This is a genomic window from Leisingera sp. ANG-M7, from assembly GCF_000813965.1.
Lineage (GTDB): Bacteria > Pseudomonadota > Alphaproteobacteria > Rhodobacterales > Rhodobacteraceae > Leisingera.
Genome location: NZ_JWLI01000004.1, coordinates 1 through 110,809, shown reverse-complemented (window position 1 = coordinate 110,809; position 110,809 = coordinate 1). Strand labels below are relative to the sequence as shown.

Annotated in this window: 112 protein-coding genes and 1 pseudogene (1 of these 113 cut by a window edge); 61 read left to right on the top strand and 52 right to left on the bottom strand. The window is 62.3% G+C overall.

Annotation, left to right across the window (positions count from 1 at the left end):
• The 7 genes from RA26_RS05025 to RA26_RS04995 all read left to right on the top strand — a co-directional run.
• Positions 1 to 666: the 3' portion of an RNA polymerase factor sigma-32 gene (locus RA26_RS05025; RefSeq protein ID WP_039180789.1), read on the top strand. Its footprint begins 213 nt before the window's first position; the window shows 666 of its 879 coding nt (coding positions 214-879); the start codon falls outside the window, past its left edge; it ends in the stop codon at positions 664 to 666.
• Positions 667 to 689: 23 nt separating this feature from the next.
• Positions 690 to 1,499 carry a ChaN family lipoprotein gene (locus RA26_RS05020; RefSeq protein ID WP_082015768.1) on the top strand — a complete coding sequence of 270 codons (810 nt, stop codon included), beginning with the start codon at positions 690 to 692 and terminating at the stop codon, positions 1,497 to 1,499.
• Between the two features lie 60 nt (positions 1,500 to 1,559).
• Positions 1,560 to 2,756, top strand: a complete 1,197-nt coding sequence (coaBC, locus tag RA26_RS05015) for a bifunctional phosphopantothenoylcysteine decarboxylase/phosphopantothenate--cysteine ligase CoaBC (RefSeq protein WP_039180783.1) — start codon at positions 1,560 to 1,562, stop codon at positions 2,754 to 2,756.
• Between the two features lie 37 nt (positions 2,757 to 2,793).
• Positions 2,794 to 3,249 (top strand): dUTP diphosphatase, encoded by a 456-nt coding sequence (gene dut, locus RA26_RS05010; protein WP_039180780.1) that lies wholly within the window; start codon positions 2,794 to 2,796, stop codon positions 3,247 to 3,249.
• Positions 3,249 to 4,298 (top strand): HesA/MoeB/ThiF family protein, encoded by a 1,050-nt coding sequence (locus RA26_RS05005; protein ID WP_039180777.1) that lies wholly within the window; start codon positions 3,249 to 3,251, stop codon positions 4,296 to 4,298. Before dut ends, RA26_RS05005 begins: the two co-directional genes overlap by 1 nt.
• Positions 4,299 to 4,307: 9 nt before the next feature.
• Positions 4,308 to 4,658, top strand: coding sequence for a hypothetical protein (locus RA26_RS05000; protein ID WP_039180775.1), 351 nt, complete (start codon positions 4,308 to 4,310; stop codon positions 4,656 to 4,658).
• Between the two features lie 80 nt (positions 4,659 to 4,738).
• A complete protein-coding gene (locus tag RA26_RS04995) occupies positions 4,739 to 6,754 on the top strand; it encodes a M3 family metallopeptidase (protein WP_039180772.1) in 2,016 nt (671 codons plus the stop codon).
• A gap of 83 nt (positions 6,755 to 6,837) precedes the next feature.
• Here the strand turns inward: RA26_RS04995 and RA26_RS04990 are convergent, their stop codons facing one another.
• The 7 genes from RA26_RS04990 to RA26_RS04960 form a co-directional block, all read right to left on the bottom strand.
• Positions 6,838 to 7,770: a 2-hydroxyacid dehydrogenase gene (locus RA26_RS04990; protein ID WP_039180769.1), complete on the bottom strand. Its 933-nt coding sequence runs from the start codon at positions 7,768 to 7,770 to the stop codon at positions 6,838 to 6,840.
• 17 nt (positions 7,771 to 7,787) lie between these two features.
• Positions 7,788 to 8,939: a rod shape-determining protein RodA gene (rodA, locus tag RA26_RS04985; protein ID WP_039180767.1), complete on the bottom strand. Its 1,152-nt coding sequence runs from the start codon at positions 8,937 to 8,939 to the stop codon at positions 7,788 to 7,790.
• Positions 8,936 to 10,882, bottom strand: coding sequence for a penicillin-binding protein 2 (mrdA, locus tag RA26_RS04980; RefSeq protein WP_039180764.1), 1,947 nt, complete (start codon positions 10,880 to 10,882; stop codon positions 8,936 to 8,938). The genes rodA and mrdA overlap by 4 nt, the downstream gene beginning before the upstream one ends.
• Complete coding sequence (locus RA26_RS04975; RefSeq protein ID WP_039180761.1) at positions 10,882 to 11,418, bottom strand: hypothetical protein; 537 nt, start codon at positions 11,416 to 11,418, stop codon at positions 10,882 to 10,884. The genes mrdA and RA26_RS04975 overlap by 1 nt, the downstream gene beginning before the upstream one ends.
• Positions 11,411 to 12,352, bottom strand: coding sequence for a rod shape-determining protein MreC (mreC, locus tag RA26_RS04970; RefSeq protein ID WP_039180759.1), 942 nt, complete (start codon positions 12,350 to 12,352; stop codon positions 11,411 to 11,413). The genes RA26_RS04975 and mreC overlap by 8 nt, the downstream gene beginning before the upstream one ends.
• 61 nt (positions 12,353 to 12,413) lie before the next feature.
• The gene (locus tag RA26_RS04965) at positions 12,414 to 13,460 is read right to left on the bottom strand and encodes a rod shape-determining protein (RefSeq protein WP_019297721.1); all 1,047 of its coding nucleotides are present in this window, start codon (positions 13,458 to 13,460) and stop codon (positions 12,414 to 12,416) included.
• A 231-nt stretch (positions 13,461 to 13,691) separates the two neighbouring features.
• Positions 13,692 to 14,471 carry a hypothetical protein gene (locus RA26_RS04960; protein ID WP_039180756.1) on the bottom strand — a complete coding sequence of 260 codons (780 nt, stop codon included), beginning with the start codon at positions 14,469 to 14,471 and terminating at the stop codon, positions 13,692 to 13,694.
• 132 nt (positions 14,472 to 14,603) lie between these two features.
• Here RA26_RS04960 and RA26_RS04955 point away from each other — a divergent pair, with 132 nt between their 5' ends.
• A complete protein-coding gene (locus RA26_RS04955; RefSeq protein WP_039180753.1) occupies positions 14,604 to 15,398 on the top strand; it encodes a 23S rRNA (adenine(2030)-N(6))-methyltransferase RlmJ in 795 nt (264 codons plus the stop codon).
• Here RA26_RS04955 and RA26_RS04950 read toward each other — a convergent pair.
• Entirely contained in the window at positions 15,335 to 15,625 is a 291-nt protein-coding gene (locus RA26_RS04950; RefSeq protein ID WP_039180750.1) for a hypothetical protein, read from the bottom strand. The two genes, RA26_RS04955 and RA26_RS04950, sit on opposite strands and share 64 nt — an antisense overlap.
• 98 nt (positions 15,626 to 15,723) lie before the next feature.
• Between RA26_RS04950 and RA26_RS04945 the strand changes: the two genes are divergently transcribed.
• Positions 15,724 to 17,469 carry an adenylate/guanylate cyclase domain-containing protein gene (locus RA26_RS04945; RefSeq protein WP_039180747.1) on the top strand — a complete coding sequence of 582 codons (1,746 nt, stop codon included), beginning with the start codon at positions 15,724 to 15,726 and terminating at the stop codon, positions 17,467 to 17,469.
• Positions 17,470 to 17,526: 57 nt separating this feature from the next.
• Here RA26_RS04945 and RA26_RS04940 read toward each other — a convergent pair whose 3' ends face one another.
• Positions 17,527 to 19,113 (bottom strand): 2-isopropylmalate synthase, encoded by a 1,587-nt coding sequence (locus RA26_RS04940; RefSeq protein ID WP_039180743.1) that lies wholly within the window; start codon positions 19,111 to 19,113, stop codon positions 17,527 to 17,529.
• A 504-nt stretch (positions 19,114 to 19,617) separates the two neighbouring features.
• Here RA26_RS04940 and RA26_RS04935 point away from each other — a divergent pair.
• Together RA26_RS04935 and RA26_RS04930 are read left to right on the top strand one after the other, a co-directional pair.
• On the top strand, positions 19,618 to 20,052 hold the full coding sequence (locus tag RA26_RS04935; protein WP_039180740.1) for a universal stress protein: 435 nt from the start codon (positions 19,618 to 19,620) through the stop codon (positions 20,050 to 20,052).
• 21 nt (positions 20,053 to 20,073) lie between these two features.
• Entirely contained in the window at positions 20,074 to 21,618 is a 1,545-nt protein-coding gene (locus RA26_RS04930; protein ID WP_039180736.1) for an alanine/glycine:cation symporter family protein, read from the top strand.
• A gap of 77 nt (positions 21,619 to 21,695) precedes the next feature.
• Here the strand turns inward: RA26_RS04930 and pdxR are convergent, their stop codons facing one another.
• On the bottom strand, positions 21,696 to 23,072 hold the full coding sequence (gene pdxR / locus RA26_RS04925; protein ID WP_052272313.1) for a MocR-like pyridoxine biosynthesis transcription factor PdxR: 1,377 nt from the start codon (positions 23,070 to 23,072) through the stop codon (positions 21,696 to 21,698).
• Positions 23,073 to 23,167: 95 nt separating this feature from the next.
• Between pdxR and RA26_RS04920 the strand changes: the two genes are divergently transcribed.
• Entirely contained in the window at positions 23,168 to 23,833 is a 666-nt protein-coding gene (locus RA26_RS04920) for a pyridoxamine 5'-phosphate oxidase family protein (protein WP_039180733.1), read from the top strand.
• Positions 23,834 to 23,880: 47 nt separating this feature from the next.
• Here the strand turns inward: RA26_RS04920 and RA26_RS04915 are convergent, their stop codons facing one another.
• On the bottom strand, positions 23,881 to 25,317 hold the full coding sequence (locus RA26_RS04915; protein WP_039180730.1) for an MORN repeat-containing protein: 1,437 nt from the start codon (positions 25,315 to 25,317) through the stop codon (positions 23,881 to 23,883).
• A 181-nt stretch (positions 25,318 to 25,498) separates the two neighbouring features.
• Here RA26_RS04915 and RA26_RS04910 point away from each other — a divergent pair, with 181 nt between their 5' ends.
• From RA26_RS04910 to gltX, 4 genes are all read left to right on the top strand, one after another.
• Entirely contained in the window at positions 25,499 to 27,157 is a 1,659-nt protein-coding gene (locus RA26_RS04910; RefSeq protein ID WP_039180727.1) for an NAD+ synthase, read from the top strand.
• Between the two features lie 179 nt (positions 27,158 to 27,336).
• Complete coding sequence (locus RA26_RS04905; RefSeq protein WP_039181031.1) at positions 27,337 to 28,668, top strand: NAD(P)/FAD-dependent oxidoreductase; 1,332 nt, start codon at positions 27,337 to 27,339, stop codon at positions 28,666 to 28,668.
• A 76-nt stretch (positions 28,669 to 28,744) separates the two neighbouring features.
• Positions 28,745 to 29,173 (top strand): DUF1801 domain-containing protein, encoded by a 429-nt coding sequence (locus tag RA26_RS04900; protein ID WP_039180725.1) that lies wholly within the window; start codon positions 28,745 to 28,747, stop codon positions 29,171 to 29,173.
• 121 nt (positions 29,174 to 29,294) lie between these two features.
• The gene (gltX, locus tag RA26_RS04895) at positions 29,295 to 30,620 is read left to right on the top strand and encodes a glutamate--tRNA ligase (protein WP_039180722.1); all 1,326 of its coding nucleotides are present in this window, start codon (positions 29,295 to 29,297) and stop codon (positions 30,618 to 30,620) included.
• 204 nt (positions 30,621 to 30,824) lie between these two features.
• Here gltX and RA26_RS04890 read toward each other — a convergent pair whose 3' ends face one another.
• Both RA26_RS04890 and RA26_RS04885 read right to left on the bottom strand, forming a co-directional pair.
• Positions 30,825 to 32,018 carry a DUF2254 domain-containing protein gene (locus tag RA26_RS04890; protein WP_039180719.1) on the bottom strand — a complete coding sequence of 398 codons (1,194 nt, stop codon included), beginning with the start codon at positions 32,016 to 32,018 and terminating at the stop codon, positions 30,825 to 30,827.
• Positions 32,015 to 32,587 carry a gamma-glutamylcyclotransferase family protein gene (locus tag RA26_RS04885; protein ID WP_039181029.1) on the bottom strand — a complete coding sequence of 191 codons (573 nt, stop codon included), beginning with the start codon at positions 32,585 to 32,587 and terminating at the stop codon, positions 32,015 to 32,017. The genes RA26_RS04890 and RA26_RS04885 overlap by 4 nt, the downstream gene beginning before the upstream one ends.
• Before the next feature lie 100 nt (positions 32,588 to 32,687).
• Here RA26_RS04885 and RA26_RS04880 point away from each other — a divergent pair, with 100 nt between their 5' ends.
• On the top strand, positions 32,688 to 33,137 hold the full coding sequence (locus tag RA26_RS04880) for an RrF2 family transcriptional regulator (protein WP_019297740.1): 450 nt from the start codon (positions 32,688 to 32,690) through the stop codon (positions 33,135 to 33,137).
• Between the two features lie 24 nt (positions 33,138 to 33,161).
• Here RA26_RS04880 and RA26_RS04875 read toward each other — a convergent pair whose 3' ends face one another.
• Together RA26_RS04875 and RA26_RS04870 are read right to left on the bottom strand one after the other, a co-directional pair.
• Positions 33,162 to 35,687, bottom strand: coding sequence for an ABC transporter permease (locus tag RA26_RS04875; RefSeq protein WP_039180716.1), 2,526 nt, complete (start codon positions 35,685 to 35,687; stop codon positions 33,162 to 33,164).
• The gene (locus RA26_RS04870; RefSeq protein ID WP_039180715.1) at positions 35,684 to 36,388 is read right to left on the bottom strand and encodes an ABC transporter ATP-binding protein; all 705 of its coding nucleotides are present in this window, start codon (positions 36,386 to 36,388) and stop codon (positions 35,684 to 35,686) included. The genes RA26_RS04875 and RA26_RS04870 overlap by 4 nt, the downstream gene beginning before the upstream one ends.
• 48 nt (positions 36,389 to 36,436) lie before the next feature.
• On the opposite strand from RA26_RS04870, the gene RA26_RS04865 reads away from it, so the two are divergent.
• Entirely contained in the window at positions 36,437 to 37,078 is a 642-nt protein-coding gene (locus RA26_RS04865) for an arylesterase (protein ID WP_039180712.1), read from the top strand.
• 52 nt (positions 37,079 to 37,130) lie between these two features.
• Here the strand turns inward: RA26_RS04865 and RA26_RS04860 are convergent, their stop codons facing one another.
• Together RA26_RS04860 and RA26_RS04855 are read right to left on the bottom strand one after the other, a co-directional pair.
• A complete protein-coding gene (locus tag RA26_RS04860) occupies positions 37,131 to 37,340 on the bottom strand; it encodes a cold-shock protein (protein WP_008557431.1) in 210 nt (69 codons plus the stop codon).
• 228 nt (positions 37,341 to 37,568) lie between these two features.
• On the bottom strand, positions 37,569 to 38,129 hold the full coding sequence (locus RA26_RS04855; protein ID WP_039180710.1) for a L,D-transpeptidase: 561 nt from the start codon (positions 38,127 to 38,129) through the stop codon (positions 37,569 to 37,571).
• A 191-nt stretch (positions 38,130 to 38,320) separates the two neighbouring features.
• Between RA26_RS04855 and RA26_RS04850 the strand changes: the two genes are divergently transcribed.
• Positions 38,321 to 39,553: a hypothetical protein gene (locus tag RA26_RS04850; protein WP_039180706.1), complete on the top strand. Its 1,233-nt coding sequence runs from the start codon at positions 38,321 to 38,323 to the stop codon at positions 39,551 to 39,553.
• Positions 39,554 to 39,633: 80 nt separating this feature from the next.
• Positions 39,634 to 40,059 carry a thioredoxin TrxC gene (gene trxC / locus RA26_RS04845; RefSeq protein WP_039180703.1) on the top strand — a complete coding sequence of 142 codons (426 nt, stop codon included), beginning with the start codon at positions 39,634 to 39,636 and terminating at the stop codon, positions 40,057 to 40,059.
• 18 nt (positions 40,060 to 40,077) lie between these two features.
• Here trxC and RA26_RS04840 read toward each other — a convergent pair whose 3' ends face one another.
• The 6 genes from RA26_RS04840 to RA26_RS22605 form a co-directional block, all read right to left on the bottom strand.
• Positions 40,078 to 40,329 (bottom strand): hypothetical protein, encoded by a 252-nt coding sequence (locus RA26_RS04840; protein ID WP_039180700.1) that lies wholly within the window; start codon positions 40,327 to 40,329, stop codon positions 40,078 to 40,080.
• Between the two features lie 154 nt (positions 40,330 to 40,483).
• The gene (locus RA26_RS04835; RefSeq protein ID WP_039181026.1) at positions 40,484 to 40,702 is read right to left on the bottom strand and encodes a hypothetical protein; all 219 of its coding nucleotides are present in this window, start codon (positions 40,700 to 40,702) and stop codon (positions 40,484 to 40,486) included.
• A gap of 136 nt (positions 40,703 to 40,838) precedes the next feature.
• Positions 40,839 to 41,213 carry an eCIS core domain-containing protein gene (locus RA26_RS04830; RefSeq protein WP_039180699.1) on the bottom strand — a complete coding sequence of 125 codons (375 nt, stop codon included), beginning with the start codon at positions 41,211 to 41,213 and terminating at the stop codon, positions 40,839 to 40,841.
• A gap of 521 nt (positions 41,214 to 41,734) precedes the next feature.
• Positions 41,735 to 43,402 carry an energy-dependent translational throttle protein EttA gene (ettA, locus tag RA26_RS04825; protein WP_039180696.1) on the bottom strand — a complete coding sequence of 556 codons (1,668 nt, stop codon included), beginning with the start codon at positions 43,400 to 43,402 and terminating at the stop codon, positions 41,735 to 41,737.
• A 303-nt stretch (positions 43,403 to 43,705) separates the two neighbouring features.
• Entirely contained in the window at positions 43,706 to 45,094 is a 1,389-nt protein-coding gene (locus tag RA26_RS04820) for a KAP family P-loop NTPase fold protein (RefSeq protein ID WP_039180693.1), read from the bottom strand.
• 105 nt (positions 45,095 to 45,199) lie between these two features.
• A complete protein-coding gene (locus RA26_RS22605; protein WP_152612564.1) occupies positions 45,200 to 46,261 on the bottom strand; it encodes a peptidoglycan-binding domain-containing protein in 1,062 nt (353 codons plus the stop codon).
• Between the two features lie 139 nt (positions 46,262 to 46,400).
• On the opposite strand from RA26_RS22605, the gene RA26_RS04810 reads away from it, so the two are divergent.
• Positions 46,401 to 47,033: a nicotinate-nucleotide adenylyltransferase gene (locus RA26_RS04810; RefSeq protein WP_082015760.1), complete on the top strand. Its 633-nt coding sequence runs from the start codon at positions 46,401 to 46,403 to the stop codon at positions 47,031 to 47,033.
• Here RA26_RS04810 and RA26_RS04805 read toward each other — a convergent pair.
• Entirely contained in the window at positions 47,013 to 47,840 is an 828-nt protein-coding gene (locus RA26_RS04805; protein ID WP_039180689.1) for a DMT family transporter, read from the bottom strand. The two genes, RA26_RS04810 and RA26_RS04805, sit on opposite strands and share 21 nt — an antisense overlap.
• Before the next feature lie 111 nt (positions 47,841 to 47,951).
• On the opposite strand from RA26_RS04805, the gene dacB reads away from it, so the two are divergent.
• On the top strand, positions 47,952 to 49,439 hold the full coding sequence (dacB, locus tag RA26_RS04800; protein ID WP_082015766.1) for a D-alanyl-D-alanine carboxypeptidase/D-alanyl-D-alanine endopeptidase: 1,488 nt from the start codon (positions 47,952 to 47,954) through the stop codon (positions 49,437 to 49,439).
• 110 nt (positions 49,440 to 49,549) lie between these two features.
• Positions 49,550 to 50,269, top strand: a complete 720-nt coding sequence (locus tag RA26_RS04795) for a GNAT family N-acetyltransferase (RefSeq protein ID WP_039180683.1) — start codon at positions 49,550 to 49,552, stop codon at positions 50,267 to 50,269.
• Here RA26_RS04795 and RA26_RS04790 read toward each other — a convergent pair.
• On the bottom strand, positions 50,247 to 50,636 hold the full coding sequence (locus RA26_RS04790) for a winged helix-turn-helix transcriptional regulator (RefSeq protein WP_039180681.1): 390 nt from the start codon (positions 50,634 to 50,636) through the stop codon (positions 50,247 to 50,249). The genes RA26_RS04795 and RA26_RS04790 overlap by 23 nt on opposite strands.
• A 117-nt stretch (positions 50,637 to 50,753) precedes the next feature.
• Here RA26_RS04790 and RA26_RS04785 point away from each other — a divergent pair, with 117 nt between their 5' ends.
• Together RA26_RS04785 and RA26_RS04780 are read left to right on the top strand one after the other, a co-directional pair.
• Positions 50,754 to 51,665 (top strand): PLP-dependent cysteine synthase family protein, encoded by a 912-nt coding sequence (locus RA26_RS04785; RefSeq protein ID WP_039180678.1) that lies wholly within the window; start codon positions 50,754 to 50,756, stop codon positions 51,663 to 51,665.
• Between the two features lie 117 nt (positions 51,666 to 51,782).
• On the top strand, positions 51,783 to 52,598 hold the full coding sequence (locus RA26_RS04780; protein WP_039180675.1) for a cyclase family protein: 816 nt from the start codon (positions 51,783 to 51,785) through the stop codon (positions 52,596 to 52,598).
• A 59-nt stretch (positions 52,599 to 52,657) separates the two neighbouring features.
• Here the strand turns inward: RA26_RS04780 and RA26_RS04775 are convergent, their stop codons facing one another.
• Together RA26_RS04775 and RA26_RS04770 are read right to left on the bottom strand one after the other, a co-directional pair.
• Positions 52,658 to 53,065, bottom strand: a complete 408-nt coding sequence (locus RA26_RS04775; RefSeq protein ID WP_082015759.1) for a DUF2513 domain-containing protein — start codon at positions 53,063 to 53,065, stop codon at positions 52,658 to 52,660.
• A gap of 122 nt (positions 53,066 to 53,187) precedes the next feature.
• Positions 53,188 to 53,610: a tellurite resistance TerB family protein gene (locus tag RA26_RS04770; protein ID WP_029204852.1), complete on the bottom strand. Its 423-nt coding sequence runs from the start codon at positions 53,608 to 53,610 to the stop codon at positions 53,188 to 53,190.
• A 252-nt stretch (positions 53,611 to 53,862) separates the two neighbouring features.
• Between RA26_RS04770 and RA26_RS04765 the strand changes: the two genes are divergently transcribed.
• The 3 genes from RA26_RS04765 (at position 53,863) to RA26_RS04755 (ending at position 58,475) form a co-directional block, all read left to right on the top strand.
• Entirely contained in the window at positions 53,863 to 55,506 is a 1,644-nt protein-coding gene (locus RA26_RS04765; protein WP_039180670.1) for a lysine--tRNA ligase, read from the top strand.
• Between the two features lie 178 nt (positions 55,507 to 55,684).
• Positions 55,685 to 56,086: a DUF4864 domain-containing protein gene (locus RA26_RS04760; protein WP_039180666.1), complete on the top strand. Its 402-nt coding sequence runs from the start codon at positions 55,685 to 55,687 to the stop codon at positions 56,084 to 56,086.
• A 97-nt stretch (positions 56,087 to 56,183) separates the two neighbouring features.
• Complete coding sequence (locus tag RA26_RS04755) at positions 56,184 to 58,475, top strand: hypothetical protein (RefSeq protein WP_039180663.1); 2,292 nt, start codon at positions 56,184 to 56,186, stop codon at positions 58,473 to 58,475.
• 10 nt (positions 58,476 to 58,485) lie between these two features.
• On the opposite strand, the gene RA26_RS04750 is transcribed toward RA26_RS04755, so the two are convergent.
• Positions 58,486 to 58,971 (bottom strand): HugZ family pyridoxamine 5'-phosphate oxidase, encoded by a 486-nt coding sequence (locus RA26_RS04750; protein WP_039180661.1) that lies wholly within the window; start codon positions 58,969 to 58,971, stop codon positions 58,486 to 58,488.
• 42 nt (positions 58,972 to 59,013) lie between these two features.
• The gene (locus RA26_RS04745) at positions 59,014 to 59,673 is read right to left on the bottom strand and encodes a hypothetical protein (protein WP_052272312.1); all 660 of its coding nucleotides are present in this window, start codon (positions 59,671 to 59,673) and stop codon (positions 59,014 to 59,016) included.
• A 153-nt stretch (positions 59,674 to 59,826) separates the two neighbouring features.
• On the opposite strand from RA26_RS04745, the gene RA26_RS04740 reads away from it, so the two are divergent.
• On the top strand, positions 59,827 to 60,150 hold the full coding sequence (locus RA26_RS04740) for an antibiotic biosynthesis monooxygenase family protein (protein WP_039180660.1): 324 nt from the start codon (positions 59,827 to 59,829) through the stop codon (positions 60,148 to 60,150).
• Positions 60,151 to 60,162: 12 nt separating this feature from the next.
• On the opposite strand, the gene RA26_RS04735 is transcribed toward RA26_RS04740, so the two are convergent.
• A complete protein-coding gene (locus RA26_RS04735) occupies positions 60,163 to 60,705 on the bottom strand; it encodes a hypothetical protein (RefSeq protein WP_039180659.1) in 543 nt (180 codons plus the stop codon).
• 186 nt (positions 60,706 to 60,891) lie between these two features.
• Between RA26_RS04735 and RA26_RS04730 the strand changes: the two genes are divergently transcribed.
• Entirely contained in the window at positions 60,892 to 61,299 is a 408-nt protein-coding gene (locus RA26_RS04730) for a universal stress protein (protein ID WP_039180657.1), read from the top strand.
• Between the two features lie 15 nt (positions 61,300 to 61,314).
• On the opposite strand, the gene RA26_RS04725 is transcribed toward RA26_RS04730, so the two are convergent.
• A complete protein-coding gene (locus tag RA26_RS04725) occupies positions 61,315 to 61,923 on the bottom strand; it encodes a hypothetical protein (RefSeq protein WP_039180655.1) in 609 nt (202 codons plus the stop codon).
• 152 nt (positions 61,924 to 62,075) lie between these two features.
• Here RA26_RS04725 and RA26_RS04720 point away from each other — a divergent pair, with 152 nt between their 5' ends.
• A complete protein-coding gene (locus tag RA26_RS04720; RefSeq protein WP_039180653.1) occupies positions 62,076 to 62,360 on the top strand; it encodes a TFIIB-type zinc ribbon-containing protein in 285 nt (94 codons plus the stop codon).
• 51 nt (positions 62,361 to 62,411) lie between these two features.
• Here the strand turns inward: RA26_RS04720 and RA26_RS04715 are convergent, their stop codons facing one another.
• The gene (locus tag RA26_RS04715) at positions 62,412 to 62,879 is read right to left on the bottom strand and encodes an aminoacyl-tRNA deacylase (protein WP_039180651.1); all 468 of its coding nucleotides are present in this window, start codon (positions 62,877 to 62,879) and stop codon (positions 62,412 to 62,414) included.
• A 300-nt stretch (positions 62,880 to 63,179) separates the two neighbouring features.
• On the opposite strand from RA26_RS04715, the gene RA26_RS04710 reads away from it, so the two are divergent.
• Positions 63,180 to 63,482: a hypothetical protein gene (locus RA26_RS04710; protein ID WP_039180649.1), complete on the top strand. Its 303-nt coding sequence runs from the start codon at positions 63,180 to 63,182 to the stop codon at positions 63,480 to 63,482.
• 334 nt (positions 63,483 to 63,816) lie between these two features.
• Positions 63,817 to 64,410, top strand: a complete 594-nt coding sequence (locus RA26_RS04705; RefSeq protein ID WP_152612563.1) for a hypothetical protein — start codon at positions 63,817 to 63,819, stop codon at positions 64,408 to 64,410.
• Between the two features lie 359 nt (positions 64,411 to 64,769).
• Here RA26_RS04705 and uvrB read toward each other — a convergent pair whose 3' ends face one another.
• Both uvrB and RA26_RS04695 read right to left on the bottom strand, forming a co-directional pair.
• On the bottom strand, positions 64,770 to 66,968 hold the full coding sequence (gene uvrB, locus RA26_RS04700; RefSeq protein ID WP_039180645.1) for an excinuclease ABC subunit UvrB: 2,199 nt from the start codon (positions 66,966 to 66,968) through the stop codon (positions 64,770 to 64,772).
• 87 nt (positions 66,969 to 67,055) lie between these two features.
• Entirely contained in the window at positions 67,056 to 67,511 is a 456-nt protein-coding gene (locus tag RA26_RS04695) for a MarR family winged helix-turn-helix transcriptional regulator (protein ID WP_039180643.1), read from the bottom strand.
• A gap of 86 nt (positions 67,512 to 67,597) precedes the next feature.
• Here RA26_RS04695 and RA26_RS04690 point away from each other — a divergent pair, with 86 nt between their 5' ends.
• Together RA26_RS04690 and RA26_RS04685 are read left to right on the top strand one after the other, a co-directional pair.
• Positions 67,598 to 68,284, top strand: coding sequence for a glutathione S-transferase family protein (locus tag RA26_RS04690; RefSeq protein ID WP_039180641.1), 687 nt, complete (start codon positions 67,598 to 67,600; stop codon positions 68,282 to 68,284).
• 83 nt (positions 68,285 to 68,367) lie between these two features.
• Positions 68,368 to 68,679 (top strand): ETC complex I subunit, encoded by a 312-nt coding sequence (locus RA26_RS04685; RefSeq protein ID WP_039180638.1) that lies wholly within the window; start codon positions 68,368 to 68,370, stop codon positions 68,677 to 68,679.
• 780 nt (positions 68,680 to 69,459) lie between these two features.
• Here the strand turns inward: RA26_RS04685 and RA26_RS04680 are convergent.
• Positions 69,460 to 70,344: a LysR family transcriptional regulator gene (locus RA26_RS04680; protein ID WP_241482584.1), complete on the bottom strand. Its 885-nt coding sequence runs from the start codon at positions 70,342 to 70,344 to the stop codon at positions 69,460 to 69,462.
• 97 nt (positions 70,345 to 70,441) lie between these two features.
• Here RA26_RS04680 and RA26_RS04675 point away from each other — a divergent pair, with 97 nt between their 5' ends.
• Entirely contained in the window at positions 70,442 to 71,617 is a 1,176-nt protein-coding gene (locus RA26_RS04675; RefSeq protein ID WP_039180632.1) for a CaiB/BaiF CoA transferase family protein, read from the top strand.
• Entirely contained in the window at positions 71,614 to 72,750 is a 1,137-nt protein-coding gene (locus RA26_RS04670; RefSeq protein WP_039180629.1) for an acyl-CoA dehydrogenase family protein, read from the top strand. The genes RA26_RS04675 and RA26_RS04670 overlap by 4 nt, the downstream gene beginning before the upstream one ends.
• A 138-nt stretch (positions 72,751 to 72,888) precedes the next feature.
• On the opposite strand, the gene RA26_RS04665 is transcribed toward RA26_RS04670, so the two are convergent.
• From RA26_RS04665 to choX, 7 genes are all read right to left on the bottom strand, one after another.
• Positions 72,889 to 73,197: a monooxygenase gene (locus tag RA26_RS04665; protein ID WP_039180627.1), complete on the bottom strand. Its 309-nt coding sequence runs from the start codon at positions 73,195 to 73,197 to the stop codon at positions 72,889 to 72,891.
• A gap of 60 nt (positions 73,198 to 73,257) precedes the next feature.
• Entirely contained in the window at positions 73,258 to 73,632 is a 375-nt protein-coding gene (locus tag RA26_RS04660; protein WP_039180625.1) for a hypothetical protein, read from the bottom strand.
• On the bottom strand, positions 73,625 to 74,089 hold the full coding sequence (locus RA26_RS04655; protein ID WP_082015758.1) for a MarR family winged helix-turn-helix transcriptional regulator: 465 nt from the start codon (positions 74,087 to 74,089) through the stop codon (positions 73,625 to 73,627). The genes RA26_RS04660 and RA26_RS04655 overlap by 8 nt, the downstream gene beginning before the upstream one ends.
• 124 nt (positions 74,090 to 74,213) lie before the next feature.
• Entirely contained in the window at positions 74,214 to 75,245 is a 1,032-nt protein-coding gene (gene choV, locus RA26_RS04650; protein ID WP_039180615.1) for a choline ABC transporter ATP-binding protein, read from the bottom strand.
• 1 nt (position 75,246) lies between these two features.
• Positions 75,247 to 76,080 carry a choline ABC transporter permease subunit gene (gene choW / locus RA26_RS04645; protein ID WP_039180613.1) on the bottom strand — a complete coding sequence of 278 codons (834 nt, stop codon included), beginning with the start codon at positions 76,078 to 76,080 and terminating at the stop codon, positions 75,247 to 75,249.
• Positions 76,067 to 77,008, bottom strand: coding sequence for an alpha/beta fold hydrolase (locus RA26_RS04640; RefSeq protein ID WP_039180610.1), 942 nt, complete (start codon positions 77,006 to 77,008; stop codon positions 76,067 to 76,069). The genes choW and RA26_RS04640 overlap by 14 nt, the downstream gene beginning before the upstream one ends.
• The gene (choX, locus tag RA26_RS04635; RefSeq protein WP_039180606.1) at positions 77,005 to 77,931 is read right to left on the bottom strand and encodes a choline ABC transporter substrate-binding protein; all 927 of its coding nucleotides are present in this window, start codon (positions 77,929 to 77,931) and stop codon (positions 77,005 to 77,007) included. Before choX ends, RA26_RS04640 begins: the two co-directional genes overlap by 4 nt.
• 109 nt (positions 77,932 to 78,040) lie before the next feature.
• On the opposite strand from choX, the gene betI reads away from it, so the two are divergent.
• Together betI and RA26_RS22325 are read left to right on the top strand one after the other, a co-directional pair.
• Entirely contained in the window at positions 78,041 to 78,682 is a 642-nt protein-coding gene (gene betI / locus RA26_RS04630) for a transcriptional regulator BetI (RefSeq protein ID WP_039180603.1), read from the top strand.
• 374 nt (positions 78,683 to 79,056) lie between these two features.
• Positions 79,057 to 79,404: pseudogene (locus tag RA26_RS22325) on the top strand (integrase core domain-containing protein); the annotation flags it as partial.
• A gap of 282 nt (positions 79,405 to 79,686) precedes the next feature.
• On the opposite strand, the gene RA26_RS04625 reads toward RA26_RS22325, so the two are convergent.
• On the bottom strand, positions 79,687 to 80,190 hold the full coding sequence (locus tag RA26_RS04625; RefSeq protein WP_241482583.1) for an Lrp/AsnC family transcriptional regulator: 504 nt from the start codon (positions 80,188 to 80,190) through the stop codon (positions 79,687 to 79,689).
• Between the two features lie 454 nt (positions 80,191 to 80,644).
• Here RA26_RS04625 and RA26_RS04620 point away from each other — a divergent pair, with 454 nt between their 5' ends.
• The 12 genes from RA26_RS04620 (at position 80,645) to RA26_RS04565 (ending at position 92,062) form a co-directional block, all read left to right on the top strand.
• A complete protein-coding gene (locus RA26_RS04620; protein ID WP_039180598.1) occupies positions 80,645 to 81,760 on the top strand; it encodes an aromatic ring-hydroxylating oxygenase subunit alpha in 1,116 nt (371 codons plus the stop codon).
• 19 nt (positions 81,761 to 81,779) lie between these two features.
• Positions 81,780 to 82,217, top strand: a complete 438-nt coding sequence (gene gloA / locus RA26_RS04615) for a lactoylglutathione lyase (protein ID WP_039180595.1) — start codon at positions 81,780 to 81,782, stop codon at positions 82,215 to 82,217.
• 3 nt (positions 82,218 to 82,220) lie between these two features.
• Positions 82,221 to 82,619 (top strand): cupin domain-containing protein, encoded by a 399-nt coding sequence (locus RA26_RS04610; RefSeq protein ID WP_039180592.1) that lies wholly within the window; start codon positions 82,221 to 82,223, stop codon positions 82,617 to 82,619.
• Positions 82,620 to 82,792: 173 nt separating this feature from the next.
• Positions 82,793 to 84,235 (top strand): glutamine synthetase family protein, encoded by a 1,443-nt coding sequence (locus RA26_RS04605; RefSeq protein ID WP_039180589.1) that lies wholly within the window; start codon positions 82,793 to 82,795, stop codon positions 84,233 to 84,235.
• A 23-nt stretch (positions 84,236 to 84,258) separates the two neighbouring features.
• The gene (locus RA26_RS04600; protein ID WP_039180587.1) at positions 84,259 to 85,104 is read left to right on the top strand and encodes an ABC transporter permease; all 846 of its coding nucleotides are present in this window, start codon (positions 84,259 to 84,261) and stop codon (positions 85,102 to 85,104) included.
• A gap of 69 nt (positions 85,105 to 85,173) precedes the next feature.
• The gene (locus RA26_RS04595) at positions 85,174 to 86,229 is read left to right on the top strand and encodes an ABC transporter substrate-binding protein (RefSeq protein WP_052272310.1); all 1,056 of its coding nucleotides are present in this window, start codon (positions 85,174 to 85,176) and stop codon (positions 86,227 to 86,229) included.
• Positions 86,230 to 86,259: 30 nt separating this feature from the next.
• A complete protein-coding gene (locus RA26_RS04590; protein ID WP_039180584.1) occupies positions 86,260 to 87,057 on the top strand; it encodes an ABC transporter ATP-binding protein in 798 nt (265 codons plus the stop codon).
• 49 nt (positions 87,058 to 87,106) lie between these two features.
• A complete protein-coding gene (locus tag RA26_RS04585) occupies positions 87,107 to 88,120 on the top strand; it encodes an alpha/beta fold hydrolase (RefSeq protein WP_039180582.1) in 1,014 nt (337 codons plus the stop codon).
• A gap of 480 nt (positions 88,121 to 88,600) precedes the next feature.
• Positions 88,601 to 89,314 (top strand): tyrosine-type recombinase/integrase, encoded by a 714-nt coding sequence (locus RA26_RS04580; RefSeq protein ID WP_152612567.1) that lies wholly within the window; start codon positions 88,601 to 88,603, stop codon positions 89,312 to 89,314.
• Between the two features lie 153 nt (positions 89,315 to 89,467).
• The gene (locus tag RA26_RS04575; RefSeq protein ID WP_039180579.1) at positions 89,468 to 90,148 is read left to right on the top strand and encodes an NUDIX hydrolase; all 681 of its coding nucleotides are present in this window, start codon (positions 89,468 to 89,470) and stop codon (positions 90,146 to 90,148) included.
• Entirely contained in the window at positions 90,148 to 91,167 is a 1,020-nt protein-coding gene (locus RA26_RS04570) for an SPFH domain-containing protein (protein ID WP_039180576.1), read from the top strand. Before RA26_RS04575 ends, RA26_RS04570 begins: the two co-directional genes overlap by 1 nt.
• Before the next feature lies 1 nt (position 91,168).
• Complete coding sequence (locus RA26_RS04565; RefSeq protein WP_039180573.1) at positions 91,169 to 92,062, top strand: inorganic polyphosphate kinase; 894 nt, start codon at positions 91,169 to 91,171, stop codon at positions 92,060 to 92,062.
• A gap of 162 nt (positions 92,063 to 92,224) precedes the next feature.
• On the opposite strand, the gene RA26_RS04560 is transcribed toward RA26_RS04565, so the two are convergent.
• The 4 genes from RA26_RS04560 to RA26_RS04545 all read right to left on the bottom strand — a co-directional run bounded on the left by RA26_RS04560 (position 92,225) and on the right by RA26_RS04545 (position 94,955).
• Entirely contained in the window at positions 92,225 to 92,614 is a 390-nt protein-coding gene (locus RA26_RS04560; RefSeq protein ID WP_039180572.1) for a nuclear transport factor 2 family protein, read from the bottom strand.
• An 85-nt stretch (positions 92,615 to 92,699) separates the two neighbouring features.
• Complete coding sequence (locus RA26_RS04555) at positions 92,700 to 93,293, bottom strand: carbonic anhydrase (RefSeq protein ID WP_039180570.1); 594 nt, start codon at positions 93,291 to 93,293, stop codon at positions 92,700 to 92,702.
• 20 nt (positions 93,294 to 93,313) lie between these two features.
• The gene (locus tag RA26_RS04550; RefSeq protein ID WP_039180568.1) at positions 93,314 to 93,922 is read right to left on the bottom strand and encodes a glutathione S-transferase family protein; all 609 of its coding nucleotides are present in this window, start codon (positions 93,920 to 93,922) and stop codon (positions 93,314 to 93,316) included.
• A complete protein-coding gene (locus RA26_RS04545; protein WP_082015756.1) occupies positions 93,915 to 94,955 on the bottom strand; it encodes a PhzF family phenazine biosynthesis protein in 1,041 nt (346 codons plus the stop codon). Before RA26_RS04545 ends, RA26_RS04550 begins: the two co-directional genes overlap by 8 nt.
• Positions 94,956 to 95,038: 83 nt before the next feature.
• Here RA26_RS04545 and RA26_RS04540 point away from each other — a divergent pair, with 83 nt between their 5' ends.
• Both RA26_RS04540 and RA26_RS23400 read left to right on the top strand, forming a co-directional pair.
• Positions 95,039 to 95,977 (top strand): LysR family transcriptional regulator, encoded by a 939-nt coding sequence (locus tag RA26_RS04540; RefSeq protein ID WP_039180565.1) that lies wholly within the window; start codon positions 95,039 to 95,041, stop codon positions 95,975 to 95,977.
• Positions 95,978 to 96,218: 241 nt separating this feature from the next.
• Positions 96,219 to 96,599 carry a PhzF family phenazine biosynthesis protein gene (locus tag RA26_RS23400; protein WP_152612566.1) on the top strand — a complete coding sequence of 127 codons (381 nt, stop codon included), beginning with the start codon at positions 96,219 to 96,221 and terminating at the stop codon, positions 96,597 to 96,599.
• A 541-nt stretch (positions 96,600 to 97,140) separates the two neighbouring features.
• On the opposite strand, the gene RA26_RS04530 is transcribed toward RA26_RS23400, so the two are convergent.
• The 3 genes from RA26_RS04530 to RA26_RS04520 form a co-directional block, all read right to left on the bottom strand.
• Positions 97,141 to 98,055, bottom strand: coding sequence for a methylenetetrahydrofolate reductase (locus RA26_RS04530; protein ID WP_241482581.1), 915 nt, complete (start codon positions 98,053 to 98,055; stop codon positions 97,141 to 97,143).
• Between the two features lie 47 nt (positions 98,056 to 98,102).
• Complete coding sequence (locus RA26_RS04525; RefSeq protein WP_039180560.1) at positions 98,103 to 98,675, bottom strand: methylenetetrahydrofolate reductase C-terminal domain-containing protein; 573 nt, start codon at positions 98,673 to 98,675, stop codon at positions 98,103 to 98,105.
• 202 nt (positions 98,676 to 98,877) lie between these two features.
• Positions 98,878 to 99,990, bottom strand: coding sequence for a Do family serine endopeptidase (locus RA26_RS04520; RefSeq protein ID WP_039180557.1), 1,113 nt, complete (start codon positions 99,988 to 99,990; stop codon positions 98,878 to 98,880).
• A gap of 144 nt (positions 99,991 to 100,134) precedes the next feature.
• Here RA26_RS04520 and RA26_RS04515 point away from each other — a divergent pair, with 144 nt between their 5' ends.
• The 4 genes from RA26_RS04515 (at position 100,135) to RA26_RS04500 (ending at position 103,997) form a co-directional block, all read left to right on the top strand.
• Positions 100,135 to 100,806 (top strand): winged helix-turn-helix domain-containing protein, encoded by a 672-nt coding sequence (locus tag RA26_RS04515; RefSeq protein WP_039180555.1) that lies wholly within the window; start codon positions 100,135 to 100,137, stop codon positions 100,804 to 100,806.
• A gap of 4 nt (positions 100,807 to 100,810) precedes the next feature.
• Entirely contained in the window at positions 100,811 to 102,160 is a 1,350-nt protein-coding gene (locus RA26_RS04510; protein ID WP_039181004.1) for a sensor histidine kinase, read from the top strand.
• 132 nt (positions 102,161 to 102,292) lie between these two features.
• Positions 102,293 to 103,312: an Ldh family oxidoreductase gene (locus RA26_RS04505; RefSeq protein ID WP_039180552.1), complete on the top strand. Its 1,020-nt coding sequence runs from the start codon at positions 102,293 to 102,295 to the stop codon at positions 103,310 to 103,312.
• A gap of 40 nt (positions 103,313 to 103,352) precedes the next feature.
• Entirely contained in the window at positions 103,353 to 103,997 is a 645-nt protein-coding gene (locus RA26_RS04500) for an alpha/beta family hydrolase (RefSeq protein ID WP_052272305.1), read from the top strand.
• 4 nt (positions 103,998 to 104,001) lie between these two features.
• Here RA26_RS04500 and RA26_RS04495 read toward each other — a convergent pair whose 3' ends face one another.
• The gene (locus RA26_RS04495) at positions 104,002 to 104,463 is read right to left on the bottom strand and encodes a response regulator (protein ID WP_039180551.1); all 462 of its coding nucleotides are present in this window, start codon (positions 104,461 to 104,463) and stop codon (positions 104,002 to 104,004) included.
• Between the two features lies 1 nt (position 104,464).
• Positions 104,465 to 105,940 (bottom strand): sensor histidine kinase, encoded by a 1,476-nt coding sequence (locus RA26_RS04490; RefSeq protein WP_241482580.1) that lies wholly within the window; start codon positions 105,938 to 105,940, stop codon positions 104,465 to 104,467.
• Between the two features lie 439 nt (positions 105,941 to 106,379).
• On the opposite strand from RA26_RS04490, the gene RA26_RS04485 reads away from it, so the two are divergent.
• The 4 genes from RA26_RS04485 to RA26_RS04470 all read left to right on the top strand — a co-directional run bounded on the left by RA26_RS04485 (position 106,380) and on the right by RA26_RS04470 (position 110,454).
• Complete coding sequence (locus RA26_RS04485) at positions 106,380 to 107,795, top strand: methyl-accepting chemotaxis protein (RefSeq protein WP_039180550.1); 1,416 nt, start codon at positions 106,380 to 106,382, stop codon at positions 107,793 to 107,795.
• Between the two features lie 108 nt (positions 107,796 to 107,903).
• Positions 107,904 to 108,656: a 5-oxoprolinase subunit B family protein gene (locus RA26_RS04480; protein WP_039180549.1), complete on the top strand. Its 753-nt coding sequence runs from the start codon at positions 107,904 to 107,906 to the stop codon at positions 108,654 to 108,656.
• Positions 108,653 to 109,684: a 5-oxoprolinase subunit C family protein gene (locus tag RA26_RS04475; RefSeq protein ID WP_039180548.1), complete on the top strand. Its 1,032-nt coding sequence runs from the start codon at positions 108,653 to 108,655 to the stop codon at positions 109,682 to 109,684. The genes RA26_RS04480 and RA26_RS04475 overlap by 4 nt, the downstream gene beginning before the upstream one ends.
• Complete coding sequence (locus RA26_RS04470) at positions 109,681 to 110,454, top strand: LamB/YcsF family protein (RefSeq protein ID WP_039180547.1); 774 nt, start codon at positions 109,681 to 109,683, stop codon at positions 110,452 to 110,454. Before RA26_RS04475 ends, RA26_RS04470 begins: the two co-directional genes overlap by 4 nt.
• Positions 110,455 to 110,809 lie beyond the last annotated feature (355 nt).

The following is a 110,809-nucleotide window of genomic DNA, read 5'->3' as shown; positions in this document are numbered from 1 at the left end:
CAGGAGGCAGGCCTGGGGCTCATGAAGGCAGCGGACAAATTCGACCCGGACCGGGGGGTTCGGTTCTCGACCTATGCGGTCTGGTGGATCAAGGCGTCGATCCAGGATTACGTGATGCGCAACTGGTCGATGGTCCGCACCGGCTCCACCTCGTCGCAAAAATCGCTGTTCTTCAATATGCGCCGGGTGCAGGCGCAGTTCGAGCGTGAAGCGCGGGTGTCGGGTGTGAAGCTGGACCGTCACCAGCTGCATCAGAAGATCGCCACTGAAATCGGTGTGCCGCTGCGCGACGTTGAAATGATGGAGGGGCGCCTGTCCGGTGCCGACTTCTCGCTCAATGCCATCCAGTCCGCCGATGAAGAGGGCCGCGAATGGATTGATGCGCTGGAGGATGAAGCGTCGCAGGCTGAGGAACTGGTGCAGGAACGCCATGACCGGCGTCAGCTGCGTAAGTGGCTGGTGGGGGCGCTGCAGGCGCTGAACGACCGCGAGCGGTTCATCATCACCGAGCGCAAGTTGCGCGAACGCCCGCGCACGCTGGAAAGCCTGGGCCTGGAACTTGGCCTGTCCAAGGAGCGGGTGCGCCAGCTGGAGGCAGGCGCCTTCCAGAAGATGCGCAAATGCCTTGAAGGCCAATCGCGCGAGGTGCACAAACTGCTTTCATGAGAAAGCGATTGAATGGCCTGAAAATGATTGCAAGCGCCGCCGCCCTGGCGGCGCTTTGCGTGTCCGGCGTCCGTGCAGAAGAGCTTGCCGGCGCAGTTGAAGTGCTGCGGGGGGCGGATGTAGTGATCCTGGGCGAGGTGCATGACAATCCTGTGCACCATCAGCGGCAGGCGCATCTCCTTCTGGCGCTGAAGCCCAGGGCCGTGGTCTGGGAGATGATCACGGCAGAGCAAGCGGAAGGGCTGGAAGCCAGTATTCTTGGTGATGCAGAGCAGACGGCCGAAGCGCTGAACTGGGCGGTAAGCGGCTGGCCGGAGTTCGGCCTGTATGCCCCGGTCTTTGCGGCGGCCAAGGGCGCACGCCAGTACGGCGCACTGGTGCCGCGAAGTGATGCGACCAAGATCATGAGTGAAGGTGCAGTTGCCTACTTCGGAGCTGGGGCGGCCGCGCTTTTCGGTCTGGATCAGCCGTTGCCGGAAACGGAGCAGGCGGCAAGGGAAGCAGATCAGCAGGCCAATCACTGCAATGCCATGCCAGAGGAAATGCTGCCGGTTCTCGTGGACTTCCAGCGCCTTCGCGATGCTGCGCTGGCGGCAGCTGCAGATAAGGCCTTGGCGGAAACCGGCGGCCCGGTTGCTGTCATCACCGGCAACGGCCATGCCCGTATGGACCGGGGACTGACGATCTATCTGGCAAATGCCCGGCCTGAGGCAGCAATCCGAAGCTTGGGCCAGTCCGAGGACGGGCAGATCAGCGGGCAATTTGATCTGGTGCTGGATGCTCCTTCGGTCGAGCGGCCTGATCCCTGCCTTGCATTCCACAAGGATGGCTGACTGCTTCACACTTTTGCCGCGCCGCAGTAAGGTCGCGGGAAACCGGGCGAGGATGCGCAGATGCTGGCAGGCAAACATATTCTATTGATCATCGGCGGCGGCATTGCGGCCTATAAGTCGTTGGAGCTGATCCGCCGCCTGCAGGACCAGGGCGCCCGGGTGACACCGGTGCTGACCAAGGCGGGGGCCGAGTTTGTGACGCCGCTGTCGGTTTCGGCCTTGGCTGGGACGGCGGTGCATCAGGAGCTGTTCGACCTGACAGCGGAGGCGGAGATGGGCCATATCCAGCTGTCGCGCAGTGCCGACCTTCTTGTTGTGGCGCCGGCCACCGCCGATCTGATGGCGAAAATGGCGCAAGGCTTTGCAAACGACCTTGCCTCGACGCTGCTGCTGGCAACCGACACGCCTGTGCTGCTGGCGCCGGCAATGAATGTCCGCATGTGGGAGCATCCGGCGACGCAGCGCAATCTTGAAACCCTGAAAGCGGACGGCGTGTCCTTCGTCGGTCCCAACGAGGGCAGCATGGCCTGCGGTGAATTCGGACCGGGCCGGATGGCGGAACCGGATGAGATTCTAGCGGCTATCGCCGCCAAACTCGCGGACGGGGCCCTGAAGGGAAAGCGCATTCTGGTCACCTCCGGCCCCACGCATGAGCCGATTGACCCGGTGCGCTATATCGCCAACCGCTCCTCCGGGGCGCAGGGGGCAGCGGTGGCCCGTGCTCTGCGAGACTTGGGGGCTGAGGTCGTGTTTGTCACGGGCCCCGCAGAGGTGCGTCCGCCTGAAGGCGTGCAGGTGGTGCCGGTGGAAAGCGCCCGCGAGATGGAAGCAGCCGTGCAGCAGGCACTGCCCGCCGACGCTGGTGTCTTTGCCGCCGCGGTGGCGGACTGGCGGGTGGCCAGCGCCTCTGACCGGAAGCTGAAGAAATCCAAGGATGGTCTGCCGGTGCTGGAATTCGCTGAAAACCCCGACATTCTGAAAACCGTCTCGCAGATGAAGCAAGGCCGCCCCGGGCTGGTGGTCGGCTTTGCGGCGGAAACCAACGACGTGATCGAGAACGCAACCGCCAAACGCAAGCGCAAGGGCTGTGACTGGATCGTGGCCAATGATGTTTCTCCCGCGACCGGTATCATGGGCGGCAGTGAAAACGCGGTGATCCTGATCTCTGACGAAGGCTCCGAGGAGTGGCCGCGGATGGGCAAGGACGAAGTCGCCCGCAAGCTGGCGGAACGGATTGCGGCGGCGCTGGCCGGGTGAACTTGAGTATTTTTGGAAAGATGAAGGGGGAGCGGGGATGGTGACTATCCGTGTGATCCACGATGAGGGTGCGGACCGGGACGTGCCGCTGCCGACTTATGAAACGGCTGGTGCCGCCGGTGCCGATGTGCGCGCCAACCTGCCGGACCGGGGCTGCCTGGTGCTGCAGCCAGGGGAGCGTAAGCTGGTGCCGACGGGTCTGCGGATTGAGATCCCTGCGGGCTATGAGGTGCAGATCCGCCCGCGTTCGGGGCTGGCGCTGAAGCATGGCATCACCCTGCCCAACACACCGGGCACGATCGACAGCGATTACCGCGGTCCGCTGGGGGTGATCCTGATGAATGCGGGCCAGAAGCCCTTTGAGGTTCACCACGGAGAACGCATCGCCCAGATGGTGGTGGCGCCTGTTCTGCAGGCGCGGTTTGAAGTTGCAGATGCGCTTTCCGGAACTGAGCGGGGCGACGGCGGTTTCGGCTCCACCGGGCAGGCCTGATGCTGCGCATTCTCATCCTGGCCGCGCTGATCTGGTGGGGCGGGCGCTTCCTCGGGCTGCCCCGCAATCTGCGTATCACGCTGCTGACGGTGCTGTTCGTCGCCGTGCTGGCCGTGCAGCTGACGCTGCCGGACGGGCACCCGCTGCGCGAAGGCACCGGCGGCTCGGCAGCACCCTGGCTGATGCTCGGCAGCTTTGCCCTTGTGGCCGGGTTCTATGCGCGTATCGTGACGGCTTTGAAAAACCGCGCCCACCCTCAGGACCTAGAGATGAACCAGCCCGCCAGCACCTTCACCGAAAGCGAGCTTGACCGCTATGCCCGCCATATTGTCCTGCGGGAACTGGGCGGGCCGGGGCAGAAGAAGCTGAAGAAGGCCAAGGTGCTGGTGATCGGAGCCGGCGGGCTGGGCGCGCCTGCGCTGCAATACCTCGCGGCGGCCGGCGTCGGCACTATCGGGGTGATCGACGACGATTTGGTCGATAATGCCAACCTGCAGCGCCAGGTGATCCACCGGGACGAAGACATCGGCAAGCCCAAGGTGTTCTCGGCCCAGGCCGCGATGCAGGCGCAGAATCCCTATGTCGATGTGCACCCCTACAACCGCCGCCTGACCGAAGAGATCGCGGCGGAGCTGTTTGCTGAATATGATCTGATCCTCGACGGCACCGACAATTTTGAAACCCGTTATCTGGCCAACCGCACCGCGGTGGCGCTGGGCAAGCCGCTGATCTCCGGCGCGCTGTCGCAGTGGGAGGGGCAGCTGAGCGTATTCCACCCTGCCAACGACGGCCCCTGTTACCAGTGCATCTTCCCGGAGGCGCCCGCGGCCGGTCTTGCGCCCAGCTGTTCCGAGGCCGGGGTGGTCGGCCCGCTGCCCGGCGTGGTCGGTTCGATGATGGCGGTGGAGGCGGTCAAGCAGATCACCGGCGCCGGAGCGGTACTGCAGGGCGAGATGCTGATCTATGACGGGCTTTACGGTGAAACCCGCAAAATCCGCCTGTCCCGGCGGGCGGATTGCCCGGTTTGCAGCGGCAAGGCGGAAAGCTGACCCCCGCCAGTGAACGAAGCCTACTACATCGCGCTCCTCTGCAGTGCCCTGTTCGGCGGCCAGCCGGAACAGGTGCATGATTTCACCTATCCCGGCGGCGCGGCCTCGATCCGCACCGATTGCGAGAACGGAAACCGGGTCATCGAGTTCGGTCTGGACAAGCGCAGCAGCCTCGACAGCCTTCAGCAGGCGCTGTTTGCGGCAGAGATCACCGGTAAGGAGCCGGTGGTCGTGCTGATCGACACCGATGGCAAGATGGGCCGGTTCGAATGGCGCATCGCCCGGGCGGCAAATATCGCTGACGTGCCCATCCGCATCATTCCGGCAGAGCTGACGGAGGGCGAGGGCGCAGGCGGCTGAGGTGCGGTGTCGCGCAAGGAAAGGTCAATTGCAGCTACCTGTCTTTGCCGCTAGCGTCGCCTTCAAAGGAGATCATTCACATGTCCAACCCGCTTTTGTCCCGCTGGGACACGCCGTTTGAAATTGCCCCGTTCAACAGCATTTCCGACGATGACTTTGCCCCCGCACTGGAGCAGGCGCTGGAGGCGCACAAGGCGCAGATCGACGCCATCGCAAACAGCTCCGAGCCGCCTGGATTCGCCAATGTGATCGAGGCGCTGGAGACACCCTGCCGCGAGCTAGAGCAGGTGCTGGGTGTGTTCTTCACTGTGGCCGGCGCCGACAGCAATCCCAAGCGGGAAGAGCTGCAGCGGGCGTTCTCTCCGAAACTTGCGGCGCATTTCTCCGCCATCACCGCCAACAAGGCGCTTTATGCGCGCATCAAGGCGGTGTGGGATCAGCGCGCGGAGCTGGACCTGACGGATGAACAGCAGCGGGTGCTGATGCTGACCCATCGCGGCTTTGTCCGCGGCGGCGCGGCGCTGGAAGGTGGCGCCGATACCCGGATGCAGGAGATCAAGGGTCGTCTGGCCACCCTGGGAACCCAGTTCACCCAGAACCTGCTGGCGGATGAGCGCGAGTGGTACATGGAGCTCAGCGAGGACGATCTGGAAGGCCTGCCGGAGTTCGTGGTCAAGGCAGCCCGTGCGGCCGGCGAGGAAAAGGGCAAGGACGGCCCGGTGGTCACCCTGTCCCGTTCGCTGATCACGCCCTTTCTGCAGTTCTCGCCGCGCCGCGACCTGCGCGAGAAAGCCTTCAACGCCTGGGCCGCCCGCGGCGCCAATGGCGGCGGGACCGACAACCGCGCCATCGCAGCGGAGATCCTGCAGCTGCGTGAAGAACGCGCGCAGCTGCTGGGTTACGAAAACTTCGCAGCCTACAAGCTGGAAACCGAAATGGCCAAAACGCCGGAGGCCGTGCGCGGGCTCTTGATGGAGGTCTGGGAGGCCGCCAAGTCGCGCGCCGATGAGGACGCGCAGATCCTGACTGAAATGATGCAGGCGGACGGAGTCAACGGCGATCTGGAACCGTGGGACTGGCGCTACTACGCGGAGAAACGCCGCAAGGCCGAGCATGACCTGGATGAGGCAGCGCTGAAGCCCTACCTGCAGCTGGACCGGCTGATCGAGGCGTCTTTTGCCTGCGCCAGCCGCCTGTTCGGGCTGGAGTTCGCACCGCTCGATGTGCCGCTTTACCACCCCGACTGCCGTGCCTGGGAGGTGACCCGGAACGGGCGCCATGTGGCGGTGTTCATCGGCGATTACTTCGCCCGCGGCTCCAAACGCTCCGGTGCCTGGTGTTCCGCGATGCGGCAGCAGGCCAAGTTCCCTGAAGTGCAGGCGCCGGTGGTGATCAACGTCTGCAACTTTGCCAAGGGCGATCCGGCGTTGCTGTCCTGGGATGATGCCCGCACCCTGTTCCATGAGTTTGGACACGCGCTGCATCAGATGCTGTCCAATGTGACCTACGAAAGCGTCTCGGGCACCTCGGTGGCGCGTGATTTCGTGGAGCTGCCCAGCCAATTGTATGAACACTGGCTGGAAGTGCCGGAAGTGCTGCAGGAATTTGCCACCCACGCCGAAACCGGCGAACCGATGCCGCAGGAGATGCTGGAGAAGGTGCTGGGGGCGGCCAATTTCGACATGGGATTTCAGACGGTGGAATATGTCGCGTCCGCCCTTGTCGACCTTGCCTTCCACGATGGCCCTGCACCCTCCGACCCGATGGCCAAGCAGGCCGAGGTGCTGGAGGAAATCGGCATGCCGCGAGCGATCATCATGCGCCACGCCACGCCGCATTTCGCGCATGTGTTTGCAGGCGACGGCTATTCCTCGGGCTACTACAGCTACATGTGGTCAGAGGTGATGGACGCGGATGCCTTTGCCGCTTTTGAGGAAGCGGGCGGGGCCTTTGATGCGGAGCGCGCCAAGGCGCTTGAGGAACATATCCTCTCCACCGGCGGGTCGGTTGATCCGGCAGAGCTTTACACCGCGTTCCGCGGTCGCCTGCCGGGTGTGGAGGCGCTGCTGAAGGGCCGCGGTCTGGCCGCAGAGTAGGAGATGCTCCTCAGCGGGCTCTGCCTGCGGATTGAGTATTTGGGGAAAGATAAAAGCGCGGACGGCGGTCCGCTCTTTTGCGTTCAGTAGCCGAGGCTGCGGTCGACCAGATGCAGCAGCGGCTCCCCCGCCTCACCGCGGCGGATGTTTTCGGCGATCACCTCCGCCGCGGTGCTTTCGCGGGTTTCCGAGGCGATATGCGGGGTCACCGTCACATTGGGATGCGCCCAATAGGGGTGTTCCGGCGGCAGCGGCTCGACGCGGAACACGTCCAGCGTTGCATGGCCGATCTGACCGTTGTCCAGTGCCGTCAGCAGCGCATCGTCATCAATCAGCGGACCGCGGCCCGGGTTGATAATTTTGGCTCCCGCCGGCAGCAGCGCCAGTGTGTCCGCATTCAGGGTGTTTTCGGTGGCCGGCGTGTCCGGCAGCAGCAGAATGACGATCTCTGCATGCGCCAATGCCGCCTTCAGCCCATCCGCACCGGAATGGCAGGTCACGCCTGCGATCTCCTTCTGCGTCCGGCTCCAGCCCGAAACCTGAAAGCCAAGCGCGGCCAGAGCCAAAGCCGAGGCGGTGCCGAGGGCCCCTAGACCCATTACCGTGACGTTCCTGTCTTTGGCCAGCGGAGGGGCCTTGGGCTCCCAGCGTCCGTTCTGCCGCAGGATATGGGTGTCCATGCCCAGATGGTAGCGCAGCGTGTGGCCAACAACCCATTCTGTCATGCCTCGTTCGAGCCCTGCGTCCACCATCCGCGTGAGCGGCATTCCAGCGGGCACGACTGGCACGATTTTTTCAACGCCTGCCCACAGACTCAGGACGGCCTTCAGCCGGGTGAAGGCGGTGAAATCGCTGACCGGTCCGCTGGGGGCGTAGACTATGTAGTCCACGTCTTCCGGCGGGAACTCGTTGCGCAGGTCGGCGTCCACAGCCAGCCGGGAGAGTTCTGTCTTCAAAAGCGGCTCGTAGGCGGGCCAAGCGTCAGGGCGGCCTGCAAACAGGACATTGGCGGTCATGGAAACTCCCTGAATATCTAACGTGAGGCCTGGCGCGGGCGGTGGATATGGGCGCTTTGCACGATGCCGAAGGCACCCAGAAGCACCAGCATCGCCGAGCCACCGTAGGAGACCATCGGCAGCGGCACCCCGACTACCGGTGCCAGCCCCATCACCATCGACATGTTCACGGCAAAGAACAGGAAGAAGGTGATGGCGATGCCCATGATCACCAGCGAGGAGAACCGGTCCTTGGCGGCAATCGCTGAGGCAATGCAGAACACGATGATCAGCATGTAGATGGACAGAAGGGTCACGCCACCGATGAAGCCGAATTCCTCAGCCAGGGTGGTGAAGATGAAGTCGGTGTGCTTTTCCGGCAGGAAGTTGAGCCGCGACTGTGTGCCTTGCATGAAACCGCGCCCGGACCAGCCGCCGGACCCCAGCGCGATCTTGGACTGGGTGATGTGATAACCCGCGCCCAACGGGTCCTGCGAAGGGTCAAGGAAAGTGTCGATGCGGCGGAACTGGTAGTCCTTCAGCAGCTGCCAGTCGGTGCCTCGGCTTTGGAACACCGCGCTGACCAGCCCCGCGCCGGCCGCAATCACCGCCACGAAATAGGCCCAGTGCACACCCGCCAGGAACATCACGCCGCCGCCTGCAGCCATCAGCAGGATCGATGTGCCAAGGTCCGGCTGCTTCAGCACCAGTGCGGTGGGGATGAGGATCAGCGCCACCGGCAGCAGCACCCACAAGGGGCGCGAGGTCTTCTCGGCTGGCAGCCAGTCGTAATAGGCGGCCAGCAGCATCACCAGCGCGATTTTGGTTACCTCCGACGGCTGCAGCCGCATAAAGCCGATGTCGATCCAGCGCTGCGCCCCCATGCCGACGGTGCCGAACAGTTCCACCGCGACCAGCAGGGCCAGCGACCCCAAGTAGGCTACCACCGAGATATTGCGCCAGAACCAGATCGGAATCATCGCCACCACAAACATCACGCCCAGGCCAAGGGCAAAGCGTTTGACTTGTGGTTCCACCCAGGGACTGAAGGACCCGCCCGCCACCGAATAGAGCATCAGAAAGCCGACGCTCGAAACGGTAATCAGCAGGAGCGTCAGCCCCCAGTTCAAATGCAATACCTTGCGCAGGCCGGTGGGGGTCGATTTGGCGTGGTACTCAAGATAGCTCATGCCCGGCTGCTCCTGCTGCCCAGCGGGCGCTTGACGCGTTCGCGCTCCAGCCGTTCCTGCTGTGCCTTGATCCGGCTGCGGTCGGCCTTGGGGTAGGCCTCCAGCGGCGGGGTGCCGTTGTACAGCGCCTGAAGCATCACGTCGCGGGCAACCGGTGCCGCCGCTTTGGAACCGCCGCCACCGTGTTCAACCACCACAGCAACCGCAAATTTCGGCTTGTCATAGGGCGCAAAGCAGACAAACAGGGCATGGTCGCGCCGTTCCCACGGCAGGTCCTCGTTGCGGATAACCCCCGCTGCACGTTCGGCGGCGGTGATGTTGCGGACCTGGCTGGTGCCTGTCTTGCCGGCCATCTCCATTTCCTTGGGAACAATGCGGGAGCGGTAGGCGGTACCGCGCCGGTCATTGCTGACCGAATACATACCGCGGCGCACCATGCGCAGGCTGTTTTCGCTGACTGGCAACGGCTCGCCTGCGCCGCTGGGCTGCTCGACACCGTCCAGCGATTTCAGCAGACGTGGCGTCACGCTGCGGCCGGTGGCAATCCGTGCTGACATGACGGCGAGTTGCAGAGGCGACGCCAGCATGTAGCCCTGTCCGATCGAGGCGTTTGCCGTATCGCCGATCAGCCAATCCTTTCCATAGGAGCTGGATTTCCATTCCTTGGTAGGGGTGATCCCCTGGGCGACTGCGGACATTGGCAGATCGTGTTTAATGCCCAGGCCGAACAGATTGGCCATTTCAGAAATCCTGTCGATCCCGGTCTTGATGGCAACGTCATAGTAATAGACATCGCAGGACCGCTTTAGCGAGGTGTTCAGGTCCACATGCCCGTGGCCGGCCCGTTTCCAGCAGTGGAAGCGGCGGCCGGCAACCTTCAGGTGGCCGGGGCACCAGACAGTTTCCTCCGGCCCGACAACGCCGTTCTCCAATGCGGCCAGCGCGGTGATCATCTTGAACGTGGAGCCGGGCGGGTAGGTGCCCTGCACCGTCTTGTTGGACAGGGGGCGGTAGTTGTCCTCGGTCAGCATCCGGTAGTCGGCGACCGAGATACCGCGCACGAACAGGTTGGGGTCGAAGCTGGGCGAGGAACAGATCGCACGGATATCGCCATCCTCGCAGTCGATCACCACCGCAGCAGCGCTTTCCCGGCCAAGCCGCGCCTGCACATAGTTTTGCAGTTCGGCGTCGATGGTCAGCTGCATGTCAGCGCCGGAGATCCCTTCGCGCCGGTCCAGCTCGCGCATCACCCTGCCGGTGGCATTGACCTCCACCCGTTTGGCACCGGCCTTGCCACGCAGCACATCCTCGCGCTTGGCCTCGAAGCCGACCTTGCCGATCTGGAAACGCGGGATCATCAAGACCGGCTCCGGGTCTTCCATTTTGCTCAGATCATAATCGGAGACCGGGCCGACATAACCAATCACATGTGCGAAGTCGCCAAGCTGCGGGTAGACCCGCGTCAGGCCCACCTCAGGCGTCACACCGGGCAGGGCAGGGGCGTTCACCGCGACCTTGGAAATATCCTCCCAGCCGATCTGATCCGCTAGGGTAATTGGGAGGAACGGCGGCGAGCGGCGCATCTCGGTGCGGGCGCGCTCCAGATCTTCCGGATCCAGCGGCACCAGGTTGGAGAGTTTGGCGATCACCGACTCCACGTCACCCGCATCCTCCGGCACAACGGTGATCCTGTAGGAGGGCGAGTTTTGCGCGATAATCAATCCGTTGCGGTCAAAGATCTGGCCGCGGGCGGGCGGTAGCAGCCGGATATTGATCCGGTTCTCCTCAGCCAGCAGGCGGAACTCATCGGCTTGGTCCACCTGCAGATAGCGCATCCGGGCGGCCAGCCCCCCGGCAAAGGCCAGCTGCAGCCCGCCCAGGAACAGCGCCCGCCGGGTCATCTTGCCATGTGCGGCATCCAGATCCTTGGGATTGCGTTTCATCAGCGGCTCACCAGGGTTTCAGCTTCAGCAGGGGATAGCTTGCGCACCCCCAGAATAGACTGGCTGGCCCAAACTGCCAGCGGATAGGCGGCGATGGTCATCACAACCTGGATAACGGTCAGGCTTAGCTGCGCCTGGGCAACCCCGAAAAGGGTCAGGATCAGCCGGTTCAGTGTGGCAATCCCGGCCAGCGCCAGCGCAACAGCCAGCCATTCGCTTGCAAAGGTGCTTTCCCGGTGGGGTGCCGCGCGGCCCTTGAGGAAGCCGCACCCCAGCACCGTCAGCAGCGCCAGCAGCCCCGGTGGGCGGTGGAACAGCAAATCCGCCAGCAGCATCACTAGGCCGATGGACAGCGCGGGCACATAGTCCGGGCGGCGCAGGCTCCAGGCCATGGCTAGCGCCAGCAGCAGATCCGGCGGTGACCAGAACCGCGGCTCGGTTTCCAGCGGCAGCAAGTGGAAGAACATGATCAGCAGCGCAACTGCGGGGAAGGCCGCGCGCATGGTCCAGATCCGGGCTGGCGAGGTGTTAGCCATTGCCGGCCTCAGCCGCGCCTTCGGCGCTGTCCTCCCCCAGGGTTTCGGGCCGCGGCTGGGGTTGCGGATCGCCGGGGGCGGCGCCGACCAGCCCGCCCGGATCCTGGATCACTTGCGTTCCGTGATGGCGAAGCACCCGCAGGAATTCCAGCCGGCCATAGTCAGCAGACAGCCGCACCCGCATCCGGCCCGAGCGGTCCTTTGCCACCTGGCCGATCAGCAGGCCAGCCGGAAAGACGGCGCCGTCGCCGGAGGAGATCACCCGGTCGCCGGGGCGCACCAGGTCGGGGTTTTCCAGAAAGCTGAGTACTGGCGCGGCGCTGTTGTCACCGGTGACCAGAGCGGTCTGGCCGGAGGGCTGGATGGTGGCGGGGACAGCGCTTGCGGCATCTGTCAGCAGGATCACCCGCGCGGTGTTGCGCCCGGTGCCTGAAATCCGTCCCACCAGACCGATGCCGTCCATCGCGGCCCAGCCGTCATGCACCCCGTCGCGGCTGCCGACGTTCAGCAGCACCGACTGGCGGAAGGGCGAGCCGCTGTCGGCCATCACAACCCCGGTGATATAGGTGAGCTGCGGATCCAGACGCACGTTGTTGAGGTCCAGAAGCCGGGCATTTTCCTGTTCCAGCTGCAATGCGGCCTCTTTCCAGGCCCGCATCTGCCGCAGTTCGCTGCGCAGCTCGCGGTTCTGCTCGGCCAGCCTCTGGTAGCTTTGGAAATCGCGGATCAGGTTGATTGTGGCGGTGACCGGGACCATCGCCCAGTCCATATTGGGCACCACCGTGTCCACCACTTGGGCGCGGAACCGTTCCACCCGCGGGCTGTCGATCCGCCAGACGACAAAAATTGCCGCGAGGCACAGACACAGAACCGCTGTCAGCAGACGCCGCAGCGGGGTTGCGTAATCGTCGCGCTGTGACTTGTCCTTTGCCACGTCTCTCCTTCCAGCCGCCACTCCAGCCTGTCAGCTGGCGCCGTTCTGGCGGGCGGGGCTGTTAGCTGTCGTAGTCGATGGCGTGGGCCAGCTGCTTTTCGAACTCCAGCGCCTTACCGGTTCCAAGCGCCACGCAATTGAGGCTCTCGTCCGCGATGGAGACGGCCAGGCCGGTCTGCTCACGCAGGGCAAGGTCCAGATCGCCCAGCAGTGCACCGCCGCCAGTCAGCATAACACCGCGGTCAACGATGTCGGCGGCCAGATCCGGCGGGGTGGTTTCCAGCGCGGTCATCACCGCCTCGCAAATCTGCTGCACAGGCTCGGCGAGCGCTTCGGCGACCTGGGCCTGGGAAATCTCAATTTCTTTCGGCACGCCGTTCAGCAGGTCGCGGCCGCGGATCTGCATCGACTGGCCGCGGCCGTCGTCGGGCATCCGGGCGGTGCCGATGGAAGTCTTGATGCGCTCGGCAGTGGATTCACCCACCAGAAGGTTTTGCTGGCGGCGCAGGTAGCTGATGATTGCCTCATCCATGCGGTCGCCGCCGACGCGTACAGAGCGGGCGTAAACGATGTCACCCAGCGACAGAACTGCCACCTCGGTGGTGCCGCCGCCGATGTCGACAACCATGTTGCCGGTCGGGTCGGTGATCGGCATGCCGGCACCGATGGCGGCGGCGATGGGTTCGGCAATCAGGCCAGCGCGGCGGGCGCCTGCGGACAGTACTGATTGGCGGATTGCGCGTTTTTCAACCGGGGTCGCGCCATGCGGCACGCAGACGATGATCTTGGGTTTGGAGAAGGTCGAGCGCTTGTGCACCTTGCGGATGAAGTGCTTGATCATCTCTTCGGCGGTGTCGAAGTCGGCAATAACACCTTCGCGCATCGGCCGGATCGCCTCGATCGAGCCGGGGGTGCGGCCCAGCATCAGTTTGGCGTCTTCGCCCACGGCCAGCACTTTCTTGACGCCGTCCTTGACGTGGTAGGCAACCACGGAAGGTTCGGACAGGATCACCCCGCGGCCCTTGACATAGACCAGAGTGTTGGCTGTGCCGAGGTCGATGGCCATGTCCGAGGAGAACAGACCGCCCAAGTTTCCGAAAAGCGCCATATAGAAGGGATCCTGTGAGTGCTGCCAATATTCCTTGGGCGACTCCCCGCAGAAGCCGCCTTCCCAAACCTTATAAGCGGCACGGCTGGCCCGCGAAAGGGCGTATTATGGTGAAACAGCGCCTTTCCGCCCACTATATAGAGCCTCAACCTAGCCGCGTTCCTGCACTGTTCCTGCTGCAGCTGAAAGGTGTGCCTGGTCTGTAAGGGGCTGCTTCGGAACGTCTGGCCGTCAGCTTCGGAAGATCCGCTTCATTTCGGCGTCGAAATGAGCCCAGGTCAGGCTGGCGCTGTTGCCGGCATAGCCCTCGTAATAGGATTTACCGGTGGAGATTGGCAGCCCGGCCCAGATCTTGGCCAGGTTCAGCATGAAGGTCTTGCGCGGCATCTCTGATGCCAGGAATGCACTGTAACCAGCTTCCTCGATCAGCTGATGCGCCAGCTGGTCCTGCAGCTCCGGCGTGAAGCGCGCCTGCGGTTTCACCCCCTGATGCTTAACGAGCCGCCGCAGTGTTGCTGGGATGAACTGATAGCGCCCGATGGCATGGGGCTGTCCCGGGGTGGTGTCGATCCAGGTGTTGATTTCTGCGATGGTCATGCTTGTCGGCTTCTTCGGCGGCTTGCGGGTGGCCCCGTACTGCACCGCATCGTACTGCGCCTTGCCGGCCTCAGCGCTGGCGATCAGATCGAGAAGGCGCTTGACGCTGGGCGGGGCCTTCAGGATCGGGGCAAACAGCCCGCCGCCGCTGCGGCCGCGGAACAGGCTGGCCGCACCGGGGTTGAGCGACACCGCCCCGCGCCCCTGATCCGCGCCGGGCAAGGTGTCCGGCAGCAGGCTGGCAACCGCCTGCGGCGCAGGGGCCGCAGCGGCGGGCGCCGGTCCTGGCATCGGGGCAGAGGCCTTTTGCAGGAAGAAATTATTGCCAACCAGCGAATAGCCTTGCGCGCTGACGGCGGCTGCTGTGCAAATCAGCAGCGCCAGAAACGTCACGATCAGGGCAAGGGCGCTCATTCTGAGGGGCATGGGAACCTGCATTCTGCGGTATCTTGTCGGGATGCAGTCTGCCGCAGCGGGGTTGAGATTCCGTTTATCCAGCGTACGCGGCCTCTTCCGCCCTTTGAAAATAGCGGCTAGAGGGGGCTCATGCTCTCATATCAGCACATCTACCACGCCGGGAACCTGGCCGATGTCCAGAAGCACGCGCTGCTTGCCTGGATGCTGGCTTATCTCACCCGCAAGGACAAACCGGTCAGCTATATAGAGACCCACGCGGGCCGGGGTCTCTATCAGCTGGATGCGCCCGAGGCCGTGAAGACAGGCGAGGCGGAGCAGGGCATCACCAAGGTGCTGGCAAAGCAGGGGCTGGCGGCAGATCATCCGCTGCACCGCGCGCTGTCGGAGACCCGCAAGGCGCATGGCGCGGCCGCCTATCCCGGATCACCGCTGATCGCAGCCTCACTGCTGCGCGTCGGCGACACGCTGCATTTTGCCGAGTTGCACCCTCAGGAAAACGCCGCCCTGCGCGCCGCGCTGAGGCCCTGGAGGGCCAAGGTGCACCAGCAAGACGGGTTTGAACTCGCCTTGTCGCTGGCGCCGCCAACACCACGCCGCGGCCTGCTGCTGATCGATCCCAGCTACGAGATCAAATCCGACTATGCCCGCATCCCCGGCATCATCGGCCTGCTGCACAAAAAGTGGAACGTCGGCGTCATTGCGCTGTGGTACCCGATCCTGAGGGACGGCAGCCACAAACAGATGCTGATGGTGCTGGAGGCGCAAGGGCTGCCAGATGCGCTGCGCCACGAGGTGACCTTTCCGCCGGTGCGCGAAGGTCACCGGATGGTCGGCAGCGGCATGTTCGTGGTCAACGCGCCCTACGGCGCGGCAGAGGAAGCCGCACAGATTTCGGCGCTGTTCGATGCGGTTTCGCGCAAGTAACCCCGGATCGCGCGTTCCACTCGCGCAATCAGTGCTGCGCCGCCAGCCTCGTCGGCTAATGCAGCAGCGTTGATCATACCTTTGGCGATGACGTCGCGCGCTTCTAACTGGCCTGCGGCCGGGGCGAACCGGCGGATGGTTTCCAGAACGATCTGCGCCATCTCCTCTGCCAGCACCGCGGTTTCTGGTGCCAGCTGCAAGTGCTGCTCGGCGTGCTCCGCCTCCATCGCCAGCGCTGGCAGCTCGGATCCTGCGCGGTTGAGTTTCTAATAGGTTTTGATATCCAGCGCTTTCCCGCTACGCTTCTCAGCAGGGAGGGCGCCAGATGGAACGCAGGCTGGCCGCCGTGCTGGCGGCAGATATGGTTGGCTACAGCCGTCTGATGGACGTGGATGAGCAGGGTACGCTGGCCCGTTTGCGCACCCACCGGATCGAACTGATCGACCCTGCGATCTCCAAGAACCGCGGCTCCATCATCAAGACCACTGGCGACGGGATGCTGGTGGAATTCCCCAGCGTCTGCGATGCCGTAGCCTGCGCTGCCGAGGTGCAGGACCGGATGCGCCGCCGCAACGCCGATGTGGTGCCAGACAAACGCATCCAGTTCCGGATCGGCGTGAACCTTGGCGATATCATTTTTGATGACGGCGACATTTACGGCAGCGGCGTCAACGTGGCAGCCCGGCTGGAGCAATTTGCAGGTACCGGGGATGTCTGTATCTCTGCCGCGGTTTTTGATCAGGTCCGGCGGATGGGCAGCTTGCAGTTCGAGGATCTGGGGCCGCAGCAGCTGAAAAACATCGCGGAACCGGTGCAGGTCTACCGGCTTCTGCTGGAGAACGACGCCGTCGGTGCCGCGCCGGACCCGGATCACAATACGGCTGAGCCGGTTACCGTAGTCAAACCTTCCATAGCGGTGCTGCCCTTCGCCAATATGAGCGGGGACCCGGAGCAGGAGTTCTTTGTTGACGGGCTGACAGAGGACATCCTGACAGAGCTCAGCCGCCGCCATGAGCTGTTTGTGATCTCCCGCAATTCGACCTTTGTCTACAAGGGGCAGGCGGTGAACATCCGTGAAGTGGCGGAGAAACTCGGTGCTCGCTACATCGTCGAAGGCAGTGTGCGTAAGGGGGGCAACCGGGTGCGGATCACCGTGCAGCTGATCGACAGCTGCAATGACTCTCATATCTGGGCGGAGAAATACGACCGCACACTGGATGATATCTTTGAGATTCAAGATGAGGTGACATCGGCGATTGTTGCAACCCTTCCCGGGCGGATTGAGGCGGCGCAGCAGGATGAAGTCTCGCGCAAGAAGCCCGCAAGCCTGGCGGCCTATGAATGCGTGCTGGCGGCGAAGGTGCTGCATCACCGCAGCACGGCGGAAAACAATGTAAAGGCGATGGAACTGATCGACCGCGCGGTGGAGCTGGACCCGGAATTTGCCCATGCGCACGCCTGGCGCGGTTGCATCCGCGGTCAGGCCTGGGGGTATGGCTGGTGCGACGATCCAGAGGCGATGCTGCAGCTTGCGCTGGAGGCGATTCAGAAAGCCGCGTCGATGGATGACAATGATGCGGACGTGCACCGGCTGATGGCGGCGGTGTCCATCCTGCAAGAGGACCTGGACCAGGCGCAGTACCATCAGGAACGCGCCCTGTCCCTGAACCCGAACTATGATCTGGTTGTGGTGCAGATGGGGGAGCTTCTGACCTGGCAAGGCAGGCCGGAGGAGGGCGCGGAATGGATCCAGAAGGCGATGCGCCTCAACCCGCACTTCCCGGTCCGGTTCTGGAGCCATCTGGGCAAGGCGCATTTCACCGCCCGCCTTTATGAGGAGGCGCTGACGGATTTCAAACGCTTGCCTGCGCTGGACGCGGTGCAGACAGGACTGGTGGCGGCGTGCCACAGCTGGCTGGACAGCACTCAGCAGGCGCAGGAGTGTGTGGCGCAAATCCGGGTGATGCAGCCGGACGCCACAGCAGAAGGGCTGCTGGCCGGACTGCATTACGGCCGCAGCGAAGACAAACAGCATTTCACCGAAGGGCTGCACAGGGCCGGGCTGAACTAGGTCTCAACAAAAAAGGGCGCCGCAGCGGGCGCCCTTTCTCTTTCAATGGATCCTGGCTCAGGCGAGATCCTTGTAGGAAATCTCCTTGGTGTCCGCGCCTTCGCCAACCCGGCCGCGGCGCACGATCAGGCGGTTCAGCGCGTTCACATAGGCCTTGGCCGACGCCACAACCGTATCGGTGTTGGCGCTTTCGCCGGTGGCGATATTGCCGTCCTCTTCCAGCCGCACGGAGACGGTTGCCTGTGCGTCGGTGCCCTCGGTGACCGCATGAACCTGGTAGAGCTGCAGCCGGGCGGTGTTCGGATAGATCATGCGGATCGCCTTGAAGGTCGCATCCACCGGGCCGTCGCCCTCGGCGGTTTCGGTCACGTCCTTGCCGTCGATCTCCATCTCGACGGTGGATTCCGCGGGGCCGCCGGTGCCGCAGACCACCTTCATCGACACGATTTTAAGGTGGTCGTTCTCCGCGTCGGTGCCAATGCGCATCAGTGCGATGAGATCGTCGTCGAACACTTCCTTCTTGCGGTCGGCCAGTTCCTTGAAGCGGACAAAGACGTCCTTCAGCTGGTTGTCGCCCACGTCATAGCCGAGGTGCTCGAGCTTGTCGCGCAGCGCCGCACGGCCGGAGTGTTTGCCCAAGGGCAGCGAGGTGCCGGAGAGGCCGATGTCCTCGGGCCGCATGATCTCGAAGTTCTCGCGGTTCTTCAGCATGCCGTCCTGGTGGATTCCGCTTTCATGGGCAAAGGCATTCTTGCCGACAATTGCTTTGTTCGGCTGCACCACAAAGCCCGAGACGGTCGAGACCCGGCGCGAGACATGCATGATCTTGGTGGTGTCAATGCCGGTCGACCAGGGCATGATGTCATTGCGCGTTTTCAGCGCCATCACCACCTCTTCCAGCGCGGTGTTGCCCGCCCGCTCGCCGAGGCCGTTGATGGTGCATTCGATCTGGCGCGCACCACCCGCAACTGCGGCCAGGGCGTTGGCGGTCGCCATGCCCAGATCGTTGTGGCAATGGGTGGCAAAGACCACCTCATCAGCCCCTGGCACGGTCTCGATCAGCCGCTTGATCAGGTCGGCGCTTTCCGCGGGTGCGGTGTAGCCCACGGTATCAGGGATGTTGATGGTGGTGGCCCCGGCCTTGATGGCGATCTCGATCACCCGGCACAGGTAATCCCACTCGGTCCGGGTCGCATCCATCGGCGACCACTGCACGTTTTCCACCAGGTTGCGGGCGTGGGTCACGGTTTCGTGGATCTTGTCGGCCATCTCATCCATTGTGAGGTTCGGGATGGCGCGGTGCAGCGGCGAGGTGCCGATAAAGGTGTGGATGCGCGGCTGCGCGGCTTTGCGCACCGCTTCGGCGCAGCGGTCGATGTCCTTGAAATTGGCGCGCGCCAAGCCGCAGATCATCGCGTTCTTGGAGCGTTCGGCAATTTCGGACACCGCGGCAAAGTCGCCTTCAGAGGCAATCGGGAAGCCGGCCTCGATGATGTCCACGCCCATTTCGTCCAGAAGCTCGGCGATCTCCAGCTTCTCGTCATGGGTCATGGTGGCGCCGGGGCTCTGTTCGCCGTCGCGCAGGGTCGTGTCGAAAATCAATACACGGGATTTGTCGCCGGAAATCGGGGATGCGTTTGTCATGATGGTATCTCTTGTCTCTGTCCTAGGCCCTTCCAGGGCATTCATAGCCTTCGATGGCGCGCGTGCGGCAATCCTCTGAGCGGGCGCGCCGGAAGGGCACGCTCAGAGGCGGGCTAGGATCAGTAGGGCGCGCAGAGCTGCACCGCGGGTGGCGGTGGCGGCAATAGTGATATCTGCGCAAATGGTCATGGCAGGGATTTATACAGAGGCGGCACCGAATGGAAAGGGGGATTCTGCCCGCCGGGAATTCGGACGTTGCTGCCCGGGCACGGCACCGTGCTGGCGGCGCTGTATGCGGGTGTATGCGGTAAGTGCAAGACAATATTGAAAAAGGCATATAATATAAGTAAGGACCTGCCGCAGTTTCAATGCGGCAGTTTGTCCGCACTGCGCCTTTTTTATGAGGCGGGAACGGCAATGGGTCTTGCGCTGGCGGCTTTTCCGGCGTTGACACCCCGGATCCGGCGCTCCCGTAGAGGAATGCGCCATCGATAGGAGGAAAACGTGTCGAATAAAATTGTCCTTGGATATGACGACAGCGAGGCCGCCAAATCGGCGCTTGCTTTTGCCGTCAGCCTTGCCAAAGCGCAAGGGGCAGAGCTGGTGATCGCGCATGTGCTGGAATGGTCTCCCTATTCTTTCCTCACGCCTGAGGAGATCGAGCAGCGCCACAAGCGCCGCGAGGAAGAACTGAAGCGTGCAGAGGACGCCTTGCTGGCACCGGTGCGCAAGAGCCTTGAAGACGACGGTGTCACCGTCTCGACTGAACTAAAATACGGCCATATCGCGGAAACCCTTATTGATGTGATCAAGAAGAGTGGCGCCAGCCATCTGATCATCGGTCGCACCGGCCATTCGGCACTGTCTTCGCGGCTGTTCGGCTCTGTCGCAGGCAGCCTGGCCCAGGCGGCTCCGGTTCCGGTCACCATCGTTCCCTAAAGAAAAACTCAGAGGACAGTCATGAGGAAATCAATAAAGGCGGCAGCCCTGTCTGCGCCGCTGCTGCTGGCGGCAACCGCCCCGGCGATGGCACAATCCGTCGACGAACGCGTCAATGAGCTGTTTGCCAGCTCCACCGGCTGGTTCGTCAACCTGATCTTCAGCCCGTTCCCCGGCACCAGCTTCCCCTGGATCGTGGCTTGGCTGGTTATCGCGGCCACCGTGTTCACACTGTACTTCGGCCTGATCCAGTTCCGTGCCTTCCCGCACTCGATTTCGCTGGTCAAAGGCGACTACTCCGACCCCAACGACGCGGGTGAGGTCAGCCACTTCCAGGCGCTGGCGACCGCGCTGTCGGGCACCGTCGGCCTCGGCAATATCGCCGGCGTTGCGGTGGCGGTCGGTATTGGCGGCCCCGGTGCAACCTTCTGGATGATTCTGGCCGGCCTGATGGGAATGGCGTCGAAGTTCACCGAATGCACCCTGGGCGTGAAATACCGCAATGAGTTCGAAGACGGCCACGTCTCCGGCGGCCCGATGTATTACATGACCAAGGGCTTTGCCGAACGCGGCCTGCCGATGGGCAAGTTCCTGGCGGTGCTGTTCTCGGTGTTCTGTATCCTCGGCGCCTTTGGCGGTGGCAACATGTTCCAGGCCAACCAGGCGCACGCGCAGATCTCCGGTGTTGTCGGCGATTATCCCGGCTGGATCACCGGCGTTGTCTTTGCTGCGGTGGTGTTTGCCGTGATCGTGGGTGGCCTCAAGTCGATTGCCCGCGTGACCGAAAAAGTCGTGCCGTTCATGGGCGTTATGTATGTGGCAGCGGCGCTTGTCATTCTGGCGATGAACGCTGACAAGATCGGCTGGGCATTCGGCCAGATCTTCGAAGGCGCTTTCACCGGTGCAGGTGTTGCCGGCGGCATGGTTGGCGCGCTGATCCAGGGCTTCAAACGCGCGGCCTTCTCGAACGAGGCAGGCGTTGGCTCTGCAGCGATCGCCCACTCCGCGGTGAAAACCAAGGAGCCGATCACCGAAGGCTTTGTGTCGCTGCTGGAACCCTTCATCGACACCGTGGTGATCTGCACGATGACCGCGCTGGTGATTATCATCACCGGTCAGCTGATCCAGGATCCGAACACCGGCCTCTACCTGCTGGACGAAGGCGCAAGCACCATTCAGACCGTGGACGGCAACAAGGGCGTGGCGCTGACCTCGGCAGCCTTCTCCTCGGCCTTCAGCTGGTTCCAGTACGTGCTGGCGCTGGCAGTGATCCTGTTCGCGTTCTCCACCATGATCAGCTGGTCCTACTACGGCCTCAAGGCCTGGACCTTCCTGTTCGGCGAAGGCCAGACTACCGAACTGGTGTTCAAGGTGATCTTCTGCATCTTCGTGGTGATCGGCGCAGCCGCAAACCTCGGCCCGGTGATCGACTTCTCCGACGCGGCAATCTTTGCCATGGCGGTGGTCAACATCATCGCGCTCTACTTCCTGATGCCGATCGTCAAGAAAGAGCTGAACAGCTACATGGCGCGCCTGAAATCGGGTGAGATCAAGAAGTACAGCTGATCGGCCCCGGCCTGATCAAAGCTGAATGAGACTGGCCTTCCCGGGCATCCGGGGAGGCCTTTTCCTTGGGTGCGGCTCTAACTGCACGCCTCCACAACCCGGCGCAGCCCGGCAATCTGAACTGGCAGGTCTTTGGCCTGCGTCTGGCAGAACCCGATCAGCAGCCCCTGTGCGGCGCCTTCCGGGTCGTGCGAAGACAGTGGCCGGACACCATATCCTGCCTCGGCTGCGCGGCGGCAAATCTCCGTGTCCTTCGGCGTGCCCTTCAGATGAAAGGCGATCTGCATCCCGGCGTTGTGGCGGTGAAAACACCCCAGCGCCTCCGGCCAGCCCGCCAACGCCTCAGCCGCTGCGGCATAGCGTTCCGCATAGAGCCTGCGAGCGCGGCGGATGTGGCGGTCATACTGGCCCGAAGCCATGAATTCCGCTAGCGGCCGCTGCGCCGTGATGGCGGCACCTGCACTAGGATGGATGAACTGCGCCCGGAGCCGCGGCACCAGCGCTGGCGGCAGGATCGCATAGCCCAGCCGCAGCGCGTGGGAAAATGTCTTGGAAAACGTGCCCACATAGATGCAGCGCCCCTCGCGGTCCAAGGCGGCCATCGCAGGCACTGGCTGGCCCCCATAGCGGAACTCGCTGTCGAAATCGTCCTCGATGATCCAGCCGCCGCGCGCCCTGGCGGCTTGCAGAAAAGCCTGCCGCTGCGGCACCGGCAGGGTGCCGCCCAGCGGAAACTGATGCGAAGGCGTCAGCAGCGTGACCTTGGCCATCTGCCGCGGCACGGCTGCGCCGCGCGCACCAGCCCGCAGCCACTGCACCGGCCATCCACGTGCCTGCGCAAACCGCCGGGTGGGCGTGAAGCCGGGGGCCTCCAGCGCAATGTCCTCGCGCTCCACAAGAAATTCCATTGCCAGTTCCAGCGCCTCGCGCGCACCGCTGGTCACCAGCACCTGTTCTGCATTGCAGTCTATACCCCGCCACCGTGCCGCATAGGCGGCGATCTCCCGCCTCAATTTCGGGTCGCCAAAGGCATCCTCCTGGTGGCTCAGGCTCAGCGGGTCCATTCTTGCCACACGTGAAACACAACGTGCCCAGGGGCGTGCCGGGAAAACCTCCGGATCCGGCGCGCCGGGCAGCAGCAGGCCAGGTGCCGGCGGCGGAACCGCTGCAACTGGTGTTGCGGGAACCTCAGGCGGGCAAATCGGCGCCACGTCGCAAACAAAGATCCCGGCGCCCTGACGGGGTTCCGCAAACCCTTCGGCCACCAGCTGGTCATAGGCGGTCACCACGGTGGAACGCGCCACCCCCAGATCCTGCGCCAGCGCCCGTGAGGATGGCAGCCGGGTGCCCAGTTCCAGGCTGCCGTCGCTGATCCGGCGCCGCAGCGCCGCGACGATCTGCTGATACAGCGGCACCGCGCGGCCTTCGGAAACCATGCTGGACAGATCGATCATATTGGACTGCTCTTTTTATCTGGAACTGGAAGTTAATTTAAGGCCAGTTTGCGCGTAGCTGTCGTGGGAAACAACAAGAAACATGAGGTCAGCCCATGCGCCAGCCCGAACAAGAAACCGCCCTGAAATCGGATCGCAGCCGCCTGCGCCGCGCCCATGAACGCGGGCTTTATGACCGCGAAAGCCTGTATCAGGTGCTCGACGCCATGCCGCTGGCCCATATCGGCTATCAGATCAATGGCGCTACCTCCGTGCTGCCGACCTTGCAATGGCGCGAGGGGGATCACGTCTACTGGCATGGCTCCGCCGCCAGCCGCGCGATCCGGGCGATGGCCGGGGCAGAGGTCTGCCTGAGTGTCACCTGCATGGACGGCTACGTACTGGCGCGCTCGGCATTTCACCACTCGGTCAACTTCCGCTCTGCAATGCTGTTCGGCGTGGCAGAACAGGTCACGGACGAGGACGCCAAGGCCGCCAGTCTCAAGATGATGGTGGACCACATCTTCCCGGGCCGCTGGGAGACCCTGCGCCCGATGACAGCGCAGGAGCTGAAGGCAACCGCACTGCTGCGCATACCGATTGAGGAAGGGGCGGCCAAGATTCGCTCCGGCCCGCCCAAGGATGATGAGGAGGACTACGCCCTGCCGATCTGGGCCGGTGTGGTGCCGATGGCGATGGAACTGCATCCGCCGCAGCCCGATCCTGCCAATCTGGTGGGTGTCGCGATGCCCGACCACCTGAGCCGCATCCGCATCGGTTGAAACAAAAAAAGGCGCGCCACCCTGGCGCGCCTTCGTTCCTGTCCGAGTTACTCGGTCTGCCCTGTTTCAGCCTGCCCTGCGGCCTCCGCACCGCCGCTGACCAGCGCGCCGTTTTCCCAGTTGCCGTCTTCCTGCACGCCGGAGGCATATTTCATCGTGCCAGCCCCCTGCCGCTTGCCGTTGACAAAGCTGCCCTCGTAAACATCGCCGTTGGCATAAGTCGCTACGCCTTGGCCCAGGATCTTGCCCTCCTGCCATTCGCCTTCATAAATGAAGCCATTGGGCATCACGATCTTGCCCTGCCCGTGGCGTTTGCCACCGGTGAACTGGCCAGTGTAGACGGATCCGTCCGCGTAGGTTACGACAGCATCGCCGTGGCGCTGCCCGTCCTGCCAGCCGCCTTCGTAACGGTAGCCGTCGGCATAGGTCATCACCCCGTTGCCGTGGTTCTTGGCGTTCTTGAAGCCGCCGGTATACGTCAGGCCATTGGGATAGACGGTGGTGCCTTCGCCCTCAATCACCCCGGCCACCCAATCGCCTTCATAAGTGGCGCCGTCCGGATAGGTGATCTTGCCCTTGCCTTCGGACAGGTCATCACGGAATTCGCCCTCGTAGACTGAGCCGTCGGGGTAGACTGCTTTGCCGTTGCCCTCGATCTGGCCCTTCACCCATGCGCCGGTGTAGGTATAGCCGTCCTTTTCGGTGAAGGTGCCGCTTCCGTGACGCAGATCGTTGTGGAAATCGCCGGCATAGACATCGCCATTTGCATAGGTCTGTGTGCCGGCGCCGTGGCGGCGGCCCTTCTGCAGTTCGCCCTCGTAGACATCGCCATTGGCCTGTATCAGCTTGCCGGTGCCATGCATCTGGCTGGCCTGCCATTCGCCCTCATAGACCAGCCCGTCGGAGGTCGCCAACCTGCCTTGGCCCTGCAATTGCCCGTCGGCCACGGAACCTTCGTAGACGGTTCCTTCAGCATAGGTGATCTTCGCCAGGCCTTCTTGACGGCCCTCAACCCAGTCGCCGTTATAGGTATAGCCATCGGGAGAGGTCATCACGCCCTGGCCGTGCCGTTTGCCATCGGCAAAGCTGCCCTGATAGCGCACGCCGGTGGTGTAGACTGAGGTGCCGTCGCCGTGGATCTGGCCGTCCTGCCAGCCGCCCTCATAGGTGCTGCCGTCAGCCCGGGTCAGCTTACCCAGTCCATGCGGCTTGCCTTGCGCAAACTCGCCCTCATAGACCGAACCGTCGGGGAACCGCGCCACGCCTTGGCCGCGCACTTCGCCTTCGACCCATTCGCCGCTGTACTCATAGCCGTTCGGCAGCTTGTATGTGCCGGTGCCATGCTGCAGCCCGCCCTTGAAAGTGCCTTCATAGACGCCGCCGATCTCGTCCTGGGTGGTGATGACCTCGCTGTCTTGGGCAAGGACTGGGGCGGCTAGTGCCAAGAGAGTGGAAAGCGCGAATGCGGTGCCGAAACGGGTCATTGAAAGCCTCTGCCTGCCCAGGAATTACGGTGCTGCTGCCATATTGGGTTGCTCGCCCGGAAACTAAGCTACCGCAACACGGGCCGCAATGTCTTTTCCCTAGCCTGCCCCCTTGCCCTTTTCCTTGGCCGTCAATCTGGTAAATGGCTGATGGAGGATTGTTACAAAGGGCCCAAGCAGCATGGCAGACCGTTTCCGCGTGACACTGGCGCAGCTGAACCCAACCGTGGGCGACCTGGCAGGCAACGCTGCCAAGGCCCGCACTGCATGGGAAGAGGGCCGCAAGGCTGACGCCGATCTGGTGGCGCTGCCGGAAATGTTCATCACCGGCTACAACACCCAGGACCTGGTGATGAAGCCGGCCTTCCACACCGCCGCCATCGCCGAGGTAGAGAAACTGGCCGCGGATTGCGCAGACGGTCCGGCGCTGGCCATCGGCAGCCCCTGGGTCGAGGGCGGGCGGCTCTATAATGCTTACCTGATTTTGAAAGGCGGCAAGATCGCGTCGCGCAGCCTCAAGCACCATCTGCCGAACGAGACTGTCTTTGACGAAGTCCGTATCTTTGACGCAGGCCCCTTGGGCGGCCCCTATGCCGTTGGCAATACCCGCATCGGCTCCCCCATATGCGAAGATGGCTGGCACGAGGATGTTGCGGAAACTCTGGCGGAGACCGGTGCCGAGTTCCTGCTGATTCCCAACGGTTCACCCTATTTCCGCGACAAGATGGAAGTGCGCTTCAACCACATGGTGGCTCGTTCTGTCGAAACCCATCTGCCGGTGATTTACCTGAACATGGTCGGCGGCCAGGATGACCAGGTCTTTGATGGCGGCTCCTTCGTGCTGAACCCGGGCGGTTCGCTGGCGCTGCAGATGCCGGTCTTTGACGAGGCCTATGCTCAGCTCGATCTGGAGCGCACCGATGACGGCTGGCGTGCGGTTGAGGGCGAAAAGGCGCATCTCCCTGACGCATGGGAGCAGGACTACCGGGTGATGGTGGAATCCTTGCGCGACTACATGGGCAAGACCGGCTTCAAAAAGGTTCTGCTGGGTTTGTCCGGCGGCGTGGACTCGGCCATCGTTGCGGCCATTGCGGTGGACGCGCTGGGCGCTGAAAACGTCCGCTGCGTGATGCTGCCTTCTGAATACACCAGCCGGGAATCGCTCGACGATGCCGAAGCGGTCGCCAAGGCGCTGGGTGTGCATTACGACTATGTCCCGATATCCGAGGGCCGCGCTGCAATCACCAATACGCTGGCGCCGCTGTTCGAGGGAATGGAGCCGGACCTGACGGAGGAAAACATCCAGTCCCGCCTGCGCGGCCTCCTTCTGATGGCAATGTCCAACAAGTTCGGGGAAATGCTGCTGACCACTGGCAACAAGTCGGAGGTCGCGGTCGGCTATGCCACCATCTATGGCGACATGAACGGCGGCTATAACCCAATCAAGGATCTCTACAAGACCCGGGTGTTTGAAACCTGCCGCTGGCGTAACGCCAACCACCGCCCCTGGATGATGGGCCCGGCGGGCGAGGTGATCCGCCCCAACGTGATCGACAAACCGCCCACAGCCGAGCTTCGTGAGGATCAGAAGGACAGCGACAGCCTGCCGGACTACCCGGTGCTGGATGCAATCCTCGACATTCTGGTGGATCAGGATGGCTCAATCGCAGATTGCGTCGCGGCGGGCTTTGACCGGGAAACCGCCAAACGGGTGGAGCACCTGATTTATATCAGCGAATACAAGCGTTTCCAGTCCGCCCCCGGTGCCCGCCTGACCCGGCGCGCGTTCTGGCTGGACCGCCGCTACCCAATTGTGAACCGCTGGCGCGATCCCTCCTGAGGGCTGCGTTAACCCGTTGAAATCGCGAGGTTTACTGCTCTTTCTGTATGGATGTGAACGCAGCTTCGGTGCCGGTAACGCTCTGATCTGCGGCGGAAAAATCACAATGGCGTAATGCGGCGCAGCGGGTGTCGCATGCACGCTGGACCGGCGGTTTCGCACCGGGCATAGATGCCCGCATGCCCGGACCGAAGCTGCCTCATTTCCAATCCGATCTGGCCCTGCCCAAGGCCGTCGACGCCGTGGTGATCGGTGGCGGTATCATCGGCGCCAGTACCGCGCTGGAGCTGGCCGAGCGCGGGTATTCCGTGCTGCTCTGCGAAAAGGGCCAGATCGCAGGCGAGCAAAGCTCGCGCAACTGGGGGTGGGTGCGCATCGCCTGCCGGGATCCGCGGGAAATCCCGCTGATGGCAGAATCCCTGCGCTTGTGGGAGGGATTGGCAGAACGCACCGGGCATGAAACCGGCTTCATCCGTTCCGGCATTCTTTATACTGCGGAAACTGGCAAGCGCGAGGCGCAGCTTGAACGCTGGCTGCGCAACCTCGATGGCTGGGACCAGGGCGCCCGTATGGTTCGCGGCGAACAGCTGGCCCAGCTGATGCCGGGACACCAGACCAAGGCGCAGGCTGCGCTGCACACGCCGCTGGACGGGCGGGCAGAGCCGCAGCTGGCCACCCACGCAATCGCCTCCGTCGCCCGTGCAGCCGGGGCGAAAGTCATGACCGATTGCGCGGTGCGCAGTGTTGAAACCTCTGCCGGCCGCATCAGCGGTGTGATGACTGAACGCGGCCGGGTGGCCTGCTCTGCCGTTGTCACCGCAGGCGGAACATGGTCGCGGTTGTTTTTGGGCAATGCAGGCGTGGACCTGCCGCAGCTCAAAGTGTTGAACTCGGTCTTGCGCACCTCACCGGTGCCAGGCGGCCCGGAAACTTCCGTGCGCAGCGGCAATCTCGGCCTGCGCAAGCGGTCGGATGGCGGCTACACGGTGTCTGACGCGATGGAAAACGTGGTCGACATCGTTCCTGACAGCTTCCGTCTGGGCTGGAAATACCTGCCCAGCCTGCGCCAGGAGTGGCAGGCCCTGCAGTTCCGTGTGTCTGGCCGCTGGGCGGAGGAAGCCGCCCAGGCCAGGCGCTGGGATCCGCAGGACACCACGCCCTTCGAACAGTGCCGCGTGCTGGATCCGGCGCCCTCGCAAAAAGCGCTCCGCAGCGGCTGGGCCGCCGCGCAAAAGGCTTTCCCGGTGCTGCAAGACGCCGATGTGGTGCAAAGCTGGGCCGGGCTGATGGATGTGACACCGGATGCGATCCCGGTCATCTCTCAGGTCGATAGCCTGCCGGGGCTGTTCATTGCCACGGGTTTCTCCGGCCACGGCTTTGGCATTGGGCCCGCCGCCGGACGACTGACCGCTGATCTGGTGACCGGCAGCGCCCCGGTCGTGGATCCGCACGCCTTCCGCCTGTCGCGGTTCACTGACGGCAGCGGCTACGGCCCGCAGACCGGCTACTGATCCATTTGGCCGGCAGGCTGCCCCGGGCTGTCAGAGTGTAAGTGCAGCACTATCATTACGGCAGGAGGGATGGCGGATGAGCGGCAACAAAACTGCGCCAACAGGCGCAAGCGTCGAAGACTTTCTGCAAGCTGTGGAGCCGGAGCGCAAATCGGTCGAGGCGCAAGAGCTAAACCGGCTGTTTTGCGAGGTGACGGGGTACCAGCCGCAGATGTGGGGCCCGTCGATCATCGGCTACGGCAGATACCATTACCGTTATGCGACAGGCCGGGAAGGCGAGTTCCTGGCTACCGGTTTTGCCCCGCGCCGGGCGCGCCATTCGATCTACATCATGCCGGGCTACCAGGACTACAGCGCAATCCTGGCCCGCCTTGGCAAGCATCGTCTCGGCAAAAGCTGCCTCTATGTGAATAAGCTCGCTGATGTTGATCTGGACGTGCTGGGCGAGCTGATCCGCGCGGGCCTCAAAGACCTCGATGCAATCTGGCCCGTGCAGCCTGGGTAACCTGGCATCATTATTCCAAAAATACTTGCGCCGCAGGCATGCTGCAAAGGCGCGTTAACCCTCGCGAAACTGGACAATCCGCCGCCCATGTGACAAGGGGCAGGGCAACAGGAGACTCGTGATGACCACCACCCGTTTTGCCCCGTCGCCGACCGGCTATATCCACGTCGGCAACCTGCGCACCGCGCTGATGAACTATCTGATCGCCCGCAAGGCTGGCGGCACCTTCATCCTGCGCATCGATGACACCGACCCTGAGCGGTCCAAGGAAGAATATGTCGATGCCATCAAGCAGGACCTGGAATGGCTGGGCCTGACCTGGGACAAGGTGGAGCGCCAGTCAGAGCGCCTCGACCGCTATGTCGCTGCGGCGGAAAAGCTGCGCGAGATCGGCCGTTTCTACGAGGCGTTCGAGACCCCGACCGAACTTGACCTGAAGCGCAAGAAACAGCTGAACATGGGCAAGCCGCCGGTCTATGACCGTGCCGCGCTGAACCTTTCCGATGACGAGAAAGCGGCGCTGCGCGCCGAACGCGGCGATGGCGTCTGGCGTTTCAAGCTGGATCACCAGCGCATCGAGTGGACCGACGGCATCCTGGGCGATATCTCCATTGACGCGGCCTCGGTCTCCGACCCGGTTCTGATCCGCGGCGACGGCCAGTTTCTTTACACCCTTGCCTCTGTGGTCGACGACACCGAGATGGGCGTGACCCATGTGGTGCGCGGTTCCGACCACGTGACCAACACCGCAACCCAGATCCAGATCATCGAGGCACTGGGCGGTTCTGTCCCCTCCTTCGCGCACCACTCGCTGCTGACCGGCCCGCAGGGTGAGGCGCTGTCCAAGCGCCTGGGCACCCTGGCGCTGCGCGATCTGCGAGAGGCCGGCGTGCAGCCTATGGCGCTGCTCAGCCTGATGGCGCGCCTGGGCTCCTCCGACCCGGTGGAACTGCGCACGGAACTGGCGGAACTGATCGACGGCTTTGACATCAATCGTTTTGGCGCTGCACCAACCAAGTTCGATGTCGAGGATCTCTATCCGCTGACCGCCCGCCACCTGCAGTCGCTGCCGCTGGAGGCCGTGCAGACCCATGTGGACGAGCTGGGCGTTCCGGCAGAGAAACAGGCCGCCTTCTGGGATATGGCCAAGGAAAACATCACCACGCTCAAGGATCTCGCGGGCTGGTGGGAGCTGTGCCGCGATGGTGCTGAGCCGCTGGTGGCTGATGAGGACAAGGACTTCATTGCAGAGGCGATGGCGCTGCTGCCCGAAGGCCCCTACAACAGCGAAAGCTGGGGCAAATGGACCGCTGCGGTGAAAGAGGCGACGGGCCGCAAGGGCAAGGGCCTGTTCATGCCGCTGCGCAAAGCCGTCACCGGCATGGAGCGCGGCCCCGACATGTCCGCCCTGCTGGCGCTGATGGAAACCGTGCGCGTCCGCGGCTAAGGTTTGCATAAGCCATTCCAGAAAGGCGGTGCCGTGTGGTGCCGCCTTTTGCGTTTTCGGGAAGCTCCCGCCCGCGAAGGTGGCAAAAAAGGTGCCGCCGCTGCGGGCGGGCCGGGCGCCGCACTGCCATGCCCAACTGTGAAGGCGCATGGCACATGTGCCGCAGCAGGCGGGAGGCTTCCGTTCCGTCGGATAACTGGCAGATCAGCCCCAGCGGCCGTCCTGCACTTCCTGGCACATCTCCTTGGCGGCCTCCGCCATGTCCGGGTTCGGGTGGCCGCCAAGCGCGTCCAGCGACTTCTCCATCCAGCGCATCACCGAAGGTGAGTCGCTGCCGCAGCGGGCGATTGGAGGAAAGGCGCAGCGCAGCAGGTGGCTGGCGGTGACCGGCGGGATGCTCACATTCGGATAGGTTGCTTCGCGTGTCTCGCTGGCCTCATCCGCTGGCATGTTCTCCCACAGCAACCGCTCCAGCCGCCCCATCACCTCCACCGCGGTGCCGGGATCGTTCACGCCGGGCGATAGCGCCCGCTGCGCGGTCTCCGCCAGCAGGGTGAGCCCAAAGGATGGATCCTGGTCGAAGCTGCGCACATCGCCGATGTCGATCGCGGCAGAGGCTGCCTTGCAGAAGTCATTGTCCCCGGCTGTGGCCCAGGCCACCGGCTGGCCGCGCAGGATGTATTGCCCCGGCGCCCGCGCCAGGGTGATCTGCGTACCGGCCTCCTCTGCCAGTTCATTGAGCCGCGACAGCCCGGCATAGCGGACAAATCCGCTTTTGGCCGCCGGGATATCCACCGCGCCGTCCGGTTTGCCCTCCTCGCGTGCGCAGAGCCCTCCGAGGCAGGGCTTGTCCATCCGCGCCTTCAGGCTGGCGCGGGTACGGTCCTCAATGAGCCGCAGGGTGTGGTCCATACTGCCCAGGCCCGACAAATGGTCGATCCAGCGCAGAATGGCGCCGACGATCAGCACCACGACGATGACGGTCAGGCCAAACACCACCAGCGCGCCCTCAGGCGTGAAATAGCCGGCCCGGAACAGGATCACCGCGCTCAGCGAATAGATGAAGCCGCTCACGAAGGTTGCCAGCACCCGGTGGGTGACGGTGTCCTCTAGCAGCAGCCGGTAGACCCGCGGCGTCGCCATCGAAGCGGCAGTGCGGTAGGCGCTGACCATGACGTTCAGCGAGAACGTGGTGACCGCGAGCATGCCTGACGCCAGGATCGTGAGCACCGGCAGCACCGCCTCGCGCCCGAAATCCTCGCTCAGGTTGTCCGGCAGCCAGGTTTTTGCCAGCGGGGCCAGAAGCAGCGCCAGCACGGACAGGAGGGAAATCAGAACAACCCTGAACCAGAGCTGCCGCGCAATCCGGCCAAGGTGCAATAATAGCTTTTCGATCATGCCTTGCAGACTATGCGGCGGGCGCCGGTGCTGTCGATCAGATCGTCGAACATTTTGCGCTCAGCTGCGGTGATCGCCTGATGGCGCGGATACCGCGGTGCTGCGCGGTCATCCAGAATGGGGGAGTCCCAGCCATCGGTGGTTTCGATGAAGCCCTTCAAGCCCTCTGTGCCGAACACGTGCAAGTAGCCCTGAAACACCACATCCAGATAGCTCAGCAGAACCGGGTGCCGTTCGCTGACACCCTTCTGCTTCTCCGCAGGCACCGCATAGACAGAGATTTCCGGGCTTCCCGCCAGCCCATGCTGCACGCGGTCCGCGGCTGGCAATCGCTCGTAAGCGAACTCCCGTTCGTCCAGAGCGGCCCAGTCGGCACCCGGCACCTCGGCAATCAGTCCGTCGATTTCACTGTCGTCGCAGGGTACCGCCGACAGGAAAGCCACTTCGCGCAGAGAGGTATGCACCCAGGCCCGCCGCCAGCCCCGCAGACGGGCAGGCTGTGCGCCGCCGTAGCTGTGGGTCGCCGTGTTCACCAGGCTGCCGTAGCCAAAGAAGTAAGGAGCTGTCATCTGCGCGCCCTTCCGCCGCATTTCCGCTTATTGATGTATGTCAAACCGCTTTTTGGCGGCTTGTGCAATAAGCTATGCAATCTAGCTTCGGGAGCACCCCATGCGCATTACCAAAAGGACCAACATCGCCGTGCGGCTGCTGATGTACTGCGCCGCGCATGAAGACCGCCTGGTGACCAAGGCTGAGATTGCAGAGTGCTGTAATATCTCGGAAAACCACCTGGCACAGGTGATCAATCAGCTGAGTCAGCTGGGCTATCTTGCAACCCAGCGCGGCCGCAACGGCGGTATGAACCTGGGGAAGAACGCCGCAGAGATCCGAATCGGCGATGTGTTCCGCGATGTCGAAGGCAACCTGCCGATGGTGGAATGCTTTGCTGACGCGGACAACACCTGCCCGCTGGCCTCGGCCTGCCGCCTCAAGGTGGCGCTGGCGGATGCAGCTCAGGCCTTCTACACCTCGCTGGACGATATCTCGCTGGAATCGCTGGTTTGCGACAACCACGACCTGATGCGGATCCTGCAACCGGTCTCCTGCGGCGCCCGCTAAGGCAGGCCGCCGCAGTTCTCTTTCTTATTCCCGGGCGCGCAGAATGCGGGCCGGTTTGGCTGCGAGCGGTCGCAGGGCAAAGGCCAGCCCGGCCAGCAGCGTTGTCAGCACCCCGCCTGAAATCACAAGCAGCGCGTTCGGCCAGATCACCGCATAGCTGGTCTCGAACACATAGGCGTTGATGGCCCAGGCCCCGGCAATACCCGCCGCCAAGGCAACCAGCCCAGCCGCCGCGCCCAGCAGGGCAGAGCGCAGCGCAAAGCTTGCCAGGATCTGTTTGCGCGGAGCCCCCAAGGTTTTAAGCAGCGCCGCCTCGTACCGCCGGGCGGGCTCCCCCGCCGCTGCAGTACCCAGCAATACCAGGAACCCGGTCAGAAGCGTCGCCGCCGCGCCATAGGCGGTGGCCGCCGCCAGCTGCCGCAGGATGTCCGACACCCGGTCAATGGCATCGCGCATCCGGATTGCGGTGATATTCGGCATCTCCCGCGCCAGATCGCGCAGGATTGCCGCCTCCGCCTGCTCCTCGGCATAGACAGTGGCGATGAAACTATGCGGCGCGCCCGCCAGTGCGGCCTCGTTCAGCACCATCACAAATCCCATGCCCGCAGTGGAGAAATCCACGTTGCGGAAGCTGGTGATCGTGCCCGTGATATCGCGTCCCAGGATATTCAGCGTCAGCGTATCGCCCAGCTTCAGCCCCAGTTCCTCCGCCTCCTCGGCGGCAAAGCTGATCTGCGGATCACCGGAGTAGTCCTCTGGCCACCACTTGCCCGCCGTGACCTCCGTCGCCTCCGGCTGGGCGGCGGCATAGGTGATGCCGCGGTCGCCGCGCACCACCCAGTGGTCGCCCGCAACCTCTGTCGCAGGCTGTCCGTTGATCCGGGTCAGCACCCCGCGCAGCATTGGCGCGTTTTCCACCCGGGTGACGGAGGGATCGTTCTCCACCCGCTCCAGGAAGGCGGGCATCTGGCTGCGCTGGATATCGACAAAGAAATAGCTCGGCGCCACATCCGGCAGATTGCCCGCAATCGCCCGGCGCATGTTGCCGTCGATCTGGCCGATGGCAGCCAGCACCGTCAGGCCCAGACCGAGCGCCAGAACCGCAGGCACCGCGCCATCACGCGCGCTGCCGATGGATGAGAGCGCCCACCGCAGGGCAGGGTGCCCGCGCGACGCCCGGGTGCCGCGGCGCGCCAGGAAACCGATTGCCAGCGCTGCAATCAGCAGCACCATCAGCGCCCCCATCAGCCCGCCGGCGGTCCACAGCGTCAGCTGGGCTGAGCCGCTGAACCAGGCCGCCAGCCCGACCAGCGCCGCCAGCGCCGCCCCGGTTGCCAGCAGATAGCGCGGCGCGGGCAGCCTTGTGCGGCTGGCAAAGGCATCCCGGAACAGCGAGGCCGCGCGGATCCGTTCAGCGCGGGCCAGAGGCCACAGGGCAAAGATGAAGGCCGTGAGCACGCCGTAGACCGCGGCTTCCGCCAAGGCAGAGGGGTAAAGCGAAAACACCGCCGGGAACGGCAGCTGCGCCGCAATCAGCGGCCCCAGCAGGACGGGCCCCAGCCCACCCAGAACCAGCCCGATGCCCACGCCCACCATCGTTAGCGCGCCGATCTGCAGGAAATAGGTCAGGAAGATTGTCTGCCGCTCCGCCCCCAGCGTGCGCAGGGTTGCGATGGTTGCGGTCTTGGTCGCCAGATAGGCGCGCACGGCTGCAGAGACACCGACCCCGCCCACCGCCAGGCCGGAAAGCCCCACCAGCACCAGGAACCCGCCCAGCCGCTCGACAAAAGAGGTGATCCCCGGAGCGCCGTTCCGTGCATCGCGCCAACGCATGCCGGTGGTTTCAAACAGCCCTTCGGCCTCTGCCTGCAGGGCGGTCAGGTCACTGCCAGCAGGCAGCTCCATCCGGTACTTGGTGTCAAATATGGTGCCGGGTTCCAGAAGACCGGAGTCTCCCAGGTCTGCTGTCCGCACCATCGTGCGCGGCCCCAGCTCAAAACCGGAGGCGGCTGCATCCGGTTCCAGCGCGATCATCGCCATCAGCCGGAAATCTTGGGTGCCAAGCCGGAAGGTATCCCCCGGCTGCAGGCCTAAGCGGTCTGCCAGCACCCGGTCCATCACCCCGCCGGGCAACCCGTCCGCGCCTGCCAGGGCGGTCTCCAAAGGCATCTCCGGCTCCAGCTGCATCTCCCCCTTCAAGGGATAGAGACCATCCACCGCCTTTACCTGGGTCAGCCCGCGTTCCTCGCCCACTGTCGCCATGGAGCGAAACTCTGCAATCTCGGAGTGGCGCAGCGCTGTCCGGTTCAGCCAGGCGCGCTCTTCTTCTGTGGCGAAACGGTAGGTGAAGTTCAGCTCCGCATCGCCGCCCAGGATGGTGGCGCCCTCGCGCTCCAGCCCGGTTTCGATGGAGGCGCGGATGGAGCCGATGGCGGCAATCACTCCGACCCCCAGCGCCAGGCAGGCCAGGAAAATGCGGAACCCCTTCAGGCCGCCGCGCAGCTCGCGCAGGGCAAAACGCCAGGCAAGGCGGAAGCCCACAGCATTCATTCCGCAGCCTCGCGCGCCGCGGCGTCATCCACCCGGCCGTCGCGCAGCCGCACCACCCGGTCGCAGCGCGCTGCCAATTCCGGCGCGTGGGTCACCATCACCAGCGTTGCGCCATAACGGTCGCGCAGCCCGAACAGCAGGTCCATCACCGCGGCGCCATTGGCCTCATCCAGGTTGCCGGTGGGCTCATCGGCCAGCAGGATCGCAGGCCGCGGCGCCAAGGCGCGCGCCAGCGCCACCCTCTGCTGCTCGCCGCCTGACATCTGCGCCGGAAAATGGCCCGCCCGGTGGCCGAGGCCAACCGCTTCCAGCTCCGCCTGTGCGCGGCCAAAGGCATCCTTGACGCCTGCCAGCTCCAGCGGTGTGGCCACGTTTTCCAGCGCGGTCATGGTCGGGATCAGGTGAAAGCTTTGGAACACCACCCCCATGTTGTTGCGCCGGAACCGTGCCAGCGCGTCTTCATCCATCGCGGTCAGGTCCTGGCCCAGGGCGCTCACCGTGCCGCCGGTCGCCTGCTCCAGCCCGCCCATCAGCATCAGCAGGGATGACTTGCCCGACCCGGACGGCCCGACCAGTCCCAGCGTTTCCCCCTGCCGCACGTCCAGCGAGATGCCGTGCAAAATCTCTACGGGGCCGGTATTGCTATTCAGGGTCAAACTCGCATCTAAGAGATGCAGAACGGGGCTGTTTTGATCGGTCATCGGGCCTGCCTGTAGAATGCACCTAACCGATATGGAGTGTTTGCCGCGATGCGCAAGACATTGGCACTGCTGAGTTTGCTGGTTTTTACGGGCGCCGCATGGGCGGAACCGTTGCGGATTACAGCGCTTGGCGACAGCCTTGTGCAGGGCTACGGGCTGCCGCAGGGCCAAGGGCTGGTTCCGCAACTGGAACGCTGGATGAATGAAAACGGTGCTGAGGTAATGCTGCAAAACGCGGGCGTTTCCGGCGATACCACCGCCGGCGGGGCAGAGCGCGCTGAGTGGACCCTGTCGGACAACCCCGACTGTTTGATCGTGCTGCTGGGCGGCAACGACATGCTGCGCGGGCTGGATCCGCAGGAAGCGCGCGGCAATCTCGAACAGATCCTGCAATCAGCTCAGAGTAAGGGCATAAAAGTCCTGCTGATCGGCATGAAGGCACCGCGCAACTACGGCCCGGAGTATAAACAGGCCTTTGACGCGATTTACCCGGAACTTGCGTCGGAGTACGGCGCGGTGCTGCATCCGGACGCCTTTGCCGGCATCGCGGCAGCGGCCGGGAACGACCCGGCTGCGGCGCAGAGCTTTATGCAGGACGACGGTATCCACCCCAACGCCCAGGGCGTTGCGCTGAACGTGGCCGCTATCGGCCCGGCTGCCCTGCAGCTGGTTGCGGCCATAGACCGCTGAAAACAGCCCCGGCCGTCAGGGCTGTTTGAAACTTTCGGTGCAGATCAGAGGATCAGGAGACCAGCGCGATATCCACTGCGGATTCGCGGCCGTCGCGGCCCGCGCGCAGCTCATAGGTCACTTTCTGATTGTCCGCCAGGCCGGTAAGGCCGGAACGCTCAACTGCGGAAATATGGACAAAAATGTCCTTGCCGCCATCTTCGGGTGCAATAAAGCCGTAGCCTTTGGTGGTGTTGAACCATTTGACGGTGCCAGTGGCCATCGTCGTGTACTCCTAAGTCGTCTCAGTTCTCTGCCCGCTTATGCGGCAGTCCGGCAAGGTTTTCGGATGATCATCACCGTGCCGTAATGGGGACAGTGATGGCATCCGCGTAACATTGCCGTGACAGAATTGGGTACGAATCCCCTTAGCGCAAGAAAAATGCGCTGTGACGCGGGGTTCCGGGCCAGATTCCGGCGGTAGAGCGCCTAATGACCGTCAGTTGTGCGCCTATAGCACAGTCACCACTGTGCCCAGCGGCACCCGCGCGTACAGGTCCACCACATGTTCATTCAGCATCCGGATGCAGCCGTTTGACACCGAATGGCCGATGGTCTGCGGCTGGTTGGTGCCGTGGATGCGGAAGTATGTGTCGATTCCGTTCTGGAACAGGTACAGCGCCCGCGCGCCCAGCGGATTGTCCGGCCCGCCGGGCTGGATGTACTCGTTGTCAATGAACTTGGCATAGGCCCGCGGGTCGCGCTCGATCATCTCGTCGGTGGGGCGCCAGGTCGGCCATTCCTTCTTGCGCTCGATCACAGCCTTGCCGGTGAATTCCAGCCCCGCCTTGCCGACGCCGACGCCATAGCGCATCGCCTTGCGCTTGTCGGTCACGAAGTAGAGGTAATAGGACCGCGGCAGAACAAGGATCTGGCCGGGGGCAAAATCCTTGCGGATGCGCACCTCCTTCGGGGTGGGGTCAAAAGGCGCGGGATCCTTCTTGCGGGCCAGCGCAGGCAGCGGCAGAGCGGTGGCGGCAGTTACGGCCAGTAAATTGCGTCGGGAAATCATGAAACCCTCACTGGTCTATTGGATTGTCCTGCCCAGTCTGAAAGCCGCGGGAACAGGCGTCAAGAGGGCTCAAGGCGCCGCAGCCTTGCCGGATCACAAAACCGTGATAGCTTTGTGAACAAGGGCATGCATTCCCGTCAGGCGTGCTGAAAAGCCCTGCAGAGGGACGGGGTTTTTCAGGAGTTTTTGTTATGGGGTATTCTTTTCTGCTGCGCGCTCTTGGGGCGGCGATTGTTTTGGCGTCGGCACCGCTTGCTGCCGTCGCTCAGGACGGGACGGGCTTCCTTGGCACCGATCTGCGCTACTCCGAACGGATGTTCGACCGGCAGGAGGAAGTGACCAATAAGATCGCGACTGCCTTGCGTGCCCGCCAGAGTGACGTGTTGGATCCTTACCGCCTGTACATCGGCGGCCGTTTCCTTGGCACGGTGATCCATGAGGAAACCAATACCCCGGGCAAGTTCCCGATCCTGTCGCGGCTGCCGCCGACGCATACCAAAGGGTTTTCCGACACATACGACGTGATCAATGAAATCTCGCTGAATGCGACGCTGGCACTGCCGATGGTCACGGCCTTTGTGCAGGGCGAATACACCGAAATCGAGTACCCCGGCCAGGATGAAACCCAGCTGCGCAAATACTGGATTGCTGTGGGTGATCTCAGCCGGTCGCCGTTCTATCTGGCAGCGGGGCGAAAAACCGTGAACTTCGGAAATTTCGCCACCTACGCGCCGTTCACCCATAGTCACAGCAATCACTATTTCTGGTCTCAGGTCGATGACCCGCTGGTTGAGCTGGGCTATGTCACGACCCGCACCGAACTGGCGTTCTCCCTGATCCGCAACCATCGCGGTCTGCGGGTGATCAGCAGCCCCGGCAATGACGGCGGCTGGGACAACTTTGCTTTCAATGCCGCCCACAGTTTTGACGCCGGGCAGGACATGCGCGTGCGGCTCGGTGCGGGCTATCTGCGCGGCACCATCTATGACAGCGTCATCGCGCACCATCCGCCCAGCCAGGGCATCGACCGCGGCTGGAACGGCGCCTGGAACCTGAATGCCACCCTCAGCGGGCGCGATTTTGACGTGATGGCGGAATTCACCCGGACCGAGGATGTCTGGCCTGCCACCGGCCACCGGGTTCGTGCGCTGACGCTGCAGGGGCGCTACCGGTCAGAGCTGTTCGGCAAGTCGGCCACCTGGTCAGTTGCCGCCAGCCGCGGTGTGCAGGGTGCGGAGGGCACCGAATGGGAAAGAATGGACCAAGTGATTTTCGGGCTCGAAGTCGAGGTCGCAGAGCATGTGAAGCTAGGGGTGGAATACCTGTACAACGACCGGTTCGTGCCGCTGATCCTGCCGACCATCACGGCGGATTCCGCGGTCCGGTCGGATACATTTATTGTCGGAGCCAAGCTGACATTCTGACCTCAGCTGCCGGGCTTGCCCTTGCCGACGCCCTGTGTGCGGCGGTATCTGCCGGGCAAGACACAGTCGGAGGAGCCATCATGGGCGCCAAGACCCTGACCTGCCTGACCTGCACCCAGCTGAACCGGGTGCCGGAGGAGAAGCTGGGCAGCGGCCCGAAATGCGGCAGCTGCGGCGCCGCGCTGATGCCTTCCAGGCCTGTGGACGTGGATCCGGCCACGCTGCAAAAGGCACTGCAGAATGATGATGTGCTGCTGGTGGCGGATTTCTGGGCGCCCTGGTGCGGCCCCTGCCGGATGATGGCGCCGGAATTTGCCAAGGCGGCCAAGGCCCTGGCAGGCCGCGCGCGGCTGGTCAAGCTCAACACTCAGCACCATCAGTCAACCGGCGCCCGCTACCGTATCCGCGGCATCCCGGCACTGATTGCCTTTGAACGCGGCAAGGAAAAGAAACGCCAGGCCGGCGCGATGCGCTCAGGGCAGATCATCAGCTGGCTGCGCGGCTGAACCTGCGGGCAAGCCCTTTCAGAACTGCCCAGGCTGTTGGCCGGGGCGCACTTCGGGGCCGCGGCCCTGGCTGGCGCCGGTGCCTTGCTCCGGGCTGTGAGGACTGCCGCTGCGCCATAGCTGGACTGCAAGCATCCCAAGCATCAGAACTGCGGCGGCAACAGGGTAGAGGAGCGCAATCAGCCACACCGGCCAGCCAGCGATCAGGCCGGCGCCAGCAGCCAGCACAAGGCCGCCCAAAGCACCGAATAACGCGCTGAACCAGGCCATACAGCCCTTCCCCCCATAGTCCCCTCCTGCAAAAGGTAGGACGCAGCACACAGGCTGGCAACTCTGCAAATGACACCTTAGGGCGAAAGTTGCGCGGCCAGCTACGTCAAGGGTAGTTCATCAGGCTGCTTCTGCGGAGGCGGTGCCGCCCGGTTCAGGCGGCGGCCAGCTGACCGCCGGGGGGCATCCCGCCATCATGTCCCGCCGCCTCGCTGAGCCAATAGAGGATGGCGGTTGCCAGCAAGGTCACGACAGTCCCTGCAGCCGGATAGATCAGAAAACAGGCCCACCAGGGCAGCCCGGCAAAGGCGTAACCCATCACTGCGGCGCACAGACCCGCAACCATACCCAGAAAAACACCTGCCCAGGCCATGACGTCCCCATTACCCCACGCAGCACGGACCCGGTGCCCGGCTGCTCCTGCACCCATCATCCGGTCAGGAGTGTTATCAAAAGGTTAATTTTCCGGGGATGCCGGCAATCCTGCGTAAATAATTGGAACACAGACCCTATTTCGAGGTCAGCGCCACCCCGTCCTTGGCCTTGGGCATCCGCCCCTTGCCCTGCTGCAGCACATGCGCCAGTTCATGCACCAGCAGTTCCGGGTTCTTGGCATCACCCGGTTTCATGAAGTAGATATCGTTGCCATAGGTGAACGCCTTGGCCTTCAGCTCCTTGCATACGTCCTTGGCGTTGCCGCCCACATGCACCTGCACCTTGGCGAGCTTCGCCTTGGAGAAATGCGCCTCCAGCCCCTTGCGCACAACGCCGGGCAGCTTCCGGCCTTTGGTGCCCTCCGGTTCCGTCTTCAGCCGCTTGCGCTTGGCCTTCTTGCCCTTCAGCGCTTCGACCTGCGCCTTCACGTCTTCCGGTTTCAGGGGCATGGGGAGATCCTTTTCAACGCTTCAATCAATACAAGGCGCGCCGGGCGCCTGACGCGATGATAACGCAGAGCAGGGAAAAGGCGAAACTGTAAGGCATTGACCTCTTGGGACGTGGTGCGCGGCGGCACGGGTCGCGCCCTCCTGGGGTCGGGCTCGGACCTTGTGTTGAGCCTATTCTGAAGTAATGCCCAGATCTCTTCTAATCGAAGACTTCAGCTTTTCGTGAGCGCGAGATCCGCCTTTACGGTCTGCGCTTGACGCTATGACTTCGTTAATGGGATCTCTGACCGTCTGAGGTCCTACGACTTCACATCGCATCTGCCACTAGGCAAAGTTTTTCGCGGCTTCATCTTTTCCGTCCACCGCAGCCCGGTGATATGCTTCTAGAAGTCCGACGTAGGCTTCTTTGCACTCGCGAAAGCTTCGCTCTTGAGCCTTGGTTCGTGATGACAGCCAACTTTGAATAGTGGCTGTCACCACGGAAACCAGACCAAAGGCTCCCAAAAGTGGAAGCCAATCCGTCACCGCACAAACTTCTTGTGCTTCAACCGCTTGGGCTCCAGTGCGTCGGGACCCAGGCGGCGCTTCTTGTCCTCCTCATAGTCCTCGAAGTTGCCCTCGAACCACTCCACATGCGCGTCGCCCTCAAAGGCCAGGATATGGGTGCAGATCCGGTCGAGGAAGAAACGGTCGTGCGAGATCACCACGGCGCAGCCGGCGAAATCTACGAGGGCGTCTTCCAGCGCCCGCAGGGTTTCCACGTCCAGGTCGTTGGTTGGTTCGTCGAGCAGCAGCACGTTGCCGCCTTCTTTCAACAGCCGCGCCATGTGGACGCGGTTGCGCTCACCGCCGGACAGCAGGCTCAGCGGTTTCTGCTGGTCGCCGCCCTTGAAGTTGAAGGAGGAGCAATAGGCGCGGGAATTGACCTGCGCGTCGCCCAGTTCGATGATCTCGGCGCCGCCGGAGATCGCTTCCCAGACGGTTTCATTATCCTTCAGGTCATCGCGCGACTGGTCGACATAGCTGAGCTTCACCGTGTCGCCGTATTCCACGGTGCCGGAATCGGGCTGCTCCTGCCCGGTCAGCATCTTGAACAGGGTCGATTTACCAGCGCCGTTGGGCCCGATCACGCCGACAATGCCGCCCGGCGGCAGCGAGAACTCCAGGCCCTCGATCAGCTGCTTGTCGCCAAAGTGTTTGGCGAGGCCAGTGACCTCGATCACCTTGGAGCCGAGGCGCGGGCCGTTCGGGATCACGATCTGGGCGCGGCCGACCTTCTCGCGTTCGGACTGGCTGGCCATCTCGTTATAGGCGGCAATACGCGCCTTGGATTTCGCCTGGCGGGCTTTCTGGCCCTGCTGCATCCATTCCAGCTCGCGTTCCAGTGTTTTCTGCTTGGCTTTGTCCTCGCGGGCTTCCTGCGCCAGGCGCTTCGCCTTCTGCTCCAGCCAGGCGGAGTAGTTGCCCTCGTAGGGAATGCCGCGGCCGCGGTCGAGCTCCAGGATCCAGCCGGTGATGTCATCCAGGAAGTAACGGTCGTGGGTCACACAGAGGATGGTGCCCTTATAGTCGATCAGGTGCTGCTGCAGCCAGGCGATGGTCTCGGCGTCCAGGTGGTTGGTCGGTTCGTCAAGGAGCAGCATGTCGGGCGCTTCCAAGAGCAGCTTGCACAGCGCGACGCGGCGGCGTTCACCGCCCGACAGATCCTTGATCGGCGCATCATCCGGCGGGCAGCGCAGCGCTTCCATCGACACGTCGACCTGGCTGTCCAGATCCCACAGGTTTTCCGCATCGATGGCGTCCTGCAGCTCGGTCATCTCGGCCATCAGCTCATCGGTGTAGTTCTCGGCCATTTCCACCGCGATCTGGTTGAAGCGGTCGACCTTCTCCTTCTTCTCCTTGACGCCCAGCATGACGTTTTCGCGCACGCTGAGGCTCTCATCCAGCTGCGGCTCCTGCGGCAGGTAGCCGACCTTGGCGCCTTCCGCGGCCCAGGCCTCGCCGGTGAAATCCTTGTCGAGGCCGGCCATAATCTTCATCAGCGTGGACTTACCGGCGCCGTTGACGCCGACCACACCGATCTTCACGCCGGGCAGGAAGGAGAGGTGGATGTTTTCAAAGCATTTCTTGCCACCCGGGTAGGTCTTGGAGACACCCTGCATGTGGTAGACGTACTGGTAGGAGGCCATGTGCTCGCTCCGTTAAGGGGGAAATTCGCTGGCGGGAGTGATAGCGGATGGGCGGCAGCGGGGCAATGCGGGAAGCAGGCCTGCGCGAGGGGGTGCCAGGCGTGCACCCCCTGTACACCCCCTGTGCACCGGGTGATGCCGTTTGAGTGGGTTCAGATCTGCTGCAAAGAGCCGCCTGGGACGTGGTGCGCAGCGGCACGGCCCGGGCCAGAGTTTGTGCTTCGATGGCTGCCACGCACCCCGCGTCCGAACCGAGGGGTGGTTCGGGCGCTACCTGTGATGTGCAAGGGCAATTGAGATAATTCACTCGCTGGGCAGCCTAAATGTGTAGAAGCAATTGGAAATAATGTTTCTGAGTTCATCCTGTGGGGATAGCTTTTGAAACAAGCGTTCTGATTGGTCAAAATAATTCATTGGTATTTGTTCACCTGATCGACGCTTTGTCGCCAACTTCCAACAAACCGCCGCATATTCCATATGATCATGAAAATTACTTGGACTTGGAAAATCAAAAATAGATTGAACCTCACCATAAGTGAGTTCGCCGGAACGGGCTTTTTTGAAGAGACTGGGGGCCGCTACAGAGAGAATAGTAAGCGAAGAGAAAAGGTGGAGATGCCCATCATGTCGCAAGTAGGAAGTAGGGCATACCTGAATCAATGCACCAATTTTCTCGACATCTCTAAGGCTCAAGTCAACATGATGATCCACAACAACCAAGTAGTCACGTAGCCAATCATATTGCCAAGTGTGCATTGCTCCTAGCTCGCTGGCAACATAGTCAAAATGCTTTGTGATAATAGAGCTGTGCCTATTTCGTGGTTTTGAACCTCGCAGTGGAGCGGTTATAGAAATGAATTTCTGAAGGTACTTCGCCGCATCCACCCCGCTCCCATACCGCGCCCGCACCGAATTCTGCAGCTCCGTCAGATTCACCCCCAGCACAAAATGCACGCCGTCCACGGAGAAGAAATGTTTGATGATCTCCAGCAGCGACAGCGCGTAGTCCGGGCGGCACCGGTCCAGCTCGTCGATGACAATGACCAGCTTGCGCTGCGGCTCGCCAGCGTCGTCAGGCTCCGTCAGTTCGGTCAGGGCCAGGCGAAACGCTTCCATCGCGGCAATCCGGGCGTCGTGGGCGTTCCAGAATTTCTCGGCTTCATCGTCGCCCGCGTCGCTGCTGAGAAAGGCCTTGGCTTCATCGCTTGCGGCTTTGGCGATCTCGTCGCCCATGCCGCTCAGGATTTCGGTGGCGCCGAAGGTAACAGCGGAGAGGCCAATTCGTCCCGCAGCTTTGCTGACCGCCCAGGCTGATTTCTTCAGTTTCGATCTGCGGGCGGAGGCTTTCGCCTGATCGGTCTCCTGCTTCTCCGCTTCTGGATCACGGAACCGCTCGGCAATCGCCCCGGTCAGCGCAATCAGCGGGTCATCCAGAAAATCATGCTGGAACGCATCGAAATAGACGGTTTGGGTGGTGTTTCCCGGCCGTTTCAGATGCTCCCCAACCCAGCATTTCAGAAAGAATGACTTGCCCGAGCCCCAGGCGCCGTCCAGCGCGATCACCAGCGGGTCGTCGATGCGTTCGACCAGACCCGACAGTTTGTCTCCGGTCTCTTTCCGGTTCAGCTGGTCGTGCTTGGCAAAACCATCTTTATACAACTCAATCTTCGGCTCCGGCACAGTCAGGCGCATTGTGGTCTCCGCTCTTTGCACTCAATGCGTGCATCGAACGCCGAACCCTAGGGGATGGCAAGGTCCGATCTCTTCCCGTCCCTCGCGTCCTGCAGAGGGTTCCCCTCACATCTTCCACTTCTTCTTGATATTGTCCGGCACCGGGTAGATCAGTTTGCGGTTGTCGAAGTGATGGCACTTGATGCCTTCGCTGTTGCGTTCCGCCAGGTAGCGCAGGCAGGTGGACAGCGCGCTGATGATCTTGGGGTCGGTGCGGGTGGTCACATCCACAGCCTGGCCCGACAGGTGGCGGGAGATGTATTTCCAGTTGGCCTTTTTGAACATGCACGCAATGAAGCCCTTCTTGTCCCCCGCCTGCACAAACCCGTCCAGCTCCAGCCGCAGTTCCTCGTTGCTCTTGAGGTAGGAATAGATCTTGCCGCGCTTCAGGTGGCTGTTCCAGCCGCCGTACATGGCGCTGGCCTGGCCTTTCTTGTCGCGCAGGCCGGAGACCACATGGATGGTCTCGCCGTAGTGGGAGGAGACCTCGTAAAGCACATCGAGGATCTTCTTCTTCACCCCTTGCGTCTTTCCCGTTAGGCGGCCCGGCTTGCACAGACCGCCGGTGTCCACGGTCTTGATGACGTTTTCCGCGGCCTTCTTCTGCGCTTCCTTAGCGGCTTTCTCTGCCGCTTGCTTGGCAGCTTTCTGCGGATCCTCGCCCTTTTTCTCGCCCTTGGCGAAATAGCTGTCGTAGAGCGAGGTGGCATAGTCCTCGATTTCCTCCAGCAGCGCGGCCCAGCCGCCCTGGTCCAGGGACTTGGCCTTGGCCTCCTTGACCAGCGCGTCCTTGGCGGCCTTCACTGCCTTGGCCTTGGCGTCCTCTTTGGCCTTTTCGTCCTGCTTTTCCTTGGCTTTCTTCTCGGCCTTGGCCTTGCCGGGGCCTGCGTTCAGCTTCTTGATGGTGGTCTTGCCGGGGTCGATGCGGCAGTCGGGCTTGAAGCCGCAGATCTCCTGCTGGAACTGGCCGATCATCTTCTCCAGCACCGGCGACGGGGTGCCGTCGGCCTTGACCTTCTTGATCCCGGACTGGCCGGCAAAGGCATTCAGCAGCTGTTGAACGGTTTTGACGTCTTCGGGCAGGTTCTTGCCCTTGCGCCCGACGGAGGCGGAAAGCTTGGCAGCCATGGTGAACTCGCACATTGGAATTTGCGGGCCGGAAACACTGCCCGCGCAAAAAAATTCTACACCCAAAGCGGCGTTTCAGGCAATCTGCGCAGGGTTGTGCGCCGCCGGTGCCGTCGGCAATTGATCTCAGCAGAAAACTATGCGCATCAAGGCGCTCATGGTTTGCAAGCTGCCGCATATCCGCCCGGGCCAGAGCGTCGGGCTGCTCGGGGGGTCCTTTGATCCACCGCATCGCGGCCATGCGGCGATTTCCCACGCGGCGCTCAAGCGCTTCGGACTCGATCACCTGTTCTGGCTGGTGTCGCCCGGCAACCCGCTGAAGACTCGCCAGCCCGCGCCGCTCGCGCGCAGGATCGCTGCGGCAGAGGCGCTGGTGCAGCACCCCCGCATCCATATCAGCGGCATCGAGGCGGACCTTGGCACCCGCTACACCGCCCAGACCCTGCGCCACCTGCGCCGCCGCCATCCCGGCGTGCGCTTTGTCTGGCTGATGGGGGCCGACAACCTCACCCATTTCCACCGCTGGAAGGACTGGCAGCAGATCCTGGACACGGTGCCGGTGGGGGTGCTGGCACGTCCCGGCGACCGGATCTCGGCCCGGTTTTCCCCGGCGGCGCGGATCTACCGCCATGCGATGCTGAAAGGCAGCGAAAGCCAGCTGCTGGCACTGGCCGAAAGCCCGGCCTGGTGTTTCGTCAATCTGCCGATGGTGGACGTCAGCTCCACCGCGCTGCGCGACGGCGGCAGCTGGTCAGCGGCGGAGGGCGGCTGAGGCCAGCCCGGCCGACAGCACCACCGCCAGCCCGGCCCAGGTCCAGGCATCCGGCAGCTGGCTGAACACCGCCCAGCCCAGGCCCACAGCGGCGACCAGCTGGAAATAGACCATCGGCGCCAGCTTCACCGCCTGCACCCGGCCATAGGCAAACAGCAACAGCAGGTTGCCCATCATCGAGAACGCCGCGCTCCCCACCGTCAGCGCGGCGGTGGAGGGGGTGAACTCGGGCAGGCTGGCGAGGCCCAGCGGCAGCATCAGCAGGGCTGACAGGAGAAGCTGCGTCAGGCTCAGCTCCAGCGGCGTGCCGACATGGGCCAGCCAGCGTGAGCTGGTCAGGAAGCCGCCATAGAAACAGCCCGCCAGCACCGCCCAGAGCAGGTTCAAAGAGCCGCCAAACCCCGGCCGCACCACCATCAGCACACCCAGGAACCCCAGCGCCATCAGCAGGCTGCGCAGCGCCGTTGCCTGCTCGCGCAACAGCAGCACCGACAGCACATAGCTGACCACCGGCCCGATGAAGAAGGCGGCAAAGACATTGGCCAGCGGTTCTGTCTGCAGCGCCAGCTGGATCGAGAAGATGCCGCCGGTCAGCAGCCCGGCCCGCAGCCACAGCCGCCAGTCCCCCAGCAGGGAGTACGCCCGGCGCGGCACAAAGGGCAGGATCAGCGCGGTGCCGATGGCAAAGCGGGACCAGGCGACAAAGGCGGGCGTGGCCAGCCCGGCGCCGGTCAGCAGCTTCCCGCACAGGTCGCCAGCGGGGATCATTGACATGGCCGCGAACATGAGGAGTAGTGCCTGAAACATGGCTGCCAGCGGTAGCAGGACTTGCCCGTGTGAAAAAGCCCGGACCTTGCGGCGCAAAGCTGCGTATCGGGGATTGAAGTAGAGCCGCTCCTGACCCTAAAAATGAACAAGATGACTTCACGCCGGACATTCCTCCTTTCCGGGCTTGCCGCTTTGGCGGGCTCCTCTGCGCTGGCCAATGCACCGGCGGTCTCATTGCGGCCTGTTGCCCGCAAGGTCAGCTCGCTGGCGGCGGGGGCCGATGGCCTTAAGGCGCTGATTGAACGCGCGGGCCTCAGGGGCGAGGCTGTTTGCGCGGTGGCGGATGTGAAGACCGGCCAAGTGCTGGAATCCTCCGGCGGCACCCAGGCGCTGCCGCCTGCCAGCGTCGCCAAGGCGCTGACCGCGCTTTATGCGCTGGACGTGCTGGGGGCGGACCACCGGTTTGAGACCCGCATCCTGGCCACTGGCGGTGTCGCGGGCGGCGTTGTGAACGGCGACCTGATCCTGGCGGGCGGCGGCGACCCGCTCTTGAACACCGATCACCTGGCGCTGCTGGCAAAGTCGCTGAAGACCGCCGGCGTGCGCGAGGTGCGCGGCAAGTTTCTGGTCTGGGACGGCGCGCTGCCCAGCGTTAAAACCATCGACCCGGACCAGCCCGATCATGTCGGCTATTCCCCTGCGGTTTCCGGCATCTCGCTGAACTTCAACCGGGTGCATTTCGAATGGAAGCGCGCCGCCAGCGGCGGCTGGGCGATCACCATGGACGCCCGCACCGAGAAATACCGCCCCGAGGTGGCGACCGCCCGGATGGCGATCCAGTCGCGCGCAGTGCCGGTCTATACCTATGCTGAGAAGGGCGGAGTGGACCACTGGACCGTCGCCTCCAAGGCGCTGGGCAAGGGCGGGTCCCGCTGGCTGCCGGTGCGCAACCCTGCGGCCTATGCAGGGGACGTGTTCCGCACCATGGCGCGCGCCAATGGCATCAAGCTGCCAAAGCCCAAGGCAACCCGCACACTGCCCTCAGCCACCCTGCTGGCCCAGCACCACAGCCCGCCGCTGGATGTGCTGCTGAAGGCGATGCTGAAATACTCCAACAACCTGATGGCAGAGATGATCGGCATGTCCGCCACCGCTGCCCGCGCAGGCCGTCCGGCGTCGCTCAAGGCGTCCGCCGCGGAGATGAGCCGCTGGGCTGCGGGCAAATACGGCATGTCCGGCAGCCGGCTGGTGGATCATTCCGGACTTGGCGAAGATTCCCGGATGACACCGGCGGATCTGACCGGTGCGCTGGTGGCGGCCTACAAGGCGGGCCAGCTGAAACCGCTCTTGAAATCTTTCCAGATGCGTGACGCCAAGGGCCGCATCATCAAGGGGCACCCGATCAAGGTCGCGGCCAAGACCGGAACGCTGAACTTTGTTTCCGGCCTGGGCGGTTTCATGACCGCGGCAGATGGGACCGTGCTGGCCTTTGCCATCTTCAGTGCGGATCAGAAGACCAGGGGCCGCCTGACCCGGGCACAGCGCGAGCGTCCACAGGGCGCCAAGAGCTGGAACCGCCGCGCCAAACAGCTGCAGCAGCAGCTGATCGAACGCTGGGGCGCGGTTTACGGCAGTTAGGCTCTGACTGGTCTGGCAGTTTTTCCTGATACTGGACGTTTCTTGCGGGCCAGTTCGCAGGCAGACCGGTGGCGCGGCATCTGCCTGTCCGGAGTGCAAAGGACCAGACCATGACTGAGCGTATCAATGACCACGGACAGCCTATCGGTGCCCCGCTGCCGGATTGGCAGGGCGCGCGCCTTCCCGGCCACGACGGGTTGACAGGCCGCTATTGCCGGGTGGAGCCGCTGGACGCCGCCCGCCACACTGCGGACCTTTTTGCCGCCTTCTGCCAGGACCCCAGCGGCGCGATCTGGACCTATATCCCCTGGGGGCCGTTTGGCACCGAAACCGAACTGCGCGCCTGGATCCAGGGTGCCAGCGGTGTTGATGCGCAGCCCTATTTTGCCATCGTCAACGGCGCCAGCGGCCGGGCCGAAGGGGTGGCCAGCTATATGCGGATCAAGCCCGAACACGGCGTGATCGAGGTCGGCGGCATCACCTATGCGCCGTCCCTGCAGCGCACGCCCGCCGCGACCGAGGCGATGTTCCTGATGATGGCGCGGGTGTTCAATGACCTGGGCTACCGCCGCTATGAATGGAAATGCGACGCCTTGAACGCGCCTTCCTGCCGGGCGGCGGAGCGGCTGGGTTTCACCTATGAAGGGCTGTTCCGCCAGGCCGTCGTCTATAAGGGGCGCAACCGCGACACCGCCTGGTATGCGGTGCTGGACAGCGAATGGCCGCGGCTGGAGGCGGCTTATGCCGAATGGCTCGATCCCGGCAATTTCGACGCTGAGGGGCAGCAGAAACAGAGCCTAAGCAAGCTTATTGCGGCCCATCGGGGGTAGCATCCGCCACTGTCCGCCCGGCCTGCGGGTCGTACAGCCCGCCGCCCAGGTGCGCGTGGCCCCAGCCCATGATCTGCAGCAGCAGCCCCTCCAGGCTGCGGCCCGCCTCCGTCAGGGCATAGCGGTAGCGCACCGGCCGGTCCTGATAGGCTTCGCGCGCCACCAGCCCCAGCGCCATCAGCCGCTTCAGCCGCTCTGACAGGAGGTTGGCGGCGATATGCTCCTCGCTTGCCTGCAGCTCCTGGAACGTATGCTTGCCGTGCCACATCAGGTCGCGCACCACCAGAAGCGTCCATTTGTCCCCCAGAACGTCCAGCGTCCGGGCTATCGAGCAGCGCGAGCGGTACTTGGTCTGCGGCTGGGTCAAGGCACGTCTCCTGAGGATCCTGGTCCAGCCACATTAATAGACTTTTAAAATGAAAGCCACTGCCGCATAGTCACTTTAATTTTGAAAGTGAGTCGCGCAGCCAGGGAGACCCGCCGCATGAAAGCCATTGGAAACACGCCGCTTGTTCAATTGAAGCATCTGACCACCCCGGACATGGCCGAGGTCTGGGTGAAATGGGAGGGTGCCAACCCCACCGGCAGCATGAAAGACCGGATGGCGCTGTCGATGATCGAAGGGGCGGAGCGGCGCGGCGAGCTGAAGCCCGGCGGCAGGGTGGTGGAATACACCGGCGGCAGCACCGGCAGCTCGCTGGCGATGGTCTGCGCCACCCGCGGCTACAAGGCGCATTTCGTCTCCTCCAATGCATTTTCAGAGGAGAAGCTGCAGACCATGCGCGCTTATGGCGCCGAGGTGGAAATCATTCACGCCGAGGGCGGCATCCTGACCGCCAGCGTGATCGACCGCACCATCGCGCGGGCCAGGGAACTGGCGGCTGAACCGGGGGTCTTCTGGACCGATCAGGTGAACAACATGGACAACAAGCGCGGCTACCACGGCATGGCGCAAGAGATCCTGGTGCAGCTGGGTGCCCCGGTAGATGAATTCGTGATGGCAACCGGCGGCGGCGGCTGCATCTCCGGCAATGCCGAGGTGCTGAAGGAGGTGAACCCCGAAACCCGCATCATTGCCATCGAACCTTACCACGTGCGCAACCTGTCCGGCGGCGACACCAGCGGCACCCATCAGCTGGAGGGGATCGGCCTGTCCTTTCTGCCCAAGATCCTGCGCCGCGACCTGATTGACGATGTGGTGCCGGTCCGGGACGAGGACGCCTTTGCTGGTGCCCGTATGCTGGCGCAGCAGGAGGGGCTCTTGGGCGGTATCACCTCCGGCGCCAATATCTGGGCGGCGCTGCAGCGCGCGCGCGAACTGGGGCCGGGCAGGCGGGTGGTCACCGTGGTGATCGACACCGGCCTGCGCTACCTCAATTCCGCGCTCTACCGGTGACCGGTCTGGCGCAGACGTGAAGCCGGGGGAGCGCGCAGAGGTTTGACATTGCACAACTCAGGCTAGTTTCCTGCCAATGCAGCCGCCAGCAAGGCGGCGCCAGCCAGGGAGAAGCCCATGTGTGACCATTGCGTAATGAATGCCGTCAAGGACCGGATGCTGTCGCGCCGGTCGCTGTTCAAGGCGAGTGCCGCCGCAGCCGCCGGTGCCGCCCTTGGGGCGGGCGCCTCTGCCCCCGCTGCCGCCATGGCGCACGGCGGGGTGGTGGACATGACCCATGCCTACGACGCCGATTTCCCGACCTATTTCGGCCAGCCCGGGGTGGAGATCACCCAGGCCTTCAATTTCAAGGACAACGGTTTCAACCTGTTCAATCTGACCCTGAACGAGCATACCGGCACCCATATCGACGCGCCGCTGCATTTCTCGGCCGATGGGCAGGCGGTGAATGAAATCCCGGTGCAGAACCTGATCTGCCCGCTCTGTGTGATCGACATTGCCGCCCGGGCCGCGGAAAGCCCGCATGCCCAGGTGACACCGGATGACATCAAGGCCTGGACCGCCGAGCATGGCGATATCCCGGACGGCGCCTGCGTGGCGATGCACTCCGGCTGGAGCGGCAAAACCGGCAGCGACGGCTTCCGCAATGCCGACGAGGAGGGCGTGATGCATTTCCCCGGCTTCCATGTGGAAGCGGCGCAGATGCTCCTGGAGACCGGCGCCGTGGCGCTGGCGGTGGATACGCTGTCGCTGGATCACGGCCCGTCCACGGATTTCGCCACCCATTACGCCTGGCTGCCGCAGAACCGTTACGGGATCGAAAACCTGGCCAATCTGGATCAGGTTCCCGCCAGCGGCGCGCGTCTATTCGTGGGGGCGCCTGCGCACCGCGGCGGCTCCGGCGGGCCGGCCCGCATACTGGCATTGTCCTGATGTGATACGGCCGGCGCGGGGCGGGTCTGCGCCGGCCGGGGTCCCCGGAAAAAGCTTGCTCAGGTGCCGGACGGCTGCAGCCTGCCTGCCTCGCAGCGCATGATGTCCTTGGCCAGCTCGCTGAAGATTTCCATGCTGAAACCGCCCAACTGGCGGTGGCGTTCCCGCACCGCCTCCCAGATGTCGTCGCGGCGGATGTTGTCGAGCAGCTCATGACCGCTCCAGGTCAGGCCGCGCACATGCCAGTTGCCATTGGACAGCCTGCTGAACCGGGCCAGCCCGGCGCTTTCCAGCAGGCTCAGGTGATAGGACAGCTTGCGCGCTTCGGCGTCGGGCAGGCACTCCTCCGCGGGCAGCATCATCGCTTCGGCAGAAGAGCGCGGCAGGGCGCAGAACGCTTCCCTCCCGCCCTCTATTTCGAGCAGAAGCCTGCGGATTTCACCAATGTCTCTTTGCCACCTGACCATGAACCGATTCCCAACACGCGTCGAACTAGCGCGAAATGGGAGCCGGTCAAATTTTCTGCAAGCCTGCGTTGTGCAACCCCGCCATGCGCGGCAGGCAAGGGAAGCTGCGTCAACTACTGGCGTTAGACCATGTGCCGCGCCCGCGCGCCGCGCTCGATCGCGGCGGCGTGCAGCCGGTCGATATTCAGCTCGTAACGGACCTCTGCCAGGAACTCCAGCTCGGTCTCGCCCAGCACCCCGTCAGCCGCCGCCACATCGCAGGACAGCGCATAGGCCGTCTCAAACAACCGCTCCGGCAGGTCGCCGCGGATCAGGCCGAACAGCGCCTCCAGACCGTCCTCCTGCTCGAACAGGTCGAACACGGTGCGGGAAATGCGGGCCACCCGGTCGATGTCATAATCGGCAAACACCGGCAGCATGTTCACTGCCGACTGGATCTTGACCAGTTCGGCGGTGCGGATGTTCTCGTCCGAGGCAGATACCGCCACCATCAGCGCCACCAGGCAGTCCTGCGGGGACATCGGGTGCGGGGTTTGCTCTGTCATGGACGAATTCCTTGTCTGGAAAATTTGCGATGCAATCAGGATAGGTATGCCCGCAGCCGGGTTCAACGGCAGACCGCGCGCTGCGGCAATTTTTGCGCGGCTGCGGCCTGCAAATCCCTGCGCCGGAAGGGCTGCCATCATTGACTCATGCTGCACAGGCACAATAGAGGGAAGGGCCGGGTGCATGGGGCATCCGGGATGATCACGCGGCACCCCGATAGCTGATAGAACTGCCGCCGATGGAGAACACAAATGTCTGATGTGCGCGAAGAAGCTCTGAAGAGCAAAGCCTGGCCGTTTGAAGAAGCCCGCCGGGTTCTCAAACGTTATGCCAAGGGCGCGCCGGAAAAGGGCTATGTACTGTTCGAAACCGGCTATGGCCCCTCTGGCCTGCCGCATATCGGCACCTTCGGCGAGGTCGCCCGCACCACCATGATCAAGAAGGCGTTTGAGACCATCTCGGACATCCCGGCCAAGCTGATCTGCTTCTCCGACGATCTGGACGGCATGCGCAAGGTGCCGGGCAACGTCCCCAACCAGGAGGCGCTGGCAGAGCATCTGCAAAAGCCGCTGACCTCAGTGCCGGACCCGTTCGGCACCCATGAGAGCTTTGGCCACCACAACAACGCCATGCTGCGCCGCTTCCTCGACACCTTCGGGTTCGAGTATGAATTCTATTCGGCCACCGAATTCTACGGCACCGGCCAGTTTGACGAGATCCTGAAGCGCGCTGTCGACAAATACGATGACATCATGGCGATCATGCTGAAGTCCCTGCGTGAGGAGCGCCGCCAGACATATTCGATCTTTCTGCCGATCCACCCGGAAACCGGCCGCGTTCTTTACGTGCCGATGAAGAAGGTCTGCGCCGAGACCTACACCATCACCTTCGACGACGAGGACGGCAAGGAATGGACCCTGCCGGTGACCGGCGGCAACGTGAAACTGCAGTGGAAGCCGGACTTCGGCGCCCGCTGGGCCGCGCTGGAAGTCGATTTCGAGATGTACGGCAAGGACCATTCCACCAACACGCCGATCTATGACGGCATCTGCCGGGTACTTGGCCAGCGCGCGCCGGAGCATTTCACCTATGAGCTGTTCCTCGATGCCAACGGCCAGAAAATCTCCAAATCCTCCGGCAACGGCATCTCGATCGACGAATGGCTGACCTACGCCTCGACCGAGAGCCTGGCGTACTTCATGTACCAGAAGCCCAAGACCGCCAAGCGGATGCATTTCGACGTGATCCCCAAGGCGGTGGACGAGTACCACCAGCAGTTGCGTGCCTACCACGGGCAGGACCTGAAGGCGCAGCTGAACAACCCGGTCTGGCACATCCACGGCGGCGACGTTCCGCAGTCCGACATGGTGGTGCCGTTCTCGATGCTGCTGAACCTGGCCTCCGCCTCCAGCGCCGAGGACAAGGAAACCATGTGGGGCTTCATCAACAAATACGCCCCCAATGCCACTCCTGACACCCACCCGGGCATGGATCAGGCGGCGGGCTTTGCGGTTGCCTACTTCAATGACTTCGTGAAACCCGCGAAGGAATTCCGCCTGCCCACCGATCAGGAGCGCGCCGCCCTGCAGGATCTGGCAGACGCGCTGAAATCACCGGAGGCCGCACTGGCCGCGATTGCCAGAAAGAACGAAATTGCAGGCAACGACGACCCGCTGCCCGAGGCCAACTTCGCGGATGAGGAATTCTTGCAGTCGGTGGTTTTCGCTATCGGCAAGATCCACGGATTCGAGCCGCTGCGCGCCTGGTTCTCGGCGATCTACGAGGTGCTGCTGGGCGCCTCTCAGGGCCCGCGTTTCGGTGGTTTCATCGCGCTTTACGGCGTCGAGGACACCATCGCGCTGATCGAAAAGGCGCTGGCAGGCGAGCTCGCCTGAGCCTGCGTCAGATGACAATGAGACAGGGCGCGGATTTCCGCGCCCTTTTAATGTTTAGCCATGCTCCTGACAGCGCGCCTGCGGCCTTCCCCGGCGCAAGAAAATTACCAAATCGCAAAAAATGTTTTGACGCTGCGTCACTCTGGTCTAACTTAAGGGAACGGACCGGGAGGGACAGATGCGCAGTGTTCTGTTTGCGGGGGTAAGTTTTTTTCTTCTGGCCTTCCCGGCAATAGCTCAGAAAGAGCCGGTCACATCCGTGATCGGCTCTCAGTTTGAGGCCTTCCTGAACAATGATGCTGAGACGGCGTTCACCTACGCCTCTCCGGATATCCGGCGGATTTTCGGCACGCCTGAGCGGTTTGGCGAAATGGTGCAGCAGGGCTATCCAATGGTCTGGCGCCCGGCTGAGGTCCGCTATCTGGACCTGCGCGAAGTGGCCGGCAGCCTGTGGCAGCGGGTCATGATCACCGACCAAAGCGGCGCCGTGCACCTCTTGGATTACCAAATGGTTAACCTGGAAAGCGGCTGGAAAATCAACGCGGTGCACCTGTTGCAGGGGCAGGCTGACAGCGTCTGAACCCAAGGCAGCGTACGCACCGCTGGGCGGAATTTAACGCCCTTTCTGTACTTCCTTTTTCCCGAACGCGAGATGCGCAGCAGGAAAGGAAGCTTCCATGAACAAGGCAATCACCGACGGTCTGCAGCTGATGCCCCCCGCCTTTGCGGAGGGTCTGAACGTTTGGTCCAGCGGCGACGGCACCCCCGGCTCAGACACCTATGATGGCGCCGCCAATGCGGTTTTTGTGGCGGCGGATGGCGATTTCGGCGGCTGCCTGGAGATGCAGAAGATCGAGAACACTCAGAAACTGCGCTTCATGGGCCAGACGCCGCTGGAGCCGGGTTGCTATCTGCAGATCAAGATTCGCATCAAGGCCATGAGCGGCGCGCTGCCTTCGGTCCGGGTTGCGGGCTGGGCGGCGCAAAGCAACGGAAACCACATCAGCGGCGTCACTGAATTTGCTCCACAGGTAGGGCTCAGCACCTATGGTCAGGTAGTGGAGGTGACCGGCATCGTCGGCAGCGGCAGCCGCGGCGGGGTCGACATGCCCTGGGGCCGCGATGCGGCTTACGGCCATTTCGGCCTCGACCTCACCGGCGCCAACGGCGGCGTGGTGCGGATTGATGACATCGAGATCACCGACATCACCAGCGCCTTCCTGCGCGACATGCTGAGCTTGGTGGACGTCACCGACTATGGCGCCATCGGCAACGGCAGCTTTGATTGCACGGCGGCGTTCGAGGCCGCAGACGCCGCCGCAGACGGCCGCCGCATCCTGGTACCTGCGGGGGAGTTCTATCTGGCCAGCACCGTGTCACTGAACCACGAGGCGGTGTTTGAAGGCACGGTTGAGATGCCGGACAGCGCCATGCTGCTGCTGACCCGGAACTTTGATTTCCCCTCCTACGCCGCGGCCTTCGGGGATGAGGGGCTGGGTTTCAGGAAGGCGTTCCAGGCACTGCTGAACAACTCCGACCATGAATCGCTGGACCTGATGGGCCGCAAGATCACCGTCAGCGCCCCCATCGGCATGGCGGCGGCGGTGCCCAACAAGACCTCCTATGCCACCCGCCGCATCATCCGCAACGGCCAGATCGAGGCCGCGGACAGCGCCGCCTGGGACACGCAGGTGGTGACGTCGCAGGCGACCTACAGCGCCTCGGATGCCAAGAAACTGACCAATGTCACCAATATCGCCAACATCGCCGTCGGCTCTCTGGTTGAAGGCGCGGGCGTGGGCCGCGAGGTTTATGTCAGGTCCAAGAACACCGGCGCGGGCGAGCTGACCCTCAGCGCCTCGCTCTATGATGCCGAGGGCACCCAAATTTTCACCTTCCGCAACTTCAAGTACATGGTGGATTTCAGCGGCTTCAGCGCGCTCAGCAAGTTCGGGCTTCAGGATATTGAGTTCCAATGCAACGGCCGCTGCAGCGCTGTGCGGCTGGCGCCATCGGGTTCGGTGAACACTTTTGACAGCTGCTTTATCTCCCGCCCCAAGGACCGCGGCATCACCTCCATCGGCACCGGCTGCCAGGGCGTTCTGATCGACAATTGCCAGTTCTTGTCCAGTGAAGACCCACTGGATGTGCCGGACCGGGCCAGCATCGGGCTCAACGTCAATGCCAATGACGCCAAGCTGCGCGGCAACCGTGCCACGCGGTTCCGGCACTTCGCTGTGCTGGGCGGCAGTTACAACACCGTGGCCGGCAACCACTTCTTTCAGGGTGACGCGGTGCCCAACGGGGTGCGCACAGCCGGGCTGGTGCTGGCCTTCAACAACTGCACTTCCACCGTGTCGGACAACTACATCGACAATTGCTTCATCGAATGGACCAACGAGCGCGATACTAGGCCGGACTTCAACGGCGGGTTTTCTTTCAGCGCCCTTTCCATCACCGCCAATGTGTTCCTGTCGGGCGATGTGGCGCCCTGGTTCAGCTACATCGTCATTAAACCCTATGGCAGCGGCAACTTCCTGAACGGGGTCTCGGTGACCGGCAACAAATTCCGCTCCCTGAACGGCACCATTGACCGCGCGGAACGGGTCGACACCAGCTTTGCCAATCTGGATTTCAGCCGCTCCAAACACGTCGATTTCAGCGGCAACATGTACCATAACGTTGTGATCCAGTCGGCCAATCCGCTGCGGCGGGTGCATGATCAGGCCTCGGCCGCATCCACCTGGACCGTTGCCGCCGGCGGCGAGCTGCCGTTTGAGGGCCATGCGCGGTTTGTCGACAGCGTTGTGCCGATTGGGGCGCTGCAGACCAGCGGCAACAGCACCCGCTATATCACCTCCTATGCAGAGGTCTCGCAGGGGGCGAACAACGACAATGTGAACCTGCGCTGGCCGGAGGCGGTCAAGGGGCAGGTGCAGCTGCTGATGCGGATGGACAGCGGGTCCTGACGCGGTGGCCCTAATCGCCCGGCAGCAAATCAGCGGCGGCAAGGCGGAAGGCCTTGCCAAAGCCGCCGTTCAGATGCGCTGCCGTGATGGTAAAGCGGACAAAGCTGAAATCGGCAAACTGCAGGTACAGTTTGGCCTTCGGCTGATGCGCCAGATAGGCCGCAGCAACAGTATCATGGTCCGGGCCGCCACGCGGCACAAAGGCCGCCTCTGCCAGCAGGCTGAGCCGCGGGTGGGTCAGCGCGTCGCCCTTGGCGCCCGGCTCTCCGACCAGCAGCGAACAGGCGGGATGCTGGCGCAGCGCCTGCGTGTGCTGCGCCAGGTCAGAGATCAGGCTGATCGGATGCCCTTGGGGGGCCAGACCAAAGGCCACCCGCGTCACCAGCGGCTGGCCGCCCTCCAGCAGCACGCCAAGCGCGGCAAACCGGGCCCCGGCCATCAGGCCGCGGGCCATCCCGCGGGCTTTGTCATCGGTGGGGCGGATCACATCGGCCATGGCGCGCTTTCTGTTTTGTGCTGCCCGACCGGGTCAGCGGCTTCAGAATTTCTGCCACAGCCCCAGCTTCAGGCCAAGGCTGCCCGCGCCGGCGGAGCGGTGCTCCACCCCGACGACCAGCTCGCGGCCGGTGCGCAAGGGATAGCGCAGCGACGGCGTCAGCGTATAGGAAAACACCCCGCCATCCGGTTTGGAGGTCTCGATCTGGAGCATCGGGGCGGGTTTGCCGGGACGGTTCAAACCCAGGGTGGCGTCCAGTTTCCAGACTGTCGCCAGACCGCTGTTGCGCAGCTCATAGGCGGCGTCGATGGCCAGCCAGCCGCTGATGGTGCCGGTGTCGAAGCCGCGGCCATAGGACAGGGTGGCCTTCTGCATCATCATCCAAAGGCCGCGGTCATGATTGCCGCCAAAGGCGGCCTCTGCCGCCAGCCGGTAGCGCGCGCCCTCATAAAGCGGCATCCGGGCAAAGATCAGCGCATGGCCGGACAGATCGCCGGACTGGTTCAGATCCACCCCCAGTGTCAGCTTGGGCGTGATGCCGTAGGCGCCGTAATAGTTCAGCTCATGCTGTTCACCGCTGGCGGTCTGACGGTAGCTGGCGCTGGCCGCGGCAAAGCCCTGGCCCGGTTTCTCAAGCCAAGCGCCGCCATCCGCCGGCGGGGCCAGCAGCACGGCAAGACAGGCGGCAAAGGCAGGTCTCATCCCGAAACCTCGTTGCGAGAGCTGCAAGGGTTCGGCTTTATGGTTAAGGTTGTGTTAACCGCCTCTCGAACGGCCGGAGGGCGTTCCGTAAAAAATGACGTGCGCTTGGTGCGTGAACGGGCGTAGGCTGGGATCACGTCAACGGAGGAGCCAATGCCGAAAATAGCAAAAACCGCGGACATCCAAACCGTTATCACCACATTCGAGATGACGCCGGGCACCTGCCAGGATCTGCTGGAAGCGCTTGAGAATGCCTATGCGGAGTTCATCTCCAAGCAGCCGGGCTTCATTGCGGCGGGCCTGCATGTGAATGATGCGCAGACCCGGATCGCCAACTACTCGCAATGGCGCCGCCGCGAGGATTTCATGGCGATGCTGCGCAGCCCGGAGATGCGCGAGCGCAACCGCAAGATCAACGAGTTGTGCCGCAGCTTCGAACCGGTGATGTATGACGTCGCCGAGGTGTTCGGGGCCTGAGCCCCGGCTGCCTCAGATGAACCGGCGCAGGGTCATCAGTCCGGAGCGGATGATGACCTTGGCCGAATCCACCACTTCGGCGATGCGCTCGTAATGCACCTTGATCGGCCCCTGGGAGCGCAGCAGGATCGTCACCGCATCAGCGCGGGCGCGCCGGAAGGCCTCCGCCGCCGGGCTCAGCCCCTCGGGCTTGATCGCCTTGAACGTCTGGCCGCCGCTGCGCAGGGGAGCAGCGGATCTGTCCCGGTACTGCTTGAGCGCCGCATTCAGGGTGCTCTCCACCATCTTCAGCGCCTTGCGCCCGTCCTTGTAATCCGGGTAGCGGCTCAGCTCCCCTGCGGCGCGGCGGTAGAACTGCCGGTAGCAGTCGATCTGATAGGCCGGGTGCAGCTGGCGGCAGGTGCTGTTGCCGCTGGTCAGCACCTTGACCGCCTTGGAGGTGACGCTGTCCGACATCGCGGTGGTGTAGCTGCCGTGCGGCGCCTTAGGGCTGGCGGCTGCGGGCAGGGCCAGCGCCACTGCCAGAAAGCCTGCGGAAATGGATTTGAAAATCATCCGGGTACCTTTCAATCAATGCCACGGCGCGCAGCCGGGGCAGGGGCCTCATCCGGAACCATAGGCGGGCGGCGGCGTTTGGCACAAGACAAGAGCAGTCGCGCTCCGGACCGCACGCTGCAGATGATCCCGGTCAACGCACCGGGCGGCAAAAGGGTGTAGACTGGCAAAGAAGGGAGAACTGCCATGTATCACAATATTCTGGTTCCGGTCTCATTTGACCCCGAACGCGACACCACCGGGCCACTCAAGGTGGCGCGGTTGTTGTCCTCACCAACCGCCAAGGTGACGCTGCTGCATGTGATCGAAGAAGTGCCGGCCTATGCGATATCCTATATCCCGGCGGATTTCATGGAGGGCACCCGCACGGCGCTGCAGGCAGAGCTGGACGGGCTGGCCAAGACGCTGCCCAATGCCGAGGGCGTGCTGGTGGAGGGGCATTCCGGCCGCACCATCCTGGACTGGGCAGAGCAGAACGGCCCGGATCTGATCATCCTCGCCTCGCACCGGCCGTCGATGCAGGACCTGATCTGGGGATCGACCTCAGGCCACGTGGTGCGCCACGCGGCCTGTGCCGTGCATGTGGTACGCTGAGGCGCGGGCCGGCCCTCAGGCCGGGACCGCCGCTTTCAGCAGGCTCCAGGCCAGCCGGATCATGCCGCCGGGCAGCAGGGCGGAGCGCAACAGCACCTTGTTCGAATTCACAGCCTCTGCGATGCGGGCATAATGGACCTGCTTGTTCGCCGGTGAGCGCAGCAGGATGGTTTCGGCCTTTTGCATCGCCGAGGCTGCCTGCCGCTTGATCTGCGGCACCGCTTCCGGTTTTACCGCGCGGTAAAGGTTCAGTCCCTTGCGTTTGACCGGCTGGGCCGGGTCCAGGTTCTGCTTGACGGACCGCGTCAGGGTTTCCTCCACCAGCACCAGCGCCCTGTGGGCCTCGGCATAGGCCTGGTTGCTGCTCAGCTTCTGGGCCGCCAGCTTGTAGGTGTGGCGGTAGCAGTCGTATTTGTAGACCCGGGGCAGGGTACCGCAGCGCTCGAACCCGCTGACCAGGGTTTTCACAACCGCCTTGGTGGCCTTGGAACTGAGGCCGCTGCGATGGCCGCCGCCGGTGTCCATGCCCATGTCCCTGCCGCCGCCGCCTTCACCGCCGGCAAGAGCCGTGGCACAGGAAAAGATCAGGGCCAGTAGCCCGGCGAGGATGGTCTTGCTGCTCATGTAAGCCTCCTTGATTTGCTCCAGCTTACCACGCGTCAGCTTTCTGGAAACGGGCGGAAAGCTGCAAATTGCGGGATTTTGCACTGGTTTTGCCTTGCAGGAGGCCAAAGCGGTTCCCACGTGAAAGGCTGGAGTTGCAGAAGGAGACGCGAATGCAGTGCCCGATTGACGGAACCGAACTTGTGATGTCCGACCGCGCCGGGGTCGAGATCGACTATTGCCCGCGCTGCCGCGGCGTGTGGCTGGACCGGGGCGAACTGGACAAGATCATCGAACGTTCCGCCCAGCCGGTGCAGCCCGCGCCGCAGCCGCAGCGCTATGACGACCGCAGCCGGGAGTACGGCCGGGAAGATGGCCGGAAATATGAAAAGAAGTACGAAAAGAAGTCCTTCAAGAAGAAATCGAAGAACTTCCTGGAAGATCTGTTCGACTTCTGACCGCCGCCGGCCGGGCCGCCCCGCCATCACGGGGGCGGCTGGCAGCAGGCATCAGTGCATGGTGCAGAAGGAGCCGTGTTTGGCGTCCTTCATCAGGGTGTCGAAATCGGACCCCTTCATCTCCACCAGCGTCTTGTGGTCGCCGGCCTCGAACCAGACGGTGTCGAGCCCGGTGAGGCTGTCGTCGATCACCGTGGGCACCATATAGGCCGCGCCAACGCAAGGCGCCGCGCCCGGGTCGCAATCATCAAAAACCTGATCCAGTTCAATCTCCGGCGCGAGGCCAAGGCGGCGGTCGACCATCGACTGCAGCTTGTGCAGATCGACCTTCTGGTCAGAGGGGATCACCGCCAGAAACGGGCCTTCCTCCATGTGGATCAGGACCGATTTGGCCAGATGGCCGCCCGGCACATGGGCGGCTTCGGCGCATTCGGACGCGGTGGCGGTATAGGGGTGGCGGACGGTGGCAAAGGGCAGTCCCTGTGCCTCCAGATGATGTTTCAGGCGTGAGGCAATCATCGAAGGGTCCTCCTGTCTGGGGCGGGACCCCGGCGGCGCGTGGCGCAGGTCCTGGCCGCTGCGGGAGCGTTCCGGCTCACTGATCTGGCGGCGGCATCAGTCCTGGGCGCAGCAAGCGGCAGGCCGGGGCGCGCGCAGGTTTATGGTGCCTGACAGTCTGCGCCCGAAGGGGTGAGTCGGGCAAGGGGGCGGGGCGGCAGGCCTGCAAGCCGCGGAAATATCTTGGGAACCCTTTGCGCCCCTGGGCCGTTATCCCTGCGACGCACCGCTGTGGTGCCAGGTAATCGAGAGGGAAAACCCATGAAGACCGGATCTGCCGTTGCCATTGGAGTGGCCGCCGTTATCGCCATTGCCGCCGCGTTCTACATGATCGACATCGACCAGACCGAAGAGGCCCGCCTGCCGGATGTGGAGGTGAACGTCGAGGGCGGCCAGCTGCCCGAGTTTGATGCCGAGGTCGGATCGGTCGAGCTGACCGAGGAAACCGCCACCGTGAAGGTGCCGGATGTCGACGTGGAGATGAAGGACGCGGAGATCACCGTGCCCGGCATCGAAGTGACCCCGCCGGAGGATGCCGGCACCGAGACCGCCGCCGACAACTGATTTAAGATTTGTGGTGAAGAGTGGTCCCCCTCCGGAGTTTCCGGAGGGGTTTTTTGTGGCTTGGGGCGGGGGAACTGTGGCCCGGGTGCGGGTGTAAATGAAAGGAGGTTTCGCTGCGAAACCTTGTTTGTTTATAATTGGTTAATGCGTTTGCGATGGTTTTGCGGAGACCTTGCACGGCTTTGCCGTGCCTCGCGCCCGACCCGCCCCCAGGGCGCTGGAGTAATCTTATATACAGGTTTCGAGATCGTAGAAGGTTCGATTGAAGCTTGTCTGCACACCACAGTGAACGTTAGACACGCAACTAAGCCGAGTGCTATGGCACTGGTCGTTCATGTCTGGATACACTCGAGCAGCAACCCAAGAAATGATTTTCATCTCCGAAATTCTGAAAATTGCGCAAGGTCTATTTAGCTTCCCGAGTTCAGATCGCAGCTTCTGGGGGGATTTCGTTTCGGGTATAACGCCAACACTTTTGGCGGCCATTATAGGTGCCTATTTGCTACATAGGATCGTTCCGAAGTGGCAGCGGAGATTTGAAGAAGCTAAAGAGAGAGCACGTCGAAAGTATGAGATAGCTGAAAGTGTTTCTAAGAGTTTTCGACTTCATTGGACTTCATGGCGAAGATTGTGTGTTATTCAACGCCATCTCAATGAGGTCTTGGAGGAGGGCAAAATTCCAACTGACGTGCAAAAGGAGAGAAAAGAAAGATTTGTATCTGCTAGAGACGCTGCTAAAGACGAGTTGCAAGCAAACCTAGCTGTGGCAAAGTTGTATTTTTCAAGCCGCCCGTGTGAAGTTATTGATCGTTTCATCATCTGGGATCGTCATTCATCTGAAGAGCACGAGCACGCTAAAACCACAGTCGAGATTTGGGCGTACTGGGAGGATAAATTGATCGGTGCTATGCGTGAGGACTTAGATTGAATCGAAAACTTTCAATCTGGGCGATATTGGCCATCGCACTAGCAACTGTGGCGGCTTGTGACGTTGAAGGCCACAATTCAATCGTCAATCAGTTGCAAACCCCTTGGGATGATTGCCCCGGCCCGGGGTGTCCTTCAAGTTCCGCATTGAGCGGCGCAAGCCCTGATGGAATAGGTGCTGTCGGAGGGCTTTCAGCGGGAAGTATTAGCGGGGTTGCTATTTCAGCGATTGTAATAGGTGTCGTCATTGGGGGCGACGGTAGTTCGTCAACAACTACCACTCCCGGCACATAAAAACTCAGAGGTCTATTGGTCCTTTTCCTTCCGCAGGCAACTAAGGTTGTGCGCTGCGTCGAGCGTTCAAGAAAACTTCTTCTGCGACTTGCCCCGGTATGCCCGCGTCCCGGCCTTGCCTGCGGTTGACCGCCCCCGCGACTTAACGGCCGCCTCCGATGCCGCCTCCACCGCCGATTGCCGCGCAAGCGGGTCGTCGGAGATGGCGAGGTCCACCGCCTCCAGCCGTTTGACCTCGTCGCGCAGGCGGGCGGCTTCTTCGAATTCCAGGTTCTCTGCGGCCTTGCGCATCTGGTCGCGCAACCCGTTCAGATGCGCCTCCAGGTTGGCGCCGTGCATTGGCTTGTCCACCGTGGCGGTGACGCGGTTCATGTCCACATCGCCCTCGTAGAGGCCGGCCAGAACATCTTCGACGTTTTTCTTGACCGTTTCCGGCGTGATGCCGTGCTCGAGGTTGTAGGCGATCTGCTTTTCGCGGCGGCGGTTGGTTTCGCCCAGGGCGCGCTCCATCGAGCCTGTGATCTTGTCGGCATACATGATGACGCGGCCGTCGGCGTTCCGCGCGGCGCGGCCGATGGTCTGGATCAGCGAGGTCTCGGAGCGCAGGAAGCCTTCCTTGTCGGCGTCCAGAATGGCGACGAGGCCGCATTCGGGAATATCCAGCCCCTCGCGCAGGAGGTTGATGCCGATGAGCACGTCGAAAGCGCCGAGGCGCAGGTCGCGCAGGATCTCGATCCGCTCCAGCGTGTCGATGTCGGAGTGCATGTAGCGGACCTTGATGCCCTGTTCGTGCAGGTATTCGGTGAGATCCTCGGCCATGCGCTTGGTCAGCGTGGTGACCAGGGTGCGGAAGCCGTTTGCGGTGACTTTGCGGATTTCGTCCAGGAGGTCGTCCACCTGCATGCCGACGGGACGGATTTCGACCTCAGGGTCCAGGAGGCCGGTGGGGCGGATCACCTGTTCGGTGAAGACGCCGCCGGACTGGTCCAGCTCCCAGCCTGCGGGGGTCGCGGAGACGAAAACCGACTGCGGGCGCATGGCGTCCCATTCCTCAAACTTCAGCGGGCGGTTGTCCATGCAGGACGGCAGGCGGAAGCCGTGTTCCGCCAGGGTGAACTTGCGCCGGTGGTCGCCGCGGTACATGCCGCCGATCTGCGGAACGGAGACGTGGGATTCATCTGCAAAGACAATCGCGTTGTCGGGGATGAATTCAAACAGGGTCGGGGGCGGCTCGCCCGGGGCGCGGCCCGTGAGGTAGCGGGAGTAGTTTTCGATGCCGTTGCAGTGGCCGGTGGCCTCCAGCATTTCGAGGTCGAAGTTGGTGCGCTGCTCCAGCCGCTGCGCCTCCAGGAGCTTGCCGTCGCCCACCAGCTGGTCGAGGCGCTGTTTCAGCTCCGCCTTGATGGAGACCACGGCCTGGTTGAGGGTGGGCTTGGGCGTCACGTAGTGGGAGTTCGCATAGACGCGGATCTGGTCGAATGTGCCGGTCTTTTCACCGGTCAGAGGGTCGAATTCTGTGATCGCCTCCAGCTCCTCGCCGAAGAAGGACAGTTTCCAGGCGCGGTCTTCGAGGTGGGCGGGAAAGATTTCCAGGGTGTCGCCGCGCACCCGGAAGGAGCCGCGCTGGAAGGCCTGGTCGTTGCGCTTGTACTGCTGGGCGACCAGATCGGCCATGATCTGACGCTGGTCGTATATCTCGCCCGCTTTCAGGTCCTGGGTCATCGCCGAGTAGGTTTCGACCGAGCCGATGCCGTAGATGCAGCTGACGGATGCGATGATGATCACGTCATCGCGTTCGAGCAGGGCGCGGGTCGCCGAGTGGCGCATCCGGTCGATCTGTTCGTTGATCTGGCTTTCCTTCTCAATATACGTGTCGGAGCGCGGCACATAGGCCTCCGGCTGGTAGTAGTCGTAGAAGGAGACGAAGTATTCGACCGAGTTCTCCGGGAAGAAGCCCTTGAATTCGCCGTATAATTGCGCCGCCAGCGTCTTGTTCGGGGCGAGGATGATCGCCGGGCGCTGGGTTTCCTCAATCACCTTGGCCATGGTGAAGGTCTTGCCGGTGCCGGTGGCGCCCAGCAGCACCTGGTTGCGCTCGCCCTCCAGCACGCCCTGGGACAGTTCCTTGATCGCGGTGGGCTGGTCGCCTGCGGGATCGAAGGTGGTTTTCATGACAAACCGCTTGCCGCCCTCCAGCTTGGGCCGCTGCTGCGGCGCGCGCTGGGTCATCATCGGCATGGTCTTGTCTGAATGGGCATAGGGCATCGGGCGACTCCGTTGGCGGCTGGGGCCGATTTTGGTCTGTTTTTGTTCCGGTGCAAGGGGGCGGGGGCCGCAATCCGGGATATGGTGTCAGATTTTGTCAGCAGGCGCGGGGCGCAGGAGCTTTCCCAGCAATTCTGCCAGCCGCCGCGCCTCACCGGTGCTGAGGTGGCTGGAGATGGCGGGCTCCATGGCGGCGGCGTAAACCTCCCACATCTGCGCGCGGATTCTGGCGCCTTCGGGGGTGAGCAGCAGCACCTGGCCGCGGCCATCACCGCTGCAGTCCTGCCGGGTGAGGTATCCGGCCCTGGCCAGCCGGTCCGCCAGCCGTGAAACACCGTATTGCGGCAACAGCAGTTTTTCCTGCAGCTCATAAGGGCGCAGGCCCGTATCGCCTGCGCATTCCAGCTCCCACAGCAGGTCATACCAGTCGAGGCCGGGCAGGCCCGCCTGCTTCAATGCGGTCTCCACCGCGGTGAGGATGGTCTTGTGCGCGCGCGCTAAAGGCAGCCAGACGGCAAAGGGATCGGGGGCGGATGTCGTCATGGCGGGAATTTAGATGCAGATGCATTGACATTCAAGAGTGCTTGCCCATTTGATGTGCATGCAAATGCATCTAATTGGAGAGTGCCATGAGCGACCTGCATCTGATCAGCCACCATCTGTGCCCCTATGTGCAGCGGGCGGTGATTGTGCTGAGCGAGAAATCCATCGCGCACCGGCGCAGCTATATCGACCTGGCGGATAAGCCTGACTGGTTCCGGGCGCTGTCGCCGACCGGCCGGGTGCCGCTGCTGGAGACCGGCGGGCGGGTGCTGTTTGAAAGCCAGGTGATTGCGGAATATCTGGACGAGACAACGCCAAGCTCCTTGCATCCTGCGGACCCGCTGGAGCGGGCGCGGCACCGGGCCTGGATCGAGTTCGGCTCGGACACGCTGGCGGCCATCGGCAAGCTGTACAACACGCCGGATGAGGCGGGTTTTGCCGCGGCGGCGGACAGCTTGCGCGAACGGCTGGAACGGATCGCGCCGGAGGTGGCGGGGGAGTTCTTTGCCGGGGACAGTTTCCACATGGTGGATGGGGTCTGGGGCACCATCTTCCGCTATTTCGACACCTTCGATGCGATCGGGGACTTGGGCCTGATGCCCGCACAGGGCCGGATGGCGGACTGGCGCGCGGCGGTTGCGGCCCGCCCGTCGGTGCGGCAGGCGCCGCCGGAGGGCTATCCGGTCCGGCTGATGGCGTTTCTGGCGGCACGGCAATCGTATCTTGGTGTGTTGGCGCGGGAGGCATGTGGCAGCGCTGCAAAGCCCGGATAACCCTGTTCAAAATGCCACCTTGCCGCAGAGCCGCATCCGGCGCATAAAAGCGCTGGATTTGAGACTCAAGCGGGAGACAGCCCATGCAAGCGCGGATTTACCGGCCGGCACGCAACGCCATGACATCCGGAATGGCCAAGACGCGGAAATGGGTGCTGGAATTTGCACCGGCCTCGGCCCGCGAAGTGGACCCGCTGATGGGCTGGACCTCCTCCACCGACACCCAGGCGCAGGTCAAACTGCGGTTTGAGAGCAAGGAAGCAGCGGTGGAATACGCCGAGGACCACGGCATCGACGCGTTGGTTGTCGAGCCGAAGGTGCGCAAGGCCAACATCCGCGCTGGCGGTTATGGCGAAAACTTCGCCACCAGCCGCCGTAGTCCTTGGACCCACTGAGGCTGTGTAAATCGGAATCAAGTTGCGGCCGAATAGGCCACAAGATCCGGCCGAGGCATGTTTTCAAGGACTTTTAGGGCGCCCAATGAGCGCCCTTTCTAATTGTTCCCCCAAGCATTCTAAGTCTTGAACAAGCTGTCGGAGTGGAAGGCCGGGCGAGCTTGTCTTTGGCCTCAGCAGCGGACAGGTGCGGGCCATGGTGCGTGACAACGAATGTACGTCCTCCGGCTGCGAAATGTGGCGCTGCAACGCGTTCCCTCAACCATTGCCGATGATCCAGATGAACTGCGATCGTATCCTCTGGTGAAATCAAAACGGAGTAGCGCGGCTGTACCAGGTCCACGTCGAGCATGTCGCTTTCCGACGCCGCCTTCGAAATCATATCGTAGTCGTGCATTGGCGCAGGGCGTCACGCAAAAGATGCTGCCGGTGCGAAATATTTTGGCTAACTTCCTAAAAAGTGGCCATTAAATCGCCTTGGCGCGCTGCCCCCAATGCTGCGGTCAGCACCAAGGGCAGAGATGCGCAGAATGCGCCCTTTGCAAACTCGGCCGTCTGACGCAACCAGCCGAAGTTCTATGCTGCGGCGCTGTCCGCCGTTCCGGCCGTTCGCTGCGGCCGCGAGGTTTCGGACTCGGTGAACTCGCACAGTGCGGACGCGCGTGCAGAATCCAGACACCGTGTTGAAAGGCGGATTTGGGCCGAATGCACCAGGCGCAGGCAGGATGGGAAACCGAAATCCACGTTGTAGTGGAGCTGCGCTGGAGTGGAGCCTTACTCTCAGTGGTACTGATTGAAAAAAGCTTCTGCAAAGGCGGTGAAAGCCTGGATAATTGGCCGCTTTAGAGCTGCTCCACGATGGGCAAGAGCAATCTGATGAAGGGGTGGATTGCCGGAAAGGGGGACCCGGATCAATGGGCTACCATCATAACAGGGGGCATCCTGCAGATCGGTGGCCAGCAGACCAACGCCGAACCCGTTGGCAACCATTGACCGCAGCATTTCGATTGAGCTGGTTTCGTGGGCCACCTGCACTGAACCCTTGGTGCTTTGCAGAAGGGACAGAAAATAACTGCGGCTGTGGGGCAGATTCATCAGGATGACTGGTTCCTGCGCCAGGTCTTCGGCGTTGACATTGGGCTGCTGTGCCAGCCTGTGTCCCTGGGGCAGTAGGGTATAGGGCTCCGCCGGCATCAGAGGTGTGATGACAAAGTCAGACGGAATGCCGAAGTCATAAAGCAGCGCCATGTCAATCCGGCCTTCGCTGAGCCAGTCGAACAGCGTTTGCAGGTCACCTTCAAGGATGCGGACTTCGGAGTCGGGGTGGGTTTCCAGGAAGCGGCGTACCAACTGCGGCGCATAGCGCGGGCCGAGGGTGGAAAACACCCCGAGGTTTAGGAACTCCGGTGTTCCTTCGCCGCCGCTCAGTACCCATCGCGCCTGCTTCTCAAGTTCGCGCAGCTGGGCAATCTTGTGCCGCCCGAACGGGGTCAGCTCCATCCCGCGGCCGGGAATGCGGATAAAGAGCTTCTGTCCGAACACCTCCTCACAGCGGGCGATGGCCAGCGAAACCGAGGGCTGCGAGGTGTTCAGGACGCGGCTTGCGGCGGCGGTGCTTCCAGTGTCCGAGACAGCCAGCAGGATTTCGACTTGGCGGAAATTCAATGGTATATTCAAACGGGAATACCCTTCATATCAATCTCGTATTTCATACAATACCTGATCGAACGCTATCCTCCAGCAAGCAATTGAAGGTGGATGCATGTTCAAAGATGACAAAACGGCAGGCCGCAGGCCGCTCGAAGGAGTTCGGGTGTTGGACTTCTCCCGCGTTCTGGCCGGGCCTTACTGCACGGCGCTGATGGCTGATCTGGGCGCGGAAGTAATCAAGGTTGAGCCCCCTGCAGGCGACGACTACCGCCATATCGGCCCGTTCAAGGAAGGCGAGAGCCTGCTGTTCCTGTCGGTGAACCGGGGTAAAAAATCCATCGTTCTGGATCTGAAATCCGCGAAAGGCGCGGCGGCGGCACGGGCGTTGGCGGCAGATTGCGACGTGCTGATCGAGAACTTCCGCCCCGGTGTGATGGATCGGTTCGGGCTAGGCGCAGAGGAATTGTGCAAAGCTTGTCCGCAACTGGTCTATGTCTCGGTTTCCGGCTTTGGACAGACCGGTCCGAACCGGATGCTGCCTGCCTATGACATAATCATCCAAGCGATGAGCGGCTTGATGGAAATGACCGGTGATCCGGACGGCTCGCCGATGATGGCCGGTGACGCCCTTGCCGATGTGGCGGGCGGCATGTTCGCTGCATTTGGGGCTATGGTGGCGCTGTTCGACCGTTCACGCAGCGGCCGCGGACGGCATGTTGATCTGGCGCTTTTCGACTCGCTGGTGTCGATGATGCCGGTGGCGGCTTGCCGGGCGCTGATGGCGGGTGAGACGCCAAAGCGGACGGGCAGCAAACACGCGCTTTCGGCGCCATTTGGCACTTATCCGGCTAAAGAGGGCAGTTTTTCTGTTGCGGTGCTGAACGACCGGCTGTTTGCGCGCTTCGCAGCGGCTATTGGCGCGCCGGAACTGGCGGGCGACGAGCGTTTCGCCAGTGACGCGTTGCGGCGTCAGAATGAACCGGCTCTGGCCCGGCATATCGAAAACTGGGCCGCCGCGCGCTGCGCGCAGGACGCTGTGGCGGCTCTGTCCGAGTCAGGCATTCCGGCCGCAGCCCTGTGTTCCGTAGGTGAGGCCTGGGCCTCGCCACAGGCGCATGCACGCGGGCTGGCGTCCCCAGTGGATCATCCTGTTCTCGGTGAACTCACCGTTCCTGAACAGCCGGTCCACTTCAGTGGAGCGGCAAGAGGACACCGGCAGGCGGCCCCGGAACTGGGCGCGCACACACAGGAAATTCTACAACAGTTACAGGAAGGAGAGGCCAAATGATCGGCGATCTGAACAGCGAAGAACAGGCCGTCATCGGCCAGATCGAACGGTTTTCCAGCGAGGTGCTGGAACCGGCCGCTGCCGCTCTCGACGCCAAGGGGCAGTTTGCAACCCTGCACCGCCCGGCACTGGCAGAAATGGGCATCATGGGCATGAACTTGCCCGAAACCTATGGCGGCATCGGTCTGTCCGGGCCAGCTCTGTACGGTGCAGTGGAGTCTATCGCAGGCGCCTGTGGCTCCACCGCTTCGATGCTGACGGCGCACTTCCTGGCGACGGATTCGCTGCTCCTGGGCGGGGATGAGGCGCTCAAACAGCGCTTCCTCCCGGCCGCCGCAGCGGGTGAGGCACTTGGCGCCTTCGCGCTGACTGAGCCGATGGCGGGTTCCAACCCTGCTGATATGCGCAGTACCGCCGCCCGCGAAGGCGACGGCTACCGGTTGAAGGGCTCCAAATGCTTCATCTCCAATGCGGGTGATGCAGATTTTATCGTGGTCTATGCCAAGACCGACAGCGCAGCCGGCGCCCGCGGGGTCAGCGCCTTTGTGGTGGAACCGGCCAAAACCGCTGGGGTGGAGATCGGCAAACATGAGGAGACCATGGGGCTGCGCGGCGGCCACGTGTTTCCGATCTCGTTTGATTGCCATGTGCCCGCGGAAAACCGGCTGGGCGAGGAGGGTACCGGTTTCCGAACCGCGATGAAGGTGCTGGATAACGGCCGTATCGAAGTGGCCGCGCAGGCCACTGGCATTGCGCGCGCCGCACTGGATGCGGCTGTGTCCTATGCCAAGGAACGTGAGGTCGGCGGACGGCCGATCGGCCATTACCAGGGGCTGCAGTGGATGCTGGCCGACAGTGCCACCGAACTGGCCGCGGCGCGGGCATTGGGGCTGCAAGCCGCCCGCAAGCGGGTCACTGGTGAGCGTTATTCGTCGGAGTCTGCATTCGCCAAGCTTTTTGCCAGTGAGGCTGCGTGGCGTATTGCGGACCGGGCGCTGCAGATTCACGGCGGCTATGGCTATACCCGTGATTTCCCGTTGGAACGCTACTTGCGCGACTTGCGGATCTTCCGGATTTACGAGGGATCATCGGAGATCCAGCGAACCATCATTGCACGCGAATTACTGAGTTAGCGATTTGGCAGGGCTAAATGGCTTTCGTAATCAAGCCACCGGTGCGAAGCTCCTGCTGAAGGAACCCGGATTTTGTACGCCTCTCCTGTTGCAGTCAGGAGAGGCGCTAGAGTTTAGCGAACCAGGTTTAAAACTTGTTTAAACTGGCGCGCGGTTGATCTGGCTGAGCTCTTCCATCACGTCAAACACATGGTCGCTGACAACTTTGATGCCGATCGCGTTCAATCGCGGAATGTGCATGGCCTTGTAGGCCTCCAACTGCTGTAGATCCTTGAACAGATAGGTGGAGCCGAAGTGATTGGTGCCGGCCTCATGGGTCCAGATTTTCCAGACAACGCCGGGTTCCTGGGCGATGCTTTCGGCTAGCTGTTTGGCGCCTTGGAGGAAATCTTCGGTGACGGGGCCATCGTAGGTCAGATGGATGTCCCAGATTTTCTGAGTGCTCATGATTTAGTCCTTCTTAAGGAGTTGCGAGAAACGTGTGGTTGAGATTGCATTGGGGCGGGCTCAGCCCTTGCGGAGCTGCAGGAAGCAGAGAGCCGAGAGCAGGGCGAAGAACGCCGGATCCGACCAGCCAAAGCCGGTGAAAATACCTGCGGCACCGGCGTAGAAAGTGACAGCGAGGCCCAGCAGGTTGGTCCACATCAGGCCGGTCAGGATCTTGCGGCCCTCGCCGCTGCCGGAGGGCGCATCGCGAAACAGGAAGCTGATGACGGCGATGCCGCCGAGAAAGATGCTGTTGTGCTGTGACAGAAACCAGGCGTAGCGGTCGTTCAGCTCAACACCATAGTTCGGCCACAGCAGGCCGGGCGCAAAAAACAACGCCAGAGCGAAGAAAGCGTAGATCACGCTGTGCGTTGTCAGGAAGGTGCGGTTACTCATTGAATTGGTCCTTTCGGGGGTAGTTCATGCTGCGGCGGAGCTGATTTAGCGTTCGGATAGTTTGTCGCTTGCCGTCAGCGGACAGGCCTTCAAAAATCTCCGCCAATGCGGCGTTGTGAATGGGCAGGAAAGTCTCAACCTTTGTCCTGCCTTCTACTGTCAGGGACAGGACGCGGCTGCGCCGGTCCGCATCACTGACCGTTTTTTCGACAAGCCCGGAGCGGATCAGGTTCTTGATCACCACATCCAGGTTGCCGGAGGTTCCAAGTGCCCGTTCCAGCAGTGTATTCACCGTCATCGGGCCCTTGTTGCTGAGGGTTTCCAGCACGTCCCATTGCGATGCGGTCAGGCCTGCGGCCCGGAACTCTGGGCCGATTGCCCGGTGGAACTGCTGGGCGCTGCGCAGGAGGGCCAGAACCAGCGCCATGTTTTCGCGGTCATGTGTGTCTCGTTTCATGCCTTGATATTTATCCCTAGTTAGGGATTAATCAAGCCGCACCACTCAAGAAAAATAGACCGGTGTGCTATGTCTTTGTTTTTGAACTGCAAAAATTCGGCATATGCCGGGAAAGCCTGCTGCGCTATTCGCGCAGCAGTGCCTTGAAGATATCGGAATGATCCAGCCTGCCAATGATGTTGCTGCCATTGGACACGAAGTACTCTCCGCCGTCGTTCAGCTGCGCTCGCATCAGATCCTTTACCGTCGTGCCGGCATCGCGCACCCGCGCGCCGGAGGGGATGGTACCGTTGACCGGCTTCATGATTTCGGCCGCATGAAGGACGTTCATCGGGTTCATGTGGGAGACGAAGTTCCGCACATAGTCTGTCGCTGGCTTCAGCACGATTTCCTGCGGTGTGCCCAACTGCACGATGCGGCCGCCCTCCATGATCGCAATCCGGTTGCCCAGCTTGATCGCCTCGTCCAGATCGTGGCTGACGAAAAGGATCGTCTTTTTCAGATCCGCTTGAAGCTCCAGCAGTTCGTCTTGCAGCTCGTTGCGGATCAGCGGGTCCAGCGCCGAGAACGGCTCATCCATCAGCAGGAGCGGCGCGTCGGTGGCAAAGGCGCGGGCCAAGCCCACCCGCTGCTGCATACCGCCCGAAAGCTCAGAGACATTGGTGTTGGCCCATTGCCCAAGATGCACCTTCTCCAGCTGCCGCATGGCCCGCTGAAGCCGCTCCTCCCGTGGCACACCGGCAGCCTCTAACCCGAAGGCCGCGTTTTCCAGCACGCTGCGCCAGGGCAGCAGGCCAAACTGCTGAAACACCATCGACACGTCATGGCGGCGGAGGCTCCGCAATTCTGCGGCAGAGGCGGCGGCGAGGTCCACAAGCCCGCTCTTGCTGCTCAGATGCACGGTGCCGGCAGCCAGCGGATTGAGCCTGTTGGAGGCGCGCAGCAGGGTTGATTTGCCGGAGCCGGACAGGCCCATAAGAACCACGATCTCACCTTCCTGCACCTCGAGCGAACAGTTGTGGACCCCCAGGATCTGCCCGCTTTCGGCCCGGACCTCTTCCCGGCTCAGGCCCGCGTCCATCAGCGGCAGGGCGGACTTCGGATTGTCGCCGAACACAATGCTGGCGTTTTCGAATTTGATGACCGGCTGTGCCATGTCAGCTCCTCCCGGCTTTCAGCAGGCGGTCCAGAAGGATCGCAACGATAACAATGACAATGCCAACTTCGAAGCCCTTGCCGACATTGACCTGGTTGAGCGCGCGCAGGGTGGGAACGCCCAGCCCGCTGGCGCCGACAAGCGCGGCCACCACGACCATCGACAGCGACAGCATGATGGTCTGCGTCAGCCCGGCCAGGATCTGAGGCATGGCCCAGGGCAGCTTCACCTTCCACAGCACCATGGCCGGGGTGGCACCAAAGGCATCCGCCGTTTCCACCAGTGCATGCGGCGTTGAGGAGATGCCAAGGTAAGTCAGCCGGATCGGGGCGGGGACGGCAAACACAACTGTTGCAATCAGGGCCGGAACCGCACCGAGACCAAACAGCACCAGCGCCGGGATCAGGTAGACGAAGGTGGGGATCGTCTGCATCAGGTCCAGAAGCGGCTGCAGAAGCCGGTAGAGCCAAGGCCGCCCGGCAGCCAGAACCCCGCCAGGCACGCCGATCAGCATCGACATAGTGGTTGCCGCGAGTACCAGAGACAGTGTTTCTGTGGTCTCGATCCAGTACCCCTGATTGATGACCAGAAGCAGTCCTAGTGCCGCAAAGGCAGTCAAGGCCAGCGAGCGGTGCAAATACCAGGCCAGCCCTGAAACCAGGCCGACCAGCACCAGCGGATGCGGCATTTGCAGCAGCCAAAGGGTGCCTGCGACGATGGCTCCGATCACCTCTGACAGCCCGTCAAAGAACCAGGCCATGTTGCCGGTCAGCCAGTCGACCATCAGCTTTGCCCAATGGCCGACCGGGATCTTATGTGTTTCAAGCCACTCCATGGATTTCTCCAATTCTTGTCCTTGTGCCTGCAGCCGGCTCCAGCCAGTTTAGGGCGGCATCACACATCATGCGGTCCAACACATGTCCGACGCCCGGCAGCGGGTCGAAGCGGGCCTCCGGGATCAGAGCTGCCGCTGCCGCACCCCGCTGCGGGGAAATGCAGCTGTCGCGGTCGCCGTGCAGAACCAGCGTCTGGCTTTGGATTGACTTGAGCAGCTGCCGCCGATCCGGTGTGGTCAGGACTGCCAAGGCATGACGTGCTGCACCGCCGCAAGAGTATCCTGCAGCGTAAATTACATCGACTTCACGCCGCAGCTCCGGCGTGTCGGTGATGCGGCCAGCGCCATAGGCCAAGGCGTCCTCCAGCAGGTATGCCCGGATCAGTTCCGGATCCGAAGGCCGGGTGAACAGACGCGCCATCCGGCACTTGGAATTCGCGTCTCCATCGACTTCGGCGGTTCCGTCGTTGCTGGCCAGCTGTACAAAGCGGCTGGCCCGCGGGCCTGCAGCGGCAGCAACCAGCTGGCTGATCATGCCGCCCATGGAGAACCCGATGATGTCGAAGGTGCCGACCTGCAGGCGGTCCAGCAGCGCCAGGACATCATCCCGCATGTCAAAAAGGGAATACGGGGCCAGATCCTGGGCGGCCGCGGTATCGCCCTGCATCCAGATCCCAGCAGCAAGCGGCTCGCTGTCTTCACCGCAGCGCGGCGACTGTCCAGCATCGCGGTTGTCAATGCAGATGACCCGGCGGGTTTCCGACAGCTGCCGGATAAAATCCGCGGGCCACTCGATCGCCTGCATGCCTAGCCCGACCAAGAGGACAACGGGATGGGCAGCCGGATCACCTGCCTCCCAGTAGCCGAGCGGCACCGGCTGGCCATTTGCCTTGGCGGTGTGAGGAATGAGCCACTCCATGATGGTCATTCCAGCCCGGCATAGGCGCGGACTGCGGGCAGTCCCGGGCCACCTGCAAGGGTGGACACTCCGTCCAGCCAACCGTCCAGCATGCCCGGGTGGTGTTTGATCAGCCGCATCGCAGCCTCTTCGGGATCTTCGCCATCGTTGATGATGTACCCCATGCCCTCGCTTTCCATCGGCACGGTAAAGTCCAGCTGGGCGATCAGGCGCCCGATGTTCGGGCATTCCTCGGTATAGCCCGCGCGGGTCTGGGTATGTACTGTCGCGGCCCCGAAGTCCGGACCGAAATAGTCGTCGCCGCCGCTCAGGTACTCGATGTCGAATTCCACATTCATCGGATGCGGGGCCCACCCGAGGAACACGACCCAATCCTCCCGCGATACGGCCCTGCGCACCTGCGCCAGCATGCCCTGCTCCGAGCTTTCTACAACGGTCCAGCCGCCCAGCCCGAAGGCATTCGTGTCGATGATATCCATCATCTGCGTGTTTGAGCCGGGTTCGATGCCGTAGAAGCGGCTGCCGAACTTTTCTGAGTGGGCGGCCAAGTCGGCAAAGCCGGTGACGCCCGCCTCATACACGTACTTCGGCACGGCAAAGGTGTACTTCGCCCCTTCCAGGTTCTGGTTCACCGTCTCGATGGCATCGCCCTCGATATAGGGCGCAAAATAGGTTGCCATGGCAGGGTCCCAGTATCCCAGGAACAGATCCAGATCGCCGTTGACCATCGCCTCATAGGTGACCGTGGTGCCGAGCACCTTTGTTTCCGCCTCATACCCCAGCCCCTTCAGCAGCACGGATGCCACACCTGAAGTGAGCGCCAGGTCCGTCCAGCCCGGCTCCGCCATCCGGACTTTCTCGCAGGATGCTTCAGCCAAACCCGCCCCCAGAAGCGAAATGCCAAGGGCAGCTGAAATCGAGAATGCCTTCATTTTTTCCTCCCAATTTTTATAGACTCGTTGGTCTATAACTAGTCTGATAGGTACACATTGACACTAGAGTCAACGAAATATTTACTCCGGTCAGCTCTGGGAGAGACGGATGAAGCGGAACAAACTGTGGAGGCTACGGACCGAGGAATATTCCAAGGCTGCCTTCGAAACCCTTAGTGAAGAAGGGCTTTCCGGAACCACCGTGGAGAAGGTCGCCAAACGCGCAGGCGTCTCCAAGACCAACGTCCTGCACTATTTCGGAAACAAGGCCCGGCTGCTGGAAATGGCCCTGCGTTACGGCAACGCGGACCTGGCCCGCGAAGTCAGCGCGCTCTTGATTCGCTCAAACACGCCGTGGGAGAGGGTCTATTCAGTGATCGAAGCCAATTTCTCGCGCCAGTTTTTTACTCCCAAGATTGCGCACGCCTGGCTCTCCCTGCTCGCGGAAATCCCGTACAATCCAAGCTACCAGAGGATACAGACCGCCATTCACCAGCGGATGCGCTCAAACCTGATGCATGCGCTGGAACAGCTGGCAGAGCGGGAAAGGGCAGAGGAGGTCGCCTTGGCGATTTCGGTCATGATCGACGGACTTTGGCTGCGATGCGGCCTGCACGAAGGCGGCATCGGCCGTGACACCGCTCTCCAGCAAATGGAACTGCTTATGGAATCTCTGTTTCCCAGCAGTCCCGCAAGATTGGCTGCTAAGGCCCGGATAGATGAGATTCAGTCGATCCTGAACCCGGGCTGAACCCGCTTACTGGCAAAACTCCGCCGTTTGGAATCTTTGGAGCGGGAGCCGCCACCCTGTCAGTTTGCACAGAGAAGTTAGGTACCGGGTCCCTTTGGCCCGGAGGACCGGGACGCGCCGCAGAAGATTTGGCAGGCCTGCGCGTGCGCCGAGATGAAAATTCTGCTGTCGGCACGTCTGAAAGCCCCTCACGTGAGTGTCTGATTTCTCAAGCAAGCTTAAGTGAATTTCGCTTACGTCGCGAAAAGCCGCTGTGCCGCCAGAACGTTCTAGTGCTCTCGCAAAAGAAGCAATGATCTCGTGCCTGCAGAGATGGGCAGGTTTGTCCGGTGAACTGTGAGTTCAACTGTCTCCAGATTTTGCACGCGCGGTGAATAAGCGACCTGTTCATCCTGCGCGGTATCCCGGCCTACATCCGGTCTGACAACGGGCCTGAGTTCGTCGCCCAGGCAGTCCGGGACTGGATTGCAGCCGTTGGTGCCAAAACCGCTTACATCGAACCGGGATCACCCTGGGAGAACGGTTACTGCGAAAGCTTCAACGCCCGGCTCCGCGATGAACTGCTCAACGGCGAGATATTCTACAGCCTCCGCAAGGCTCAAATCCTGATCGAAAAGTGGAGGAAACACTACAGCACCAAGCGACCACACAGTGCTCTGGGGTATCGCCCACCCGCGCCGGAAACCATCGTTCTGATGGATCAAAGGCCGGTCATGCACTAACAATCAAACCGGACCACTCAGGTGGGGCTGATCAGCGGTAGGTTGATCAGTGCAACAACGGTGAGTGTTTCGCATTGCCCGCAACATTAGAGGATTGAAAAATGATGCTTGGGAGGTGAATAGAACCATTGCTCAAAGCTGACATCTAGGAAATCAGGCCAGGCTGTTCGGTCTGCGTCGTAAGCTGGAAACTGAAGGCTATAACGCCTGCAAGGCGGTACTCCAGTAGGGCGCGTCAATCGAAGTTGCTGTTTTTCGCGCTTCTCTGCAGCCGGCAGCTTTCTAACAATTCTTCACATCCCTCTTTAACAGGAACTGATTCTTGAAGTTTTTCAAACCAAACATGACGTCTGCATCGGCGATGTCTTCGCTGGCGTGGATTTCGTGCTCAAGAAAACTCTTCAGTGCGTCAGTGTCATCGCTAACCAATTCAATGATCAGGTCATAGCGGCCCGCGACCCACAGTATGAAAACAACGCGCGGGTCGTTCTCAAGCCTTTCCGCCACCTGGCGCGGGGTTGTTCCTGCGGCAACGTTAACCCCGATCATCGCGTCGGTAGTATACTCGGTGGCCACGGGATCCGACATCGCCACGATCCGCAGCATGTTGTTTTCCCGAAGCCCGCTCACCCGGTTCCGGATTGTGCCTTCCGACACATCCAGTTTTTGAGCAATTTCGGAGAAGGCCATCCGTCCATCCTGCTGCAGCAGCCGGATGATCTGCTGGTTCAGGTCATCCCCCGGAGACCGGATGCTCTGACTGGCGCGTTTCGCACGCGAAGACACTTGCTGCTTTCCTTCCACTTGCCCGCTGCCTGATTACTGTTTCCGAAACACAAACTAGGACAACGCGCCGGAATCCGCAAATATGCAGTGCTGGTTTGCTAGACAAGGCCCTCTTGCCCGGCGAGAATCCTGCACACAGTACAGACTGCAAGGGCGCAATCCGCCTCTGGAACCCAACCTAGCTGCGATTCTCTTCAAATTTCCGAACCTGGCATGCGAATTTCGCACCCTCCGGACGTTTTCAGGCCAGAAGCTTCGCGATTCTTCCCTGAAAATTCCACTACCTAACGAAATTCGCAAATTTGTGTTGCTATGGCTTGCGAATTTCGCAATCATAACTCTCGATCCCTGCGAATGGCGCAAAACCTGCAAACAGGACGCCAGGGCAGGGACGGGTTCCATGCGCAGCACCTGATCAGGTCTGCCGCATGTGGCAGTGTCGAAGGGAGGAAGAATGACAATTGCCGAGGAAAGAACGCGGATTGCCGACGGGCCGAAACACGGGCTGACCGCCGATGCGTATCGCAGTGAGGAGTTCTGGCAGAAGGAATGCCGGACGGTCCTGTCCAGGAACTGGGTGTTCATCGGGTTTGCCCACCAGATCGCAAACCCCGGCGACGCCAACCCCGTTAGCTGCGCCGGTCTGCCGCTTCTGACCGTCCGCGGTCAGGATGGTGGCATCCAGGTATTTCACAATGTTTGCCTGCACCGCTGCATGACCCTGGTCGACAAGCCCAAGAATGTCGGCAAGCTGATCCGCTGCCCCTATCATGCCTGGGCCTATGATCTGGAGGGCCAGTTGCGCGCGGCACCTCATTTCGCCGGCACCGGCAAACAGGAGTTCGATGGTTTCGATCTGAAAGAACACCGCCTGAAGCCAGTCCGCACCCATGTCTGGCACGACTGGATCTTCGTCAACCTGGACGGCACTGCGCCCGCGTTCGAAGACTATGCCGCTCCGCTGATCAACCGGCTGGAGGGCATCGACTACGAAAAGCTGGAACCGGTTGGCCTGCTCGATTTCGGCGAGATCGACACCAACTGGAAATTGATCATGGAGAACTTCATTGAGCCCTACCATGTTCAGTTCGTGCATTCCTCGACCACAGATCAGCCGCTGGAGGATCACTATACCATCATCGATGGCAACTGCATCGGAAGCGCGGTGGACCTGAAGGAGGAGATCGGCACCGCGGGCAGTCTCGGCGTCAGTTCGCGCTATCTGACGCTGTATCCCAACTTCATCCTGGGCCGCTATTTCCCGGATCAGCTGGGCGTCTACCTGAACGTGCCCATCGGCCCAGGCAAGATGCGCCAGTACCGGGCGCTTTATACCACCGAAGGCCAGCAGCTATCGCCTGAGGAAGTCGACGGCCTGAAAGAGCTCTGGTGGGACGTCCATAAGGAAGACCACGAAATGGTCGAACGGATGTACGAGGGCCGCAAATCGCCGGTCGCCGCCGCCGGCGGGCTGCTGTCGCCCGCCTGGGAGGACAGCGTCCGCGCCTTCCAGGACCTGATCGAATGCGACATCGCCAATGACGGGGCCGCAGCTCCGGCCAACGCCTGAAGCAAAAGGAAGACAACACATGAGTGAACCCATTTCCAAGGGTTTCCGCCTGGCCCACACGATGATGCGGGTGATGAACATGGAGAAATCGCTGGAGTTTTACTGTGGTATCCTGGGCATGGAGGTGCTGCGCCGCACCGACTATCCCGAGGGCAAATTCACCAACACCTTCATCGGCTACGGGCCGGAGGCGGTCTCTCCAACACTCGAGCTCACAGCCAACTGGGACCAGGAAGAGCCCTACGACAAAGGCAACGGCTGGGGCCACATCTGTATTGAAACCCCGGATGTCTATGCCGCCTGCGAACAGCTGGCCGCCGCGGGCGTGAAGATCACCCGCCCGCCAGGGCCGATGAAGAACGGCACCCGCGTCATTGCTTTCTGCGAGGACCCGGACGGCTACAAGGTCGAGCTGAACGAAAGCATCCTGAAACACTTGGCCAGCGAAGGGGCATAATCCATGGGCGACCAACCGCAGCTTTTCAAATTCGACCTGGTCCAGGAACGCTACGACACCATGGGTGACAGCGACACCTACATCAAGCCGATGGTCACTAGCGAATTCAGTAAGTCCATGTGCGGCGGCATCAATGTTCTGAACAACATCAAGGTGCCGTGGAACCTGACTTGCGACGAGATCATCTACTGCCTCGAAGGCACTTTCCGCCTCGTCTGCGACGGCAAGGAATACATCTGCAACCGCGGCGACGTGCTCTTTGTGCCCAAGGACAACCACATCTCGTATGAGGCGGATGGCAAATGCGTGATCTTCTACGCCGCCTATCCGCACAATTGGAAACAGCTGGCCGGGATCACCGAAGTTCCGGGCATCGACCCATCGGACTTCGTCCCGGGCTGACAAACGCCACTCCTGGCAACTGGGCGCCCTAGTCTGACCCCAGGCGATGGGCTGCCCGCACCTTTTCCGCCAGGCAACTGCAGAATTCGAAAGAAACCAACGCTGACCGGCCCCCGGCGGTGAACGGCAAAGATGTGCCATTTCCCGCGTGCCACTCAATGGGAGGAACAACCATGCTGAAAGCCAATCCCGAAGCGAGGATCTATTACGAAAGCTTCCACGACGCGGTGGAGCGCAACCGCCCGCGCATCCCCGAGGTGTGCGAGCAGCTGGAAACGGCGGGCGTCAAATACGTCATGGCCGCCTGGATCGATCTGCACGGCATCCCAAAGACCAAACCGGTGCCGATGAGCGATTTCGAACCGCTTTGCCTCGGCAAGGGACCGCAGTTCGCGGTGCATTCAATCTCCTATGTGCCGGAACTCAGCCCCGCTGACAGCGACCAGGTAGTGGTGCCGGATCTGGACGCCGTCTATATCTGCCCTTGGGACACTTCGATGGCGATCATCTTCTCCGACCTTTATTGGGAAGATGCGCCCTATAACGTCTGCCCGCGCCAAGCCCTGAAACGGGCCATGCACGAGGCCGCGCAGGAAGGCTATTCCGGCTTTGCCGGCGTCGAGCCGGAATTCATCGTGATGAAATACGACGAGGCCGGCCAGCCGGTGAAGGCCTTTGACGACGACCCGGCAGACGGGATGCGGCCGCGCCGCCAGGCCTTTGGCTATGACGTGGAATACTCCATCGACTCGATGCCCTTCCTGAAGGACATGATCGACATTATCGAAGGCCTGGGCTGGAACCTGCACGATGTGGTGGCCGAAGGCGCCTATTCCCAGTTCGAGCTGGATTTTCACTATACCAACATGCTGGAAATGTCCGACCGTCTGGCCTTCCTGCGCATCACCCTCAAAGAAGTGGCCAAGAAACACGGCATGTTCGTCACCTTCATGCCGAAGCCGACAGTGGGCGACTGGCGCTCCGGCGCGCATATCAACATGTCGATGCAGCACGACAGCCGCCCGGGTGAGAACATCTTTGAAACCGCCGATGGTAGCGACTGGTCGGATGAGAGCCGCTGGGCCGTGGGCGGACTGATGCAGCACGCCGAGGCGATTACCGCGATCACCTGTCCAACCGTGAATTCTTACAACGGGCTGGTGCCGCGGGTGGGCGGTTTCGAGGGCGGCACCGTGACTTGGGCGCCGACCAACATCACCTACGGCTTCAACAACCGCTCCGCACAGTTCCGCCTGCCGCAAAGCCGCCACTGCATCGAAAACCGCGCCTGCGACATGACTATGAATGTCTACCTGGCAATGGCGATGCATCTGAGCTGCGCGCTGAAGGGCATCAAGAACAAGATCGACCCGGGCAAGCCCACTGATTTCGACCTCTACTCCAAAACCGAGGCCGAGCTCACCGAACTCGGCATCCGCCGGCTGCCCCGCACGCTGTTCAACGCGATCGAGGCGCTGCGCCGTGACGAGATGGCCGAACATGTGATGGGGCCGGTGATGCGCAAGTCGTATCTCGAATACAAGAACGACGAATGGGAGCGGTACCACCAGTCGGTCACCGACTGGGAAGTGCAGGAATACCTGCGCCTCTACTAAGCCTCCCAGCAAAGGACAGACCCATGACCCAGGCCCTTCGGACTTTACCAGCAACCCGGGCCAAGGATACGCGCCCGAAACTGCGGATTTTCGAGTTCAAGTCGGATATCCCCGCATCCTGGCGCCTCACCCTCGGAGTGGCGGTCTGGATCCTGTTCTTTGCCATCTGGCAGATCGCCGCCTGGTCCGGCGTGATGCCCGCAATCCTGCTGCCAGGGCCCGGCAAGGTCCTGACAGCGCTCTATACGCTCTTTGCAGAAAACGGTTTTCTGGGCGACGTTATGGTCAGTGTCTGGAGGGTGATGTTCAGCTTTGCCCTGGCCTGTGCGGTGGCGGTGCCGCTTGGCATCCTGATGGGCGCGTTCAAATCGGTCGAAGCGTTTTTCTCCCCCTTCGTTTCAGCTTGGCGCTACTTGCCTGCCCCTTCCTTCATTCCCTTGTTGCTGATGTGGTTCGGGGCGGGCGATGCGCAGAAACTGGCGCTCTTGTTCATCGGCGTGATCTGGTTCCTGATTACCTTGATTGCCGACCACACCAAGGCAGTGCCCAAGGATCTGATCAACACATCCGTGACCCTCGGCGGCTCCCGCTGGCAGGTGCTGCGCACGGTGGTGGTCCCGGCGGCGCTTCCCAACATCGTGATCGCCATGCGCCAGATGCTGGCGGTCAGCTGGACCTATCTGGTGATCGCTGAGATCACCGCCGCAGACGCAGGCATCGGCGCCATGATGATGCGCGCCAAACGTTTCCTGCATGTGGACCAGATCATGGCCGGCATCCTAGTGATCGGCCTTCTGGGGTTGATCTTCGACTACCTGCTGCGGGCGCTGCACCGCCGCGCATTCCAATATCTCGACGAATATTCCTGAGGAGCTGGAGCAGAACCCGAAAGAACAGGCCAACCAACAATGTGACGTCGCAAGGGAGGTACCGTGACGATGACCAAGAAACTGCTGAAATCCGCCAGCCGCTGCATTGCAGCCTTCGTGCTGGCAGGCGCCGCCGCCCCCGTATGGTCCGCGGAAAGTGTCAAGATCGCGGGCTTCACCTGGCCGGGCTACGGCTTCTGGCACATCGCGGCGGAAAAGGGCCTCGCCCCGGATCTGGACATCCACTACCAGACCATCGAAGACCCCTATGAAAGCTTCAACCTGGTTGCCGCCGGACAGCTTGATGTGGTTTCCTCCACCGCCGAATTCACCCCGGTCGGGGTCGAGCGCGGCCTGCCGGTCAAGCTGGTCGCATTCGGCAATCTGTCCAACGGCACCGACAAGGTCGTTGCAGGCCCCGGCATTGAAAACGCTGCCGACCTGGCCGGCAAAGAGGTCGCGGTGCTCGAAGGCGGTTTGGCGCAGATCTATGTCGCCATGTGGCTGGAGCAGAACGGCGCCGCATACGACTCCGTCGTCTACCGCAACATCATCGCGGATGATGCCTTTGCCGCCATGATCGGCGGCGGCGTGGCGGCTTCGGAGTTTTGGGAACCCTATGGCACCAACACGCTGAAGGCTTTGGAGGGCGCCAGCATCCTGACCCAATCGGACGAGCCCTTCTGGCTGAAAAATGCCGTGGTCGCGGATGGCCACTACATGAGCAACGCGCTGATCAACGACCGCCGCGATGTGGCCCTGAAAACCATGCAGGCGATGTATGACGCCATCGCCTGGTGGAAACAGAACCCGACCGAGGGCAACGAGATCATCGCCAAAGGAATGGGGATGAGCATCGCCGACGTTGAACTGGTCCTGGGCAAGGACGGCACCTCTCTGGATGGCGGGCTTTATGTCTACGACTTTATCGAAGCGGCGCAATTCTGCGGCGCGGCCCCGGGCAACCCGCCCTTTGAGCAGACCAACGGCCAAATGTCGGACCACTGGAACCTGGTCAGCGAATGGTGGGTCAAGTTCGGCCTGATCCAGGAGGTCAAAGCCCCTGAAACCGGTGTCGAATGCAGCCTGCACAAGGAGCTTTACGACAGCGGCTACCGCGGCTGATCCACCTGACCTGCAAAGAAGGGGCGCATCATGCAGTCCAGCACCATTCTATCCGTCCAGAATGTCTGCAAGACATTCCCCACACGCGGCGGCGGGGTCGAGGCCTTGCGCGATGTGTCCTTCTCGGTGGCCCGCAATGAACTCTGCGTGCTGCTGGGGCCTTCGGGCTGCGGCAAGTCCACGCTTCTGAACATCGTGGCGGGCCTCCACACCCCCACCAGCGGCACTCTCAGCCTGGAGGGCCGGCCGATCCACGGCCCGGCGCGCGAGCGCGGCATGGTGTTTCAAAGCTACACCTCCTTTCCCTGGCTGACGGTGCTGGAGAACGTCGAATACGGTGTGAAGCTGAACGGCATCCCCAAGGCGGAACGCCGCGAGCGGGCGCTGCACTACATCGGCCTGGTGCATCTCACCAAATTCCGCGACTCCTACCCCAAGACCCTTTCCGGCGGCATGAAGCAGCGGGTTGCCATCGCACGCACCCTGGCCAACGCGCCGGAAATACTGCTGATGGACGAACCCTACGGCGCGCTGGATGCGGAAACCCGGTGGCACATGCAGGAAATGCTGCTGGATATTATGCGCACAACACAAACCACCATCCTGCTGGTCACCCATGACATTCAGGAGGCGATCTTCCTCGCCGACCGCATCGTCTTCCTCTCCGCCCACCCGGGCCGCCTCAAGACCATCCTCGAGTTGGATTTCAAGAAGGGCAAGGAGATCCGCAGCAAGGAGGATCTGGTGGAACTATCAGGATACCCAGAGTGCGAGCGCGAGATCATGCAGCTGATGCGCGGCGAAGCCAAGCAGGAAGAAGACGCCTAGCACTTCACGTTCCGCCGGCGGGACCGGCCGATTTTCAAAGGGTTTCAAAATGCAGGACTATCAAATCTTTGACCTGGGAGACTTCCCGCTGCTGTCAGGCGAGGTGTTGAAAGGCGCAAAACTTGCCTATCAGACCTACGGAAGCCTTTCGCCGGCGCGTGACAACGTCATCGTCCTACCCACTTTCTACACCGGCACCAATTACCGTAACGAAGGCTTCTTCGGACCGGGGCGTGCCATCGACCCGGCGCGGCATTTCATCGTCAGCCCTAACCTGTTCGGCAACGGCCGCTCCTCCTCACCTTCCAATTCGCCCGCCCCGCAGGACGGCCCGCGCTTCCCGCTGGTGCAGATGTGGGACAACGTCACCGCCCAGCACCGGCTGATCCACGACCACCTGGGCATCGGACAGATTGCCCTGGTCGCAGGCTGGTCAATGGCCGGCTTCCAGTCCTACCAATGGGCAGCGCAATATCCGGATATGGTGCAGGCGATCCTGCCCTTCTGCGCTTCTGCGAAAACTTCAGCGCACAACTTCGTCTTCCTCGAAGGCGTCAAAGCCGCCCTTTGTGCCGACCAAAGCTGGAACGGCGGCAACTATTCGAGCCCGCCAGAGGCTGGGCTCAAGGCTTTTGGCAGGGTCTATGCCGGCTGGGCCTTCTCACAGGCTTTCTACCGAGAGGGGCTCTACCGACAGCTGGGGTTCGAGACCATAGAGGACCTGCTGCAGGACTGGGAACAGGACCACGTGCAAGGCTGGGACGCCAACAACCTGTTGGCAAAACTCGCCACCTGGCAGGCCGGCGATGTCTCCGCCGGGCCTCTTTACAAAGGCGATTTCCAAGCCGCCCTGAAGTCAATTAGGGCCCGTGCGATCCTGATGCCTTGCACTCAGGACCTCTACTTTCCGCCAGAAGACAACGAGTTAGAGGCCCGCCATATGCCAAATGCGATCTTCCGCCCGTACGAATCGCCCTGGGGTCATTGCGCGGCCAATCCAGGTAATGACTTAGGGTTCACTGCCCAGCTGGATGCCAATGTACGAGAGTTGCTAAAAGATTAGCGCTTCGGGAGTATTGAAGGGCAGTAGCTGGGTATTGGATTTTGCACGTCGCCGCATGACACCGTCGGCAGCTTTACGGATGTTGCGCTACGGCTTCAATCAGTAAGGAAAAGTCCTTTTTTGACCTTTTGTGCAGTTGGCCCGGCGCTGACAAAATGGCTGCTAAAATGGCGGGACCGTAGCAAATCTGCCGCTGTTTGTAGCCAATGCTGCGCTTTAGACTAAGGTCCGAAATTGTCCCGCTACCTGTGAATACGGGTGACCGCCCTCGCTGCAGCATGCTTGAACGGCTGGTTTTCTCGCCGCGCAGAGGCGCCGAAAATGATGCAGTCGCGGGGATTTTACTATTGCGAGCGCGCGCCGCGAGAAACTTAAATTCACGGTTTGGGCTCACACCAGACCTACTCTGCAATCATAAAGCAGCGTGATAAACTGGGCTCTCAACGTCGGGTTGGCGCTGAGGCGGATGAGAGAAACATCATAACCATCGCCAACTTGCCTGCTATTCGCGCCTGCCGACCGGCCTGGAACAAGGGCCGCGTCGTCGGCCAGAAGCGTCCCCTCATGCCCAAACATGTCCGGGCCATCCGGGTGCGGCTGGAAATCGCAATGAACCATCGCGACCTGGCACTTTTCAACCTGGCCATCGACAGCAAGCTGCGTGGCTGCGAACTCGTCACTCTAAAGGTTGCCGACATCTATGCCTCCGGTCAGGTCAAGGAACGGGCGTCTATCATTCAGAGCAAGACCAAGCGGCCGGTTCGTTTCGAGATCACCGAAGAGACGCGCAATTCGATCCTGCACTGGATGGAGGAACCGATCATGATCGGTTCCGAATTCCTTTGGCCGCGCAGATTCTACGAACGGCCGCACATCTCGACGCGCCAATACGCTCGCCTCTTGCAGGAATGGGTGAAAACCATCGGGTTAGACCCAACATCGTACGGCACGCATTCGATGCGCCGGACCAAAGTCGCCCATATCCATCGCAAGACGGGCAACCTGCGAGCGGTTCAGCTCCCGCTGGGCCGCACCAAGATGGATAGCGCCGTACGGTATCTCTGCGTTGAACTGGAAGACGTGTTGGCCATAGCTGAGGTGGTCGAGATCTTACCCAAACGGGCGGTTCTGTATGATCGGCCCAAACCGGACTTCGACCGTCCGATCGACTTGTTGCAGCGCGGCCCGTCATAGCCGTCGTTGAAGTGTCGTGCCGTATTTTTTGCTCCGCGAGCAGCAACTGGCCCGGACTGACGCATCTACTGGAAAAGGACCGCATCACGTTATTGGGGTTGACGCCACTTTGTGTAATAACTATTTAGGTTATTACTAACTTGGATATAAGATATGTCGAACCTTGAAAAGTATGCAAAACCCAGTGTTGCCGTTGACCTTGCGATCATGACGGTCGTTGACGGTCAGTTGAAAGTTCTGCTGGTTGACCGGCCGGAGGATGACGTCCCCGGCTGGGCGATGCCAGGCGGGTTTGTTCAAGTTGATCAGTCACTGGAGCAGACGGTGGAACGGGTGCTGGCCGAAAAGGTCGGGGTGCAGAACATCCATTTCGAACAACTTGCCAGCTACGGCAAGATTGACCGGGACCCACGTGGCCGGGTGATCAGTATTGTCTACCTGGCCCTTTGCCCCGCGGCAGCACTATCCGGCCAATCGCTTGCCACGCTTTGTGTAGATTGGGAAGGCGAAACCGGCGGGTCAGCACAGGTGTTTCAAAATGGGCAGGCTTTGACGCTTGCCTTCGATCACGCAGATGTTTTGGGCGACGTGGTCAAACGGCTCCGCGGCAAACTGGACTATTCACGGATCGGCTATGCCCTTCTGCCAGACAAGTTTACCTTGCGGGAGGTCCAGGAGGTGCATGAGGCGATCTTGGGCAAGGAACTTAGGAAACCCCCGTTCCGGCGCAAGTTGCTGGATCGCGGAATGATCATCCCAACAGGTGAGTTTGAAACCGGCGGCGCCTACCGCCCTGCCGAATTGTACCAAGAAAAGCCAGAGGAGAAGGATTGATGGCACAGATCAAACGTTATGTGGTCGCCAACCAGTTGCGGGCAGAAGCGTCGCAGCACATTCAATACTTCCGCAAGGGAGTTCTTAAGAAATCCGGGCGTGGTCTGTCTTTCTGGTTCGATCCCAACGGCGCATCCCTCACCGAAATTCCGATGAATGATCGCGAATTGATCTTCATGATCAAGGGGCAGTCGTCGGACTATCAGGACCTGGCCGTTCAGGGCTCTGTCGTCTGGCGTGTGTCTGACGCAGACAAGATTGCTTCTCGTGTGGATTTCGGGATCGACATCAACAGGGGTATCCGCCTGGGCAAGCCAGAGGAACAGATCAATTCCGTTCTGAACGGGCTGGTGCGTGAATTCGCCGATGCCTACCTGAAGGACAAAGGTGTGCGCGATTTGCTGGAGGCCGGGTTGTCGCCCCTGCAGGCAGCCATTTCCGCCGGATTTGACGCTGATCCATCACTGGACGCGATGGGGTTGGAGGTCGTCAGCATTCGCGTGTCGGCGCTTTCCCCAAGCTCCGAATTGTTCCGGGCCCTGCAGGCTCCCACGTTCGAGAGCTTGCAGCAGAAGGCGGATGAAGCGACCTTTTCGCGCCGCGCTTTGGCCGTCGACAAGGAGCGGGCGATTGCGGAAAACGAGCTGCAGAACCAGATCGAGCTGGCGGCGCGCCGAAAGGACCTGATTGCTCGTGAAGACGCCAATGCCCGGTCCGAAGCCGAAGCCAAGGTTGCCGCAAAGCGGATCATGGTCGAGGCAGACAGCGAGGCCAAAATCATTGAGGCCGAAGCCGAAGCCAAGCGGATCAGGGCAGTCGAACAGGCTGCAGCCGACATGGAAAAGGCTCGCATGGCTGCAATTGCTGAGGTGCCCCCTGCGGTGATGTTCGCACTGGCCGCGCAGGAATTTGCCGGCAAGCTGGAAAAGATCGACAGTCTGAACGTCAGCCCGGACATGTTGGCCAGCATTGCGCAACAGGCAAAGCTGCTGTTGGGTGCGCAAAGGGCGGAGACGTAAAATGAGCAGCCTGAACCCACGTGTCGTGCTGGTCAGCAGAGAGACCGAATACGCTGCCCTGTTGGCCAATCACGGCACACGGGGACAGGCCGAGTTCTTCCTGTCGACCCGCGGTCAGAAGATTGAGGGTCTGGAGGTGCGGGATGCATTGCAGTCGCGCGCCCTCACGGCCGCAAGAAACGCCATCCCAGAGGATTGGTCATTTGTTCAGGTCATGCGTGAAGATTTGAGCCGGTTCCTGTTCAGCGACAATGACATCATTGTGCCGGTCGGCCAGGATGGGTTGGTGGCCAACCTGGCCAAGTATCTTGATGGTCAGTTAGTTGTCGGAGTCACGCCTGATCCGGTGTCGTCCGAAGGTGTGTTGGCTCGGCACAGTGTCGACGCCCTGCCTGCTCTTTTGAGGGGGGCAGCGCATGCAGATGTGGATATCCAGGCGCGGTCTATGGTCGAGGCTAATACTGGCGAAGGCCTTTCTTTGCTCGCCTTGAACGAGTTATTTTTCGGGCACCGATCGCACCAGTCTGCCCGCTATGTCGTGCAGGCTGGAGGCTCGGAAGAGTTTCAATCCTCTTCCGGACTGATCGTTGCAACGGGCACTGGTCTGACCGGCTGGGCCAAGTCGATCATGACAGCAACCCACCGCAGTTTTGAGATCTCCCCCGAAGACAGTCGCGCAGCGTTTTTCGCACGCGAACCCTGGCCCAGCCGGACCTCAGGGTGTGACATCGCGGCGGGTGAAATTGCGCGAGACGCCAACCTCACCGTTTTGTCCCGGATCAATGAAGGCGGGGTCATCTTTGCCGACGGGATCGAGCAGGATTTCCTGCCTTTTGACTGGGGGGTCGAAGCCCAAGTTCACGTGTCCGATAAGAGGCTGTCGTTGGTCGTCTGAACTAGCCACAACATACATGTTCCGAAGTTTCACCCAACAGTCATTTCCAACTGAACTGCCGGCCCTTTGCGGACATTGAGTGGGGATGGCCGGCGCTGCAACGCAGCACGCGATATCGGACATTGGCAGGTAGCTTGGCCCGAGAATCCAGAGCGTTGCCAATCAGCTCTGGCTCTCGCTTCGGTACCACCATTCCTCCAGGCGGTTGCAGATCACGCCGTTCCGGGAACTGGAAAAGACTAACCGGAATACCCCGTCCAGTTTTACAAGCCTCCCAGAGGCTTTGCGCCTGAATGCGGCCTGCCATCCTGCAATTGCTGTGCTCCCTGTAATAGCCCAGATCTGCGCTGAAAACCTGACTTCCTCCTGCGCGTCTGCCGCACCTTCTTGCCAATACTGCCTGATTTGATCCCGGCCCGTCAGCGGTTCGCTGAACGAGGTCTCATGGTATTCTGCAGCTACCGTGAACAGGGCGGCCGCCTCGTCCGGGTCGCCTACGATCCAGGCCCTGCCATAGGCCTTCAGCCAGTCTTCAACATCCTGTTCTCTCATGCCAGCCTCCAATTTTGGCAAGTGGCCAACGCAATATCCTTTCCGCGCTGCAGCAGACCGACAGCTCTGCCGCCGGCCCGAAAAGTCAAGCGGCCAGCGACTGCGCGACCTTGATCAGCTTTTCCTCGTCGATGTCGTACATGTAACCGTAGATGTTGGCGTGTTTGGGGGTTCCGGCGAAGTCCCGCATCAATAGGACATCATGCTCAAGGGAGGCAGTGTAGTCGCTGATGCAAATGCTTTCTGCCGGGTAAAGCTGTTCAATATCGGCACCATGTTCCTGCTTGTAGGCGTCAATGATCCCCTCTTTGGTGAACGAAGTGGCGCCGCAATGGGTGTGGTGAACGATGACGATGTTTTCGATTCCGAACAGGTGCTGCGCCACTGTGACGGACCGCAGGGCGTCATAAGCCCGGCCTCCAGCCACACAAACCTCGAAGACATTTGTGGTCGAAGCGATCTTGCTGCCATTGCCGTCGGTGACAATCTCTCCGGGGTGTGTCTGACCGAACTCGTGGGCGACCAGCCGCGGCACTTGGGCGATGCGCGGGTCATAGCAATAGACGACCACGGTTTTCAGCGGCACTGCCTTGGCGAATTCCTTGCGCACCGCCGCTTCGTCAAAGCCGGGTTGCCTGGAAAAGGCATAAGCGTCGAAGCTCTGATGATTGCCACACATGTTACTCTCCTTTCATCACGTTAGAAAACCGCTGCAAGCGCGCGCTGCACCGGGAGGCGATCCTGCGCCTCATGGTACCAGCGCCGGGTGGCCGGCAAGTCCTTAAGGCGGCCGGTACCCAGCAGGTGGATCATGGGAAAAGCGGCACAGTCCGCCGCTCCGAAACGGGTGCCTCCGAGGAAACTGCAGATGCGGAGTCGCTGCTCGATGGCCGCAAGCGCGCGCGTTGCCCGCGCCTCGCCAAAGGCCTGGCCGGCGCTGCTGCCCTCTTCGCGCTCCAGGCTGAGCCCGAAATTGACGGGTGCCACCAGGTCGGTCATCACTAGGCTCAGGGCTTCAAGCGCGTGGGCGCGGTCCGCCCGGGCGGCTGGCAGCAGCTGGCCGGACTTTTCGGCCAGATACAGTAGGATCGCCAAGGATTGGCTCAGGGTGATCTGGGCGCCGTAAGGGCCTTCGCTGTCGATGATCAGCGGCACCTGGCCCATCGGGTTGAGGGCAAGGAACCCCGGCCTGTCCTGATCCCGCTCGCGCAGGTTCACAGGCACGGCCCGGTAAGGAAGCCCGGTTTCCTCCAGAGCGATCAGCACCCTGTAGGTGTTGCCGGTGGTCCATCCGTAAAGATCAATCATTTCCCCCTCCCGCTGCCGGTACCGGGCTTTGATCCAGCTTGATCTGCAGCTCCTTCATCACCGCACCGTAGCCGCCGGCCATCAGCCCGATGACCCGGCCTGCGTCGAGGTTCAGTTCAACCGTGATCTCGCTGGGCGAAGCGGGCTCCATGAAGTGGCCCTGCTCGATCAGCAGCGTTGGCCTGCGCACGCCGAGGTGGTCATACAACGCGCAGGCCAGCGGTCCGGCTGCCATGCCGGTGGCCGATTCTTCGCTGATGCCGTAACGCGGCGCAAACATGCGAGCGGTGGCGTCAGCAGAAGTAGCACCGGGATTCGGCGTGAACACGTAAAAGCCGATCAGATCCAAGGCTTCGCTGATGGCCTCGATCTGCGCAATGCCGGGTTTCACCGCCTTGAGCGCGGCACCGTCTTTGACTGCAACCAGAACAAAACTGTTGCCGGTATTGGCCAGCTTGGGAGAGAAGCGCGGATCCAGATCCTCCAGCGCCAGCCCCAGTGCGTTCAGCACATCCTGTTCCTGAACGCCCCGGTCCGCCCACTCAGACGGGTCTTCGTAGCGCGGTGCCAGCTGCTCCATATAGGCGGCGCCATCCCGGATGATGATCTTGCGCGGGCCGTCCACGGTCTCTTTCGAGGTCCCCCCCTCACTCACCCGTCCGAGCTCAGCAAGATAGCTGAAGGTGGCGATGGTTGCATGGCCGCAATGGGCAATGCGGCGCGTCGGAGTGAAGAAATCCAGTTTGAACCCTTCAGTTTTGGATCGGGACACGAAGGCGGTTTCGGACAGGCCGACCTTCTGCGCAATTTCAAGCATTTGCGCGTCGCTGAGGCCGTCCGCATCCAGCACAACGCCAGCAGGATTGCCGCCGATTGCCTGCGGCCGGGCGCCGCCGCCATTGCCAAGGCGCTTCAGGTCTTCGTCGCTCAACCCGTCGCGCCCGGCCTTCAGAAGCTCCGGGTCGCCACTATCCTTGAGCGTGACAAAACCATTGACGATACGGGCGGTGACTGTGGCTTCTGTGCGGGTCATGCTTTCGGCTCCATTTCATGAATTGCCCTCAGCATGATCCATCCCTTGCCAGGAATACATTGATATAACTATGATCCTGATTCATGAAACAGACTGACAGCCTGCTGCCGAAGCTGATCCAGAGCTCACCCTTGCTGGAGGCAATAGCCGAAGAGCAGAACTTCACCCGCGCCGCGGAGCGCCTCGGCATTGAGCAATCTGCAGTCAGCCACAGGATCAAGGCGCTGGAAGAAGCGCTTGGGCTGCCGCTGTTTGACCGCACCACCCGCCGGATCATGCCGACCGAAGCCGGCCGAATTCTGTGTGACACCGCGCAGCACAGCGGTAGTGCCTGGCGCACCGCCCTCACCCGGCTGCATGACCTCAAGACCAGCCGCAGCCTGCGCCTGTCGGTTTCGTCCTCGGTGGCGATGAAATGGGTTGTGCCCGCCCTGCAGCGCGCGCAGGACAGCGGGCTGGACTTGCTGGTCGACGTGGATGACCGGCTGGTCGATCTGCACGCAGGCGAGGCCAAGGCGGCAATCCGCTATGGGCTGGGCCCTTATCCCGGGCTGCATTCCGAACCCCTGCTGCAGGCGGTTCTGCTGCCCGTCAGCCGCCCGGGATACCTCGGGCCGGTGCCGTTGCAGGACTATTGCCGCCAACCCGGCGCCCGGCTGCTGGTGGACCGTTTCGGCGAAAGCGACGGCACCGGTTTCAGCTGGCAGGAATATTTTGCCGGCCGCGGCTGGGGTATTGAGTTCGAACGCTCCATCAACGCCTTTGCCCGTGCCGATCTTGCCATCCAGGCTGCCATTGGCGGCATGGGCATTGCGCTCGGCCGCAGCCTGCTGGTGGAAAATGATCTTGAGGCTGGATTTCTGGAAGTCGTTGGCAAGCCGGTAAAATCCCGCGCCCGCTACTGGCTGGTCACCACCCCCGCCAATGCTGCCACCGATGGGTATCAGGCCCTGCGCCAGTGGGTTCATAAGGAGATTTCAGTAAATCGCGCGCAGCAATCAAAGCTGTTCAGTACGGGCTGATCCCCATATTCATGAGGCCCGCTCATGTACATATGGTTCGCCCCGCGCCCTGTTTCTGAGCTAGCCAGCAGGCAGATGCTCAGTTCAGCGGGGGTGCGGCATGCACTATGTCCTTTGCGATGTTTTCTAGGACGGCCCGTTCTCCGGCAACAGCCTGGCGGTTTTCCCCGAGGCCCGGGCACTGGACGGCCGGCAGATGCTGCAACTGACCCGGGAGCTCAAGCACTTTTAGTCCGTCTTTCTGACAGGGCCCGCCCTCGTAAACGGCAGCCGCCCCCTGCGGGTTTTCGATCTGGAAGAGGAGCTTCCGTTTGCCGGCCACCCTTTGCTGGGCGCCGCGGCCGTGCTGCATCACCTGGAGCAGCCCGCAGAAACGGCTGAGACTGCCTCCTTTGCCTTGGGAGACCGCCAAGTGACTCTGCGTTCCGCCCGCTGTGCGGCCGGGTTTGATGTTTGGATGGATCAAGGAAAGCCTCTGTACCTGGCAAAGCTGAACGGCCCCGCCTCGCGGGAGCTTGCCAGCTGTTTCTCACTGGCGCCGGAGGATCTGGCCCCGGGTCTGCCGTTGGAAGTCGTCTCGACCGGCTGCGCTATCTGGTGGTGCCGGTTCACCAGGGCCTAGACAAGGCGGCCGTCCGGGTCCCGGATCTGGAGCATCGGCTGGCGGATGTGGGCGCCCAGTTTGCCTATCTGTTCGATGTTCGTCGGAACGAGGGGCGCCACTGGACAAACGACAGACGGATCGAAGACATCGCAACAGGCAGTGCCGCGGGTGTCATTGGCGCTTACTGTCAGGTGAAGTCCCGGCTTGGCGCCGGGGCATGCCACCAGGATTGTCGCATGTTCTAGTATCTCTGCCAGATGCCGCCGGTGCCACATAGAATTTGGCGAAATCAGGTTTTGCCGTTTCGAGGGACCGCTTTGCGGGCCCTTTTCTTTTGTCGGACGCTGTGGCTTTGGTGGTAACTCGTGCTCGATGGAGGATGGGTGGTCGCACAAGCATTTGATTTTTAATTAGTAAATTTAGATCCGGTGGAAACTCGATCAAGATTTGCAATGTGAATTTTCGGGGGTTGAACTGCCCGGTCTGGTGAAAAAGGCGCCCGCCGGGCGCCTTTTCTAAATCCGGAGACTGGCGGGTGCGTGCTTACAGGTTGCCGGAGCTATCTCTTGCGGGATGCCAGGACCCCGGATTCCCGTATGATCTCTGAGACTTCGTGTTCCTTCCGGTAGGCCATGACATGGACTCCGGAAACGCCGGCAATCTCCCGCATCTGCTGGATCAGTTCGACGCAGATCTTCTTGCCTTCCTGTCCGGGTTTTTCAGCCTTCTCCATCCGGCCGATGACTGCATCGGGCACATGGATCCCCGGCACATTCGAGCGCATCCACCGTGCTGCCCGCGCCGATGCCAGTGGGCCGACCCCGGCAAGGATATAAACCTTCTTGTCCAGTCCAAGACCCCGCACCCGTGCCATGAATTTCTCGAACAGGGGCACGTCGTAGATGTAGTTGGTCTGAATGTATTCGGCCCCGGCCTCCACCTTCTTGGCCAGCCGTTCCGGGCGCCAGTCATATGGCGGGATGCAGGGGTTTTCAGCCGCGCCCAGAAACAGCTGCGGCGGGTTCTTGATGGTGCGCCCGGACAGGAACTTGCGCTCATCCCGCATTGTCTTGATGGTGCGCAACAGCGACAGGGAGTCGAAATCAAAGACCGGTTTGGCGCCCGGCTGGTCGCCCACGCCAACTCCATCGCCGGTCAGGCACAGAACATTGCTGACGCCCATGGCCGCGGCGCCCAGAACGTCGCCCTGGATGGCGATGCGGTTCCGGTCGCGGCAGGAAATCTGGTACACCGGCGAATACCCCGCCCGGGTCAGCAGCGCACTGATACCGATCGAGGACATGTGGCAGTTGGCGCCCGAGGCATCGGTGGCATTGATGGCGTCGGCGACCTCGCCCAGCGGGCGCGCGGCCTCATAGACATCTGCAGGGTCGGCGCTGTCGGGCGGGTTCAGTTCAGCGGTGATGGCAAAGCGTCCGGAGCGCAGCACCCGTTCCAGCCGGCTGTGAGACACATGTCCTTCGGGCGGCGCGGAATAAGGTTGGGGCAAAGTATGATCCATCACTTGCTGCCTTTCACGGCCTGCGCGGGCTCCTCTGCCAGCGGTGCGGCGGAGGGCTCGTTCTCGCGGGCACCAGGGAAGGCATCCGCAATGGCGGTGCGGCGCTTTTCACGGGCTTCGCGCAGGTGCGCAGCTTTCTCGCGGCTGACCCGCAGCCAGGATGACGACCCTTCGAGGTTGCGCTCGACCGGGGGCAGCACGGTGTGAATCTGCGCGCCGCCTTTCATCCGCGACGCCCCGTCCCAGGCCAGTGCCCAAACGCATTTCATGTCCGGCTTGACCTCGCAGAAGCCGCCAGGCCTGACACCGCCGCAGGGGCCGTTGCGCAGCTGTTTGGGGCAATTCATCGGGCAGGACATGCCGGTTGACGACAGCACGCACTGCCCGCACATCTTGCAATCGAACAGCACGGTCTTGACGCATTTTTCGGCGAAGGCAACCGGGTGCTCAACCCGGTCATAGCCGATCTTTGCAAGAAGCGGGTCCAGCGCGATCATGGCGCTTTCCAGGCGTTTGTAGATCCATTCAAAGCTGCGCGAATGGCGGATGGCAAACAGGCGGATCCTGTACAACGGGCTTCCCTTTCTCCATGCACTAACAGCATCTTATTCACAGAGTGCGGCTGCAATGAACTAGAAATAGTTTTTGCAGCCTCGGTCGCCATGTTTTCTGTTGCTTGCGGACGTTCCTTTTCCGCCGGACACTCCGGTTCCACCACGGCCATCACCGGAAGGTGTCCCTGCCTGTTTCCCAGGCAGGGATAGGGTCTTAGGGTCAGGCGTCCTGGCTGGACCGGTCGCCCAGGGTCACGTCCAAGGTTACTTCCTTGCCTTTCCGCAGGACCTCGATCTGCGCTTCTGCACCCGGGGCGTTCACGGCCACCGCGGCCGTCAGGTCGCGCAGTTCATTGATTTCCGCTGTGTCGAACCGCAGCACCACGTCGCCGGGTTTCAGCCCTGCCTCTGCCGCCGGGCTGCCGGGCTCTACGCCTTCAATCACCACGCCCTTGCCGGCTTCGCGGCCCAGCACATTGGCGGCGTCTTCCGAGAGGGGCTTGATCTGCACACCGAGCCAGCCGCGGGTGATCTCGCCGTCGTCTTCGAGGTCGGCCACGATCTTCTGCACCATATCGGACGGCACTGCAAAGCCGATGCCGACGGAGCCGCCGCCCGGCGAGTAGATCATCGTGTTGACGCCGACGACCTCGCCTTCAGCATTGAAAAGCGGGCCGCCGGAGTTACCCTTGTTGATGGCTGCATCGGTCTGGATGAAGTCGTCAAACGGGCCGGAGTTGATGTTGCGAGAGGTGGCCGAAACGATGCCGGAGGTCACGGTGCCCGCAAGCCCGAAGGGGCTGCCCATCGCGAGCACCTCGTCCCCGACGCGCAATTCATCGGAGGAACCGAACTCCACCGCGGTCAGCGGCGCATCGGTATCGACCTTCAGCAGTGCGATGTCGGTCAGCGGGTCGGCGCCAATCACCTCGGCATCATGCTTGCTGCCGTCGGAGAGGGTTACAGTCACGGTTTGGGCATTGTTGATCACATGGTGGTTGGTGACGATCAGACCGCTATCAGATATCACGAAACCGGAGCCTGCGCCCTTGACCGGGCGGCTGTTACCGAAGTCCGGTGCGCGCCCGCCAAAGCGGCGCATGAATTCTTCCATGAACTTGTCATTGGGCATTTCCTGGCGGTCTGCGGCGGGTTCTGCCTTGGCGGTGACTTCGACAAAGACGACAGCCGGGGAAATGGTTTCGACCAGATCGGCATAGCCGCCCGCTGGCACGGCCAGGGCGGGGGCGGGCGCCAGAGCCATCATTGCTGCTGCTGAGGCGGCGGCGGTCAGGGCAAAGGCGAACCGTTTGGGAGCTTTGGTCTGGGGCATCTCTGTTTCCTTGCTTCACTAGGGATGCAAGGCAGATGGCAGGCCCTCATTTCAATCGCCTGACGCATTCTATACAGATCTGTAATGTGTGCTGAAACCGGATCCGGTGTAAGAACCGGGAGGCGCAGCAAAGCGGGGAATGGCTTGAAGATCCTGGTGATAGAAGATGATGCCACGACCGGGCCTTATGTGGCCGCCGGCCTGCGCGAGGAAGGGCAAACCGTGGATCTGGTCACCGATGGCCGCGAGGGGCTGCTGCAGGCAACCGCGGTGGATTACGATGTGCTGATTATCGACCGGATGCTGCCGTCGCTGGACGGGCTGAGCCTGATCAAGACCCTGCGCGGCGCCGGAGTGCGGACACCTGCCATTATGCTGACGGCGCTGAGCGGCGTGGACGACCGCATCGAGGGGCTGGAGGCAGGGGCGGATGACTACCTTGTGAAACCCTTTGCCTTTGGAGAGCTGGCGGCACGGGTGGCGGCGCTGGCCCGCCGTCCAGGGCTGCAGGAGCAGGAGACCGTTCTGCGGGCAGGGGATCTGGAGATGGACCTGGTCCGCCGCAGGGTTACCCGCGCGGGCCAGGAGGTCGAACTGCTGCCGCGCGAATTCCGCCTGCTGGAGCATCTGTTGCGCCGCAAAGGACGGGTGCAGACCCGGACCATGCTGCTGGAAGCGGTCTGGGACATCAGTTTTGATCCGCAGACAAATGTGGTTGAAACCCATATTTCGCGGTTGCGGTCCAAGGTGGACCGGCCCTTCGGCAGCGGCCTGATCGAAACTGTGCGCGGCGCGGGGTACCGTATTGCCGGATGATGCCGTGACCCGCGCGCGCGTCCTGCTGCGCTCCTCGCCGGTGCGGCAGTCTCTTTGGTTGTCGCTGCTGTTTGTTGCGGCCAGCGCGCTGAGCCTCGGAGTTACCTACTATGTGGCGCATGGCACGCAGGACCGGGCCATCCGGGAAAGCCTGATGCAGGACATGGCGGGGTTCCGCGCGACACCTTCTGCCGCGGCACTGGCGGCGCTGGTCAATGCAGAGACGGCAGAGACAGACCCGCAGCGCCGCCTGCTCAGCTACCGGCGGCCTGGCGGGCGGATCGTGGCGGGCAATGCTGCCATCATGCAGCAGCAGGAGGGATTCCGGGTGGTGGCGCTGGGCCCGGCGCCGGTGGAGATTGCGGGCCGCTTCATTTCGCTCAGCGCCTATATTCACGGCGGCCTGCTGACGGTTGCGCAAAGCGCCAGGCCGCTGGAGGAGTTGCGCCAGACCTATCTGAGGGTGGTTCTGTTCAGCCTGCTTCCGGCCATAGCCGCCGCGGTGCTGGGCGGGGTGCTGCTGGCGCGGCGCGCGGCGCGGTCGCTGGCAGGGATTGAAACCACGCTGTCGGCGCTGACCTCCGGTGATCTGGGCGCCCGAGTGCCGCAGATGCCGGGCCGCCAGGGCGATATCGCTCGCATCGGCCGCAGCGTGAACCGGATGGCCGAAGCGCAGCAGCAGTCCACCGAGGCGCTGCGGCAGGTGTCGGCTGATATTGCCCATGACCTGAAAACCCCGATTCAGCGGCTGGCGGTGCAGCTTCAGCGCCTGCAGGACACTCCGGGACTGCCGCAAGCGGCGCAGGTGCTGGCCGGCACGGCGCTGGAAGAGACCCGCGGTATCACCAGCACGTTTCAGGCGCTCTTGCAGATTGCCCAGCTGGAGGATGGCGCGCCGCGTGCGCGGTTCGAGGCGGTTGATCTGTGCGAACTGGCCGCAACCTTTGCCGAGATCTATGAGCCGGCAGCAGAGGAGCAGGGCCGCCGCCTCAGCCTCAGCCTGCCCGAGACGCCTGCCACGGTCACCGGCGACCGCACGCTTTTGGGCCAGTTGCTGGCCAACCTGATCGAAAATGCGCTCCGCCATACCCAGGAAGGTTCCGCCATCAGCCTGTCGCTGCGGCAGGAGGGGGCATCAGCGGTCCTGTCGGTGCGGGACCACGGCCCCGGCATTCCGGAAAAAGAGCGCGGCAAGGTGCTGCGGCGCCTGTACCGGCTGGAGCGGAGCCGGACAACGCCGGGCAGCGGCCTGGGGCTGAGCCTGGCGGCGGCGATCGCTGGTCTGCACGGGGCCGCATTGCAGCTGTCCGATGCCAAACCCGGCTTGCGTGTTGAGGTGGTTTTCGAGACCTGATCCGCTGCCGCGGGCCAGGACGCGCTGCAGCGCCGGATGAATGTGTTGCCAAGCGGTGTGCTTTATTCCAAGCCTGTCACTGCGGGCGCCACGGCGCCTTTTTGACCCGGCACCAGGACAGGATCTCAGTCTATGACCACCGTTTCGACAAGAACGCTCTCACTCGGCGAAGTGCGGGCATTGGCCAAAACCGTTCTTGTGTCCGCGGGCATGGATGCATCGGGCAGCGACCTGATCGCAAAGATCGTCACCTGTTCGGAACGTGACGGCCCGCGCAGCCACGGGCTGCGGATGCTGCCGGTCTATGCGCAAAGCTTCTCTTCCGGCTATGCAAATGGCGCCGCCGTCCCGAAGATCGAAAAGATCGCTCCGGGCGTGCTGCGCGGCGATGCGGACAACGGCTACTATCAGATCGCCGCCGCCGCGGCGCGGCAGGAACTGATTGCGCTGGCCCGCGAAAACGGCATTGCCGCCTTTACCTGTGCCAACTGCCATCACCTGGGCGGCTTGCGGTTTGATACCGAGCCGCTGGCCGAGGCCGGTCTGGTGGCGCTGGCGGTGATCAATTCGCTGTCAATGGTGGTGCCGCAGGGTGGCTTGCGCCCAGTGTTCGGCACCAATCCGATGTCCTTTGCTTGCCCGCGCGAGGGCGCGGCACCGGTGGTCTGGGATCAGGCGGCCTCGATGGTGGCCTTGATGGATATCCGCATGGCCGCCGCCGAAGGGCACGAGCTGCCGCGGCCTGCCGGGCTGGATCCGGCGGGCAATCCCAGCATCGACCCGGAGGCCATCCTGGAAACCCGCAGCCTGCTGCCATTCGGCGAGCACAAGGGCGCGGCGATTGCCTTCATGATCGAGGTGCTGGGCGCGGCCCTTGCCGGCGGCACGCTGTCGGTCGACAACAAGGAGCGGGAGTCCTTTGACGCGCTCAACATCAAGGGTGGTGCCACGCTGATCGCAATTGATCCGGAGCGGTTCGGCAATGCGGCGTTTGGCGAGTACATCACCCGCATCTGCGCAGAGATCGAGGGCAACGGCGCGGCGCGGGTGCCGGGCGACGGGCGCTTGAAGAAACGTGCGGCGGCGGAGGCGGACGGGATCGAGGTCAGCACCGGACTTCTGGCGCAATTGGACGCGCTGGCCGGCGTCTGAACACGTGGCCAAAGGTAAATGATCCGGCGAGGATGTTTTGATGGACAGCCCTTTTCTTCTGACCGGCGGCGGCGCGGGCCGCACCACTGTTCTGCTGGCGCATGGGGCCGGCGCCGCCATGGACACCCCATTCATGGAGGCCATTGCCGCGGGTCTTGCAGGTCAGGGGCTGCGGGTTGTGCGGTTCGAATTCGGCTATATGGCCGAACGCCGCAAAGGCGGCGTGAAGCGGCCGCCGCCAAAGGTGGAGAAGCTGCAGGCGGAATACCTGTCGGCCATCAGCCGGCTTGCCTGCGACGGGCCGCTGATCATCGGCGGTAAATCCATGGGCGGTCGTGTGGCCAGTATGATTGCTGACGGGTTATTTGCCGAGGAGCGGATTTGCGGGCTGCTCTGCCTTGGCTACCCGTTTCACCCGCCCGGCAAGCCGGAGCGGTTGCGGACGGCGCATCTGGAGGAGCTGAAAACGCCTGCGCTGATCTGCCAAGGCAGCCGCGATCCCTTTGGCACGAGGGCGGAAGTGCAGGGCTACGCACTGTCCGCGACGGTCAGCCTGAGCTGGCTGGAGGATGGAGACCACGATCTGAAACCGCGTAAAACCGTGACCGGTTTCGGCCAGGACCGCAATCTGGACGCGGCCTGCAGCGCGGCCGGCACGTGGGCCAGGTCGCTGAGGCAGGTCTAGTGGGTCAGGTCTCCGTTGCGGGCAATTCGATGATCCGCCAGTAGCGGTCCATCATATTGACAAGCTGCAGGAAATCGCGGCCTGCGGTTTCCTTGGCGATGTAGCCCGCGGCGTTCAGATTGTAGGCGGCCGTGATGTCCTGCTGGTCTTTGGAGGTGGTCAGGAAGAACACCACCACATTGTGCAGCGCAGGGTCGCTGCGCAGCTCAGCGACCAGGTCGATGCCATTCATCCGCGGCATATTAATGTCGGCCAGAACCACATAGGGGGGCGCCAGCCTGGTTTTGCCGCCGGTGCCGCGCAGGACGCTGAGCGCGTCGATGCCATCAACGGCCCGGGTGATTTCATTTGCGATATTGGCTTTGCGGAAGGCGCGCCGCACCGCCTTGGCGTCGCCGTCATCGTCATCAACCAGCAGGATGTGCAGTTCCTTGCGCGCGGCGAAAGTGCCGGTTAATTGTTCCATTTCAGTTTTCTCCATTTGCGGCGGACCTGTGCTTGGGCCAGGTAACGCTGAATTCGCACCCTTCCCCCGTGGCGGAGCTGACGGAAATCGAGCCGCCTGCCTGCTGAACATGTTTCTGGACGATGGCCAGACCCATACCGCTGCCCTCTACCTGATCCCGCGATTTGAGTGTCTGGAACATCTGGAAGATTTTCTCATGGTATTCGGTGGCGATACCGGGGCCGTCGTCTGCGACAAGGAAGGTCCAGCTCCCGTCCTGATCCTGCAGCGTCACGTTCACAGTGCCGGTGCCGGTTTCACTGTGCTTAATCGCGTTGGAGATAAGATTGGCGAAAATCTGTTTCAGCGGCATGTTCACGAGCTGGATGTCCTTGAAGGCCGGGTCGATGCGGATCGTGAAGCCGACCGGCTGGTCAACCAGCATCAGCACCTCCTGCATCAGAGCGTCGCCTCGCATGAGCTGCTGGTAACGTTGGTCATCCGCACGCCCGATCCGGGAGTATTCCAGCAGATCGTCCAGCAGCCGGTCCATCCGCGTCACCCGGGAGCGGAGCAGTTGCAGGTTTTCGCGGCTGTCCTCGTCCAGAACGTCCGCCAGATCCTCTTCCAGCCAGGTGGAGGCATTGTCGATCACCCGCAAGGGCGCCCGCAGGTCGTGAGAGGCCACATAGGCAAAGTCATCCAGGTCGCGGTTCGACCGGGACAGGTCCTCGATGAAACTTTCCCGCTCTGCCTCAACGCGCTTTTGTTCAGAGATGTCGCGGACGATGCCGCTGAACAGAATATGATTGCCTACCCGGACTTCGCTTACGGAGACCGTTAACGGGAAGATGCTGCCGTCCTTTCGTCGTCCCTGAACCTCGCGGGCGGCGCCGATAAACTTGGGCTGCGCGGTTTGGAAATAGGTGCTTGCGTAGCCATCGTGTTCCGAGTGGTAAAGGGAGGGCATAAGAATGCTGATGTTTTTGCCCGCCGCCTCTGCCGCGCTGTAACCGAAGATCTTCTGGCTGGCGCGGTTGAAGTTCTGGATTTTGCCCTGCGGGTCAAAGGTGATCATCCCTTCGACGCTGTTGTCATGAATCGCCGTCAGTTCAGTCTGTTTGCGTTCCAGGGAAATCAGAGCGGTTTTCTGACGGCAGACGACATAGGCAAAGGCCCAAAGCGCCAGAATCGTCAGCCCCCTGTTGGTCAGAACGACCCATTCGTTTATGCCGGTGCGGTGGAACAGAGCATAGCCTAGCACTGTCAGTCCGGAAGCTACTGCTGCATAGACATAGGCGGTTCCGGGTTTTTCTGCCCAGATGGTGCACAGCACGACGCCGGTATAGATCAGCCCGGCGGCCACCCCCAGGGGGGTCAGGTAGTCGAACAGAAATCCGGTAGCAACCATTGTGGCTGCTGCGGCTTGGACGCGCTGGCATTTTGGAAGCAGCCGGAGAGCTGGCTGGCGGGTGCCGGTTTGCCGGGCGTAGGTCATATGGCGAGCGGTCCCTTGGTTTGTTGCAGACGGATGGAATTCCGGTTTCTGACTGCGGCCCTGTTTGCGGCGGGCTGGCGGCTTGCCTGGAAAGAGTACATGCCCTGTGTGTTTCATCAAGAAAAATGCACTTTAAAGTTGTTTTTTTATGTGGTGAACGCGGGCTAGGCAATTCGGATCGCCACGGCAGGTCAGGCGCCAGACAAGCCAGCGGGGACCAGAAGGCGGGACCCCGGCAGGACACCCGTTCCATGCCGGGCTGAGAGGTTTTGCAAGCACTGTGCAGCACTGAGGCCGCGGCGGGCCAAGTGTGCCGCTGAGCGTTGGGCGGGGCTTGCAGGGGCGCGGAAAACCGCTTTGGAGCCGGTTAAGAAATTTCTGGCGGTTTGACGCTAGCTTTGCGCGACCCTTTTAGAATCACGAATGTGCGGAGCGATAAATGTTTTTCAAATCAAAGGCGGCCAAACCTGCAGAACAGCTAAGCAATGCAGAAATTATTGCCGGTATGGTCGACCGCACGCAGGCTACGATCCAATTTCAGCCTGATGGCACCATTTTGACGGCGAATGCCAATTTTCTCTCTGCTCTGGGGTACAGTTTTGAGGAAATCACAGGCAAGCATCACTCGATGTTCGTTGCACCGGATCTGGCGGCCAGTGCGGAGTACAAGTCTTTCTGGAAGGAATTGGCGCAGGGCCGGGTGTTTACGGATCAGTTTCCGCGGGTGACGAAGTCCGGAGAGACCATCTGGATCCAGGCCACCTATGCGCCGGTTACAGGGCCGGATGGCTCTGTCGTGCAAGTGGTGAAGGTGGCGACTGACGTAACCGTGCGCCGTCGCGGCTTGCAGGAGATTGCCCGCGGGCTGGAGGCAATGAGCCAGGGCGACCTCGGTGTCCGGGTCACGTTGTCGGAACAGGCAGACATCGCCGCGCTGGGCGAGGCGTTCAACCGGTCTGCTGAGCAGCTGCAAACGGCAATTGGGGCCGTCACCCTGGTGTCTGATGCGGTGGGGCGCACCTCCGATGAGATTTCAAAGGCGGCCAGCGACTTGTCGCAGCGCACCGAAAGCCAGGCTGCGACGCTGGAGGAGACGGCGGCGGCCATTGAGGAGCTGACCTCCACCGTGCATTCCGCGGCTGAAGGCGCCGGGAAGGTGGAAGGCATCGTGAGCGAGGCGAAGACTGCAGCGGAGCGCAGCGGCCGGGTGGTCGAGGATGCGGTAGCAGCAATGTCGCAGATCGAGAATTCCTCTGAAGAGATCGCCAAGATCATCGGGATGATCGACGACATCGCTTTTCAAACCAACCTGCTGGCGCTGAATGCGGGCGTTGAGGCGGCGAGGGCAGGCGATGCGGGCCGCGGTTTTGCGGTTGTGGCCTCCGAGGTGCGGGCGCTGGCGCAGCGTTCCGCCGGAGCGGCAGGCGAGATCAAGCAGCTGATCAGCGAAAGCAAGCAGCAGGTGGCCAGCGGAGTCGACCTTGTGGGGCGCACTGGTGCAGAACTGAAAGAGATCATTGGCAGCGTCGGCACCATCTCCAGCCATATCAGCAGTATTGCCACCGGCGCCAAGGAGCAGGCGACATCGCTGAGCGAGATCAATCTGGGTGTTTCGCAGCTGGATCAGGTGACCCAGCAGAACGCGGCGATGGTGGAGCAAACGTCGGCCGCCAGCCAGCAGCTGTCGTCTGACGCCAGTCAGCTGACCCGTGAGGTCTCCAAGTTCAGCGGCAGCGGCGGCACGTCTCCGGCAGCACTCTCGGGTGCGGAGGTGGTCGCCTTCGAGCGTCCCGCGGCGGCACCGGCTGCGGTGCACAACGAACTGCCCGCGGCGCAGGGCTGGGACGATTTTTAACACTGCCGCGGGCCAGTCAGCCGGTTCCACCTGGCTCTGCCTGAACTGACGTGTTGACACTCCGCGCCCGTGCCGCAACGCTGGCCGCAAAAATGACGGGGTGAACACATGGACAGCCAGGATACGGCTGCATATCCGCTTGTCCGACGGGCCGGGCTGAGCGGCATTCTGGTCAGCTTCGGCGGCAGCCTGAACGAGGCTTCCAACCGGGCGGCACTGGCGTATCGCACTGCGGTTGAGACGCTGAAGCTGGAGGGGGTGGTGGAGACCATGGCCTCGCTGGCTTCTGTCTTTGTCCGGTTTGAGCCGTCGCTGCTGCCGCATGAGAAGCTGGAGGCGGAGCTGCAGGAACTGCTTGTAGCGCAGGACTGGTTGCAGGCACCACTGCCGGCAGGGCGCCGGTTCTGGCGGGTGCCGACCGTTTACGGCACCGACCTGGCGCCGCAGCTGGCGGAGGCCGCGGATGCCGCAGGGATGAGCGAGGCGCAAGCGATCGACAGCCTGGGTGCGGCGCGGGTGCGGGTGCTGACCATCGGCTTTGCGCCCGGCCAGCCCTACCTCGGCTCCTTGGGGCAGGAATGGGATCTGCCGCGGCAGACTGAACTGACCCCGATGGTGCCGCGCGGCGCGCTGGTGCAGGCGATCTGCCAGTTCGTGCTGTTCTCCAATCCCGCCCCCACCGGCTGGCGCCATGTCGGCCAGACCGGTTTTACGCTGTTTCAGGCGGGCGCGGACCAGCCCTTTGCTTTGCGTCCCGGTGATGAGATGCAGTTTGAACCGGTTTCCAAGCCGGAATTCCTCAAACTTTGCGAAGATGATCCAATGCACGGCGGCGCGGCTGCTGAGGAGATCGGCGCATGAGCGGCCTCAAGATCCTTCGCATCGGGCCGGCCGCATCGGTGCAGGACATGGGCCGCCCCGGGCTGCTGGGGCAAGGAATATCCCAGGGCGGTGCCGCGGACACCCTGGCGCTGGCCGAAGGCGCGGCTCTTCTGCGGCAGGATCCGGGCCTGGCGGCGCTAGAGATGGGCGGCATAGGCGGCGAGTTCGAAGCCACTGGCCCTCTGCGCATCGCGCTGACGGGCGCACCGATGACGGCGGCGCTGGATGGCGTGGCGCTGATCTGGAATGCCTCACACCGCATGGAGGCGGGGCAGCGCCTGACTATTGGAGCAGCCCGCGCCGGCGTCTATGGATACCTGCATCTGGGTGGCGGCATTGCCACGGAACCGGCGCTGGGCGCGCGCGCTGTTCACCTGATGGCCGGCCTAGGCCGCGCGGCGGAAGCCGGGGACCTGCTGACGGCAGGCCCGGACCCGAACAGCGAAGCCGGGCTGGTGCTGGCGGCTGAAGACCGCTTCAAGGGCGGCGAGCTGCGGATCATCGATAGCTTCCAGAGCCATCTGTTCGCTGAGGATGTCCGCGCCCGTTTCACCGGCACGGCCTTCAGCCGCGGCAGCCGCGCCAACCGGATGGGGGTGGAAATGGTTTCCGAAGGGGAGGGGTTTGCTGCCGAAGGCCAGCTCAATATCCTGTCCGAGGTGATCCTGCCCGGCGACGTGCAGATGACCGGTGACGGCAAGCCTTTTGTGCTGCTGCGCGAATGCCAGACCACCGGCGGCTACCCCCGGATCGGCACTGTGCTGCCTTGCGACCTGCCCAAGGTGGCGCAGGCGCAGGCCGGTGCGGCGATGCGCTTCCGCTGGATCGGCCTAGAGGAAGGGCTGGACGCCCAGGCCAGATATGAAAAAGCCTGGAAGGCCCTTCCCGCAGCCTGCCGCCCGCTGGTGCGCGACCTAGCAGCGATCCGGGACCTTTTATCTTTTCAACTGATCAGCGGGGCCGTCTCGGCACAAGCTGACCCTTTCGCGACGGGAGAGAGCGCATGACCAAATCTGTCGACTTGAATGCTGATATGGGCGAAAGCTTCGGACCCTGGAACATGGGCGACGATGCTGCGCTTCTGGATATCGTGTCCTCTGCAAATATTGCCTGCGGCTTTCACGCTGGCGACCCGGATGTGATGGCGCGGACGATGGCGCTGGCGCGGGACGGCGGGGTGGGGATCGGCGCCCACCCGGGGTTCATGGACCTGCAGGGTTTTGGCCGCCGCAAGATGCAGGTTCCGCATGGCACCCTGGCCAACATGATCCGCTACCAGCTGGGGGCCGCCCGCGGCATGGCGCAGGCGGCAGGAACGGGCGTGCGGCACCTGAAGCTGCACGGCGCGCTCTCCAACATGGCTTGCGTCGACCACGCGATGGCGCGCGCCTGTTACGAGGCGGCGCTGGATGTCGACCCGGACATCATCATCATGGTGCTGGCTGCCACTGCCATGGAGGACGTGGTGCGAGAGCTGGGCTGTAACTGGTGCGGCGAGATCTTTGCCGACCGCGCCTACAATGATGACGGCACCCTGGTCGACCGGTCGCTGCCGGGGGCGGTGATCCACGATCCGGACCTGGCTGGTCCGCGCATCCTGCAGATGGTGCAGGAGGGGGCGATCATCACCGAAAGCGGCAAGCGCATCCCGGCGGCCATCGACACCATCTGCCTGCACGGCGATACCGCCGAGGCGGTGCAGCTTGCCGCTTCTGTCCGCAGCAGTCTGACCGTTGGCGGGATCGCCATCCGGGAATTTCCCGGACGCCGGGGCTGAGCGGGGCCGGGGCGAGGGGCAGGCCGCCGCCGTTGTAACGGGAAAATCCCGGGATTCGCGGAGCTTGAGGCATTGGATTCGAGCCCGCCCGACTCGCTTCGGAGTGTCCGGCTTGTGTGTTTTTAGGGTGTGCCCCCAATATATAGTGGAGTGCGCCCGGAGGGCAGCTCACCCCTTCGCACCCAGGCCTTGCCGCAGCCTGCTTCGCAGGCTAAAATGTGCCAATATTAGGCCTATAAGGCATTGTTTTTAAATGGTTTGGTGGAGGCTCTCTCAAAAAGTCGCAGAAACTTCAAAAAAGGGGTTGCGACTCTCCGGCGCTAACCATAGAACACCCCTCACCGGCGGCGCTGAG

Excerpts from the sequence above, each read along its gene's own strand:
- RA26_RS05020 (WP_082015768.1), top strand. The coding sequence starts at position 690 with ATGATTGCAAGCGCCGCCGCCCTGGCGGCGCTTTGCGTGTCCGGCGTC.
- coaBC (WP_039180783.1), top strand. The coding sequence starts at position 1,560 with ATGCTGGCAGGCAAACATATTCTATTGATCATCGGCGGCGGCATTGCG.
- dut (WP_039180780.1), top strand. The coding sequence starts at position 2,794 with ATGGTGACTATCCGTGTGATCCACGATGAGGGTGCGGACCGGGACGTG.
- RA26_RS05005 (WP_039180777.1), top strand. The coding sequence starts at position 3,249 with ATGCTGCGCATTCTCATCCTGGCCGCGCTGATCTGGTGGGGCGGGCGC.
- RA26_RS04995 (WP_039180772.1), top strand. The coding sequence starts at position 4,739 with ATGTCCAACCCGCTTTTGTCCCGCTGGGACACGCCGTTTGAAATTGCC.
- RA26_RS04990 (WP_039180769.1), bottom strand. The coding sequence starts at position 7,770 with ATGACCGCCAATGTCCTGTTTGCAGGCCGCCCTGACGCTTGGCCCGCC.
- rodA (WP_039180767.1), bottom strand. The coding sequence starts at position 8,939 with ATGAGCTATCTTGAGTACCACGCCAAATCGACCCCCACCGGCCTGCGC.
- mrdA (WP_039180764.1), bottom strand. The coding sequence starts at position 10,882 with ATGAAACGCAATCCCAAGGATCTGGATGCCGCACATGGCAAGATGACC.
- RA26_RS04975 (WP_039180761.1), bottom strand. The coding sequence starts at position 11,418 with ATGGCTAACACCTCGCCAGCCCGGATCTGGACCATGCGCGCGGCCTTC.
- RA26_RS04965 (WP_019297721.1), bottom strand. The coding sequence starts at position 13,460 with ATGGCGCTTTTCGGAAACTTGGGCGGTCTGTTCTCCTCGGACATGGCC.
- RA26_RS04960 (WP_039180756.1), bottom strand. The coding sequence starts at position 14,471 with ATGAGCGCCCTTGCCCTGATCGTGACGTTTCTGGCGCTGCTGATTTGC.
- RA26_RS04955 (WP_039180753.1), top strand. The coding sequence starts at position 14,604 with ATGCTCTCATATCAGCACATCTACCACGCCGGGAACCTGGCCGATGTC.
- RA26_RS04950 (WP_039180750.1), bottom strand. The coding sequence starts at position 15,625 with ATGGAGGCGGAGCACGCCGAGCAGCACTTGCAGCTGGCACCAGAAACC.
- RA26_RS04945 (WP_039180747.1), top strand. The coding sequence starts at position 15,724 with ATGGAACGCAGGCTGGCCGCCGTGCTGGCGGCAGATATGGTTGGCTAC.
- RA26_RS04940 (WP_039180743.1), bottom strand. The coding sequence starts at position 19,113 with ATGACAAACGCATCCCCGATTTCCGGCGACAAATCCCGTGTATTGATT.
- RA26_RS04930 (WP_039180736.1), top strand. The coding sequence starts at position 20,074 with ATGAGGAAATCAATAAAGGCGGCAGCCCTGTCTGCGCCGCTGCTGCTG.
- pdxR (WP_052272313.1), bottom strand. The coding sequence starts at position 23,072 with ATGATCGATCTGTCCAGCATGGTTTCCGAAGGCCGCGCGGTGCCGCTG.
- RA26_RS04920 (WP_039180733.1), top strand. The coding sequence starts at position 23,168 with ATGCGCCAGCCCGAACAAGAAACCGCCCTGAAATCGGATCGCAGCCGC.
- RA26_RS04915 (WP_039180730.1), bottom strand. The coding sequence starts at position 25,317 with ATGACCCGTTTCGGCACCGCATTCGCGCTTTCCACTCTCTTGGCACTA.
- RA26_RS04910 (WP_039180727.1), top strand. The coding sequence starts at position 25,499 with ATGGCAGACCGTTTCCGCGTGACACTGGCGCAGCTGAACCCAACCGTG.
- RA26_RS04905 (WP_039181031.1), top strand. The coding sequence starts at position 27,337 with ATGCCCGGACCGAAGCTGCCTCATTTCCAATCCGATCTGGCCCTGCCC.
- RA26_RS04900 (WP_039180725.1), top strand. The coding sequence starts at position 28,745 with ATGAGCGGCAACAAAACTGCGCCAACAGGCGCAAGCGTCGAAGACTTT.
- gltX (WP_039180722.1), top strand. The coding sequence starts at position 29,295 with ATGACCACCACCCGTTTTGCCCCGTCGCCGACCGGCTATATCCACGTC.
- RA26_RS04890 (WP_039180719.1), bottom strand. The coding sequence starts at position 32,018 with ATGATCGAAAAGCTATTATTGCACCTTGGCCGGATTGCGCGGCAGCTC.
- RA26_RS04885 (WP_039181029.1), bottom strand. The coding sequence starts at position 32,587 with ATGACAGCTCCTTACTTCTTTGGCTACGGCAGCCTGGTGAACACGGCG.
- RA26_RS04880 (WP_019297740.1), top strand. The coding sequence starts at position 32,688 with ATGCGCATTACCAAAAGGACCAACATCGCCGTGCGGCTGCTGATGTAC.
- RA26_RS04875 (WP_039180716.1), bottom strand. The coding sequence starts at position 35,687 with ATGAATGCTGTGGGCTTCCGCCTTGCCTGGCGTTTTGCCCTGCGCGAG.
- RA26_RS04870 (WP_039180715.1), bottom strand. The coding sequence starts at position 36,388 with ATGACCGATCAAAACAGCCCCGTTCTGCATCTCTTAGATGCGAGTTTG.
- RA26_RS04865 (WP_039180712.1), top strand. The coding sequence starts at position 36,437 with ATGCGCAAGACATTGGCACTGCTGAGTTTGCTGGTTTTTACGGGCGCC.
- RA26_RS04860 (WP_008557431.1), bottom strand. The coding sequence starts at position 37,340 with ATGGCCACTGGCACCGTCAAATGGTTCAACACCACCAAAGGCTACGGC.
- RA26_RS04855 (WP_039180710.1), bottom strand. The coding sequence starts at position 38,129 with ATGATTTCCCGACGCAATTTACTGGCCGTAACTGCCGCCACCGCTCTG.
- RA26_RS04850 (WP_039180706.1), top strand. The coding sequence starts at position 38,321 with ATGGGGTATTCTTTTCTGCTGCGCGCTCTTGGGGCGGCGATTGTTTTG.
- trxC (WP_039180703.1), top strand. The coding sequence starts at position 39,634 with ATGGGCGCCAAGACCCTGACCTGCCTGACCTGCACCCAGCTGAACCGG.
- RA26_RS04840 (WP_039180700.1), bottom strand. The coding sequence starts at position 40,329 with ATGGCCTGGTTCAGCGCGTTATTCGGTGCTTTGGGCGGCCTTGTGCTG.
- RA26_RS04835 (WP_039181026.1), bottom strand. The coding sequence starts at position 40,702 with ATGGCCTGGGCAGGTGTTTTTCTGGGTATGGTTGCGGGTCTGTGCGCC.
- RA26_RS04830 (WP_039180699.1), bottom strand. The coding sequence starts at position 41,213 with ATGCCCCTGAAACCGGAAGACGTGAAGGCGCAGGTCGAAGCGCTGAAG.
- ettA (WP_039180696.1), bottom strand. The coding sequence starts at position 43,402 with ATGGCCTCCTACCAGTACGTCTACCACATGCAGGGTGTCTCCAAGACC.
- RA26_RS04820 (WP_039180693.1), bottom strand. The coding sequence starts at position 45,094 with ATGCGCCTGACTGTGCCGGAGCCGAAGATTGAGTTGTATAAAGATGGT.
- RA26_RS22605 (WP_152612564.1), bottom strand. The coding sequence starts at position 46,261 with ATGGCTGCCAAGCTTTCCGCCTCCGTCGGGCGCAAGGGCAAGAACCTG.
- RA26_RS04810 (WP_082015760.1), top strand. The coding sequence starts at position 46,401 with ATGCGCATCAAGGCGCTCATGGTTTGCAAGCTGCCGCATATCCGCCCG.
- RA26_RS04805 (WP_039180689.1), bottom strand. The coding sequence starts at position 47,840 with ATGTTTCAGGCACTACTCCTCATGTTCGCGGCCATGTCAATGATCCCC.
- dacB (WP_082015766.1), top strand. The coding sequence starts at position 47,952 with ATGACTTCACGCCGGACATTCCTCCTTTCCGGGCTTGCCGCTTTGGCG.
- RA26_RS04795 (WP_039180683.1), top strand. The coding sequence starts at position 49,550 with ATGACTGAGCGTATCAATGACCACGGACAGCCTATCGGTGCCCCGCTG.
- RA26_RS04785 (WP_039180678.1), top strand. The coding sequence starts at position 50,754 with ATGAAAGCCATTGGAAACACGCCGCTTGTTCAATTGAAGCATCTGACC.
- RA26_RS04780 (WP_039180675.1), top strand. The coding sequence starts at position 51,783 with ATGTGTGACCATTGCGTAATGAATGCCGTCAAGGACCGGATGCTGTCG.
- RA26_RS04775 (WP_082015759.1), bottom strand. The coding sequence starts at position 53,065 with ATGGTCAGGTGGCAAAGAGACATTGGTGAAATCCGCAGGCTTCTGCTC.
- RA26_RS04770 (WP_029204852.1), bottom strand. The coding sequence starts at position 53,610 with ATGACAGAGCAAACCCCGCACCCGATGTCCCCGCAGGACTGCCTGGTG.
- RA26_RS04765 (WP_039180670.1), top strand. The coding sequence starts at position 53,863 with ATGTCTGATGTGCGCGAAGAAGCTCTGAAGAGCAAAGCCTGGCCGTTT.
- RA26_RS04760 (WP_039180666.1), top strand. The coding sequence starts at position 55,685 with ATGCGCAGTGTTCTGTTTGCGGGGGTAAGTTTTTTTCTTCTGGCCTTC.
- RA26_RS04755 (WP_039180663.1), top strand. The coding sequence starts at position 56,184 with ATGAACAAGGCAATCACCGACGGTCTGCAGCTGATGCCCCCCGCCTTT.
- RA26_RS04750 (WP_039180661.1), bottom strand. The coding sequence starts at position 58,971 with ATGGCCGATGTGATCCGCCCCACCGATGACAAAGCCCGCGGGATGGCC.
- RA26_RS04745 (WP_052272312.1), bottom strand. The coding sequence starts at position 59,673 with ATGAGACCTGCCTTTGCCGCCTGTCTTGCCGTGCTGCTGGCCCCGCCG.
- RA26_RS04740 (WP_039180660.1), top strand. The coding sequence starts at position 59,827 with ATGCCGAAAATAGCAAAAACCGCGGACATCCAAACCGTTATCACCACA.
- RA26_RS04735 (WP_039180659.1), bottom strand. The coding sequence starts at position 60,705 with ATGATTTTCAAATCCATTTCCGCAGGCTTTCTGGCAGTGGCGCTGGCC.
- RA26_RS04730 (WP_039180657.1), top strand. The coding sequence starts at position 60,892 with ATGTATCACAATATTCTGGTTCCGGTCTCATTTGACCCCGAACGCGAC.
- RA26_RS04725 (WP_039180655.1), bottom strand. The coding sequence starts at position 61,923 with ATGAGCAGCAAGACCATCCTCGCCGGGCTACTGGCCCTGATCTTTTCC.
- RA26_RS04720 (WP_039180653.1), top strand. The coding sequence starts at position 62,076 with ATGCAGTGCCCGATTGACGGAACCGAACTTGTGATGTCCGACCGCGCC.
- RA26_RS04715 (WP_039180651.1), bottom strand. The coding sequence starts at position 62,879 with ATGATTGCCTCACGCCTGAAACATCATCTGGAGGCACAGGGACTGCCC.
- RA26_RS04710 (WP_039180649.1), top strand. The coding sequence starts at position 63,180 with ATGAAGACCGGATCTGCCGTTGCCATTGGAGTGGCCGCCGTTATCGCC.
- RA26_RS04705 (WP_152612563.1), top strand. The coding sequence starts at position 63,817 with ATGTCTGGATACACTCGAGCAGCAACCCAAGAAATGATTTTCATCTCC.
- uvrB (WP_039180645.1), bottom strand. The coding sequence starts at position 66,968 with ATGCCCTATGCCCATTCAGACAAGACCATGCCGATGATGACCCAGCGC.
- RA26_RS04695 (WP_039180643.1), bottom strand. The coding sequence starts at position 67,511 with ATGACGACATCCGCCCCCGATCCCTTTGCCGTCTGGCTGCCTTTAGCG.
- RA26_RS04690 (WP_039180641.1), top strand. The coding sequence starts at position 67,598 with ATGAGCGACCTGCATCTGATCAGCCACCATCTGTGCCCCTATGTGCAG.
- RA26_RS04685 (WP_039180638.1), top strand. The coding sequence starts at position 68,368 with ATGCAAGCGCGGATTTACCGGCCGGCACGCAACGCCATGACATCCGGA.
- RA26_RS04675 (WP_039180632.1), top strand. The coding sequence starts at position 70,442 with ATGTTCAAAGATGACAAAACGGCAGGCCGCAGGCCGCTCGAAGGAGTT.
- RA26_RS04670 (WP_039180629.1), top strand. The coding sequence starts at position 71,614 with ATGATCGGCGATCTGAACAGCGAAGAACAGGCCGTCATCGGCCAGATC.
- RA26_RS04665 (WP_039180627.1), bottom strand. The coding sequence starts at position 73,197 with ATGAGCACTCAGAAAATCTGGGACATCCATCTGACCTACGATGGCCCC.
- RA26_RS04660 (WP_039180625.1), bottom strand. The coding sequence starts at position 73,632 with ATGAGTAACCGCACCTTCCTGACAACGCACAGCGTGATCTACGCTTTC.
- RA26_RS04655 (WP_082015758.1), bottom strand. The coding sequence starts at position 74,089 with ATGAAACGAGACACACATGACCGCGAAAACATGGCGCTGGTTCTGGCC.
- choV (WP_039180615.1), bottom strand. The coding sequence starts at position 75,245 with ATGGCACAGCCGGTCATCAAATTCGAAAACGCCAGCATTGTGTTCGGC.
- choW (WP_039180613.1), bottom strand. The coding sequence starts at position 76,080 with ATGGAGTGGCTTGAAACACATAAGATCCCGGTCGGCCATTGGGCAAAG.
- RA26_RS04640 (WP_039180610.1), bottom strand. The coding sequence starts at position 77,008 with ATGACCATCATGGAGTGGCTCATTCCTCACACCGCCAAGGCAAATGGC.
- choX (WP_039180606.1), bottom strand. The coding sequence starts at position 77,931 with ATGAAGGCATTCTCGATTTCAGCTGCCCTTGGCATTTCGCTTCTGGGG.
- betI (WP_039180603.1), top strand. The coding sequence starts at position 78,041 with ATGAAGCGGAACAAACTGTGGAGGCTACGGACCGAGGAATATTCCAAG.
- RA26_RS04620 (WP_039180598.1), top strand. The coding sequence starts at position 80,645 with ATGACAATTGCCGAGGAAAGAACGCGGATTGCCGACGGGCCGAAACAC.
- gloA (WP_039180595.1), top strand. The coding sequence starts at position 81,780 with ATGAGTGAACCCATTTCCAAGGGTTTCCGCCTGGCCCACACGATGATG.
- RA26_RS04610 (WP_039180592.1), top strand. The coding sequence starts at position 82,221 with ATGGGCGACCAACCGCAGCTTTTCAAATTCGACCTGGTCCAGGAACGC.
- RA26_RS04605 (WP_039180589.1), top strand. The coding sequence starts at position 82,793 with ATGCTGAAAGCCAATCCCGAAGCGAGGATCTATTACGAAAGCTTCCAC.
- RA26_RS04600 (WP_039180587.1), top strand. The coding sequence starts at position 84,259 with ATGACCCAGGCCCTTCGGACTTTACCAGCAACCCGGGCCAAGGATACG.
- RA26_RS04595 (WP_052272310.1), top strand. The coding sequence starts at position 85,174 with ATGACCAAGAAACTGCTGAAATCCGCCAGCCGCTGCATTGCAGCCTTC.
- RA26_RS04590 (WP_039180584.1), top strand. The coding sequence starts at position 86,260 with ATGCAGTCCAGCACCATTCTATCCGTCCAGAATGTCTGCAAGACATTC.
- RA26_RS04585 (WP_039180582.1), top strand. The coding sequence starts at position 87,107 with ATGCAGGACTATCAAATCTTTGACCTGGGAGACTTCCCGCTGCTGTCA.
- RA26_RS04575 (WP_039180579.1), top strand. The coding sequence starts at position 89,468 with ATGTCGAACCTTGAAAAGTATGCAAAACCCAGTGTTGCCGTTGACCTT.
- RA26_RS04570 (WP_039180576.1), top strand. The coding sequence starts at position 90,148 with ATGGCACAGATCAAACGTTATGTGGTCGCCAACCAGTTGCGGGCAGAA.
- RA26_RS04565 (WP_039180573.1), top strand. The coding sequence starts at position 91,169 with ATGAGCAGCCTGAACCCACGTGTCGTGCTGGTCAGCAGAGAGACCGAA.
- RA26_RS04560 (WP_039180572.1), bottom strand. The coding sequence starts at position 92,614 with ATGAGAGAACAGGATGTTGAAGACTGGCTGAAGGCCTATGGCAGGGCC.
- RA26_RS04555 (WP_039180570.1), bottom strand. The coding sequence starts at position 93,293 with ATGTGTGGCAATCATCAGAGCTTCGACGCTTATGCCTTTTCCAGGCAA.
- RA26_RS04550 (WP_039180568.1), bottom strand. The coding sequence starts at position 93,922 with ATGATTGATCTTTACGGATGGACCACCGGCAACACCTACAGGGTGCTG.
- RA26_RS04545 (WP_082015756.1), bottom strand. The coding sequence starts at position 94,955 with ATGACCCGCACAGAAGCCACAGTCACCGCCCGTATCGTCAATGGTTTT.
- RA26_RS04540 (WP_039180565.1), top strand. The coding sequence starts at position 95,039 with ATGAAACAGACTGACAGCCTGCTGCCGAAGCTGATCCAGAGCTCACCC.
- RA26_RS04520 (WP_039180557.1), bottom strand. The coding sequence starts at position 99,990 with ATGCCCCAGACCAAAGCTCCCAAACGGTTCGCCTTTGCCCTGACCGCC.
- RA26_RS04505 (WP_039180552.1), top strand. The coding sequence starts at position 102,293 with ATGACCACCGTTTCGACAAGAACGCTCTCACTCGGCGAAGTGCGGGCA.
- RA26_RS04500 (WP_052272305.1), top strand. The coding sequence starts at position 103,353 with ATGGACAGCCCTTTTCTTCTGACCGGCGGCGGCGCGGGCCGCACCACT.
- RA26_RS04495 (WP_039180551.1), bottom strand. The coding sequence starts at position 104,463 with ATGGAACAATTAACCGGCACTTTCGCCGCGCGCAAGGAACTGCACATC.
- RA26_RS04490 (WP_241482580.1), bottom strand. The coding sequence starts at position 105,940 with ATGACCTACGCCCGGCAAACCGGCACCCGCCAGCCAGCTCTCCGGCTG.
- RA26_RS04485 (WP_039180550.1), top strand. The coding sequence starts at position 106,380 with ATGTTTTTCAAATCAAAGGCGGCCAAACCTGCAGAACAGCTAAGCAAT.
- RA26_RS04480 (WP_039180549.1), top strand. The coding sequence starts at position 107,904 with ATGGACAGCCAGGATACGGCTGCATATCCGCTTGTCCGACGGGCCGGG.
- RA26_RS04475 (WP_039180548.1), top strand. The coding sequence starts at position 108,653 with ATGAGCGGCCTCAAGATCCTTCGCATCGGGCCGGCCGCATCGGTGCAG.
- RA26_RS04470 (WP_039180547.1), top strand. The coding sequence starts at position 109,681 with ATGACCAAATCTGTCGACTTGAATGCTGATATGGGCGAAAGCTTCGGA.